Annotated in this window: 93 protein-coding genes and 2 tRNA genes (1 of these 95 running past the window's edge); 59 read left to right on the top strand and 36 right to left on the bottom strand. The window is 44.0% G+C overall.

The annotated features are described in order from the left end of the window. The 15 genes from asnB to K9J17_07715 form a co-directional block, all read left to right on the top strand. Positions 1–1,529, top strand: partial view of an asparagine synthase (glutamine-hydrolyzing) gene (gene asnB / locus K9J17_07785; protein MCF8276619.1) — the 3' portion only. The gene continues 400 nt to the left of window position 1, outside the view; only the last 1,529 of its 1,929 coding nucleotides appear in the window; its start codon lies beyond the left edge, outside the window; its stop codon occupies positions 1,527–1,529. A 3-nt stretch (positions 1,530–1,532) separates the two neighbouring features. Further along, positions 1,533–2,729 carry a glycosyltransferase gene (locus K9J17_07780; GenBank protein ID MCF8276618.1) on the top strand — a complete coding sequence of 399 codons (1,197 nt, stop codon included), beginning with the start codon at positions 1,533–1,535 and terminating at the stop codon, positions 2,727–2,729. 124 nt (positions 2,730–2,853) lie between these two features. Then, positions 2,854–3,540 (top strand): polysaccharide biosynthesis/export family protein, encoded by a 687-nt coding sequence (locus tag K9J17_07775; protein ID MCF8276617.1) that lies wholly within the window; start codon positions 2,854–2,856, stop codon positions 3,538–3,540. Beyond that, positions 3,503–5,983: a polysaccharide biosynthesis tyrosine autokinase gene (locus K9J17_07770; GenBank protein MCF8276616.1), complete on the top strand. Its 2,481-nt coding sequence runs from the start codon at positions 3,503–3,505 to the stop codon at positions 5,981–5,983. The genes K9J17_07775 and K9J17_07770 overlap by 38 nt, the downstream gene beginning before the upstream one ends. A 10-nt stretch (positions 5,984–5,993) precedes the next feature. Beyond that, entirely contained in the window at positions 5,994–6,536 is a 543-nt protein-coding gene (gene rfbC / locus K9J17_07765) for a dTDP-4-dehydrorhamnose 3,5-epimerase (GenBank protein MCF8276615.1), read from the top strand. A 36-nt stretch (positions 6,537–6,572) separates the two neighbouring features. After that, positions 6,573–7,664 (top strand): undecaprenyl/decaprenyl-phosphate alpha-N-acetylglucosaminyl 1-phosphate transferase, encoded by a 1,092-nt coding sequence (locus K9J17_07760; GenBank protein MCF8276614.1) that lies wholly within the window; start codon positions 6,573–6,575, stop codon positions 7,662–7,664. A 5-nt stretch (positions 7,665–7,669) separates the two neighbouring features. Then, positions 7,670–8,689: a lytic transglycosylase domain-containing protein gene (locus K9J17_07755; GenBank protein MCF8276613.1), complete on the top strand. Its 1,020-nt coding sequence runs from the start codon at positions 7,670–7,672 to the stop codon at positions 8,687–8,689. Then, positions 8,682–11,531, top strand: a complete 2,850-nt coding sequence (uvrA, locus tag K9J17_07750; protein MCF8276612.1) for an excinuclease ABC subunit UvrA — start codon at positions 8,682–8,684, stop codon at positions 11,529–11,531. The genes K9J17_07755 and uvrA (K9J17_07750) overlap by 8 nt, the downstream gene beginning before the upstream one ends. Before the next feature lie 37 nt (positions 11,532–11,568). After that, on the top strand, positions 11,569–12,279 hold the full coding sequence (locus K9J17_07745; protein ID MCF8276611.1) for a TIGR00730 family Rossman fold protein: 711 nt from the start codon (positions 11,569–11,571) through the stop codon (positions 12,277–12,279). 115 nt (positions 12,280–12,394) lie between these two features. Beyond that, a complete protein-coding gene (locus K9J17_07740; GenBank protein ID MCF8276610.1) occupies positions 12,395–13,816 on the top strand; it encodes a hypothetical protein in 1,422 nt (473 codons plus the stop codon). Further along, entirely contained in the window at positions 13,785–15,230 is a 1,446-nt protein-coding gene (locus K9J17_07735; GenBank protein MCF8276609.1) for a hypothetical protein, read from the top strand. The genes K9J17_07740 and K9J17_07735 overlap by 32 nt, the downstream gene beginning before the upstream one ends. Positions 15,231–15,277: 47 nt before the next feature. Further along, entirely contained in the window at positions 15,278–16,405 is a 1,128-nt protein-coding gene (locus tag K9J17_07730; protein MCF8276608.1) for a hypothetical protein, read from the top strand. An 84-nt stretch (positions 16,406–16,489) separates the two neighbouring features. Then, positions 16,490–17,932, top strand: coding sequence for a hypothetical protein (locus K9J17_07725; GenBank protein ID MCF8276607.1), 1,443 nt, complete (start codon positions 16,490–16,492; stop codon positions 17,930–17,932). 40 nt (positions 17,933–17,972) lie between these two features. Beyond that, positions 17,973–19,814: a hypothetical protein gene (locus tag K9J17_07720; protein MCF8276606.1), complete on the top strand. Its 1,842-nt coding sequence runs from the start codon at positions 17,973–17,975 to the stop codon at positions 19,812–19,814. 39 nt (positions 19,815–19,853) lie between these two features. Beyond that, the gene (locus tag K9J17_07715; GenBank protein MCF8276605.1) at positions 19,854–21,797 is read left to right on the top strand and encodes a hypothetical protein; all 1,944 of its coding nucleotides are present in this window, start codon (positions 19,854–19,856) and stop codon (positions 21,795–21,797) included. An 844-nt stretch (positions 21,798–22,641) separates the two neighbouring features. On the opposite strand, the gene K9J17_07710 is transcribed toward K9J17_07715, so the two are convergent. From K9J17_07710 to K9J17_07695, 4 genes are all read right to left on the bottom strand, one after another. Then, entirely contained in the window at positions 22,642–22,791 is a 150-nt protein-coding gene (locus K9J17_07710; GenBank protein MCF8276604.1) for a hypothetical protein, read from the bottom strand. A gap of 103 nt (positions 22,792–22,894) precedes the next feature. After that, entirely contained in the window at positions 22,895–29,002 is a 6,108-nt protein-coding gene (locus K9J17_07705; protein MCF8276603.1) for a BspA family leucine-rich repeat surface protein, read from the bottom strand. A gap of 30 nt (positions 29,003–29,032) precedes the next feature. Further along, positions 29,033–29,194 (bottom strand): hypothetical protein, encoded by a 162-nt coding sequence (locus tag K9J17_07700; GenBank protein MCF8276602.1) that lies wholly within the window; start codon positions 29,192–29,194, stop codon positions 29,033–29,035. Positions 29,195–29,277: 83 nt separating this feature from the next. Next, positions 29,278–30,954, bottom strand: coding sequence for a tetratricopeptide repeat protein (locus K9J17_07695; protein MCF8276601.1), 1,677 nt, complete (start codon positions 30,952–30,954; stop codon positions 29,278–29,280). A gap of 327 nt (positions 30,955–31,281) precedes the next feature. Here K9J17_07695 and K9J17_07690 point away from each other — a divergent pair, with 327 nt between their 5' ends. Next, positions 31,282–32,511: a sterol desaturase family protein gene (locus K9J17_07690; GenBank protein MCF8276600.1), complete on the top strand. Its 1,230-nt coding sequence runs from the start codon at positions 31,282–31,284 to the stop codon at positions 32,509–32,511. Then, positions 32,495–33,193, top strand: a complete 699-nt coding sequence (locus K9J17_07685) for a lysoplasmalogenase (GenBank protein ID MCF8276599.1) — start codon at positions 32,495–32,497, stop codon at positions 33,191–33,193. Before K9J17_07690 ends, K9J17_07685 begins: the two co-directional genes overlap by 17 nt. A 35-nt stretch (positions 33,194–33,228) precedes the next feature. Here K9J17_07685 and lon read toward each other — a convergent pair whose 3' ends face one another. From lon to K9J17_07665, 4 genes are all read right to left on the bottom strand, one after another. After that, complete coding sequence (gene lon, locus K9J17_07680) at positions 33,229–35,676, bottom strand: endopeptidase La (GenBank protein MCF8276598.1); 2,448 nt, start codon at positions 35,674–35,676, stop codon at positions 33,229–33,231. Between the two features lie 95 nt (positions 35,677–35,771). Further along, a complete protein-coding gene (locus tag K9J17_07675; protein ID MCF8276597.1) occupies positions 35,772–36,941 on the bottom strand; it encodes a GlmU family protein in 1,170 nt (389 codons plus the stop codon). Between the two features lie 75 nt (positions 36,942–37,016). After that, positions 37,017–37,310, bottom strand: a complete 294-nt coding sequence (locus K9J17_07670) for a type B 50S ribosomal protein L31 (protein ID MCF8276596.1) — start codon at positions 37,308–37,310, stop codon at positions 37,017–37,019. A 64-nt stretch (positions 37,311–37,374) separates the two neighbouring features. Beyond that, positions 37,375–38,538, bottom strand: a complete 1,164-nt coding sequence (locus K9J17_07665) for a Zn-dependent exopeptidase M28 (GenBank protein ID MCF8276595.1) — start codon at positions 38,536–38,538, stop codon at positions 37,375–37,377. Positions 38,539–38,611: 73 nt separating this feature from the next. Here K9J17_07665 and K9J17_07660 point away from each other — a divergent pair, with 73 nt between their 5' ends. From K9J17_07660 to K9J17_07640, 5 genes are all read left to right on the top strand, one after another. After that, complete coding sequence (locus K9J17_07660) at positions 38,612–40,066, top strand: right-handed parallel beta-helix repeat-containing protein (protein MCF8276594.1); 1,455 nt, start codon at positions 38,612–38,614, stop codon at positions 40,064–40,066. A 246-nt stretch (positions 40,067–40,312) separates the two neighbouring features. Next, positions 40,313–41,323 carry a GNAT family N-acetyltransferase gene (locus K9J17_07655; GenBank protein MCF8276593.1) on the top strand — a complete coding sequence of 337 codons (1,011 nt, stop codon included), beginning with the start codon at positions 40,313–40,315 and terminating at the stop codon, positions 41,321–41,323. Between the two features lie 52 nt (positions 41,324–41,375). Beyond that, positions 41,376–42,203, top strand: coding sequence for an SDR family oxidoreductase (locus K9J17_07650; protein MCF8276592.1), 828 nt, complete (start codon positions 41,376–41,378; stop codon positions 42,201–42,203). A 59-nt stretch (positions 42,204–42,262) separates the two neighbouring features. Further along, positions 42,263–43,207, top strand: a complete 945-nt coding sequence (locus K9J17_07645) for a sterol desaturase family protein (protein MCF8276591.1) — start codon at positions 42,263–42,265, stop codon at positions 43,205–43,207. A 66-nt stretch (positions 43,208–43,273) separates the two neighbouring features. Beyond that, entirely contained in the window at positions 43,274–43,465 is a 192-nt protein-coding gene (locus K9J17_07640; GenBank protein MCF8276590.1) for a hypothetical protein, read from the top strand. Between the two features lie 76 nt (positions 43,466–43,541). Here the strand turns inward: K9J17_07640 and clpX are convergent, their stop codons facing one another. The 4 genes from clpX to K9J17_07620 form a co-directional block, all read right to left on the bottom strand. Continuing rightward, on the bottom strand, positions 43,542–44,789 hold the full coding sequence (gene clpX / locus K9J17_07635; protein MCF8276589.1) for an ATP-dependent Clp protease ATP-binding subunit ClpX: 1,248 nt from the start codon (positions 44,787–44,789) through the stop codon (positions 43,542–43,544). Positions 44,790–44,858: 69 nt separating this feature from the next. Beyond that, positions 44,859–45,518: an ATP-dependent Clp endopeptidase proteolytic subunit ClpP gene (gene clpP, locus K9J17_07630; protein ID MCF8276588.1), complete on the bottom strand. Its 660-nt coding sequence runs from the start codon at positions 45,516–45,518 to the stop codon at positions 44,859–44,861. A gap of 108 nt (positions 45,519–45,626) precedes the next feature. Further along, entirely contained in the window at positions 45,627–46,994 is a 1,368-nt protein-coding gene (gene tig / locus K9J17_07625) for a trigger factor (protein MCF8276587.1), read from the bottom strand. 66 nt (positions 46,995–47,060) lie between these two features. Beyond that, a tRNA-Leu gene (locus K9J17_07620) sits at positions 47,061–47,145 on the bottom strand. A gap of 178 nt (positions 47,146–47,323) precedes the next feature. On the opposite strand from K9J17_07620, the gene K9J17_07615 reads away from it, so the two are divergent. The 6 genes from K9J17_07615 (at position 47,324) to K9J17_07590 (ending at position 54,698) form a co-directional block, all read left to right on the top strand. Beyond that, positions 47,324–48,223, top strand: coding sequence for a flavin reductase family protein (locus tag K9J17_07615; GenBank protein ID MCF8276586.1), 900 nt, complete (start codon positions 47,324–47,326; stop codon positions 48,221–48,223). Position 48,224: 1 nt separating this feature from the next. After that, complete coding sequence (locus K9J17_07610; GenBank protein ID MCF8276585.1) at positions 48,225–49,382, top strand: class I SAM-dependent RNA methyltransferase; 1,158 nt, start codon at positions 48,225–48,227, stop codon at positions 49,380–49,382. Continuing rightward, positions 49,379–51,922 (top strand): T9SS type A sorting domain-containing protein, encoded by a 2,544-nt coding sequence (locus K9J17_07605; protein MCF8276584.1) that lies wholly within the window; start codon positions 49,379–49,381, stop codon positions 51,920–51,922. The genes K9J17_07610 and K9J17_07605 overlap by 4 nt, the downstream gene beginning before the upstream one ends. A 66-nt stretch (positions 51,923–51,988) precedes the next feature. Beyond that, complete coding sequence (locus K9J17_07600) at positions 51,989–52,579, top strand: YceI family protein (GenBank protein ID MCF8276583.1); 591 nt, start codon at positions 51,989–51,991, stop codon at positions 52,577–52,579. A gap of 66 nt (positions 52,580–52,645) precedes the next feature. Then, entirely contained in the window at positions 52,646–53,827 is a 1,182-nt protein-coding gene (locus K9J17_07595; protein ID MCF8276582.1) for an aspartate aminotransferase family protein, read from the top strand. Position 53,828: 1 nt separating this feature from the next. After that, positions 53,829–54,698: a TraB/GumN family protein gene (locus K9J17_07590; GenBank protein MCF8276581.1), complete on the top strand. Its 870-nt coding sequence runs from the start codon at positions 53,829–53,831 to the stop codon at positions 54,696–54,698. Here the strand turns inward: K9J17_07590 and K9J17_07585 are convergent. Continuing rightward, a complete protein-coding gene (locus K9J17_07585) occupies positions 54,692–55,048 on the bottom strand; it encodes a CoA-binding protein (protein MCF8276580.1) in 357 nt (118 codons plus the stop codon). The two genes, K9J17_07590 and K9J17_07585, sit on opposite strands and share 7 nt — an antisense overlap. Positions 55,049–55,095: 47 nt before the next feature. After that, positions 55,096–55,183: transfer RNA gene (locus tag K9J17_07580), tRNA-Ser, on the bottom strand. Positions 55,184–55,287: 104 nt separating this feature from the next. On the opposite strand from K9J17_07580, the gene K9J17_07575 reads away from it, so the two are divergent. Together K9J17_07575 and K9J17_07570 are read left to right on the top strand one after the other, a co-directional pair. Continuing rightward, positions 55,288–56,850 carry a GWxTD domain-containing protein gene (locus K9J17_07575; GenBank protein ID MCF8276579.1) on the top strand — a complete coding sequence of 521 codons (1,563 nt, stop codon included), beginning with the start codon at positions 55,288–55,290 and terminating at the stop codon, positions 56,848–56,850. Between the two features lie 33 nt (positions 56,851–56,883). Continuing rightward, a complete protein-coding gene (locus tag K9J17_07570; protein MCF8276578.1) occupies positions 56,884–57,891 on the top strand; it encodes a glycosyltransferase family 2 protein in 1,008 nt (335 codons plus the stop codon). On the opposite strand, the gene aroQ is transcribed toward K9J17_07570, so the two are convergent. After that, entirely contained in the window at positions 57,863–58,297 is a 435-nt protein-coding gene (gene aroQ, locus K9J17_07565) for a type II 3-dehydroquinate dehydratase (GenBank protein MCF8276577.1), read from the bottom strand. The genes K9J17_07570 and aroQ overlap by 29 nt on opposite strands. Before the next feature lie 36 nt (positions 58,298–58,333). On the opposite strand from aroQ, the gene xerD reads away from it, so the two are divergent. After that, positions 58,334–59,233, top strand: a complete 900-nt coding sequence (xerD, locus tag K9J17_07560) for a site-specific tyrosine recombinase XerD (GenBank protein ID MCF8276576.1) — start codon at positions 58,334–58,336, stop codon at positions 59,231–59,233. Here the strand turns inward: xerD and K9J17_07555 are convergent. Both K9J17_07555 and K9J17_07550 read right to left on the bottom strand, forming a co-directional pair. Beyond that, complete coding sequence (locus K9J17_07555; GenBank protein MCF8276575.1) at positions 59,218–60,102, bottom strand: universal stress protein; 885 nt, start codon at positions 60,100–60,102, stop codon at positions 59,218–59,220. The genes xerD and K9J17_07555 overlap by 16 nt on opposite strands. 33 nt (positions 60,103–60,135) lie before the next feature. Continuing rightward, on the bottom strand, positions 60,136–61,023 hold the full coding sequence (locus tag K9J17_07550) for a universal stress protein (GenBank protein MCF8276574.1): 888 nt from the start codon (positions 61,021–61,023) through the stop codon (positions 60,136–60,138). A gap of 39 nt (positions 61,024–61,062) precedes the next feature. Between K9J17_07550 and K9J17_07545 the strand changes: the two genes are divergently transcribed. Both K9J17_07545 and bshA read left to right on the top strand, forming a co-directional pair. Beyond that, positions 61,063–61,932, top strand: a complete 870-nt coding sequence (locus K9J17_07545; GenBank protein ID MCF8276573.1) for a nucleoside phosphorylase — start codon at positions 61,063–61,065, stop codon at positions 61,930–61,932. 3 nt (positions 61,933–61,935) lie between these two features. Further along, positions 61,936–63,075 carry an N-acetyl-alpha-D-glucosaminyl L-malate synthase BshA gene (bshA, locus tag K9J17_07540; GenBank protein MCF8276572.1) on the top strand — a complete coding sequence of 380 codons (1,140 nt, stop codon included), beginning with the start codon at positions 61,936–61,938 and terminating at the stop codon, positions 63,073–63,075. Here bshA and gap read toward each other — a convergent pair. The 4 genes from gap to K9J17_07520 all read right to left on the bottom strand — a co-directional run bounded on the left by gap (position 63,050) and on the right by K9J17_07520 (position 68,826). Continuing rightward, a complete protein-coding gene (gap, locus tag K9J17_07535; GenBank protein MCF8276571.1) occupies positions 63,050–64,048 on the bottom strand; it encodes a type I glyceraldehyde-3-phosphate dehydrogenase in 999 nt (332 codons plus the stop codon). The two genes, bshA and gap, sit on opposite strands and share 26 nt — an antisense overlap. Before the next feature lie 67 nt (positions 64,049–64,115). After that, entirely contained in the window at positions 64,116–66,980 is a 2,865-nt protein-coding gene (locus tag K9J17_07530) for a PKD domain-containing protein (GenBank protein MCF8276570.1), read from the bottom strand. Positions 66,981–67,141: 161 nt separating this feature from the next. Beyond that, positions 67,142–68,017, bottom strand: coding sequence for a lipoyl synthase (gene lipA / locus K9J17_07525; protein MCF8276569.1), 876 nt, complete (start codon positions 68,015–68,017; stop codon positions 67,142–67,144). Continuing rightward, the gene (locus tag K9J17_07520; protein MCF8276568.1) at positions 68,014–68,826 is read right to left on the bottom strand and encodes a hypothetical protein; all 813 of its coding nucleotides are present in this window, start codon (positions 68,824–68,826) and stop codon (positions 68,014–68,016) included. Before K9J17_07520 ends, lipA begins: the two co-directional genes overlap by 4 nt. Positions 68,827–68,866: 40 nt before the next feature. On the opposite strand from K9J17_07520, the gene K9J17_07515 reads away from it, so the two are divergent. The 5 genes from K9J17_07515 to K9J17_07495 all read left to right on the top strand — a co-directional run bounded on the left by K9J17_07515 (position 68,867) and on the right by K9J17_07495 (position 74,669). Further along, on the top strand, positions 68,867–69,286 hold the full coding sequence (locus K9J17_07515; GenBank protein MCF8276567.1) for an OsmC family protein: 420 nt from the start codon (positions 68,867–68,869) through the stop codon (positions 69,284–69,286). A gap of 303 nt (positions 69,287–69,589) precedes the next feature. After that, complete coding sequence (gene ung, locus K9J17_07510; GenBank protein MCF8276566.1) at positions 69,590–70,270, top strand: uracil-DNA glycosylase; 681 nt, start codon at positions 69,590–69,592, stop codon at positions 70,268–70,270. 76 nt (positions 70,271–70,346) lie between these two features. After that, positions 70,347–72,056, top strand: coding sequence for a BamA/TamA family outer membrane protein (locus K9J17_07505; GenBank protein MCF8276565.1), 1,710 nt, complete (start codon positions 70,347–70,349; stop codon positions 72,054–72,056). Positions 72,057–72,103: 47 nt separating this feature from the next. Further along, positions 72,104–73,426, top strand: a complete 1,323-nt coding sequence (gene rmuC, locus K9J17_07500) for a DNA recombination protein RmuC (protein ID MCF8276564.1) — start codon at positions 72,104–72,106, stop codon at positions 73,424–73,426. After that, positions 73,413–74,669, top strand: a complete 1,257-nt coding sequence (locus tag K9J17_07495) for a GWxTD domain-containing protein (protein MCF8276563.1) — start codon at positions 73,413–73,415, stop codon at positions 74,667–74,669. Before rmuC ends, K9J17_07495 begins: the two co-directional genes overlap by 14 nt. Before the next feature lie 86 nt (positions 74,670–74,755). Here K9J17_07495 and K9J17_07490 read toward each other — a convergent pair whose 3' ends face one another. The 3 genes from K9J17_07490 to K9J17_07480 all read right to left on the bottom strand — a co-directional run bounded on the left by K9J17_07490 (position 74,756) and on the right by K9J17_07480 (position 77,706). Beyond that, entirely contained in the window at positions 74,756–76,633 is a 1,878-nt protein-coding gene (locus K9J17_07490) for a PKD domain-containing protein (GenBank protein MCF8276562.1), read from the bottom strand. A gap of 132 nt (positions 76,634–76,765) precedes the next feature. After that, complete coding sequence (locus tag K9J17_07485; protein MCF8276561.1) at positions 76,766–77,005, bottom strand: hypothetical protein; 240 nt, start codon at positions 77,003–77,005, stop codon at positions 76,766–76,768. 116 nt (positions 77,006–77,121) lie between these two features. Then, on the bottom strand, positions 77,122–77,706 hold the full coding sequence (locus K9J17_07480) for a sigma-70 family RNA polymerase sigma factor (protein MCF8276560.1): 585 nt from the start codon (positions 77,704–77,706) through the stop codon (positions 77,122–77,124). A gap of 238 nt (positions 77,707–77,944) precedes the next feature. Between K9J17_07480 and uvrA (K9J17_07475) the strand changes: the two genes are divergently transcribed. The 6 genes from uvrA (K9J17_07475) (at position 77,945) to K9J17_07450 (ending at position 87,986) form a co-directional block, all read left to right on the top strand. Continuing rightward, complete coding sequence (gene uvrA / locus K9J17_07475) at positions 77,945–80,743, top strand: excinuclease ABC subunit UvrA (GenBank protein ID MCF8276559.1); 2,799 nt, start codon at positions 77,945–77,947, stop codon at positions 80,741–80,743. Positions 80,744–80,827: 84 nt separating this feature from the next. After that, positions 80,828–82,699: an ABC-F family ATP-binding cassette domain-containing protein gene (locus K9J17_07470; protein ID MCF8276558.1), complete on the top strand. Its 1,872-nt coding sequence runs from the start codon at positions 80,828–80,830 to the stop codon at positions 82,697–82,699. A 39-nt stretch (positions 82,700–82,738) separates the two neighbouring features. Then, entirely contained in the window at positions 82,739–84,016 is a 1,278-nt protein-coding gene (locus tag K9J17_07465) for an ImmA/IrrE family metallo-endopeptidase (protein ID MCF8276557.1), read from the top strand. Positions 84,017–84,128: 112 nt separating this feature from the next. Beyond that, positions 84,129–85,871 carry an APC family permease gene (locus K9J17_07460; GenBank protein ID MCF8276556.1) on the top strand — a complete coding sequence of 581 codons (1,743 nt, stop codon included), beginning with the start codon at positions 84,129–84,131 and terminating at the stop codon, positions 85,869–85,871. A 28-nt stretch (positions 85,872–85,899) separates the two neighbouring features. Further along, the gene (locus K9J17_07455; GenBank protein MCF8276555.1) at positions 85,900–87,441 is read left to right on the top strand and encodes an FMN-binding glutamate synthase family protein; all 1,542 of its coding nucleotides are present in this window, start codon (positions 85,900–85,902) and stop codon (positions 87,439–87,441) included. Between the two features lie 20 nt (positions 87,442–87,461). After that, positions 87,462–87,986: a hypothetical protein gene (locus K9J17_07450; protein MCF8276554.1), complete on the top strand. Its 525-nt coding sequence runs from the start codon at positions 87,462–87,464 to the stop codon at positions 87,984–87,986. On the opposite strand, the gene K9J17_07445 is transcribed toward K9J17_07450, so the two are convergent. The 7 genes from K9J17_07445 to K9J17_07415 form a co-directional block, all read right to left on the bottom strand. Next, positions 87,987–89,309 (bottom strand): DEAD/DEAH box helicase, encoded by a 1,323-nt coding sequence (locus K9J17_07445; GenBank protein MCF8276553.1) that lies wholly within the window; start codon positions 89,307–89,309, stop codon positions 87,987–87,989. It lies immediately after the preceding gene. Positions 89,310–89,410: 101 nt separating this feature from the next. Then, positions 89,411–90,073 (bottom strand): DUF4412 domain-containing protein, encoded by a 663-nt coding sequence (locus K9J17_07440; GenBank protein MCF8276552.1) that lies wholly within the window; start codon positions 90,071–90,073, stop codon positions 89,411–89,413. 18 nt (positions 90,074–90,091) lie between these two features. Further along, complete coding sequence (locus K9J17_07435) at positions 90,092–90,811, bottom strand: DUF4197 domain-containing protein (GenBank protein MCF8276551.1); 720 nt, start codon at positions 90,809–90,811, stop codon at positions 90,092–90,094. Positions 90,812–90,817: 6 nt separating this feature from the next. Beyond that, entirely contained in the window at positions 90,818–93,292 is a 2,475-nt protein-coding gene (locus K9J17_07430) for a choice-of-anchor L domain-containing protein (protein MCF8276550.1), read from the bottom strand. A gap of 93 nt (positions 93,293–93,385) precedes the next feature. Continuing rightward, on the bottom strand, positions 93,386–95,977 hold the full coding sequence (locus K9J17_07425; GenBank protein ID MCF8276549.1) for a DUF5686 and carboxypeptidase regulatory-like domain-containing protein: 2,592 nt from the start codon (positions 95,975–95,977) through the stop codon (positions 93,386–93,388). Between the two features lie 22 nt (positions 95,978–95,999). Beyond that, complete coding sequence (locus K9J17_07420) at positions 96,000–96,962, bottom strand: nucleoside hydrolase (GenBank protein ID MCF8276548.1); 963 nt, start codon at positions 96,960–96,962, stop codon at positions 96,000–96,002. Further along, positions 96,959–97,975, bottom strand: a complete 1,017-nt coding sequence (locus K9J17_07415) for a phosphotransferase (GenBank protein MCF8276547.1) — start codon at positions 97,973–97,975, stop codon at positions 96,959–96,961. Before K9J17_07415 ends, K9J17_07420 begins: the two co-directional genes overlap by 4 nt. A gap of 84 nt (positions 97,976–98,059) precedes the next feature. Here K9J17_07415 and K9J17_07410 point away from each other — a divergent pair, with 84 nt between their 5' ends. Then, on the top strand, positions 98,060–98,722 hold the full coding sequence (locus K9J17_07410; protein MCF8276546.1) for a hypothetical protein: 663 nt from the start codon (positions 98,060–98,062) through the stop codon (positions 98,720–98,722). Here K9J17_07410 and K9J17_07405 read toward each other — a convergent pair. Together K9J17_07405 and K9J17_07400 are read right to left on the bottom strand one after the other, a co-directional pair. Further along, positions 98,665–99,672 (bottom strand): hypothetical protein, encoded by a 1,008-nt coding sequence (locus K9J17_07405; GenBank protein MCF8276545.1) that lies wholly within the window; start codon positions 99,670–99,672, stop codon positions 98,665–98,667. The two genes, K9J17_07410 and K9J17_07405, sit on opposite strands and share 58 nt — an antisense overlap. A gap of 1 nt (position 99,673) precedes the next feature. Further along, positions 99,674–100,186, bottom strand: a complete 513-nt coding sequence (locus K9J17_07400; GenBank protein MCF8276544.1) for a hypothetical protein — start codon at positions 100,184–100,186, stop codon at positions 99,674–99,676. A gap of 82 nt (positions 100,187–100,268) precedes the next feature. Here K9J17_07400 and tpx point away from each other — a divergent pair, with 82 nt between their 5' ends. The 6 genes from tpx to K9J17_07370 all read left to right on the top strand — a co-directional run bounded on the left by tpx (position 100,269) and on the right by K9J17_07370 (position 104,796). Next, a complete protein-coding gene (gene tpx, locus K9J17_07395) occupies positions 100,269–100,790 on the top strand; it encodes a thiol peroxidase (protein MCF8276543.1) in 522 nt (173 codons plus the stop codon). After that, complete coding sequence (locus K9J17_07390; GenBank protein MCF8276542.1) at positions 100,787–101,848, top strand: mechanosensitive ion channel family protein; 1,062 nt, start codon at positions 100,787–100,789, stop codon at positions 101,846–101,848. The genes tpx and K9J17_07390 overlap by 4 nt, the downstream gene beginning before the upstream one ends. 71 nt (positions 101,849–101,919) lie before the next feature. Further along, entirely contained in the window at positions 101,920–102,303 is a 384-nt protein-coding gene (locus tag K9J17_07385) for a DUF3127 domain-containing protein (protein ID MCF8276541.1), read from the top strand. 12 nt (positions 102,304–102,315) lie between these two features. Beyond that, a complete protein-coding gene (locus K9J17_07380; protein ID MCF8276540.1) occupies positions 102,316–102,498 on the top strand; it encodes a PspC domain-containing protein in 183 nt (60 codons plus the stop codon). A 1-nt stretch (position 102,499) separates the two neighbouring features. Further along, positions 102,500–103,015 (top strand): DUF456 domain-containing protein, encoded by a 516-nt coding sequence (locus K9J17_07375; protein ID MCF8276539.1) that lies wholly within the window; start codon positions 102,500–102,502, stop codon positions 103,013–103,015. Continuing rightward, a complete protein-coding gene (locus K9J17_07370) occupies positions 103,003–104,796 on the top strand; it encodes a glycoside hydrolase family 55 protein (GenBank protein MCF8276538.1) in 1,794 nt (597 codons plus the stop codon). The genes K9J17_07375 and K9J17_07370 overlap by 13 nt, the downstream gene beginning before the upstream one ends. A 30-nt stretch (positions 104,797–104,826) precedes the next feature. On the opposite strand, the gene K9J17_07365 is transcribed toward K9J17_07370, so the two are convergent. After that, on the bottom strand, positions 104,827–105,990 hold the full coding sequence (locus K9J17_07365; protein MCF8276537.1) for an acyl-CoA dehydrogenase family protein: 1,164 nt from the start codon (positions 105,988–105,990) through the stop codon (positions 104,827–104,829). A gap of 210 nt (positions 105,991–106,200) precedes the next feature. Here K9J17_07365 and rimK point away from each other — a divergent pair, with 210 nt between their 5' ends. Next, positions 106,201–107,073: a 30S ribosomal protein S6--L-glutamate ligase gene (gene rimK, locus K9J17_07360; GenBank protein ID MCF8276536.1), complete on the top strand. Its 873-nt coding sequence runs from the start codon at positions 106,201–106,203 to the stop codon at positions 107,071–107,073. A gap of 93 nt (positions 107,074–107,166) precedes the next feature. Here rimK and K9J17_07355 read toward each other — a convergent pair whose 3' ends face one another. After that, entirely contained in the window at positions 107,167–108,411 is a 1,245-nt protein-coding gene (locus tag K9J17_07355; GenBank protein ID MCF8276535.1) for an S-adenosylmethionine:tRNA ribosyltransferase-isomerase, read from the bottom strand. Between the two features lie 416 nt (positions 108,412–108,827). Between K9J17_07355 and K9J17_07350 the strand changes: the two genes are divergently transcribed. After that, complete coding sequence (locus K9J17_07350) at positions 108,828–109,595, top strand: T9SS type A sorting domain-containing protein (protein ID MCF8276534.1); 768 nt, start codon at positions 108,828–108,830, stop codon at positions 109,593–109,595. A gap of 210 nt (positions 109,596–109,805) precedes the next feature. Further along, entirely contained in the window at positions 109,806–110,165 is a 360-nt protein-coding gene (locus tag K9J17_07345; protein MCF8276533.1) for a hypothetical protein, read from the top strand. A gap of 105 nt (positions 110,166–110,270) precedes the next feature. Here the strand turns inward: K9J17_07345 and K9J17_07340 are convergent, their stop codons facing one another. Beyond that, complete coding sequence (locus tag K9J17_07340; GenBank protein ID MCF8276532.1) at positions 110,271–110,540, bottom strand: hypothetical protein; 270 nt, start codon at positions 110,538–110,540, stop codon at positions 110,271–110,273. Between the two features lie 114 nt (positions 110,541–110,654). On the opposite strand from K9J17_07340, the gene K9J17_07335 reads away from it, so the two are divergent. The 5 genes from K9J17_07335 (at position 110,655) to K9J17_07315 (ending at position 115,106) form a co-directional block, all read left to right on the top strand. Beyond that, the gene (locus tag K9J17_07335) at positions 110,655–111,353 is read left to right on the top strand and encodes a fibronectin type III domain-containing protein (protein ID MCF8276531.1); all 699 of its coding nucleotides are present in this window, start codon (positions 110,655–110,657) and stop codon (positions 111,351–111,353) included. 379 nt (positions 111,354–111,732) lie between these two features. After that, positions 111,733–112,341 (top strand): hypothetical protein, encoded by a 609-nt coding sequence (locus tag K9J17_07330; protein ID MCF8276530.1) that lies wholly within the window; start codon positions 111,733–111,735, stop codon positions 112,339–112,341. Positions 112,342–112,535: 194 nt separating this feature from the next. Continuing rightward, positions 112,536–113,522, top strand: a complete 987-nt coding sequence (locus tag K9J17_07325) for a DNA cytosine methyltransferase (protein ID MCF8276529.1) — start codon at positions 112,536–112,538, stop codon at positions 113,520–113,522. After that, on the top strand, positions 113,522–114,274 hold the full coding sequence (locus tag K9J17_07320) for a hypothetical protein (GenBank protein ID MCF8276528.1): 753 nt from the start codon (positions 113,522–113,524) through the stop codon (positions 114,272–114,274). The genes K9J17_07325 and K9J17_07320 overlap by 1 nt, the downstream gene beginning before the upstream one ends. Before the next feature lie 157 nt (positions 114,275–114,431). Then, positions 114,432–115,106, top strand: coding sequence for a hypothetical protein (locus K9J17_07315; GenBank protein MCF8276527.1), 675 nt, complete (start codon positions 114,432–114,434; stop codon positions 115,104–115,106). The last annotated feature ends 237 nt before the right edge of the window (positions 115,107–115,343 follow it).

The following is a 115,343-nucleotide window of genomic DNA, read 5'->3' as shown; positions in this document are numbered from 1 at the left end:
TGTTTTTAGCTCGTGACCGAATGGGCATCAAACCGCTGTTGGTTTATCAAGATGCGGATGTATTGGTTTTCGGAAGTGAAATGAAATCGTTGATGGCTTTCGGAATACCGAAAGTGATTGACGCAGATTCGCAGTTTCTGTATCATCAGTTCAATTACACGCCTTATCCAGAGACGATTTTCAAGAATGTGCTTGAGTTGGAACCTGGAACTTGGATGAAAATTCGAAGTTCGGAAGTTCTAAGTGGGGCATTTTGGAGCATTCCAAAACCAACAGCTCCGAAAACCGACATGTCTTACGAGCAAGCGCAGCAAAAACTGCGCGAGTTGATGGAGAAATCCGTTCAGCGAAGGATGATTGCGGACGTACCGCTGGGTTCATTCTTGAGCGGTGGAATTGACAGTTCCATCATAGCTACTTTGGCAGCCAGACAGACCGATAAACTGAATACGTTCTCTATCGGTTATGCCGATGAACCGTTATTTGACGAAACACATTACGCTGAAGCTGTCGCGAAAAACATTGGTTCGAACCACACGGTTTTCAAGCTCACCAATGATGATCTGTATGCAGATTTGCATGATGTATTAAACTACATCGACAGGCCTTTTGCAGACTCCTCTGCCCTGCCCGTTCATATCCTTTGTCGCCATACCAGAAAGCACGTAACCGTTGCCCTTTCTGGTGATGGTGCCGATGAACTTTTCAGCGGTTACAATAAGCATGCAGCTGAGTTCAGGGCACGGAATCTAGGAATGAAAGAACAACTAGTTGCAGCGTTGAAACCGCTTTGGTTCTTACTTCCTGCTTCAAGGAATTCGAGCATTGGAAATCGCGTCAGACAATTACAGAAATTCAGCGAAGGCGTTTCGCTTGTCGCGAAGGATCGATATTGGAATTGGGCGAGCTTTATGTCTGAAAAGGACATTCAACGCTTAATGTTCAAGGTAAACGGTGAAGATGCCATTTTCCCCCTTTCAAAGGGGGTGGCGAGGTACGAGCCGGGGGATTTAAATAAACGAAAGCAAAAACTCACCCAAGAACTCGGCACAACTAACGACTTGGACGAAGTGCTTTACACCGATTTGCATCAGGTTTTGAGAAACGATATGCTCACGAAAGTAGACCTAATGAGCATGGCAAATAGTTTGGAAGTACGCGTTCCGTTCTTGGACCATGAAATTGTGGAATTTGCTTGTTCCCTTCCTGAAGAATACAAGATCACTTCCGCCATCCGAAAGCGGATTCTACAAGAAACGTTTCGAGCGGATTTGCCAGAAATGCTTTTCAGAAGACCAAAACACGGATTTGAGGTTCCACTACTCAATTGGTTCAAAGGAGAATTGAATTCACTTATAAACGAAGACCTTTTGAGCAAGAAACTCGTTGATGAGCAGCAACTTTTCAATTGGTCAGCGATTCAAACACTGCTCAACAAATTACACTCTAACGACCCTGGCGATTCCGCCACGCACGTCTGGAATCTGATTGTTTTCCAAACGTGGTGGAAAAGGTATATTCGCCACTGACCAATGCCAAGAATTCTTCGAATAGCCAACCGCTTTAACCTGGGCGGGCCAACATTCAATGTGGCCTATTTGACCAAATACCTTCCATCGGAATATGAAACGCTGCTGATTGGTGGCGATAAGGAAGAGAACGAAGCGAGTTCGAGTCACATACTTGCTGATTTAGGCATTAAGCCTGTCATAGTTCCAGAAATGCAAAGGGAAATTAGTCTGGGTGTTGATATGGCCGCTTACCGTGCCATTGAGAAGATCATTGACGATTTCAAACCTGATATCGTTCATACGCACGCTTCTAAACCTGGTGCCATTGGAAGATTAGCCGCGCATAATCGGAAGGTTCCCGTTATCGTTCATACGTTTCACGGCCATTACTTCCATTCGTATTTCGGTTCGCTAAAGACCAACATGTTCAAACAAATAGAGCGTTCGTTGGCCAAGCGAACTTCCAAGATTATCGCTATTAGCGACATTCAAAAGCACGAGCTTTCAATCGAACACAAAATTGCACCACCAGATAAGTTTGAGGTAATTCCACTGGGATTTGACCTTGATCGTTTCAGAACAGATACCGAATCAAAACGAGCTGCATTCCGAAAAGAATTCAATGTGCAGAATGATGAAATTGCGGTTGGAATCATTGGTCGTCTAGTGGATATAAAAGACCATAAATACTTCCTTCGATTGGTTCGGCACGTGCTCGACAATACGACCAAAAAGGTCCGCTTCTTCATTGTAGGCGATGGTGAAATGCGCCAAGAACTGGAAGCATTCTGTTCAGAAATCAGCATCCCATTTAATGCGTTTCCAGATTACAAACCTGAAGGTGTTCCGCTCACTTTTTGTTCTTGGAGAAACGATATTGACGCGATAAATGCAGGATTAGATATTGTAATTCTAACGTCAAAAAATGAAGGGACTCCAGTAAGTTTAATTGAAGCGCAAGCAAGCGGAACTCCGGTTGTCTCTACAAATGTTGGTGGCGTTGAAAACGTAGTTGACCATGGCATAACTGGTTTACTTGCCGAACCTACGGACGAATTAAAAATGGCCGAAAATCTCATGAGTTTGATTGAATCTGACGAACTGAGAAATGAAATGTCTGGTAAGGGCTGGAGCCACGTAGGAGAGCGGTTCCATTACAGTCAACTTACATCAAAAATGGACAGTCTCTACAAGCGGCTGTTGGAGAATGGCAAATAGCAGAATCAGCCTCGATTAATACTTACCTTTGCAGAAATCTAAGCTTTAGATGAGATACCGTTTTTTTGGCTTACTTCTCTTGGTTCTGTTCAGTTCTTGCGAACGGTATTTATACAGAGACAGGATGATGAGAATTGGTCCTGGTTTTGAATATTCTGATTTTTCGGAAATTCAAGAGACACAATACCGGATTGCTGCAAACGATCGAATTGCTGTTAGATTGATGACGAATGATGGGGCTGGCATGATCAATATTTCTGGCGGTGCTTCTGGTTCCGTTGGAGGAGCTACAGATCTTGAGATAAAAATAGAATCTGACGGTTTTGCGAAACTTCCATTATTCGGGAGAATTTATTTGGAAGGACTCACGATTCGCCAAGCAGAAATGTTAATTGAGGACAAGTTCTCAGAATTTTACAATAACCCATTTGTTCTTCTTGAGGTCAGCAACAAAAGAGTAATGATTTTTGCTGGTGCTAACACAAGTGTTGTAAGCTTAGTTAACGACAATACCACTTTGTTTGAAGTCCTTGCCATGTCCGGAGGTATTCCATCTCAAGGAAAAGCGAACAAAGTTAAGATCGTTCGTGGCGATTTGAGAAATCCAAGTGTATATCTCGTTGACCTGTCTACTATTCAAGGTATTCAAAGTGCAAATTTGGTGATGCAGGCAAACGATATCATTTATATCGAAACAAGAGGCAACTACGTTTCAAAAGTCTTGTCCGAACTTGCACCATATTTAGCAATTCTCAGTTCAGTTGTAAGTACTGTTGCCATCGTTACTAGACTTCAACAACTTGGACAATAAGAAGAACATATCGCTCATCAATGATGAGATAGACGTTGGCCTTCTGCTATCAATCACGCGGCAGAACATTCTGGCCATTATCATATTGTTCACTTTTTTTGCGTTCGTAGCGTTTCTCTATCTAAGGTTTACTCCTCCCGTTTATCAATCTGTAGCAACGGTTCAATTGGGACACGATGCCAGAACGAATGCGCTTCTTCAAACGAGTGATCTTCATAGTGAAACAATTCAACAGGAAATTGAACTGCTTCGTTCTCCAGTCTCAATCAAGGAGTCGCTGTCCAAACTTCCATTGGACATCAGCTATATGATAAAAGGTGAAGTTCTAAGTTCTGAGCTTTACCAAAGCTCTCCTTTTTCAATTACTTATTCAATCAAAAATCCTGAAATCTACAATCAACCTATAAACCTCACATTTATTGATAATTATCGAATTTACGTTGAATACAGCCTAAGTGATCAGACAATTGCACTTGAAAGTTCCCTTCTAGATTCAATTAACACGCAGGATATTGCTTTTCAAGTTGTTGTGAACAATTATGAAAGAATTCTTCAGAATCAAAACGAGGAACAGAATCAATTTTATGTGATTATTAACAGTGAAGAAACGTACCTAAATAGCTATTTAGGAAAACTTGAGGTTGAGATACTAAATGAATACGCGAAAACCATTAATGTTAAACTGAAAGATCATAATGCAGTTAAGGCCAGAGACATCGTGCAACAAATTGCAGAAGACTTCATTGAAGGCGATAAGCTACGAAAACAAGAGTCCGCAAATGGAATTCTGGAATTCATTGACGCTCAGTTAGCAAAGATATACGACCGATTATATGAGTCCGAAAACAACATTCAGTCATTCAGAAAAGAACACAAAATCAATGATAAGTCAGCCATCGAATCACGGGCTCTACCTTCTGTTGAAGGCCGCTTAAAAACGCTAGAAGATGAAGCTGTAGACCTAACAGTGGAACAAACGATCTTAAGTGAAGTAGAAGCTGAAATTGCTGAAAATGTCAATCTCGATGTTTACAGGCTTGTTTCTCTTTTGGCTGGCTCTGAACACGAAGGAATCATTGCGACCTCCTTAAAAAGCTTACAGGGAATGCTGCTACAGAAAGAGCAAGCACTGTACGTAGTTAAAGAAACCAGTGATCAGATCAAAGCGCTGAATTATCAAATTGGAATTCAAAAAAAACTGATAATTGAGAGTCTGACCTCCGTAAAGCAAAACATTAACAATCGGCTAACGGAGATTAACAAACAAATCAAGATCTACAAAAATGAGACGCTGGCTGAAGAGTCAACTTATGACGAGATTGAATATTCAAGATTGATGCGAATCTATCGCGTAAATGAAAGTTTTTATAATACACTCGTAGACCGAAAAGCTGAGTATTCCATTTCCAAAGCAGGTTATGTATCCAACAATCGTGTTTTAGAAACTGCGAACCTTCCAACAAACCCCGTTTTCCCCGACCGCAAATCGGTTATATCTCTAAGTTTTGTTGCAGCACTCATGTTAAGCATCGCTATTGTGCTATTTAAGTATCTGTTGTTCAACCAGATAACATCTATCCGCGACATTATAAAGCACATTGATGTTGCTGTTTTGGGAGTAGTTCCGAGATACAAAAAGGATATTCCCAACTCTCAACTGTTGGTTGACAAGAACCCTAAATCGATGATATCGGAAGCATTCCGATCCATCCGAACTAATCTTAAGTACATTTCTGCCGAAAGTGGGCAATCAAAACTAATATCCATCACATCAACCATTTCTGGGGAAGGCAAAACATTTGTGGCCATCAATTTAGGGGGAATAATTGCTTATGCTGGCAAGAAAGTAATCATCCTTGACCTAGACATGAGAAAACCGAAAATTCACCTTGGTTTCAACGTGGAAAATGACAAGGGCATGAGCACGCTTTTGATTGGGCAAGATGAAATTTCTGATTGTGTTAAATCAAGTACGTTAGAAAACCTTTATTTTATCACGGCAGGCCCCATACCGCCAAACCCTTCAGAGTTGATTATCAATGACCGAATGGATCTTGTAATCGGAGAATTAAAGAAATCCTACGATATCATCATCATTGATAACCCTCCTTGTGGAATAGTTACAGATGGTATCTTGAACATGCAAAAGGCAGACTACCCTATATATATTGCTAGAGCCAATTATTCCAAGAAGCCATTTATCGACAACATTTATCGATTAAAGCATGAGAATAAAGTGAGTAATCTTTCTGTTATCCTAAATGGTCAAGATACACAGCGCTCTGGTTATGGCTACGGCTACGGCTATGGTTACGGCTATGGTTATGGTTATGGTTATGGTTATGGTTATGGTTATGGTTATGGTTATGGTTATTACGAGGAAGATGAAGAAAAAGGACAAGGGAGCCTTTGGAAACGTCTTTTCCAGAAAAAATATGAATAACGAGAGTTGAATGAAATTAATTGAAACTGAGCTTAAAGACCTGTTTATTGTAGAAGCTAAAGTTTTTGATGACCCTCGAGGATATTTCTATGAGGCATTCAACAAGCAAGCATTCGAAGCTGATGGATTGGTTATGGACATTAAACAGACGAATATTTCGAAATCGCAGGGAGGAGTCGTCCGAGGATTACACTTCCAAAATCCGCCATTTTCTCAAGGGAAATTGATTCGCGTTTTGAAAGGCGCGGTATTAGATGTGGTAGTGGATATACGCAAGAATTCAATGACCTATGGCAAGCATTTTTCCATTGAACTATCAGAGGAAAACAAGAAAGCACTGTGGGTGCCTCCAGGGTTTGCTCACGGATTCAAAACCTTGATGGACGATACCATATTTTATTATGACTGTACCGAAGAATACAACCGAGATTCGGAAGGCAGCATATTATGGAATGACGCTGAACTCGGAATAGACTGGGGAATTCAAAACCCAATTCTTTCTGAAAAAGATTCATTGGCGCCTCGCTTTTCTGAACTGAATAGCCAGTTTTAATAATTACGTTGATCATGTCGCTCATATCTGAATAAGATGCTAAAACTAAACGCAGAACAGGTCCTTTGGGTTTACGCAGCATTCTTGGTCTGCGCCACATTGTTCTCATTCCTTATTAACGGCCTATTCTTGAAGTTCTCACGGAACTTGGGGGTAAAGGATCAGACAGAATCTATGGTCAGATGGAGTTCCACTTCCAAGCCTGCATTCGGTGGAATCTCGTTTTACATCATGTTTCTCTTCTCGATCGCTTGCTATTCAATTCTATTTGAGGCTGTCACTTACATCAACGACATTGTCCAATTTTTAGGAGTAATGGCTGCTTGCTCATTAGGTTTCGTTGTTGGATTGGCTGATGATGCGTACAACACGAAACCCTTTCTCAAGTTCTTTGCTCAGTTCAGCAGTGCGATTATTCTAATTGCAACTGGTACAAGCATCAACATTTCTGGAATCACTCCTGTAGACTATTTCCTAACCATTCTCTGGGTTGTTGGACTTATGAATTCCATCAACATGTTAGACAACATGGACGGGATTACGACAACGGTTTCCATTTCAGTGATATTGGCTGTGCTTTACATGCTATTTTCAAAAGGAGAAGTACTAAGCATCTACTTCATTACGCTTTTGGGCGTATTGGCAGGATTGCTTGGATTTCTTTACTACAACTGGAATCCATCCAAAATGTATATGGGCGATACAGGAAGTCAATTCCTAGGAGTGTTCTTGGCAGCAATCGGTATCCTATATTTATGGAACGGACATGCTGAGCCCGATTTCCGTATTCAAACAAAACAGTTCATTGTAGCGTTATTGGTATTCATCGTTCCAATCATTGACACGACAACTGTGACCATTAACCGACTTTTAAAAGGACAATCACCGTTTGTGGGAGGTAAAGATCATACAACCCACCATCTCTCCTATCTTGGACTAACAGATAGGCAAGTTGCGCTTTCGTTCTTCGGATTGTCTTTCTTATCAGTGATCTTTCTGATAATAATAGATCGACTCATTGCGCGTTGGGAATATATCCACTTTGGAATATTCCTCGCTTATTTTCTGATTCTGTTCGGATTTCTTTACGGAATTACACGCGTGAATAAAAGCAAGGAAAAACGTTGATCGAGATGAAAGAAACAACGCAACGCTTAGTTACAAGCATCGTGCTTCTGTTGACCGTTTTATTAGGTCCTCATCTATTCCTTTTCTCGAGCGATGACCACAAGAATGAGGATGAGAATTTTCAGGACCGCTTCAATGAGGATTACCGTGTTTATAGCGTAAATATTCCCGAAAATCTTGCCTTCTGTGGTGAGAAAGTGCCTGTAATTGATGAAGACGTGCACGAACGATTGGACCGTGAGTTACTGATCAACACGTATTGGCAGTCGAACACCATGCTTTATCATAAGCGTGCAAACAAGTGGTTTCCTGTTATCGAACCAATTTTAAAGGCCAACGGAATTCCAGACGATTTCAAATACTTGGCGCTGGTAGAAAGCGGATTGATGAACGTGGTTTCATCAGCTGGAGCAGTTGGATTTTGGCAGTTGCTAAAAACAACTGGGCAAGAGTATGGTCTAGAAGTGAATGAAGTAATTGACGAGAGATATAATGTGGTGAAATCGACAGAAGCAGCCTGCAAATATTTGAATGCCGCGTATAAACGCTATGGCAGTTGGACCTTGGCTGCCGCCAGCTATAACATGGGCATGAATGGGGTTGAGAGACAAATGAATCGGCAGGAAGCAAACAACTATTACGATCTTCTTCTGAATGATGAAACCAGTAGGTACGTTTTTCGAGTTCTTGCTGCCAAAGAAATTCACGAACATCCAACCAAATACGGATTTCACTATCGGCTTAAGGACCTTTACACACCGCAGCAAACCTACACGCTTGGTGTAGATACGGCCATTGCTGATCTGGCCAAATTTGCCCACGATCATAAAGCGAATTACAAGATTCTGAAGGTATTTAATCCGTGGTTGCGCGATACATATCTTGCCAACAAATCAGGTAGGCATTACGACATTCTTCTTCCAAAATCTGGCTATTACGATTTCACTTCCACAGAAATAGAATCGGTAATAGATAGCTTGAAATCATCTCAGGACACCTTACAATTGAAAGGCGGAGATGAGTGAGACTATTGAAAGTCAAGACAATTTTCTAGAGGTTTACGGTGCTCGGGTCCATAACCTGAAGAACATCGACATTAAAATTCCCCGCGATAAACTGGTAGTCATCACAGGATTGAGCGGCAGCGGCAAATCTTCGCTTGCTTTCGACACCATTTATGCAGAGGGCCAGAGGCGCTACATTGAAACCTTTGCATCTTATGCACGCCAATTTCTAGGAACGCTGGAACGGCCGGATGTGGATAATATCACTGGACTGAGTCCTGTCATTTCCATCGAACAGAAATCGACCAACAGAAGTCCGCGTTCAACGGTTGGCACGGTTACAGAGATCTATGACCTCGTTCGGTTATTATTTGCCCGAGCAGCAGTAGCCTACAGTTACAACACGGGCCAAAGAATGGTTAAGTATTCAGACGAAGAGATCATTCGCATACTTAAGTCAGAATTGGCCGATGCAAAAGTGCAGTTGCTCGCTCCGGTCATCAAAGGCAGAAAAGGACATTACAAAGAACTTTTTGTTCAGATAAAAAGGCAAGGATTTCAGAAAGTGCGTGTTGATGGAGAGGTGCTTGACCTTGATTCCGACATCAAATTAGACCGATATAAGGTTCACGATATAGAAATTGTGGTTGACCGATTGGTGATCGATTCGAAGAGTACCAAGCGTCTTTCAGATTCGGTGCAGATGGCCATGAAACATGGCAAAGGTTCGATGATGACATTGGAGAACGATTCGAACGAGGTTCGGTTTTTCAGTCGTTCGTTGATGTGCCCAACCACAGGCATTGCCTACGATGAACCAGCGCCAAACTTCTTCTCGTTCAATTCGCCTTATGGCGCCTGTAATAAATGCAACGGCCTTGGCACCGTGGCTGAAATTTCGGTAGATAAGATCATCCCAAACCCAAAACTCTCCATTGCCCGTGGTGGAATTGCCCCAATTGGAGAAGCACGCAGCAACTGGATTTTCAATCAGTTGGAAGCCATTGGGATAAAACATGAATTCGACCTGAAAACGCCCATCGAAGATATTTCTGAAGAGGCGCTGAACGTGATCCTTTATGGTAGCAGCGAAGTTTTCAAGGTGAAAGATGCGCATTCAAATGCCAGTAGTTATTCGCTGTCGTTCGAAGGAATTGTGAATTTCATCAGCAGACAGAACGATGAATCGGATAGCACTGCACTGCAAAAGTGGGCTTCGAGCTTTACTCATCTTAAAACCTGCCCTAGTTGCAACGGTGCACGACTGAAAAAAGAAGCACTGCATTTCAGGCTTCAGAGTAAAAACATTGCCGAGGTATCTGCCCTCGATCTTCAAGAACTCCAAAACTGGTTCACAGAACTGCCATCTACACTTGATGATAAGCAACTGATAATTGCCACAGAGATCATCAAAGAGATTCAAACACGGGTTCAATTTCTGTTAGATGTGGGCTTGGATTACCTCTCGTTAGACCGACCTGCACGCTCACTTTCTGGTGGAGAGGCGCAGCGTATCAGATTGGCCACACAAATTGGTTCGCAGCTGGTTGGCGTGCTCTACATTTTGGACGAACCAAGCATCGGCCTTCATCAACGCGATAATCAACGTTTGATCGATGCCTTGAAGAAACTACGCGATTCGGGTAATTCGGTCATTGTGGTGGAACACGATAAGGACATGATGGAAGCTGCCGACCAGGTCATAGATATTGGCCCCAAGGCTGGCATACATGGCGGACGAATTGTGGCACAAGGAACAGCCAAAGAACTTCTGAAACGCGATTCGCTTACGGCAGCTTTCCTTAATGGCGGTCATCTTATTCCAGTAAAGAAAAAGTTCCGAAAAGGAAGCGGCCACACGCTGCGTTTGAGCGGAGCCACAGGCAACAATCTGAAGAATGTTTCTGCCGAGTTTCCGCTTGGAACATTTATCTGCGTAACAGGCGTTTCGGGCAGTGGCAAATCAACCCTCATCAACGAAACCCTCTACCCTATTCTGAATAAGGCCATTTTTAGGGCAGAGAAAGAACCCATGCCATACAGCCGCGTGATTGGATTGGAGCATGTAGACAAGGTAATTGCCATTGATCAAAGCCCCATTGGCCGCACGCCAAGGTCCAATCCTGCTACGTATACAGGTGTTTTCTCTGACATCAGAAACCTCTTTGCCATGGTGCCAGAGGCACAGATAAGAGGCTACAAACCGGGGCGTTTCTCCTTTAATGTAAAAGGCGGTCGCTGCGAAGAATGCCAGGGCGCTGGCCTCAAGACCATCGAAATGAACTTCTTGCCCGATGTGCACATTCAGTGTCCTTCGTGCAACGGCAATCGATACAACCGCGAAACCCTAGAAATACGCTACAAAGGCAAATCCATTTCGGATGTGCTTGACATGAATATTGACGATGCGGTTGTCTTCTTCGAAAACATTCCTTCCATCCTTAAAAAGATAAAGACCATTCATGATGTGGGCCTTGGCTACATCAAGCTTGGACAGAGTTCCACTACCCTATCTGGTGGCGAGGCGCAGCGCATCAAGCTGGCTTCTGAGCTCAGTAAGCGCGATACGGGAAACACCTTCTATATATTGGATGAACCTACCACGGGATTGCACTTCGAAGACATCCGTGTGCTGTTGGAGGTGCTGAACCAATTGGCCGACCGCGGCAATACTGTTCTGGTGATTGAGCACAACATGGACATCATCCGCAGTGCCGACCACCTCATTGACCTTGGTCCGGAAGGTGGTAAGCGTGGCGGAATGATCCTCGAAACGGGCACGCCCATGCAACTTGCCAAATCTCCGAAAGGATTTACAGGACAGTTTCTGCGCAAGGAGCTGGAAAGCCTTGGGGCTCTTTGAGCTTAGAGGTTCTCGCAATAATTCTGACTTTTACACTATGACCGAAGACGACAATCGCATCAAACAAGCCCTTGAGTACAAGGACTGGAGTGAGATAAAGATCAAAGATTCGTGGCAGATCTTTAAGATCATGGCCGAGTTTGTAGAAGGCTTCGAGACCTTGGCACGTATCGGTCCCTGCGTTTCCATCTTCGGTTCGGCCAGAACAGAACCGCACAATCCCAATTACAAACTGGCCGAGGACATCGCTTATAAACTGTCACTTCACGGTTTTGGAATCATTACAGGCGGTGGACCCGGTATTATGGAAGCTGCCAATAAAGGCGCAAGGTTGGCCAACGGCAAATCTGTTGGTCTGAACATCGACCTACCATTCGAGCAGAAATCGAACCCATATATAGATATGGACAAACTCATCAATTTCGATTACTTCTTTGTGCGTAAACTCATGTTTACCAAGTATGCCCAAGGATATGTAGTGCTTCCAGGTGGTTTCGGCACAATGGATGAATTGTTTGAAGCACTTACGCTGATACAGACTGGCAAGATTGCCAAGTTTCCCATTGTACTTGTAGGTACGTCCTTTTGGAGCGGACTAATGGATTGGATCAAGCAGACCATGCACGAAAACGCGAAGAACATCAACGAAAAAGACCTTGATCTTATCCATCTTGTGGACACTTCTGACGAAGCCACAGCGGTGATCACAGAATTCTACTCCAAATACAGCATCAAGCCGAATTTCTAAACTCACGCCATTGTGCCGATGTTGAAAGCATCGAATGTTAAACCAACGTGAATTAGGAGAATTATTCTATTTTTACGCGCAATATTTCAGCCCCAACTAGCGCAAAACCGACCGGATGAAGCTTAGACTTATACTCTCACTTCTTATTCTAACAATTTCTTTTGGCACCTACGCCCAAGATGCACCTGCCGAAGAAGGCAAGGCTAAAAAAGAGAAGAAGGAAAAGACCGAACAAGAGCCAAAGGAAGAAAAGGAAAAGAAACCTCGACCTCCTTATTACGACAATAAGATGCCGTATATCTATGTTGGAGGTGGTAACATGTCGCTGCTTGGAGATGATATTTCCAGTGGCACCAACCTTTACAACACTACTAATTGGAAATGGGGAATTAACGCTGGAATTGAGCACAGAACTTTCAGTGCTGTGGGTTTCTCGTTGAACTTTCTTTATGGCTGGTTAGGAGAAAAGGAAAGAACACCAATAACTTCCACCACAGACAATCTTAATCTTGGAAACAGAAACGTTCAAACAGAGTTGATGAACATCGACTTTAAAGTAAACGTGTATCTCGATAACAATCTTTTCATCAGCCGTTCATCTCACTTCTCTCCTTACCTATTCGGTGGGGTTGGATACATTCTTAAGATGACACAGAAGACAGACCTTTTGGATGCGGATGGAAACCAATACTTCTATTGGGATGATGGTCGCATTATGGACCGTCCGAAAGTACAAGGCGAATTGGGCAGCGCTGTTGCTTTGGACATCGACAACAAGTACGAGACAACCTTGAAGCAATCATTTGACGGAAGCAAATTGCAACACAATTCGGTTGCGTTTCCTTTTGGTCTTGGTCTTCGATACAAATTCGGACGCAAGTTCCATGCTGACATCAGCGCTACATACTACTGGACCTTGAGCGATCAGTTGGATGGATACAAAAGCGGAAAACAAACAGATCACTTCCTATATACCTCTGTTGGATTTGCATATCACATCGCTGCTAAAAAACAACAACCAGACTCTTCACAGTTTGATAGCTTCGACTTCCTTGCACTGGATAATGCAGATGAGGATGGAGATGGCGTTATCAACGTAGAAGACCTTTGTGCCAATACGCCTGCTGGAGCAGCGGTAGACAAGTCTGGTTGTCCGTTGGATTCTGACCATGATGGTGTTCCTGATTATAGAGATCAAGAAACATCTGCAGACTCTGCCATGGTTGATGCAAATGGTATGACAATCGACCCTGATTTCATCGTATTGCCTGATACTAATTCAGTGGCTCACGACATCATTTACGAAGCTTATCCAACTATGGAAAGGGCAAAAGTAGGTTCATACTATTCTTTCGAAAAACCGCAAGAAGAGCAAGAAACAAAAGAACTTGGATCTTTCGTTGTGGTTGATCGTGATGGTGATGGCTTCATCTCTGCTGACGAGATAACTTGGGCCATTGATGCTTTCTTTGAAGGTGAACTCGATTTCTCTGCTGCAAAACTGCATGACCTTATCGATTTCTTCTTCGACCAATAGTCAAGTGATGTTCCAAAGGCTGCTCGCAATTCTGGTTATTACCGGATTCAGTTTCAACGTATTCGCTCAGGACGGTGCTGCCACCGATTCAGCTAAAGCAGACGCTCAGGCATCGAGAGATGCCATTAAGTCGGCACGCAAAGCTTGGAATGAAGAGAACACCATCTATAAACCTATTATAGGTTTAGGTGCTGGTATCTTCAATTACTTTGGAGAAGTAAACAACAACGAGCGGACTAATCCACTGATCAATAACTACGGCTTTTCTGCAAGTGTCATCAAGAATTTCAGTCCATCATTCGGTGTTCGGTTTGATGTTGCTTATGGCAAAATGACTGCAAGAGAACGTTCAGTTGAACGTAATCTCAACTTCAGTACGGATATCGTCTCCTTCAACTTGAATGCTACTTACAACTTTGCTGGCATCCTACCACCAAAGCGATTCCTTAACCCTTTCATTTCTGTAGGGGTTGGTGCAGTCAACTTTGATGCGAAGGGAGACCTGAAAGACGAAAATGGTGTAGCCTACAACTATTGGAGTGATGGTACCATAAGAAGTTTAGCTCAGCCAGCTAATGGTTCAGATCCAGATGCTGTTGTTCTTCGTTCAGACTATGTATATGAAACTGACCTTCGCAAAGCTAATCTTGATAGCTTGGGTACTTATAAGCAATTTGCCCTGACACTGCCATTTACATTCGGATTGCACTTCAAGGTTTCTCCTCGTTCTGCTATCAGATTGACCTCGACCTTTTCATATGCGTTTACTGATCTAATTGATAATTATACTCGAGATGGAGTTGCTGGACGTGTTGGGAACAAGGCAAACGACATGTTCCTATTCACCTCAGTGTCGTACCATTTTGACTTCTTTAGTCCTAAAAAGGAAAAGAAATCAAAATATGATGACATGGAATTCTTCTCGTTGGACGGAGATTCTGATGGAGATGGTATTTCTGATGAAAAAGATGTTTGTCCAGAAACACCATCTGGAACATCAGTAGATGAAATTGGCTGTCCTTTGGATACAGACGAAGATGGAGTTGTCGATTACGGAGATGACGAACCGAACACTGATAAAAATCTGAATGTTGACGGGAAAGGCGTTGGACTTACTGATGAGATGCTTTCTGGAGATATCGATACGGTAGCCACCATTCGTGCTAGAATGTTCGAAGTATACCCTGACATGCTTGAAGTTTACGGAAGTGAGAATGATCGAAATAATAAATCTCTATCCACATCAAATGAAACCTCAACAGGCGATTATCCGTTTGCGTTGGTTGATGAAGACCGAAACGGAACTATATCAGTAGGGGAAGTTTATGGCGCTATTGATAAATTCTTTGATGGAGAACTTGATGTGAAAGCTTCCTATATCAACGACCTTATTGACTACTTTTTTGATCAATAACAAAAAATAATACCTTAGTCACCCAATCAGAATCTAAAATAAACAGCATGATCAAGAGATCGACACTAATCACTGCATTCGCACTTATCCTGATTTCAGGCAGCCTAATGGCACAGGTATCTGTTTCAACGAAACTACCTGCTACCGTAGAACCTGGTGGTAGTTTTACCATGGAACTTAATATCACTAAAGGTGACGTTTCTGGTTTCGCGAAGCTTCAACAGCAATTGCCTCCTGGATTTACAGCAGAAGCAGGAGAATCTGCTAACGCTACTTTCTCCTTCAAAGAGCAAAAGGTGAAGTTCCTTTGGATGGCGCTTCCGAACAACGATTTCAAAGTATCTTATAAAGTTTCTGTTGATGCTTCATTGAGTGGAAATCAGATAATTGACGGAACATTCGCCTACATTAAAGATAACGAAACAGAGAAATTTGTAATCCCAAAGGATATTATCACTGTGACGGCAGATCAAGCAGAAGCCGTGCAAAAAGCAGCAATGGATAAAATATTGGCGGATCAAAAAGCCAAGGAAGAGGCTGCTAACGCTGCCCGAGAGGAAGCCGCTCCAGAACCAGAAAAAGCTGCTGAGCCTGAAGTTACAAGAGAAAACGATCGGGTAACGGTTGAAACTACCGAAGTTGTGGAAGCGGCTGAAGAAGTTGTGGAAGCGGCTGAAGAAGTTGTGGAAGCTGCTGTAGAGGTAGTTGATAATTCTGCTGCTGAAGCAGAAGCTGCTGCGGCTAAGGCAAAGAAAGACGAAGAAGCTAGAAAAGCGAAAGACGCAAAAGCTGCTAAAGACGCTGAGAATGCACGCAAAGAAGCAGAAGCAGCTAAAGCCGAACCTGTTGCAGTGGCTGAAGAGGCACCTAATTACAACGATGCTATGATGAAATCGAAACCAGGACTGGTTTTCCGTGTTCAAGTAGCTGCGGGTCCTAACCGTGTAGACCCAGCCATTTACCAATCTAAATATGGCATCAACGAAACAATCGTGATCGAAGAGCATGATGGCATGTTCAAATATGTTGTAGGAGAATTCGGTTCTTACCGACCAGCGAAGACTTTCAGCAATGAATTGCGTGACAGCAACAACGTTGAAGGTCCTTTTGTGACTGCTTACAACGATGGCGTTCGTATTCACGTGAAAGAAGCGCTTGATATTGCTGGACAATAATCACTTTGACTTTTTGATAAAACAAACTAACCCAGGCCGAAAGACCTGGGTTATTTTTTACCTTACAATTCCATATTAATCGGGATGAGGTCGATAAAACATGCGGTTACTTTCTACTTGATTCTTTCCTGTAAAGGACTTGTTGCTCAGCAGGCAAGCGTTACCGAACTGGCTAAGGATAACGAGATGATTCCCTTACCAACTATCAGTGTCAATTTCGGTTTTAACCACACCATGTCTGACATTGCGCTTAGCAAATCCGGACCATCTCCATTTCGTCAATTCGGGTATCAGTTGACCATTACGCAACGCATTGCGAACTTCATCAGCGTCTCGTTGGAGTTATATGCAGGAACATTGTATGGGGAAGAACAACGGAATCTGACCAACCTCAATTATAAAACTTCCCTTTTCAGTCAACGATTGAACGTTGAGTACAATTTCTTTCCACTGCTAAAACCTCGGCCAGACGGACGACAACTTGTTCGTCCATATGTCGGATTCGGAGTGGGTTTGCTTTCCTTCCGATCTAAAGGAGATTTAAAAGATTCTCATGGCGTTGTTTATCAGTATTGGTCTGATGGAAGCGTGAATGCTGAAGCTGAAGGAACTGTTGATGCTAGCGAAGCCACTCCCCTCTCTCGTGATTTTAATTACGAATCTGATCTGCGTGATGCAAATCTTGACGGATTGAAGAAATATTCGCAGTTAGCGTTCAGTTTGCCGCTTAACGCTGGCGCTCGATTTCAAATAACGAAGAATATTGGGGTCAATGCAGCTTTCTGCTATGCTTTAAACTTTAGCGACATGCTGGATAACGTAAGTGATAAAGGAGTTGGCGATAGGCAAGGAAAGTCTGGAAACGACAACCATCTTTTTGCATCCGTTGGGCTAAGCGTGTTCTTAGGTCAGACGAAACCATCTTCCAAAACAAAAACGCCCGCTTTTGTTGAGGATGTTGCTGCAGACTCACCAAACGACAAGCCTGTTGAGAAAGCACCAGCCGAATCGGACTATGTTGCTACTAAGAAAAATGCTGCGTTGGAAAATGAAGTAGTTCCAGAAAAAAATATCTCGTCAACTAAGCAGGAAAGTGTAGAAGTAGAAACAACAACTGGAAACACATCCGGCAACGAACTTAATCAGGAAACTGAAACAGTTGAGACCACTCCGGGAGACAATTCAACAGTTGAAGCTGAAGAGATCATCAATACAGAAATCGCAGACATAAATAGCACTGAAACAAGTTCAACTTCCAAAGAAGAAACCACTCTTCCTGTTCAAGAAAAGCAGACTTCTGAAGTGATTACCACCAAAGAACCCGGAGTAGTCAACCATACCATGGAGGATATCAAGAATGCAGCACCAAAAGAGTCGGGTGATTTCCATTGGGCTGATTTGAACCAAAACGGGATGATAGCTCCTGATGAGGTGCTGTACTTCATTGATCTGCTTTTTGAAGGTGAGGCAGTTCGGTCTGTTGAAGACATTCAAACACTGATTGACTATTATTTTGAGCAGGAATGATTCTTTGGTTATTTTTAGCAGAATTTGCTTGGCAACGCCCATGAATAAAGCTTTACAACTCCTTTCCATTATCGTTCTATTTAGTGCAAACTGCTTTGGGCAGTTGAACGATAATTACTATGTTGATAACAGAGGGCGTGATGCCCTACTCGCCCCTCGAATTGGCATTGGTGCTGGGGCTTTCACTTTCTTCGGAGATGTGAACGACAACAATTATCAGCATATGTTTACCAGCACATATGGCGTTTCCGTATTGGCCAGTGCCAACCTATCAAGATACTTCGATATCAATTTAGACGCTACCTATGGCAACATCACTATCAACGAACGAAGTACAACGCGCAATCTGAACTTCAAATCAGAAACATTCATTGGTACAGCAAGTGTTAGCTACAACTTCAATCACCTGTATAAGAAACCAGGCATTGTTCAGCCTTATGTTGGATTTGGAGTATCGTTCATAAACTTCGATAGCAAGTCTGATCTGTTTGATGCTAACGGTAACAGATATTATTATTGGTCTGACGGCTCCATCATGAGCTTGGCACAAACTGACCCTAATAGTGAACAAGCTGTGCCATTGCAACGCGATTATACTTATGAGTCTGACCTCAGAGATGAGAACCAAGACGGGTTAGGAAAATACAATCAATACACCTTTTCATTGCCAGTATCCGCAGGCGTAGACTTTAAAATGGGAAGACGAATAAGTGCACGAATCGGAGCGAGTTTCTATTATACGTTTACCGACCTGATCGATGATGTATCTGACAAAGGTGAAAGTCTTCGTAAGGGGAATTCCCGTAACGACATGTTCCTTTATACCTCTGCTTCAGTTAGCTACAGCATTGGCGTAAAACGTGATTACACGAAAAGCATGAAAGACAAATTCTATGAAGATGTCGACTTCTATGCCATGCTTTTGGAAGATTCTGATGAAGACGGTGTGAACGATTTTGATGATCGTTGTGCCAAAACACCTAGTGGCGTGAAAGTAGACGAGTTTGGATGCCCAATAGACACAGATGTTGATGTGATTGCCGATTACCGTGATAAGGAAGAGGCCACTGCTTTGGGCAACGTGGTTAACACAGAAGGTGTGACCTTAACGGATGAGATGATGTTGGCCGCTTATGCCGATTCAGTTGCTACTGAGCGAGCTCGCATGCATCAGATCTATCCAAGTGGAATACTTTCAAGAAAAGCCAGTCTAACAGCGGAAGATTCGACCAAGCTGGCCATCATGATGCTTGATATTCAAAACCGTGTTGAGAATGAAAGTGAATACGATAAGTTGTTTGAGGAGATAACCAACGAGATTTTCAGTAAATCGCCTGAGCAAGCTAGTTCTGTTGACGAGGTTTATTCTAGCATCGACCGTGTATATAAGCAGTTGGTGGCCGAAAAAGTAATCTCACCAAAACAGCCATTAGCTATAACTAAGGAAGAGAACAGCACAGCTTCTATTCCGCCACAATTCAGCGATGCGGACTACAATGCAGACGGTCTTATAACTGCAGATGAGGTTATGCGTGTAATTGAAGACGTGCTAGAAGGAGTCTCTCCATTGAGCATTTTGCAACTGTATAACCTGATCGATTTTTACCATGAGTACATGGAAGATGCGAAAGCGATCAACTTTGGAGGAACGATGGCTGTTTATATTGATGGCACATTGAATATTCTGGAAAACTATAAGAAAGATGGATTGTCTGACACGCAGCGTTACTTGGCCAACAAATTCAAAGAAGTTGATTTTAACAATGACGGAAAATTGACGCCTGACGAAGTGAACAAGATGATTGCTCTTTTCCAACAAGGGAAGTCTAACTACACACAAGAAATGATCAACGAGCTGATCGATCTATATTTCGAAGATTAATACCAGCTTGTTACCTTTGCACCGCCAAAACCATACACCATGAGGTACACCATACTTATACTGACCATCAGCTTCCTGACTCTTCAGGCCTTCGGCCAAGACAATACCCAAGGAGAAAACAAGGAGGCTCCTAAAGAAAAAGTAGCAGAACCTAAGAAGGAAAAACCTGCTAAAGTCAAGAAGGAAAAAGTAGCCAAAGAAAAAGCTACTGAGACTAAAAAAGAACCAGTAGTTCAACCTACGCCAGAGAAAGCTGCTGCTCCTAAAGTTCAAGAGAAACCAGAGCAAAAAATAGAAGCAAAGAGCAAAGGGCCAAAAGCGAAAGTGCCTTATCATTTTATGGCCAATGTGCATGGCGGAGTAGGCCTGATGAACTATTTCGGAGACTTGCGAGACAATCCTGGCACTACAGTTCACCGTATTGGAAGTCATCCTGGATGGAATTTCGGTGTTGGCGCCAACGTGACCAATTACTTGGAATTGAATGTGGATGTATTGCTTGCCAAATTGAGCTGGGATCAAAATCAATCGTTGCATGATACCCCAAAGAACTTTGAGTCGAAGGTTTTTACGGTTGGAGCAAGTTTGGTTTACAACTTCAAGAACGTGATCCTTAATCCGGTCGGTATCACTCCTTTCGTATCGGTTGGGGTGAGCTATTCAGATTACAGTGTCTACAGCGATCTTCAAGATGGTAGTGGCAATGTATATTACTACTGGGACGATGGTCTGATCAGAAATGTGAATCAAAGCAGCCCAGCCACGGATGACATTAAAGTTCTAAGCCGAGACTATAAATATGAAACACGCGTAAGTGAATATCCTATAGCAGCTGTCAGCATTCCAGTTGGAGCAGGTTTCGATTTCAACGCTTCGAGAAAATTTGCTATTCGCCTTGGTTCGTTCTATTATTTCACCACAACTGACAAGATGGACAATGTAAGTGGAGGAAGCAAAGGATTCTTCTCGAATGATGGATTCCTTTATACATCACTTTCTGTGTTCTTCAAATTCGACCCATTTAAAAAGAAAGCGCCAAAGGTTGACATGGCCGGAGCTGACTATGCTGATTTCGGTGCCGTTGTAGACGAAGATTCTGATGGTGATGGTGTTTCAGATTTCAACGACCGTTGCGGAGGAACCCCTAAAGGATTGGTAGTAGATGAACATGGTTGTCCTGCTGATGAGGATGCCGATGGAATTCCAGATTACCGTGACAAGGAACTTAAAACGCCTGCTGGTAGAATTGTGGATGCCAATGGTGTTGGTGTGAGCTATCAAGATATTTACAAGAGCTATGGTTCAGATACGACTTCTTTGTTGAGAAAGAACGTAAACGAAGAATGGCTCTATTCGCAAAAATCGATTGATCCGAAATACACGGTTCACGTTGGAACATATACAAACTATGATATCCCAACGCAGATCAAAATGCGTTTGGCCAAGATGCAAGGGTTGGTTGAAACAAAGGTGAATGATTCAATCTCTGTTTTCACACTTGGTTCTTACGACAACTTTGAAGCTGCTGAGAAAAAACAGAATGAGCTGATCAGCAGCGGGATTGACGAAGCATTTGGTGTGAACGAAGGTGCTATTCCAGATGTGGGTGTTGACCTTGGAGTTGTAGGCTTTGACAAAGCAAGAAATCAACAGCCTAAAGGAGTGTCGCTTGACATTGAAGATGTGGATGTGTTGAGCTATGGTGTAGAACTGAAAGAATATCGCTTGCGTATTGAGCTTGATAAGCTTTCTAAACTGATTGCCCAGCATGGTGTGGAAATGAAATCGACAACGGGTGGATTGAAAGTGTACACCATTGGCTCTTTCAAGACGTTTGCAGAAGCGGAGGCATTACTTGAGCAAGTAATTTCGTTGGGTGTGAAAAACCCTGCAGTAACGGCTAAATTCAACAATCAAGAGATTGACCTTGACGCAGCGAAAGAGAAAGAGTCTGAAATGCAACAAGTAACTCCTGCAGAATAAGCAGCTCTAGAGCCCACAATTTAAAAGAAAAAGGGGCGAAATCGCCCCTTTTTCTTTTATATCCACTACCATTTTACGTGGCAAGACTTTTCCAGCCGCTTCAGGATTAGAAATTGCAGTATCCTGAAACTGATTGAGCCTAATTCACATTGATTTACAGACTCAATACATCGGTTCACTCACTTTCCGCGTTAATCTAGAGACCTTGCGCATCGTTCCACGGACCTTCCGCATCGTTCCAGCGACCTGCCGCATTGATCTACGGACCTTTCGCATCATTCCAGCGACCTGCCGCGTTGATCTAGAGACCTTCCGCATCGTTCCAGCGACCTGCCGCGTTGATCTAGAGACCTTCTGCATCGTTCCAGCGACTTGCCGCATTGATCTAGAGACCTTCCGCATCGTTCCAGCGACTTGCCGCATTGATCTAGAGACCTTCCGCAGCGTTACAGTGACCTGCCGCGTTGATCTACTGAATGGCAGGAAGGTTCTATTGAGCAGTATAATTGATATTTAAGCAAGGAGGTTTGAACAGTGATGCGCTTAAAAGCGTGCGAAAACGAAGAAAAAGCAGAATGGAAAAGTGAGAACGGTTTGAAGCTTTGTAACAATGGATAATCAACTAAGGATTTGTGATCTAAGTGTCAACAGTAAGAACTATTCTCGATGGAATAGGATCTACGAATAAAGAAACCGTAGGACCTGTGCACCAGAATTTGCTGAATGAACCTCATGTTTGATTACGAACACCAAAGATTAAAGCGTCACACGTCTGAATCGGGTTTAAAAACAAGAAGAGCCGCCCAAATTGGCGGCTCTTTCACAAGAATCTATTTTGTACTGATTACCTCCACCACCTCAACGGGTTCAGTTTTTTGATGACCGATGCTTCGGGGTCTCCTGTCGGACCAAACGGTGACATCATGACCATGCTGATCTCGTTATCGATGGTTGTTTTTTTGACCGCTGGTTTCTTGTAGGTTCTTTTCTTCATGGTTTTTAGGTATTAGAAGTTAGCTGTTATTGGTATTGCGTGGAACGAAGCAATCTTCTTATTGCAATCAGATTGCTTCGCCCTGCGTCCTCGCAATGACGCTCTAGTTAAGTATTACGCGATGTGTATATGTTCCTTTTTCAGTCTCCACTCGCACGAGATAAACACCTGTTGAGGCATTCATATCCAAGGTGGTTCTCGATGAAGTGAGGTTCGCAGTGAGAATGATTCGCCCTGCCATATCTAACACCTGTACGTTTCCGTTCTCGATGTTCTCAGATAGGATGACGTTCAACTGGCTTCCACTGGATGTGTACACGTGTGAGTTTGCTTCTACTCCATCTTCAATTCCAGTAATGGCCATGCCGAAGTGAAGTGCAAAGCGCGTTGGGATATTTCCACCAACAGATGAACTGAACGCATAGCTTGGTTCCAGATTCAAGTCTTGGAAGATACCGAGCATTCGGTCTTCCAAGTACACATCCTCATTTAACGTGATGCTCGTTGCGTTGAGGGTGTAGCTTCCGGCTGATGGTAGTTTCACTCCCAATTCAACAATCGGGTTCGTCTGCGTGCTATAAAGTCCGTTAATGGCAAGGGTGTCTACCGCTTCGTTCATGTATATCTGCGACAAACTTGCCGTTGCCCAGAATTTATGGCTGTCGTAGGCATCAAAATCATCCGAAGCATTCTCATTGAAAAGAAGAATGGTCTCATCCGAAGTTGTTCCATCACTCAAGGTCATTCTCACTGTTCCATCTTCTGCCGCTTGCTTGTAGATGCCAGAAAGTGTTCCGTGGCTTCGCATAGCGTTGGTAAAGTTGACCGAAGCGGTGCTGTTGTCATTTTTCACCCGAACCCAAAATGCCTGTGCAGGTGGTATGATACCTGTGGCATTTGTTCCGTTGAAATTGTTTGAAGTTCCCAGATCCGCAACGGCATTGTAGGTGTCGTATGTCATTACATCGTTAGACGTATGCGTTCTGTACCAAATGGAGCCGTAGAGATTGGTGGTATCCACATTGCTCCAGTTAACCGAACTTGGATACGGATTGCCCACCAGATTGTAGCCACGGTTGGTTGCTGTTGTTCCAGTGCGCGTAAGTGCTCCTATCTCTACATCGCCTGTATTGAAGGCGTTTGCGCTATAGGTAATGGTGCTTATATCGCCCATGCGAACCACGTATCCTCTTCCAGCATCAAGCACGTTGAACCCATCCGTAATCTGCGGGTAGCTTTGCGAGCTTTCATTAGCGGCCCATAGTTTGTTGCCGCTGGCCAGGTCGTAAACAGATGCCTGTGCCGAAGTAACAGGCGGGGTGACGTAATAGAACACGCCATTGGGTGTTCCAGCATTGTTTGAACCTGTGAGGTATTGCTCCATTTTGCAGAAGCCGTTGCCCGCTTTGTTTCCGTAGGTGATGAGCGAACCGATTCCGGTCTCATCCGCTTTCACAAGGATGTCTCCAGTCAGTACCATATTGCCATTGACGGTGAGTGCCTTGCCGGCATCAACTGTTAGTAAGGCAAGACCATTAATGATCAGGTTGGCGCAAGCAGCAGGGGATGCTGCAGTGCTGGTTACGTGAGGTTGACTGCTAGGTATGGATGTGATGGTGATATCGTCTGCGGCAGTAGGCACGTTTCCTCCACTCCAGTTGCCGCCATCGTTCCAATCTGTGCTCACTGCGCCAGTCCATTGGTAGCAGGATGACCACAGGAGCCAGTTCGTGTCGTCACAGTCTGTGTCATTAGCCACGTAGCCAGAAGGCTGCGTGCAAGCAACCTGCGTGCTGAGGGCGTCTCCAAAACCATCCGAATCCGTATCGGCATACCACGTGGTTCCTAGACTGATGGTCAAGTTCAGGGTTATAATACTGTCGCAGCCAGTGGACGAACCTCCAACTATGCTATAAGTGGCGGTGTTATTGCTTGCCGTGTATTCGTTTCCATCCATCCACGTGTAGCTTCCGCAGGCTGTTTGAACATCGGTTCCCGTTGTGTAGCCTAGTCCACCATCTTCAAATTCCCAGCCTTGTGATGAGACAAGCGCATCGCGTGCCACTTCTCCATCACTGTTGTAGGTCAGAAGCGCTGCGCCAAGGCTGCGACCTGTTACCGTTGGATTATTTGCTTGCCAACCAATAAGCGTGGTCGAATAGTTTTCGCAGTTCATGCCGCAATTGCTCAGCATATCTGCCATACTCACATCGGTTGTTAATATCCATGAACCTAAGTTCTGATTGAACGAACTCGCATTGAAGAACATTCCATTCAAAAATATGACGTCAGCTGTATTCCATCCACTTATATCCTGATTGAATGAACTTGCCCCGTTGAACATCGAATTCATGTGGGTAACATCAGCGGTATTCCAAGTAGCTATGTTACTAGGAGCATTGAGGGCAGTGCATTGCTCGAACATGGATGACATCTGAGTAAGAGCAGATAGATCCGGCACATCGGTGGCGGTGATGTCGAGGTTGGAACAGCCATTAAAAGCATTCTCCATCGAAGTCCATGCTACGCCCCCCCACTGCTCCACATCTACCAGTCTGTTCTTGTGGGTGCCATTGTTTATATTGATTCGATTGAAATTTGCAGCTTCAATATGCACTCTGATGATGGCTCCTGATGGAAGTCCGCTGATGGTGGCTGTGGTGCCACTAAAGCTTCCAATACCCGAGGCTGAGCCCGGAGATAATTCGTGCCATGAATAGTTTACCGTGCCGCTTGTTTCCACATCAAATGCAATTTCAGAAACATCTCCACCAATGGAAAGATCCCACTTGGTAACGAACAGATCTGGATCGCATGACACACCACTGGCAACATCCCCAGTTATGGTCCAGCCCTGCGTGGTTGTGAGCGCATGGCGGGCTGCCACTGCGTTGGTGCCGTATTCGAGGTTGGTGCTACTGAGGTAGCGACCTGTCACCGTTGGATTATTGGCCAGCCAACCTATGAGCGTTTTAGAATAGTTTTCGCAGTCCATGCCACAGTCAGTAAGCATATCGCCCATGGAGGCACTGACGCTGGGATTCAATATCCATGAGCCGAGGTTCTGGTTGAAAGAACTAGCGCCTTCGAACATAGTACCAAAAGAAATTACGCCTGCTGTGTTCCAGCCACTCAAATCCTGATTGAAGGCGGTAGCATTCCTAAACATGCTGGTCATACTAACCATATTGCCGATGTCCCAACTTCCTATCGGTTGGTTGAATGCAGTGGCATTTTCAAACATGGCCAGCACGTCCGATACATTGGCCGTGTTCCAACCACTGATATTCTGATTGAATGAAATAGCGTAACGGAACATATACTGCATGTTTGTAACCAAGCCAGTATTCCAACCTCCAATATCTTGATTGAATGCCTCTGCCCGAGTGAACATCCACAACATGCTGGTTACTGCTGCGGTATTCCAATTGCCAATGTTTTGATTGAATGCAGAAGCAAAATAAAACGTGCGCTCCATAGAATTGACAGTACTGGTATTCCAACTGTTAATATTGGATGGCCCGTTAAGGATCGTGCACCTTGTAAACATATAGTCCATGTTGGTTACCCCAGATAAATTGGGAACATCCGTTGAAGATATCTGCAGATTGGAACAGCCATAAAAAGCATTCTCCATCGAAGTCCATGCTACGCCCCCCCACTGCTCCACATCTACCAGTCTGTTCTTGTGGGTGCCATTGTTTATATTGATTCGATTGAAATTTGCAGGTTCAATACGCAAGCTGATGATGGCTCCTGCTGGAAGTCCGCTGATGGTGGCTGTGGTGCCAGTGGAGCTTCCAGCACCTGAAGCCATGCCGGGCGATACTTCCTCCCACGAATAGTTTACCGTGCCGCTTGTTTCCACCGCAAAGGCAATTTCAGAAACGTCTCCACCAATGGAAAGGTCCCAGCGGGTAATGAACCTTCGACAGTCAGAATAAATGGAGGCATCACCGCTTATGCTCCAGCCCAGTGAGAAAACCAATGCCAAGTGTGTTGACAGCGCATTGGTACCATATTGCAACCCCGAGGCCCCAAGAACACGATAGGTCAAGCTTGGATTGTTGGTCCTCCAGCCGTTGAGCGTATTGGAATAACTTTCGCAATCCATGCCGCAGTTATCGAGCATAGCGCTCATGTTTACAGCAGAATTCAATGTCCACGAACCGATGTTCTGGTTGAATGATGCAGCCGCATTAAACATGGACGCCATGCTGATAACCGAAGCCGTGTTCCAACTTCCGATATTCTGGTTGAATGCCGCGGCACCGTTTAGCATAGATGCCATGCCAGTGACAGAAGCCGTATTCCATCCACCAATATTCTGATTGAAGGATGTGGCGGCTCTGAACATATTTCCCATATCGGTCACATTGGTGGTGGTCCAAGTTCCAATTGGTTGGTTGAAAGAGGTAGCACCCCAGAACATCCTGGTCATGGTTTCGGCCGAAACTGTATTCCACGTCCCAATGGCTTGATTGAAGGCCGTAGCGCTTCTGAACATTTCATATAGGTCTGTAACTGAAGCCATATTCCAGCTACCAATAGGCTGGTTAAATGCCGCTGCTGAATAGAATAGGCCTCTCATGGTTGTTACAGAAGCTGTATTCCAAGTGCTGATATTGGCTGGTCCGTTAAGTATTGTGCAGCCACGGAACATCTGGCTCATGTCGGTAACTGCAGAAAGGTCGGGCACATCTGTGGCAGATATCTGCAAATTAGCACAACCATAGAATGCCGACTGTGCAGACGTCCATTGCATGTCGCCCCATTGTTCCACATCTACCAAACGGTTGCGATGGGATGCCAGATTATTAAGGGAGAAACTGTTGAGATTTGCTGGAGCAATGCTCAATCTGATAATGGAACCAGAAGGTAGACCACTTATCGTAGCATCACCACTGAAGGTGCCGCTTCCTGTGGCATTGCCAGGAGAAAGCTCTTCCCAAAAATAACTTACCGTTCCGCTTGTGGTGGCGAAAAAGCTAAGATCAGTAGCTGCGCCACCGATCGATAGATCCCAACGGGTAACGAAGCTATTTTCCACATTCAACCTCACAACGGCATTCTTAGACACGCCATTGTAGGATGAAAAAGAACCCGCAGCAATGATCTTGCCGTCAGGCTGTACACAAAGGGCAAAAGTTTGGCTATTAAATCCTGTTCCCTGATCAAAGGTGGCGTCTAAGCTACCGTCTGCATAAAGGCGGGCTATTCTGCTTACAGGCGTTCCATTATAGGAGGAAAGCATGCCTCCAATAATGATCTTATCATCTGCTTGTATGGCGGCAATTTGAAGATTACTTCCAGCGCTTCCTATCCCCCCTACGTTGAACGAGGCATCTACCGATCCATCTGTATTCAGTCGGACGATACTCCCTGCATTTACTCCATTGAAAATGGAAAACCCTCCGATAACGATGATCTTGCCATCCGACTGCAAAGCCGTTGCTGTTATTTGACTACCTGTGCCACTTTGAAATCCGGTACCAACATCAAAACTTGAATCAAACGAACCATCCGTGTTCAGTCGGGCTATTTTAGGTGCAGCTGTTCCGTTATAGGACGTAAAGATCCCTCCGCAAATGATCTTACCATCAGCTTGTAAAGTGATGGTTCGGATGTAAGAACCGAAGCCTGTGCCCGTGACAAAAGGTGCATCTAACGAACCATTTGCATTAAGACGTGCAATGTTCCCAACAGGTATTCCATTAAACGAAGTGAAAGCTCCACCGACAATGATCTTACCATCAGACTGTATTGCCATTGATCTCACTGGCCCATTGAACCCTGATCCCGGATTAAAGAGGGTATCCAACGAGCCATCTATTTTGAGTCGGGCTATTCCGTTCCTCGACCTTCCTTCAATAGAGCTGAAAGTTCCTCCCACAATAACATATCCATCGGCTTGAATGGCAACATCATAAACAGTATTAACACCGGCAATAGATGCATAGAAAGTGGTATCAACAGCACCATCATCATTTAGGCGCGCCACGTGCCTTACGGCTTTTCCATTAAAGGAGGAAAAATAGCCCCCAACGATGACTTTGCCATCAGCCTGTAGTTCAGCGCACTCCACTGCGTTAGTGGAAGAAGGCGGATACAAAGACCCAGTTCCTGCATCAAAGGTGGTATCCAATGTTCCGTCTTGTGCAAACGCGGTGCTGCCAAGTAAAACAAGTAAGATGGTAAGGAGGTTTTTCATGCTTTGGATTTGAGTTTGATAAGGCGTTTACTATGGATTCAGATGATAAAGCGGTTGTTCAATCTCTGCCAAGCGCAGGTCGTACCAGAGATAGATAGCCAGATTGATGGTTGCAAAAAACAGCAGCAGTCCAAGAAAAAGGAAGGTTCCTTTGGTCAGTGGAAAATATTCGGGATGTAGTTGAGAACTCATGACCCCAAAGATGAAGGCATCAGTCTGGTAATCACTAAAAATAGGCGTTACAGTTGCGTTACAGTTTACTAAGCAACTGAATATCAGATGTTTTCAACCAGAGCCTGAAGGTCATCGGCAGCGGTAATGCCGAGCCTTGTTCGGATGCGAAGCCTGTACTGGCGGATAGCATTGTCACCCACACCAAGCATAGAAGACATCTGTTTGGGCGATACATTCATCTTGAGCAGTGCCATGTAACGCACTTCGGTAAAACTCAGGTGAGTATGTCTTTCAGTCAGTCGGTCCAGATATCCTGGATAAACCTTATTGAACAGAACCTGGAAGTTTGCCCAATCCTCATCGGTTAGGATGGTTGTCTGTTGAAGCTCCAGAAGTTCTTCGTCAGATTCAATTTCTGCTTTCAGGTCAAATTCGGCCAATCGGATGTTCTTTTCGGCCAGCATGTAGGCAAATTCTTCCAGCGCTTTTTTGGCCTTTGTCAGCTCCGATTGTTTGTTCTTAAATCGGTTCCACAATCGGCTGAATATGACAACAAAAATGACCGATAGCGCCAACACCAGCGCAAGGGCCATATTACGTTCTGCCACGTTTTTCTCTTTTTCGAGCTGCGAAATACGCATGGCGTCTTCTAAATGCTCGCGCTCCACACTTTGCTGTGCTTTGGTGGTCAAAAGACTGCTTTTCAGCTTGTCCATGGTGTCTTTTACCATGGTGGCAGAATCGATGTAGGCCGCTACCAATGCTGCATTTCCCTTTTTTGCTGCAAGTTTTGCCAAACCGGGATAAACCTTGGCAAAGCGTTTCACCTCATTCCATTGCCGTGCATATAGCAAGGCTTTGGTCAGTTGAACTTCAGCGGTTCTGATATCGCCTTGGTGCAACGCGATCTCACCAAGCAAGGCCAAAGCATTGGACGCAAGACCACAATCAAGGGTTTTTTCTGCCATTGCCAGATCCGCTTGCAACAATGGAACGGCCTTCTCAAACTCGCCTCTTAAATAATAGTTCTCGCCTAGATTTCCACTAGTAATGGCCTCCCATGCCGTATCATTACTGGCTTCACTTAGCCGTAATGCCTTCGTGATGTATGCATCAGACGAATCGAGCTGATTGGATCTACGGAATATGAGTCCAATGGCATTGAGCGTAAATATATTGGAGCGCACGAACATTGCCTCTGGTTTAGGATCAAGGGCCAATCTGAAGGACTTAAGTGCCTCTTGCATATCATCCAACTGATATTGCCAAAGTCCAACATGGTAATTGCAGAGGTATTTCAATGGATAATCTGCCAGATCCAAATTTCGCATCAGCTCGGCCGCTTTGGTCAGATGGAATAATCCGTAGGCATATTGCTGCATTCTATTGAGATAGAAATGGCCAAGTACGCTATGCATCCTCACCTGCAACCAGATAACCTTATCCTTTTCGCCAAGCTCAATTAGCTTCTTACATTCATCAACCACGTATTCATCACTTATCGGAATAGCGTTCACTAAGTAATGGCCTCGCATGACCTCAGCCTCATAGCCAAGTTCCACATCATCATACTTTTGGGCCAAACTGCGCACCACTTCGATGTGCTCGGCAACCTGCAGCGAGTCGTAAGCACGAATTTGTCCTTCGTAATAATCGTTGAGCAGAAAGGTCCTATCTGCATGTGTGCGATTGACCAGCAGATTGAAATCGATAGGCGTCTGTGCAAGAACCAAATGCACAACCAACAAGAAAAAAATGGTAACGCCAGGTCTTTTCATTCGAAGTGGCTAAAAGTAGTTCCACTTCTCTTTTGTTTAGTCCATAAAAAGCGGCACTCTGTAATATTCCGTTTTTCAGTCTGTTTTGTTTGTTGATCGTAGGTCCAATAGCCGATATCATCATTAGTTCATTCCTAATTCAACGTTATTATTTCCATATTAAGTTTACTACATCCCTGAATTGATTCATATCATCAGTAGCGTTGTTTACATCGTCTACAGATTAGTTTAGCTCATTCCTAGTTTCGTTCACGTCATCTCTATTCCTCAATGACATTATTGTTGCACTATTCATCCTCAAATTCGAACAAATCGTAGTTTTATCTTATGAAAGTCAACTACATCGCCCTTTCCATTCCGATTTTCTTTTTGCTGATAGGCGTGGAACTTTTGGTGGGATATCTGAAGAAGGAGAAGCTGTATCGTTTTAATGATGCACTTACGAACATCAATCTCGGTATCGGTTCGCAGGTGGTGGGTATTATGACAAAGGGTCTGCTATTTCTGGCATATCTCTATCTCTACGAAAACCGCGTTTATACCTTTGAGAATACTTGGTGGACCTGGGTACTCCTTTTCCTTGGGGTTGATTTCTTCTACTATTGGTTCCACCGCGCTAGCCACGAAATAAACGCGCTTTGGGCAGCCCATATCGTGCATCATCAGAGCGAAGATTACAACCTTTCGGTTGCGCTTAGACAGTCTTGGTTTCAAGGGTGGTTCTCATGGGTATTCTATCTGCCGTTGGCAGTGGTCGGTTTCGACCCGATCATTTTTGCAGCCATGGCTTCGTTCAATACGCTGTATCAGTTTTGGATACACACCACCACCATCAAAACAATGGGGCCTTTGGAATGGGTATTCAACACACCATCTCACCACCGAGTGCATCATGGAAGTAATCCGAAGTATATCGATAAGAACCACGCAGGGAGTTTGATCATTTGGGACCGCATGTTCGGCACGTTTCAACAAGAAGAAGAGGAGGTAGTGTATGGAATAACGAGTCCACTGAACAGTTGGAATCCCGTTTGGGCCAACTTCCACTATTGGAAAGATCTGTGGCAACTGTCCAAACGTTCAAAAGGCTTGGACAAGGTGCTGGTATTTCTGAAACCTCCTGGCTGGCAACCCGATTATTTGGGCGGTTTTCAAGCTCCGCAGGAGATAGACCTGAAGGCCTACCACAAGTACGAGGTTGATGGGCTTCAGCACCATCATATATATGTTTTCTTCGTGTTTATGATTGCGCTTGCCTTATCTACCGCTGTGTTGTTCTTGAAAGATTCGCTAGGCACCATTCCGCTTTACGCAACCATGTTCTACTTATTGGCCACTTTGGGCATTTCGGGCGGCTTGATGGAAAACCAGCGTTGGCTTATTCCTGCAGAATATGCACGCATTTTTGCCACACTGATCGTTGCACTCCTGTTTTGGGAGCATCCGAATTTCATGCTCATTATGCGCGGTGCTGCTGTATTTGCGCTGGTCAACTTTGTTTGGTTCAGTCGCGTTGTAAAATATATTAGACTACAAGGAGATGTTCGACTCGCTTAAGAAGTTTTCCATTCTATATTATGGTTTGGTGGCCATATTCATGGGCACCGTTTTGTTTGACCAACTATTGGTTCATTACATGGTGAAACCATTGTTTATGGTTGCGCTGATGATCTTTCATCGAAAGCAGGTTGAAGGTGGTTTCGGATTCTTCTCCAAAGCGGTTCAGTTCGGACTGTTCTTCTCTTGGATAGGCGACATTGCGCTGATGATTGATGAGCGCTACCCTATTCTTTTCGTAGTTGGATTGGGTGCTTTTCTAATTGCACACGTTGGTTATGCCATTGGGTTTGTTCGCACCATTACGGATTCAGGAAAACCACTGAATGTGGGCCGATCGATATTGATCGCCATTCCCTTTGCTCTATTTACGGGTGCCTTCTTCTATTACATTAAAGATGGTATTCCAAGCGATCTGTTTGTCCCCGTATTGGCCTACACCATCGTCATCAGTATTATGGGAATGACCGCAGCTGCGCGCTACAGCCATGTAGATTCTAAATCCTACAATTGGATTGTTATCGGAGCCATTCTGTTCATTCTTTCCGATTGCGTGATTGCCGTGAACAAGTTCTATTACGACTTTGACTATGACGCCATTCTGAACATGGTGCTATACCTGACCGGACAGTTTATGATCACTATTGGTGCAGTTTTCTACGCCAATAAGAATCGAAAATAAGTTGAGCGTATAGCTTAAATAGGTTTTAAAACCTATTAAGATATGTTCAACGGGTTCTTGACTTTCTGCTTGAGTAGAGCACGGTCCATTACCTCGTCCATATTCTTTACGTAGTGAAAAGTGAGGCCTTTTAGGTATTCTGCTTCTATTTCCTCTACATCTTTTCTGTTCTCGGCAGAAAGAATGATCTCCGTTATTCGGGCGCGTTTAGCAGCCAATATTTTCTCCTTGATGCCACCTACTGGAAGTACTTTTCCGCGAAGCGTTATCTCTCCTGTCATGGCCAGTTTGTCGCGCACTTTGCGTTGCGTATAAAGCGATGCCAAAGCAGTAAAAATGGTGATTCCTGCTGACGGTCCATCCTTAGGAGTTGCTCCTTCTGGAACGTGAATGTGCAAGTTCCACTCGTCAAAGATCTCTGGTTTGAGACCGAGTTTATCTGCGTGCGCTTTCAAGTATTCCAAGGCAATAACAGCCGATTCTTTCATCACTTCGCCCAAGTTTCCAGTCAAAGTCAATTTGCCTTTTCCTTTGCTCAGACTAGACTCGATGAAAAGAATATCGCCACCAACAGAGGTCCAAGCTAAGCCCGTTACCACTCCAGCAAATTCGTTGTCGGTGTATCGGTCGCGTTGCATTCGAGGAGGACCTAAAATCTCCTCCACATCTTGTATTGTGATATTGGGATCTTTCGGTTCGTCCATAGCCACAAACTTGGCACGATTACGCACCAGTTTGGCAATCGTTTTTTCCAATCCACGCACGCCACTTTCGCGCGTGTATTCTTCAATCACCTTTTCCAGTGCTTGCTTGCTCAACTTGACATCTGACTTTTTGAGCCCGTGCTCTTCAATCTGCTTTGGAACCAAGTGACGTTTGGCAATTTCCATCTTCTCTTCGATAGTGTAACCGCTCACTTCAATGATTTCCAATCGATCGCGCAACGCTGGCTGAATGGTGTTCAGGCTATTGGCTGTTGCAATGAACATGACCTTAGATAGGTCGTATTCCACTTCCAAATAATTATCGTAGAAGGCATTATTCTGTTCTGGATCCAACACTTCGAGCAATGCTGAAGATGGATCGCCATGAAAATCTGTCCCTACTTTATCCAACTCATCTAATACGAAAACCGGATTGGATGATTTTGCCTTTTTGATGTTCTGAACGATCCGCCCTGGCATGGCACCAATGTATGTCTTACGGTGTCCACGGATTTCAGACTCATCTTTCAATCCTCCCAAGGAAACACGCACATAACTGCGACCAACGGCCTCAGCAATGGATTTTCCCAAACTCGTTTTACCAACTCCCGGAGGACCGACCAAACACAGAATCGGTGCTTTCAGATCGCCTTTCAGTTTAAGGACTGCAAGATGTTCTAGGATACGTTCCTTCACCTTCTTCAGTCCAAAATGATCCTTGTCCAATACTTTTTGGGCACGTTTCAGATCAAAATTGTCACTTGTAAACTCACCCCAAGGTAATTCAAGCAGTGTATCGAGGTAGTTCATTTGAACCGAATATTCTCCCGAACTCGGGTTCATTCTGCCCAATTTATCCAACTCCTTATTGAAATGTTCTTCAACCTTGGCAGTCCATTTCTTCTTGTCTGCCCTAGCCTCCATTTCAGCAATTTCCTGATCAAGCGAACTGCCACCCAATTCTTCTTGGATCTGCTTCATCTGCTGATTAAGGAAATACTCGCGCTGTTGCTTGTCGATATCAACTTTCACCTTCGATTGGATCTGATTTTTCAGTTCCAACATCTGTAGGTTCTTGGTAAGGTGATGCAGCACCATTTCGGCTCGCTGCTTCAGATCGGCCACTTCCAGCATTTTCTGCTTCTCGCTTACAGAAGCATCCATGTTAGAAGAAATGAAATTGATGAGGAATGATGGACTTTCGATATTCTTAAGCGCAAACTCACTCTCGGAAGGAATATTCGGAGATTGGCGGATGATGTCCAAGGCAATATCCTTCAGCGAATCGACCAACGCATTGAACTCCTTACTTTTCCTGATCGGTTTAATCTCATCAAAAGCGGTAATGCGTCCTCTGAAATACGGCTCAACCTCTACGATCTCGCGCACTTCAAAACGTCTTTTTCCTTGGATGATCACCGTTGTGCTGCCATCGGGCATTTGCAACATCTTAATGATGCGCGCAACCGTTCCAATACGGTTCATATCCTTTGGTTCAGGATCTTCCACAGCAACATCTTTCTGTGCCAACACACCAATCACTTTTGTACTGTGATAGGCATCTTTAACAAGCTTAATTGATTTGTCTCTTCCGATGGTTATCGGAATGACAACTCCAGGAAAAAGGACGGTGTTCCTTAACGGAAGAATCCCAACCAATTCGGGAATCTCCTCTGCATTCATGTGCTCTTCGTCCTCTGGGGAAAGTAACGGAATGAACTCCGAATCTTCCTCAATCAGGTTCGAAAATTGCACAATATCCTCAAATGGGTCATTCATGTAATAGGGGTTTGGGGCAAAACTACTTTGATAACGCCCTCGGAATTGTCAACGAATGTGCCGAAGTTTCAAATTGACCGTTTTCGGTCAAAAGGTCAGTTTCGGTAACTCTTTGTCAGTTCGAAGACTGACGAAAAGATCGCTTTCTCTTTTTCATCGAACTGTTTGCCACGTCTTTGCATCACGCGTTCCGCAGTTGCGAACGCTTTCTCCATTGTGTATTCGGTGAATCCAGCTGCTCCGCCCCATTGAAATGAGGGAATGAAAGTGCGTGGAAATCCTGAACCAAAAACATTGGAACTCACGCCTACAACTGTTCCTGTATTGAACATGGTATTGATTCCAGATTTGGAATGATCGCCCATGATGAGGCCGCAAAATTGCAAGCCTGTTTTGGCGAATCGCTGCGTTTCATAGCTCCACACCCGAACCTCGTCATAGTTATTTTTGAGATTGGAATTGTTGGTATCAGCACCCAAATTGCACCACTCGCCAAGCACCGAATTGCCCAAAAATCCATCGTGCCCTTTATTCGAATAGCCTATAATGACCGAATTATTGACCTCGCCTCCTACTCTACTTTCGGGTCCAACGGTAGTTGGACCATAGATCTTGGACCCCATCTTCACTTGACTTCCTTCGCAAAGCGCAAAAGAACCGCGGATAATGGAACCTTCCATTACTTCGCTATTCTTACCAAGATAAATGGAACCGCTTGATGTATTGAAAATGCACGCTTCCGCCTTTGCACCTTCTTCCAAGAATACCTTTCCATTTCCGATAACTGTGTTGCTTTCAGAAAGCTTTTGAGAGCTTCTTCCTGAGCTGATCAATTCAAAATCAGCTTCAATCGCTTCTCCGTTCCTTGAAAAAATGTCCCAAGGATTTTCAACTGTCAGAATTGCTGGTTCGAACTCAATTCCTGATCTGTCGCTAAGATCAGCCGAAGAAACATCTCCTTCTATCCTGAGAGCAAGCAGTTTGCCTGCTTTCACCAATCGCCCACCTATTTCTAGCGAAGCGATGGCAGCAATCAACTCTGCATTCGGGCAAACACTACCGTTTACCAGAATGTTTTCCTGCGCAGAAACTAAAGGGAATTTGACCGAAAGGTAATCCTCTGTTATTGTACTCGTTGACATATTCATCATGCGTTCCCACTTCTCGCGAATGGTGAGAATACCAATGCGCAAATCGCACACTGGACGGGTGAAAGTCAAAGGGAGCAGTTTCTCCCGCGAATCGTCAAAAAGAATGTAGTTCATGCAAGAGCTAAAGTGCGAAAATAAAAAGCCCCGAACACAAAGTGATCGGGGCTTTCTGAATAAAATCGTCTGTGACTATCCTTCAGTATTCTCGTCTTCTTCTGGTTTAACAGCAGAAGCACGGTGAGTTTTGTATCGGTTACGGAATTTATCAACACGTCCGGCAGTATCTACCAACTTCATTTTTCCAGTGTAAAATGGATGAGAAGTATTTGATATCTCCAATTTGATCAATGGGTATTCATTCCCATCTTCCCACTTAATAGTCTCTTTTGATGCCACGCAAGACTTTGTACGAAACGATTGTTCGTTAGACATGTCTTTGAATACAACGTATCTGTAATCTGACGGGTGAATTCCTTCTTTCATAATAACTCGTTTTTCAGAATGGAGCGCAAAGATAAACAAAAGCTTCTTTTAAAAAACACTGAGGTCAATGAAAGTTTGTATTCGATTTTTGATCCCATTTTAAGGCAAAATCAATTAGCGCTTTTGCAACAGAATTTAAGGTGTTTGAAGACAGCCGATCGATCTTATCTAAACGTGTATGATACGTTGGATGAAGCCCTTTCATGGACATTCCTACGATTGAAAGTGCCGGAATTCCGTGCTGCGAAAAACTGGCCGCATCTGTAGCTCCTACTGGAATCGTTCCGCGTTTCGGGTCGAGCGCATGCGCAGAAAAAACCTCTTCTACTTGAGCGAGAAGCTCAGAATCATGACGTAAAAACAAGGATAACTCTCTTTCGATAAGGTGCATTTCGTCCTTTTCGAGGATTCCATCTAGATTAATGACGTGTGCATTCTCACCCCTTAGAAGATTCAAATTCTCCTTCACGTAAGCCGATGAACCTTTCAATCCGGTTTCTTCACTTCCGAAAGACACCATTTTAACACGTGTGTGCTTAAGCTTTCCTACCAAAGCTTGCGCAATGGCTTCGGAAACAGCAACGCCAGAAAGATTGTCCTGCGCACCATCAACCACCGTTTTTCCATGAATGAAAAAGAATGAAACGGTTGCTGGAACAATTCCGACAAATATCCAGTAGGCTATTTCAATTGATGGCGTCCAATCATTCAAGAAAAGGAATAGAACAAGAATTGGAAGCAGCACAAAAGCTAAGCTGCTCAAAATCATCAACCGAATGCCCCAATCTTTGAGCCAATACCACCAAATAAATTCGGGCGTGCTGTCCATGTGCCCTGAAAAAATCAATGTAGAACGAACTTCGCTTTGCGGTTCAATCGTTCCTATAATGTTCAAAGAACGTTTCTTCGGGTAAAGGAAATCGAGCCAATTGCGATAAGCGACAAAATGCCCGAAGAACAAAATGGCATTGACAAAGGCAAGCGATAAAGCAACTGGCACAGAAATCCAAACAAATACCAACGACAAATAATATCCCACACAGAAAAGTCTGAGCGAACTGAACTTTGCCGTAAGCGCGTCTTCAAACTCATGCACTTCAACTTCGTTGCAATACGATTCCAAGCGCTCTTTCAAAAAATACTGTGCATTTCGCTCTGCTTCACTCCCCGCTCTTCGCGGTCCAAAGCGATCAATGATCTCAGAAATAAGTTCGATTGGGGTATTCATTGATATTTAGTAGTTGGCGTACAATTTAATGGTTTGTTCAACGTAGTTAGCCCGTTAAGTATATTTGCCGAAAATGAAAATACTCCGACTCGCGTTTCCACTTGCTATTCTAATTGCACTGCTAAGCAGTGGTTGTAAAAAAGATGCTCTGAACGGAAATGGCGCATTGAGTTTTTCTACCGACACCGTGATTTTCGATACGGTTTTCACAACAATCGGCTCTGTAACCAGACAATTCAAGATCTATAATCCGAGCAGCAGCGAGGTGACCATTTCGTCCATCATGCTGGCTGGCGGACAACAATCTAAGTATAGAATGAATTTGGATGGTGTGCCAGGTGTGGCGTTCAGCAACATTACCATTCCTGGCAAAGATTCGTTGTTTGTGTTTGTAGATGTAACGCTTGACCCGAACAATCTAAGCGAGCCTGCCATTGTAACAGACAGTGTTGTCTTCAATACCAACGGGACGATTCAAGACGTGGACCTGGTGGCTTTCGGTTGGGATGCAGACTTCACCTATCCGAATGTATTTGATAATCCGATTGGGCCATATCGTTTCTTGAACTGTGACATTACTTGGACATCTGCCGTTCCTCACGTCATATATGGTTGGGCAGTTGTACCGGATGGATGCACGCTTACCATTGAAGCCGGAAGTCGTATTTATAGCCACAAGGGTTCGGGAATTATTGTGGATGAGGGTGGAACGCTTATCGTAAACGGAACACCCCAGAATCAGGTGGTTTTTGCAAGTGATCGTTTAGATGATTTTTATGAAGATCAGGCTGGTGAATGGAACAGAATCTGGTTGTACAACGGTAGCAAGAATAACGTCATCAATGGCGCAGTCATCAAAAATGGAAATGTTGGAATAGAGGTCGACACCATCAGTCCTGGCTCAAGCAATCCAACCTTAACCATAAGCAACACCATAATTGAAAACATGGCTGGTGCAAGCCTAGTATCCTATTCAGGAACAATTGACGCATACAATTGCGTCTTTGGTAATGCTGGCCAATACTCGGTTGCACTTTTAAATGGTGGAGTTCATAATTTTTATCACTGTACAATCGGCAATTATTGGGTGAATGGAAATCGTCAAACCCCTTCGTTGCTGCTTACAAATTGGATCGAAATTGGTGATATTATTTATAGAGTTGATTTAGCTAGTTATTTCGGAAACTGCATCATCTATGGGAACAACCAAACCGAACTTGGATTGGACAAGGATGCATTTGCAGCTTTCAATATTGAATTTGACAATTGCCTACTTAAAGTGGACTTCAATGCCGAGGAACCCATCGACATCAGCAGCGTGAGTGAATTCCATGAGATGATCTACAATCAGGATCCGAAATTCGTTGACCCGGTAGATCAGAATTTTGAACTGGATACTCTTTCTGCCGCCATTAATGTCGGGAAAGAATCAATTACCAACGATGCATTGCTAAGTCAAGATGTTGCTGGCAATCTTAGAATTGTAGGCCCAAAACCTGATCTAGGCGCTTACGAGCGACAACAATAGGACTTCCATTACCAAATCGGATTCAAGCAAAGTTGGCAGAAACCCACTTCTTGAATAATCAAGTGCTGCAATTGCCGTAAATCCCAATTGAGATTATAAATTCGTTGATCGGCTTCATCACGAATTGAGTTTCATGCAACCAACAACATTTCATCGAGCCAACAGCATTAGAAGTCTTTGGACGGTTAATGGTGATCCATGCGTAATGGTCGGCTTTGAATTGAGATTTAAAAAATCGTGATGGGAATGGCTGTTAAGCAAGAAAAATACCTGAAGCGTCCAGAAGATTTCGCCTACGATATTCAGCGGATTGGACCAAACGATTTTGACCAACTTGTTCCTCTCATGCAAGACTGTTTCGGAACGAGCATAGATATTGATTACTTCCGATGGAAATATATTCAAAACCCTGAAGGACGTTTCATTGGGTATGTGGCAATTGACACATTCACGAAGAACTTGGGAGGTTTTTTTGGCGTTACCTCGGAAACTTTTGAATTTTCAGGTAATCCACGAACGATTTACCGTTCGTGCGAGATCATGATACATCCTTCACATCGGAAAAGAGGAATTCTTAAGAAACTTTCAGGGCGCTGTTTTCAAGAACTTAAAGAAGAGGGAAATCTTTTTGTTATCGGCTTGGGAAATGATCAAACAACGAGTCAATTCCTCAAAATCGGTTGGCAACATTTATTTGATTATCGCTACTATTTCAAACCTACAATCCTATGTCGGTTTTCACAAGGATCGGATTCTGTTCGAGCCGAAATCAAACTCAGCACAGCCAAAAAAGCTATTGAGGAAGGATTGGACGCCAATAGAATAGAAATTTCTTCGAGCATTAGGGCGTTGCGCACCCCTGATCAGATCAACTGGCGATTAAGCAATCCGCGATACAACTACTTGGCCCTTCGATTGAAAAATGACGATGGAAGCTACATTCTGTTCTATGTAGACAAGGACAAGTTGGTGATCTTTGATCTGCGTTTGACCACCTTAGAAAGTGGAAAGAAAATGATTGCTTTTCTGAGTCAGGAAGTTGTAAAAAAAAGTTTCACCGGCATTGTTTCTTGTAGTCAAGAAAATGGTGTTGATGCCAAAGTTCTTAAGCAATTAGGATTTCTGGGTAACTCCTTCAGCTTTGGCCCTTATCAAGAACGAATACCTTTCTTGTTTTATACTCACGAGGATGAAATGGAGAACTATCATTCTCCTTCTGATTGGGGAATTACAACCTACGACAACGATTCTTTTTGACCTTTGCGAAGTAATCCAACCCTGCTCAACTCATACTCGAAACAATCAAAGAATGATAAATACTGTTTTTAAAGAAGGACTTTTTAGAGAGAAGGTGGTGCTGATAACCGGTGGTGGAACTGGAATTGGACTGCGAATTGCACGCGAGTTCGGCCTACTTGGAGCCAAGTTGATCATTGCAAGCCGAAACAGAGAAAAACTGGATGCTGGATTGAAAATTCTTCATGATGACGGTTCTGAAGCCATAGCCTTGGAGTGCAATATCCGTGATGAGGACAGCATCAAAGCATGCGTATCCGCTGCCATCGAAACATACGGACGAATTGACGTGCTTGTAAATAACGGAGGTGGACAATTTCCATCGCCCGCAGAATTCATCAATAGAAAAGGTTGGCATGCGGTGATTGAAACCAATTTAACCGGAACATTCTTTCTGACCCAAGAGGTTTTCAATCAATCTTTCTCCAAAAATGGTGGTTCGGTCATCAACATAACCATGGACAATCGGAATGGGTTTCCAATGCTGGCACACTCGGCTGCTGCGCGCGCAGGCATTCAGAACTTAACCATGAGCCTAGCCAATGAATGGGGCAAGCATGGTGTACGAATAAACAGTATTTCTCCTGGCACCATCGAATCAAGCGGATTGGATACTTACGCGCCTCAGTTTCAAGAATACGTGAGAGGATATGGTAAGAACAATCAGCATTTCAGATTGGGAACAGAAGCAGAAGTGGCTGGTGCTGTAGTTTTTCTTTCTTCGCCTGCGGCCGCATTTATCACTGGAATCAATCTTGCTGTTGACGGTGGAGAATCGATTTACACACCACTTATGCCTCCAATTGAAAACAGCCGAAATCAGAAATTTGACGATGAGTGACATTGATCAGAAATTTGACCTTTGAACTCGTTACCTTCGGATAATAAGTTAAAATTTCAATGAAAAGTCTTCTGGAAATATATCGTTCACCCGAAGTTTGGGGATTTACAGATGATGTAACCGTCTACTTCGTTCCGGGATTTGCAATCTTGATTCTTCTTGAGTTCTACATTGGATACCGTGAAAATCTCAAGCTGCATGAACCAAAAGACAGTTTGGCAAGCATTGGAATGGGAATCGGTTCTTTGATTCTTGGCGTTGGCGTGAAATTCGCAGCTTTCGGTTTTTTCCTATACCTCTACCAATTCGATCTTTTGGGTTTCAAGCAATATTTAGGAATGGACAAGTGGTACGCTTGGGTTATTCTCTTTTTTGCAGACGATTTTTCGTTCTATTGGCATCACCGACTCAGCCATTCTATACGTGTTCTTTGGGCTGCGCACATCAATCATCATTCTTCGGTCAATTACAATTTGGCCGTTGCGCTTCGTCAGAGTTGGACAGAACTGTTCTATAAATATGTTTTTTGGATGTGGCTTCCTCTCATCGGTTTTCATCCTATCATGATCTTTACGATGATCGGAATCAGCCTGATCTATCAGTTTTGGGTGCATACCAAAACCATTAAATCGCTTGGTCCGATTGAATGGATTTTCAATACACCATCGCACCATCGGGTGCATCATGCAAGTAATGTTCGTTATCTGGATAGGAACCATGCAGGCATTCTCATTATCTGGGATCGCATGTTAGGCACGTTTCAGAAAGAAGAAGAATCTGATCCTGTGGTTTATGGAATCACTTCCAATATTCACACTTATAACCTCTTCAAAATTGCGTTTCATGAGTTCGGCAATATTTGGATGGATGTGAAAAGTGCACCAGACCTGAAGACCAAGCTGGGATATATTTTTGCTGCACCAGGATGGAGTCATGATGGAAGAAGCAAGACTTCTGAGCAGTTGCGTAGAGAGCGAAATAACAGCATCGTAGCACATAAGTAATTCTACGTATGGTTATTTGGTGACAAGTTGGTATTATTGTCGCACAACCTATTAATCTTATACACTATGAAATCAAAGTACTTACTGTTTGCCATGCTTGTTGGAGTTGCCGTTTCAACAACTGCTTGTAAAAAATGTCAAACCTGCACTTACCAAGGTGGATCTGAAGTAGAAATCTGCCGTGATGATTACGGAACACCACAACTGTATGATGCTTACATCCGATCTTTGGAGACCCAAGGATACACTTGTAAATAATCGTTAAACGAGTTTTAAAAAAGAAAGGCTGCTCCGATGGAGCAGCCTTTTTAGTTTTCAATCAATGGTAATCGACTTAAGCGGCTTTAAGCTTACTGATGGTAGAGTTAGACAGCTTTTCACGTGCGTAATCAACCGTTACGGTAATGTGCTTATCGTCAGACGATGGCAACTCGAACATCGCATCAATAAGAATGGCCTCGCAGATGGAACGCAATCCGCGCGCACCGAGACTGAATTCGATGGCCTTTTCTACTACATAATCCAACACGCCTTCCTCAATTTCAAGTTCAACCTTGTCCATTTTGAAAAGCTTCTTGTATTGTTTTACCAAAGCATTTTTTGGTTCTGTGAGAATGCGTTTCAATGCATCAGCATCCAACGGATTAAGATGGGTAACAACCGGTAATCGTCCGATCAATTCTGGAATGAGACCAAAGTTTTTAATGTCTTGAGCCGAGATGTATTGAAGCAGATTGTCTTCATCAATCTCTTCTTTACCCGTGTGAGATGCATAGCCGATCGTCTGTTTCTTCATACGCTTGGCAATGATGCGCTCGATGCCATCAAATGCTCCTCCGCAAACGAATAGAATATTCTTAGTGTCAATGGCTACCATCTTTTGTTCAGGATGTTTTCTTCCTCCTTGAGGTGGAACATTAACCACAGAACCTTCCAACAGTTTCAGCAATCCTTGTTGAACTCCTTCGCCAGAAACATCTCGCGTTATGGAAGCATTATCGCCCTTGCGCGCAATTTTATCAATCTCATCAATGAAAACGATTCCTTTTTCGGCAGCAGCCGCATCGTAATCGGCAGCTTGAAGCAATCTGCTTAGAATACTTTCTACGTCTTCGCCAACATAACCGCTTTCAGTAAGTACAGTTGCATCTGCAATACAGAATGGGACATTCAGCATTTTAGCAATGGTTCGCGCCAGCAAGGTTTTACCCGTTCCTGTTCTTCCAACAAGGATGATGTTTGACTTTTCTACTTCTACATCATCATTTTCCTTGTCTGGCTTTTGCACCAGTCGCTTAAAGTGATTGTACACGGCAACAGCCAATACTTTCTTCGCCTGATCCTGACCGATGACATACTCATCTAAAAAGGTTTTGATCTCAATCGGCTTAAGCAGATTCAATGATTGATTGATCGTCTTATCCTGTTTGCTGGCAAACTCTTCGTTCACGATCTGGTATGCTTGCGCAATACACCTATCGCAAATGTGTCCGTTAATACCAGCAATCAACACTGCTGTGTCTTGTTTGTCCCTTCCGCAGAAAGAACACTTGATATGTTCTTTATCCTTACTTGCCTTCATGTTCCACTATCCTTTTCACTGGACCTCACGGAATATCGTAAAGTCCAGCTTTGGGTTCCAATTTACGGCTTATTTAGTTCTTACCAGAACCTCATCAATCATTCCGTACGCTTTTGCTTCTTCCGCTGTCATCCAATAATCGCGGTCAGAATCTGCCCAAACTTTATCATAGGTCTGTCCAGAATGAGTTGCAATAATGTCGTATAATTCCTTTTTCAACTTGGCAATTTCGCGAGCTGTGATTTCGATATCAGACGCTTGACCTTGCGCTCCGCCCAATGGCTGATGAATCATTACTCGAGAGTGTTTCAAAGCTGTTCTCTTTCCTGTTGCGCCTGCACAAAGAAGTACTGCTCCCATCGATGCCGCCATTCCAGTGCATATAGTACTTACATCCGGTGCGATATATTGCATGGTGTCGTAAATTCCTAAACCTGCATAAACTGACCCTCCAGGAGAATTCAGATAGATCTGTATGTCTTTTTTATTGTCTGCACTTTCCAAGAAAAGAAGTTGTGCTTGAATGATGTTTGCCACGGTATCATCAATCCCAGTTCCAAGGAAGATGATTCGGTCCATCATCAAACGCGAGAACACATCCATTTGTGCCACGTTCAACGAGCGTTCCTCGATGATATATGGAGTCATTGAGCCAATCACACTATCGAAAGTGGTGCTGCTAATGCCTCTGTGCTTAATTGCGTACTTTCTAAATTCGTTACCGTCCATTTCTTTCTGCTACTTATTGTTGTTTAAAACGAAGAATGCCGAATATCGCAATTAATGGCAATACGCGGCATTCTCAGTATAAGACAGTTTTTAACTGCCATTTGTTCTTTAAACGTTCTCTTTTGCTAGCATTTCGTAGAACTTCTCGCTGCTAACTTTCTTCTCGTTCAAATGAGCTTTGCTTTTGAATAGCTCCATTACCTTTTGATCATACAATTGATCATTCAATTTGCGAACCTCATCCTGACGTTTCATAAACTTCTCAACCATATCATCCATGATCTCATCGTCCGCTTGCTGCATTCCGTAATAAGCAAACTGCTGATGAAGTTGAGCACGAACTCCGTCTCTCAATTCATCTGAAGTAACCTTGATATCGTTTTCGCGAATAACCTTGTTCTCAATCAATTGCCACTTCAACCCATCACGATAGTTCGGATATTCAAGTTCAATTTGTTCTCTGCTTGATTTATTCTCATTAACGGTGGTCAACCAGCGTTTTAGGAACTCATCTGGCAATTCGACTTTCGTGTTTTTCAATAGATCAACAACGATGTCGTTCTTCAATTTCCGATCGCTTTCCTTTTCAAAGTACGTTGAGTAATCCTGCTTGATCTTCTCTTTCATCTGCTCCAAGTTGGTCACAGATCCGTCAGGATACATTTTCTTTAAAAGGTCTTCGTTCAGTTCAGCTGGCTTCAAGCGCTGAATCTTTTCAATAGTGATCTTGAAATCCTTGTTCAAGTTTGCCAGCGCATCTTTCGACACACCCAACATGGCAGCTGTATCTGCTGTATTAACAGAGAAATCAGAATAAACCACGGTTACAACATCGCCTAATTTCTTACCAACGATCTGCTTCTTCACATCTTCATTCAATCGATCCAACGCAATGCTTGATGAGTGAAGCACACCACCTTCTTTGATGCTTTTGTCTTCATTCAACTCAACCCATTGAACCTTGACGAGGTCATTTTCGCCAATGGTATCGTGCTCCACCATTTCTCCACTTCGTTTAGAAATGTTCTCTAGAGAGCTTTCGATATCCTTATCTGTCGCTTCAATCAGGTAGTAATCAAACTTGAAGTTCTTTCCTAGATCGAGTTCGATCTTTGGCGCTAGACCAAGATCGTAGGTAAATTCCATCTCTGCTGGATTCTCCCAATCGGCCTTTGGTTCAATAGTGGCAGATGGAAGCGGATTTCCAAGTATCTCCAACTTCTCGTTTCCGATGTATTCGTACAGTTTATTGCCAAGCATCTTGTTCACTTGATCTACCAAGATGGATGCACCGTACATTTTCTTCACAACGCCAACTGGCACTTTTCCTGGTCTAAATCCTGGTATGTTAGCCTTACGTGCTTGATCTTTTAGTGTTTTCTCAACCAAAGGCTGATAATCTGTTGGCTGCAATTTGATTGTTACCCGTGCATTCAGTTCGTCAATGCTCTCTTTGGTAATGTTCATCGTACTCATTTATTGTTTTTAATAACTCCTATTAGCAAAAAAAGGGACCTGCTTTTCAGCAGTTCCCTCTTTTAATGGTGCGGATGGAGGGACTCGAACCCACACACCTCACGGCACCAGATCCTAAGTCTGGCGTGTCTACCAATTTCACCACATCCGCGTGTTTTATAAGAACCATCCCGTTTTCGGGACGGCAAAGTTAATTTTTTATTGAAAACAAACATCTCTTTTTTTCAGCTGAATAATATGTTGCCAAATCGATGATTTGAACACGTGGCTTTCAAGCTGAAGACAACTTGAAACCGTTCAGTTACCTTTGCATTCAAATTCTGAATTAGATGAGAAGTTACACACCAATGGAAATGGAAACTCCGCAGTTGCACGGCCTGTTGCTTAGTGCCATTGCGCCACGACCCATTGCTTTTGTGAGTACTGTAGATAAAGATGGAAAACCGAATTTGGCACCATTCAGTTTCTTCAACGTTTTTAGTGCCAATCCACCAATTGCCATTTTTTCTCCGGCAAGGCGCGTTCAGGGAAATACCACTAAACACACTTTGGATAATGTGGAAGCTACCAATGAATGTGTCATAAACGTGGTTAGCTACGATATTCTGCATCAAATGAATTTGGCCAGTTGCGAGTTTGAAGACGGTGTGAATGAATTTGAAAAGGCTGGATTGACTGGTATTGCCTCTGATGTGGTGAAAGCGCTTCGTGTGAAGGAAGCACCTGTTCAACTGGAATGCAAGGTTCGCGAAGTGATTCATTTGGGAGAAAATGGAGGCGCAGGAAATCTGGTCGTTTCTGAAGTGGTGAGAATCCACGTATCGGAAAATGTATTCGGAGAAGACGGCAATATCGACCCACAGAAACTTGACCTTGTAGCCCGAATGGGTCAGAATTGGTACTGCCGTGCGCATGGCGATGCGGTTTTTGAAGTTGCAAAACCAGGTCGTATTGTAGGAATGGGATTTGACGGATTACCGTTGAACATCCGCCATAGTTCGGTACTTACAGGCAATGATCTTGGCCAACTTGCCATGGCTTCTGCCCTACCACCTTCGAGTGAAATTCAAGAATATTGCAATCAAGCTAATCTGAAAGAATTGATAAAAGACCACTCTCAGAACCCGAAGGAGGTGGAACACATGCTGCACAAAAATGCGCAGCGTTTGTTAGAAGAGGGAAAAACAACCGAAGCATGGAAAATGCTTCTATCCATACAATGCATATAAGTTGAGCGCAGACGTCCATCAATTAACAGCCACAACGTTGGCAGGCTTCGAAGAGATTCTGGCTCACGAACTAAGATCTTTTGGTGCTAGAGATGTGGAAATCGGAAAACGTGCCGTTTACTTCAAAGGCGACCTTGGTTTTATATACAAGGTCAACTTCCGCTCGCGATTTGCGCTTCGCGTACTGAAACCGATCAAATCCTTCGTTGCGATGGATGAGAGCGCTTACTACGCTCGGATCAAAGCTTTTCCTTGGGAAAATTATTTGAGTAACGATAAGACGTTCTCCATTAAATGCGCACTCAACTCGCAAACGTTTACCCATTCTCTGTACATGTCACTGAAGGCAAAAGATGCCATTGTTGACAGACTGCGAGAGAAAACGGGAGATAGGCCGAACGTAGACAGAGAAAATCCTGACCTTCCTATACATGTTCATATCGATAAGGAGTTGGTGACCCTTTCGCTTGACTCGACTGGGCATTCGTTGCACATGCGCGGCTACAGGCAAATTACCGGGCAAGCACCGATAAATGAAGTGCTTGCCGCAGGCATCGTTGAATTATCTGGTTGGGATCCAGTTACTCCATTCTATGATGGCATGTGCGGTTCTGGAACCATTGCCATTGAAGCGGCCATCAAAGGCCTGAACATGCCACCCGGGCTGTTCAGAAAGCTAGGTTATTCCTTCGAAAAATGGCCTGATTTTGACCAGAAACTATTTGACACCATCATTGACGGATCAATGGAACGCATTTCTAATACACATCTTAAGATCTATGCTTCAGATGTGAGTGCAAATGTGGTTTCTAAGGCCAAAAAGAATATTTACGGTGCTGAATTGGATGAGGACATTCAAGTTTCAGTGCAGGAATTCCTTGACTTGAAACCAACGGAAACACGAGGTACGCTGGTACTAAATCCACCGTATGGCGACCGCATGGACAAGGAAGATATTGATGAACTTTATAAAAACCTAGGCGATGCTTTTAAGCAGAACTGGAAAGGTTTCTCTTGTTTCATGATCACCGGTAATCTTGGCGCATTAAAAAAGGTTGGCCTGAAATCAACCAGCAAACTGGAGTTATTCAACGGATCAATTGAATGCCGATTGGCACGCTTTGACGTATACGAAGGATCTAAAAAACACCAATCATGAAAGCTTTAACAGGCATTCTAGCTTGCTTAGTGGTATTTGGTTTGGGAGCGCAGGCTCAAACGAGAAATTGGAGAGAGATGATCTCTGATCCAGATGTACGGTTTCAAGATGTGCAACAGGCATTTTATGCCGAATTCGGTGATTCCGTAGGGCCTAAAGGATCAGGATGGAAACAGTTCAAACGTTGGGAATGGTTCATAGAACAGCGACTTTCCGAAAACGGTGATGCAGCAGATTCCAGAATCATTTACGAAGAAGTTAAACGAGCAGCACTTCAAAAACAATACAGAGGTAGCAATGGCGATTGGCAATTGATCGGTCCAATTGAAGAACCTCTAAACGGACAAGGCGAATCTATTGGTCGTATTTCCGCTGTAGCCTTTCACCCCACAGACACCAATCAGATCTGGGCCGGAGCGCCAAGTGGCGGATTGTGGAAATCTGCCGATAACGGTCTTTCTTGGGAGCCTTTGACAGACGACCTCTTGAATATTGGCATTGCTGAAGTGGTTGTCAACCCGCACAATCCAGATACGATTTACCTCGCTTCGGGAGATGAAAGCGCGAGCGACACATACACTTACGGGGTAATGATTTCCACGGATGGTGGATCAACTTGGGACACAACAGGATTGAGTTTTGCGGTGAGTTCAAAATATAACATTACAAGAATGTTGATGGATACTGCACACACGAATGTCTTGATTGCGGCCACAACAAATGGAATTTACCGCACAGAAGATGCAGGTGTAACTTGGACACAAACAAGGACAGGGAATTTCTCCGATCTCGAATTCAAACCATTCAGTTCTGATACGATCTATGCTTCTACCAATTCAGGTTCGCTTCCTCCATTTTTCATATCAACTGATAATGGACTGACTTGGACTGAAAGCACAACTGGCATGAACTCAAATGCCATGATCCGCGTGAAAATTGCCGTTTCACCAGTAGCTCCTAATGTGGTGTACGCTCTAGCCAGTCGGTCAGACGAAGGAATGGAAGGTCTTTATCGTTCTGACGATTCAGGCGCAACTTGGGCCTTGATAACAAGTACACCAAACATGATGTCTGGTGACGAGTTTGGCATCGAAGGTGGCGGACAAGGTTGGTATTCCATGGATTTGGCCGTGTCTCCATTTAATGAGGATGAAGTCAGAGTTGGCGGTATCAACATTTGGAAATCAATCAATGGAGGCACCAACTTCATACTTGATGGCCATTGGTTCGGAGCAAATGGAGTTTATGTTCATGCAGACCAGCATCGGCTACAGTATCAACCTATTACTGGCCAATTCTACGCAGGATGCGATGGTGGACTTTACAGGAGATCGCATTATTTCAACGGCTATGAAAGCATAAGCAGCGGCATGTCCATTACTCAGTTTTACCGATTGGCAAATGCTCCTTCAAATCCAACGATCATTTTGGCCGGAGCACAAGACAACGGCACTTTCCGATGGAAAAACAACCAATGGCTAGGTGTATTTGGTGGCGATGGCATGGAAGCTATGATCGACCCTACGAATCCGAATATAATGTACTGCACTATTCAGAATGGAGAGTTGCATAGAAGTGATGACGGTGGCAATTCTTTCGGTGACGACATTGCCCCTGCTCAAGGTGCTTGGGTAACGCCTTTTATGATGGAACCAGGAGAACCTCAAGTGCTTTATGCAGCTTCAGGAAGTATCGTTTATCGTTCAGATACTGGAGGATCAGATTGGTTCGAATTTTCGCCATCGCTTACGAGTGGCAATAATGGTCCGCTGATCTTGTTGGATGTGGCCCACACAAATACAGAATACATCGTTTCAGGATCGAAACGAACGCTACGTCTAACTACCGATCTTGGTGACACTTGGAACAATATCATCACAGGTCTTCCAACCAATAATTTAACCTATGTGGCTTTTGATCCACTTGAAGAAAATACCATTTGGGTAACGTTTTCCGGTTATACCGATGGCAAGAAAGTTTACCGAAGCACCAATGCGGGCCAAACTTGGGAAAACATGAGCATGAATTTGCCGAACCTTCCTGTTAACTGTATCGAGATTGAGCGAAGCTCAGCTGGTGGAGTTTATGTAGGAACTGATGTAGGCGTTTATTATTGGGATCGTAATCTGACGGAATGGGAGCCTTATATGACTGGACTTCCGAATGTGATTGTTTCGGAATTGGAGATTCAAGAATCTGCTCAAGTAATTCGGGCGGCTACTTTCGGACGCGGTCTGTGGGAATCTGAGACGAGGAATTTCTTGAATGTTGGAATTAGCGAAGAGCAAATATCAGCTTCTTTGGAAGTGAAAATCTGGCCAAATCCAGCATCAGATTTCGTGGAAATTCAGTTCAAAGATTCGAAGACTTCTAAAAATCTGAACCTGATTGATGCTTACGGAAGAACAATAGAACAATCTTTGAATCCATCGCAAAATTCAATCATAAGAATAGGCATCCAACAACTGGCAAGTGGCGTCTACTACTTAACAGACATGAGCAATAAACCTGTTGGCAGATTTATTGTAAGTGGGCATTGAACATTACTGTAAAAGTGTAGTTTAGTGTTGCAACATTGACTTAATAAACCAACAAATAAAACAAAAATGAAAAAGCAGATTACAATCATTTCAAGCATCATTTCCTTCGTGGTTCTGAGTGCTTTTACCCCAACTTCTGACATTGACGGTTTTTACCGGATAGATGCTGCAGCCAGCAAAATTGAATGGTCAGGCTCTAAGATCACAGGAAAAACACACACTGGCACTGTTAACCTGATGGAAGGTGGCCTACAGATTTCTGGTGGTGTTGTCTCAAATGGTAAATTCTCAATTGACATGACCACTATTTCAGTAACAGACCTTGACGGTGACATGAAAGGGAAATTGGAAGGTCACTTGAAGAATGAGGATTTCTTCAACGTGGAGAAATTCAAAACCGCCAACATCGCCATCAAAAGTGCGAACGGAAATCAAATCACTGCGAATTTGACAATCAAAGGAATTACGCACGAAGTAACGTTTCCAGTAACTATCACATACACTGACAGTGGTGAAATGACTGCAACCGCTAATATTGAAGTTGACCGTTCAAAATTCGATGTTCGTTATGGTTCAGGTTCGTTCTTCGATGACCTAGGCGATAAAGCAATTGATGACATTCTAAAATTCAGCGTTACGCTGAAAGGTTCTAAATAAATTTCTGAACCAAAGACATTGAGGGAAGCCAAAAGCTTCCCTCTTTTTTTGCTCTACATTTGCCGAATGCCAAGCGAAAGAGAGCGACTGCTTAAACATCTTGCACCGACTTCAGAAAGCCCAATTGGACTTGAAATTGAGCGTGCCGAAGGCGTTTACATGTACGACCCTAAGGGCAAACGATACATGGATCTCATTGCCGGAATCTCTGTCAGTAATGTTGGGCATCGGCATCCGCAAGTGGTTAAAGCCATTAAAGACCAAGTAGACAAACACTTGCATTTGATGGTATATGGCGAATACGCTCAATCGCCTCAGTTCAAGTTTGCTGACCAACTAACCGCTGCTCTTCCATCGACATTAAACTCCGTTTATTTCGTGAACTCAGGCAGCGAAGCTGTGGAAGGCGCCATCAAACTGGCAAAAAAAGTGACTGGTCGCAGCGGACTCATTAGTTTCGAAAATGCCTATCACGGCAGTTCAAACGGAGCTTTGAGTTTAATGGGAAATGAAGCGTTCAAGTATCCATTCTACCCTCTTCTGCCCGAAACCTCGCTCATCAGATTGAACAATTTTGATGACCTGGAAGCCATCACTGAAAAAACAGCGGCTGTTTTCCTCGAAACCATACAAGGCGAAGCTGGCATTCGAATCCCTTCTGAAACATACATGAAGGCACTAAGAAACCGCTGTTCAGAAACAAGGACACTTCTGGTGCTTGACGAAATTCAATGCGGTTTTGGGAGAACGGGTAAAATGTTCGCTTTCGAACATTTTGACATCGTTCCAGATATTCTACTTCTGGCAAAAGGAATGGGTGGAGGCATGCCGATCGGGGCTTTTATTGCTTCTAACGAACTCATGTCCACACTGAGTCGCGAACCCATTTTAGGCCATATCACTACATTTGGAGGTCATCCTGTCTCATGTGCTGCAGGTGCTGCCTGCCTATCTGTCATACAGAACGAACAACTGATTGAGAACATCGACCGAAAAGAAAAATTATTCCGAAAACTGCTTAATCACCATCAGATCAAAGAGATACGCGGAAAAGGTCTGATGCTATCTGTTCAACTTTCCAGCAGTTCTGAGCTTTTTGCAGCCATTGATCGCTGCATAGAAAATGGCGTTGTAACAGATTGGTTTCTTTTTTGTGATACGGCCATGCGCATTGCTCCGCCTTTAACAATCAGTGACGAAGAAATTGCCGAAGCTTGTACCATTATCAACGAATCTTTATCCAACTAAAATGAATAGACTATTTACTGGCTTGGCCACAACGTTAGTGCTGATCGGTTCCACAATTGGAAGCATCGCTCAGGAAACAAACAACTCGCTTCTTTGGAAAATAAGCGGTAATAATCTTGAAAAGCCTTCCTACCTCTTCGGTACAATACACTTGCTGCCAGAAGACAAGTATTTTTTTACCGATAAAATGAAAGAAGCGTTGACAGGCAGCGAAGTACTTGCCTTGGAAGCTGACCTTGACGTTCCGTTTGCCGAGCAAATGAAAATGGCCATGGAAATGATGATGCCCGATGGAAAATCTTGGTCAGATTATATGACTGCCGAAGATTACGCCACAGTGGTTTCAGCATTTGTGGATTCGCTGGGCATCAAGGAAAAGAAAGTGGAGAAATATGCCAAGATCCGGCCGATCTACGTTAGCGGACTCATTATGAACGACTTACTTGGCAAAGTGAAAATGTATGAGCAAGAACTTTCTGCCATGGCGAAAAAGGATAAGAAACCGATAATTGGCCTCGAAACCATGCAAGAACAAATGGAAATCGTTTCGGGTATTTCAATCGAAGATCAGATGAAAGACCTGAAAAGCACCACGGCTAGCATGATGCGCGATTACGATAAAATGTTGGCAGCATACGTTTCTCAAAATCTAGATGAACTTGAAAAAGTGAGCGAAAACAACGATGGTTTTGATGCTATGGAAGCAAAACTGCTTACGGAAAGAAACAACCGCTGGATTGTATTGATGAAGGAACAAGTCGCGAAAAATGCCACCTTTTTTGCCGTTGGCGCCATGCATCTAGTAGGCGAAAACGGACTGATTGCACAGCTAAAGACCGCTGGATATCTGGTAGAACCTGTAAATCAGTAACTGCCCAAACTGAGAAGAACAAGCGTACAAGCTTCGTCCACTTCTATTCCGGCCTTTTCAAGCATCTCTTCAAAAACCGGATTTTCTGTTCCAGGATTGAAGATGACGCGCGTTGGTTTCAGGTCAATGATTCGATCGTAGTATGCTGCCTGTCTTTCAGGATTGAGGTAAAGCGTAACTGTGTCGAACGCTTCGTTGGGCCATTCATCGGTAATGGCAATATTCCCGATGGTTCCCTTTCTTATACCAAATGCATAAACCGGATGGCCGTATCCGCTAAGGCGCTCCACAGCTTTAAATCCGTAGCGCTCTGATTTCGGACTTGCCCCTACAACGAGTGTTTTCTTCATCATTCTGCGGTAATAAAAAACGGCCTCAGGTAAAACCTAAGGCCGTTTGGCGGAGAGTGAGAGATTCGAACTCTCGGTACCTCGCGGTACGGTAGTTTTCAAGACTACTGCAATCGACCACTCTGCCAACTCTCCGAGCGCAAAAGTAAAAGAATTTTCTTCCCGTAGAAACGTTATTTATTGCCTTAATGTAGATTGGATTTTAACATGGATAAACCGTGGTTTGGTAACTTTACAGAATGAAGAAGATAATCTGGGTCATTTTATTGTTGATCACGGTCACAGACAGTGCCGTTTTTGCGCAAAATCTTCGGGCAGAATTTGCCATGGCTGAATTCGAATCTCCAAGTGACGGACCGTATTTGGAGACCTATCTTAAGCTGAAAGGGAACAGTTTAGTGCCAGTTACTGTTGGTGATGGATATTATGCTGAAGTGCTGATAACGTATCATGTTTCGAAAGGAGTTTGGGTTCCTTTTAAGGATTCCTACATCGTTAAAGGACCATTGAATGCAACTGGCAGCGTTCCAATGGATTTTATCGATCAGCGGAGAATTCCGCTTAAACCTGGAAGTTACGATCTGGAAGTCACCATAAAAGACATTAACGATTCGCTTAGTAAAGCTGCGACCATCATACAAAAGGTGGTGATTGAAAAACAGAAGTTGAAAAATCTCGATTCCGAACCTGAAGGCACTTCCTATCTTGATACTGTTAAGGGAAAGCCAGTTTATCGTTCTACGTTTTCAATGTCGAGCATCCAACTGGTTGATTCATATTCCGAAACAACAACTCCAAACATTCTAAGCAAGGTCGGATATGACCTTATACCCTACACTTCTGACTATTACCCGGAGGAAAGAACTGACATCACATTTTATGTCGAAGTGTATAATCTTCAACTAGAAAACCTTCCTGCTGACAAGAAATTTCTGATCGACATGTTTGTTGAAAACGCAGATGACGGAAGAATTGTAGAAGGCCTTCGGAAATTATCGAAGCGTGATTATGCTGAAGTGGTTCCTGTGCTGCAATCTTTTCCTATCGAACGATTATCGAGCGGCAATTACAACCTGGTCATTGAGGTTAGGAGTGACGAAAATAAACTGATGGAACGAAGGTCTCTTTTCTTTCAGCGCACGAACAATTCGGTTACGGAAGAATATGTTCTCGAAAATCAAGGATCTGAAAACGATATGTACGGATCATTCGTCACCCAATACCAGAACCTTGATCAGTTGAAAGAATATTTACGTTGCCTTCATCCTATTTCTACACAAGAAGAAATCAATCAGGTCAACAGGAGAATGAATTTTCAGGACAAGAACATGATGTGGAAATTCATGTATAATTTTTGGAAAAAACGAGACACGGACAATCCTGAACAGGCGTGGCTTACGTATTGGAAAGAAGTTGAAAAAGTGAATGCCAATTACTCCAACAATCTTCGCAGAGGCTACGATACCGATCGAGGACGTGTTTATCTGCAGTACGGACCTCCGAATACCATTTCTCCCAATTACTTTGAGCCTAACACGTATCCGTACGAAATCTGGCACTATTACAAATTGAAAGACCAACTGAACGCTGAACAGAGCAACAAGAAATTCGTTTTCGCCAATTTGGAACGCGGCTCAAAGGAATTTACACTGATCCATTCGGATGCCAAAAACGAGATCACCAATATCCGATGGAACTATGATCTTCAAATTCGAAGCAACTCCGTTAACGACATTGACCAAGAAGACAGCAATGATGGTTACGGTAATCGGTCGAAACAATTTTACCAGAATCCATATTGATCCTGTGATTCGGTTCACGCACTTTTGTAGCGCATGCGCGTAGCGGTCGTCATTCTCAATTGGAACGGAAAATCGTTCCTCGAAAAATTCTTGCCATCGGTAATCGAGCATTCGCCCGAAGCTGTTGTGTACGTGGCCGATAATGCAAGTTCGGATGACTCGATTTCATTTCTCAAAACTCGATTTCCCGATGTGAAATTGATTGAGAACAAGAGCAATCTTGGATTCGCAGGTGGCTACAATCAAGCATTAAACAAACTAACCGAAGAGTTTTTTGTGCTGCTGAATTCGGATGTTGAAGTGACCAAGAACTGGCTTCATCCGATCATTGAGTTAATGGACTCGGACAAAAACATTGCTGCTAGCCAACCAAAAATTCTGAGCTATAACGACCGATCTAGTTTTGAATATGCTGGTGCATGTGGAGGCTACATCGACAAATTTGGATATCCATTTTGTCGAGGACGACTTTTTGAGACCTTGGAAAAAGACCATGGACAATATGATTCGGTTGAGCAGATATTTTGGGCTACAGGTGCGTGCTTAGCAATTCGCAATTCTGTATACACTCAAATAGGCGGATTGGACGAAGATTTCTTTGCTCACATGGAAGAGATTGACCTTTGCTGGAGGATCAACCGTGCACATTATAAAGTAATGGTTCAACCTAAATCTGTTGTGTATCACGTTGGAGGCGGAACACTATCGAAATCGAACCCGTTCAAAACATTTCTCAATTTCAGAAACGGTTTAGAACTGCTTCTCAAAAATCTACCGAAATCGGTTCTTGTTCAGCGAATATTCCTGCGAATGATTTTAGATGGAGTAGCCGCTTTCAAGTTTTTGGCCTCGGGTCATCCTAAAGATTTTGTGGCCGTGATAAAAGCTCATTTTGCTGCATATGGACGAATGAGAAAAACGCTGTCCAAACGTTCAGGAAATTACGACAAGGTCAATCGTCTTTACCAGCGCAGTATTGTGGCTGATTACTTTATTCGAGGGAAAAAAGTCTTTACAGACCTTCCTTCAGATAAGTTTTAAGCGCTTCAACGGCCAAGTTGTACGAAAAAGCGCCAAACCCGATAATACTTCCGATGCAAACAGCTCCGATCATTGAGCTATGCCTGAACTCTTCACGAGCTGCAATATTGGAGATATGAACTTCCACAACAGGTAAATTGATGCTTGAGATTGCATCTCTGATAGCTACTGAAGTATGCGTGTAACCACCAGCGTTTATCACAACGCCATCAAACTCTTTAACCGCAGCTTGCAGGCTATTGATTAGTTCGCCTTCCACATTGCTCTGAAAATGTCCAAATTCAATTTCACGATAAGAATTTTTGATGCTCTCTACGAGTTCATCTAAAGTTTGTGAACCATAAATTTCAGGTTCGCGCGTTCCTAATAGATTCAAATTTGGCCCGTTGATAATTAAGATCTTCACACGTTCTGAATTTATGGGCAAGATATAACTTCGGACATGCACTGGCAACGGGCAATACTTGGTTTCAAATCGTACCTGCAACTGGAACGGTCGCTCTCTGGTAATACGGTGGAGGCTTACTTACGCGATATTGGGCAGCTGCGCGGATTCATTGAATCAACATCAGGAGAAGAATCGCCTGTAGGTTTGAAGTCAGAAGACCTGAAACTATTCGTGCAGCAAATTGCAGAGCTTGGATTGAGCCCTACTACGCAAAGCCGCATGGTTAGCGGAATTCGTGCTTTTTACAAGTACCTGCTGTTGGAAGATAAGATTGAAACCGACCCAAGTGCATTGCTTGAAACACCAAGAATTGGCCGAAAACTACCAGATACACTTTCTCGAGAAGAGATCATTTCGATGATAGAAACCGTTGATCTGAGCAAACCTGAAGGAGAACGGAACCGCGCCATCCTCGAAACGCTTTATGGTTCAGGTCTTCGCGTTTCAGAATTGGTGAATTTGAAGATCAGCAATATCTACTTCAATGACGGTTTTATGCGCATCATTGGAAAAGGAAGTAAAGAACGACTGGTTCCATTGGGAGGAATTTCTGCCAAACGCATTTCAGATTACTTGAATCACATTCGCATCCACATCGCCATAAAAAAAGGAGCAGAAGATTTCGTGTTTCTGAACCGAAGAGGAAATCACCTCACTCGTGTGATGATCTTCAATATTGTGAAAGAAGCGGCCGCGAACGCTAAGGTCAAAAAAAGCATCAGTCCACACACGCTGCGCCACAGCTTCGCTACACACTTGATTGAGGGCGGTGCTGATCTTCGTGCCGTGCAAGACATGCTTGGCCACGAATCAATTACCACGACAGAAATTTACACGCATCTAGACCGCGATTATTTGCGATCGAACATCATTCAGTTTCACCCAAGAGCGTGAAACGAATCTCCACCATTCGTTAGATCTTCAGGAGAAATACTAAGTACTGGAATGCGAGAATGATTGACCACTTGCTGCGCGAATGGTCCCATTAGAAATCCAGTCAGATTTGGCTCTTGCTCAGTCATCATTACAATTAGATTTCCACCTCTTGACTCAGCAAAATTCATGGTCATTGTAGCCAAATTGCTTCCGACCAAAACCGTTTGGGTGTATTGAATTGATTCGCGATCGAAAAAATCAGTTACCTGTTTCACTTTCGTGTCGAACTCAGCTCTGATCTCTGCATCGTCATCAGTCAGCAAACTTGCAATGTGAATGGTTGAGCCAAACTTCTTGGCCAGTTCTGCAGCGTGCTTCACCTTCTGACGTGATTCTGGTGTACTATCTAGTGGAAGAATGATGTTTTTCAACTCCTTCTTAGAAGCATTTTCCTGTACAGAAAGCACTGGACAAGGAGATTGGGTAACAACTTTAAACGCGTTGCTTCCTGCAAAAAACTCAGCCCAACCAGACGTTCCGTGTGTACCCATAACTATCAGATCGACATTGGCTTCTTGAGAAGCAGCAACGATTGCTTCGTAAATACGTCCAGAAACAACTTGCTGAGAAACACTCAAGCCTGTTCGTTCTTCAAGCAAATGAGCATCTTCTTGCAACTTTAGTTGAGCACCTTCCTTTTCATCGTATTCAGTCTTTTTGCTCGGAGAAAAAATTCCCTGATAGGCTCCAGTCTCCAACACATGAATCAACATAATTTCTGCATCAAATCGCTTGGCTATATCCACAGCGTGGTCTATCGCAACATTGGCTGCTTCTGAAAAATCTGTTGGAACGGCAATTCTGCTTATCTTAAATTCACTGAACATGGCAATATTTTTTATCTAATTTAATGGATTCAATCAATATGGGGTAAAGGATGTTGTGTCCTTTTTTGGAGTTGGAATAATACTCAACACAGGAATATCTGATTTATTGATAACCTCTTGAGCAGATGATCCGATAAAATAATCGGTAAAATCTTGTTCTTGTTGGGTCATGATCATGATCAGGTCACCTTTCGATTTATTCGCAAAATCAATGATGCTGTCAGCCAACGACTGTGAGCCTTTTGTATCACGCACAATTTCTGCTGTACACTCAACTCCCTGTTCCATCACGAATTTCTTAACCTGATCAAGCTGACGTGTCAAACGGTTTACAATGAACTCGTCATTCGTCATCAGTACTGAAACAACTCGGACGATGGAACCAAAACGCTTAGCAAACTCAACAGCTTTAGCCACTTTCTCCTTGGTTTCTTTGGTCAGATCCAGAGGAAGAACAATATTCTGACATCCTCTTCTGTGATGTTTTCCTTTGATCGTAATAACCGCTTTGTGCGATTCGCGAACAACTCTTAGCGCATTCGAACCAATGAACTTCTTTTTAAGTGATGATGAACCCGCAGTTCCCATTACAATGAACTGGGCATTGATCACATCGGCAGAATTGACGATCTGATCGTAAATCTTACCATGGACCTGAATAGGATTTAAGGTAACCTCATATTCTGCACTTTTTTCCGCGATAAACTTTTCCAGTTTGGCTTTAGCACGTGTCTCAAACTGAAGTTGATCACTATCGTCAAATAATTTACTTAATGAGAACTCCTCACTGATCACGTTTAACACGTGAATCTCACTATCGAAAACCTTGGATAAACTAACAGCCTGCTCTAAAGCAATGATGGATTGTTCAGAGTAGTCGACTGGTACTAATATTGCCCCCGGTTTGTCTTGATTATTCATAGATTTGATTTTGCGGCTGCAAAGTTACGAATAAAGGGTATGGAAAGAATAGCAGAATCAGAGCTTGTTTTGAACGAAAATGGCAGCATTTATCACCTCAACCTTTTTCCCGAAAATATTGCCGACACAATCATACTTGTTGGAGACCAAGGAAGAGTTGGTAAAATATCCAGGAATTTTGACTCCATCGAATACACTGGACAGAACCGTGAGTTTCTGACCCACACAGGAAGAATTGGTTCAAAACGGTTGTCGGTTCTTTCAACAGGCATTGGAACAGACAACATTGATATTGTTCTGAACGAATTGGATGCACTGGTCAATATTGACCTGGCAACCCGTTCAATAAATCAAACACAGAAAAGCCTCAAACTCGTTCGACTTGGTACGAGTGGTTCTTTGCAGGAAGACCTTCCCGTAGATAGCTTCCTGCTTTCCACACATGGAATCGGGTTTGATGGGGTTCTGAATTACTACGAAAAGGGTTCTGAGGTTGAAGACACAGAATTGACCGATGAATTCATGCGTCAAATCGATTGGAAATCGACCTTTCCGCGCCCATACATCGTAAAAGGTTCAGATTCTTTGTTTGAACTTTTAAAAGAAGGAACACATCATGGAATGACGGCCACAGCCAACGGTTTCTACGGACCTCAAGGGCGCCAATTGAGACTAAAACCAACGGTTTCAGACCTCAACGAGCGGCTCAGTGCATTTCATTATCAAGGAAATAGAATTACCAATTTCGAGATGGAAACCTCAGCATTATTCGGACTTGGAAAGGCGCTTGGTCATGAATGCGCTACAGTATGCGCCATCATAGCCAACCGATTTAAGAAGGAATACAGTAAGAATCACGACCGTACGGTTGAACAACTCATCACCTTTGTGGTTGATAGATTGGTATAGACCATGCGGATAGGAATTGTTTGTTATCCCACCTTTGGTGGAAGCGGTGTAGTAGCAACCGAGTTGGGAAAAGAATTGGCTATGAAAGGCCATGAAGTTCACTTCATCACATATGACCTTCCTGTTAGATTCGATCGGTTTCTCTCGAATTTGCATTATCACGAAGTGCGGGTTAGCGACTATCCACTGTTTGATTACCAACCGTACGAATTGGTTTTGGCGAGCAGAATTGTGGATGTCGTTAAACACGAAGGATTAGACATTCTCCATGTTCACTATGCCATTCCGCATGCTTCTGCTGCTTATATGGCACAGCAAATCCTAAAAACGGAAGGCATTTACATGCCGTTCGTTACCACGCTACACGGAACAGATATTACGCTCGTTGGAAAAGACGCTTCCTTCGAACCAGTTATCACTTTTGCAATCAATCGCTCTGACGCAGTAACGGCCGTTTCTGAAAGTCTGAAACAAGACACGTACGAACATTTCAATGTAACGCGTGCCATTCACGTAATACCCAACTTTATTGACCTGAAACGTTACGAAGGATGTTCAACCGAAGGCGTGCTTAAAGCCTTTGCGCCCAAAGGAGAGCGAATACTACTCCACACATCCAACTTTCGTCCAGTAAAGCGAGTTGAGGATGTAATTGAAGTCTTTTATAAGGTTCGCAAAGAAGTCCCTTCCAAATTACTTCTAGCCGGAGATGGCCCAGAAAGACCAAAAATTGAAGCTTTGTGCAGGAAACTGGGAACATGCGATGATGTCCACTTCCTTGGGAAGCTGAAAAATATTGAAGAAGTCTATTCCGTTGCTGATCTTTTTCTTCTTCCGTCAGAGACGGAAAGTTTTGGATTAGCGGCATTGGAAGCCATGGCTTCTCACGTTCCTGTCATTTCATCGAACACAGGTGGAATTCCTGAAATAAATGAAGATGGGATAACTGGATTTTTAAGCAATGTTGGAGACACGGACGATATGGCCGCTAACGCACTTAAACTTCTAAAAGATGACGCTCTATTTGAGAAATTTAGAACGGCTGCTTATGAGAAAGCAAAACAGTTCAGCGAAGAATCAATTATTCCGATTTACGAAAAGTTATACGAGCAAGTGATCAACGATTCCCGAGGCGCTCAATAAGATCAGCCACTCGGTTAGAATAACCGGCCTCATTGTCATACCAACCAACCACTTTCACCATTTTACCGATCACGGAGGTAAGCTCTGCATCAAAAATGCAGCTATGTGGGTTACCAATAATGTCGCAAGAAACGATTGGATCTTCAGTGTATTCTAAAATCCCCTTGAATTGAGCTGTTAGAGCTGCCTTTTTAAATAACTCGTTCACGCCTTTCTCATCAATGTCTGAACGCACAATGCAGGTAAGGTCTGTTAGTGACCCATCAAGTACTGGAACTCGGATTCCTGCCCCACCCAAATGCCCCTCCAGATGTGGGAATATTTTACCGAGTGCCTTTGCAGCCCCAGTGCTTGTAGGAATAATAGAATTTGCCGCTGCTCGAGCACGTCTAAGATCAGAATGAGGCGAGTCGTGCAAACGCTGGTCGCCCGTATAAGAATGAACAGTAGAAACGAATATGCTTTCAACATGGACAGCATCTTCCAATACCTTGACCATTGGGGCAGCACAGTTAGTAGTACATGAAGCGCAACTGATGATATCGGCATTGAGATCGACCTTATCTTCATTTACTCCAAGAACAATTGTCGGAATATCCGCATCTTTTGCGGGCGCAGAAATAATCACCTGCTTTGCTCCTGCCAACAAATGCGCGGAGGCTGATTTTCTGTCTCGGAAAAACCCTGTAGATTCTAGCACCACATCAACTTCCAATTCTTTCCAAGGAAGTTCAGAAGGATCCCGTTCTGCAAAAACGCGTACAGGAATTCCATTAAACGCGATGGAATCGCCATTTGCTTCAACCGTTCCATTAAACTGTCTGTGTACCGAATCGTACTTGAACAAATGTGTGAGTGTTTTCACATCTGCCAAATCATTGATTGCTACTACTTCCACATTCGGTTTTTGAAGTAAGGCGCGCATGCTTACTCTTCCAATTCGCCCAAAACCATTTATTGCTACTCTTATCATCTGAATTGTTTAAATAAAAAAGCCCCCCGAATATCGGGAGGCTTTTCCAACATTCTCAATTTTCTAATCAGTTCTTAACCACTTTCTTCACTACCATGCTATTATCAACCATGATACGCAAGTAATAAATGCCTGAAGTGTAACCCGACATATCAATATCGAACTTGTGCGTTCCGTTGGTCATTTCTCTCGAAACCAACCTTTTCACATCTTTTCCTAGTACATCAACCATTTCCATACTAACTGTAGCTGCATCTACCAAACTCATGGCAACTGTCGTTACGCCTACCGTAGGATTTGGTGCAACGTTCAGATCAATTTGACGCTCAAGGTCTTCCATTCCAAGTGGGCTTCCAGAAAGCGTAATGTCATCGATGTAGAAGTTATTGCTACGACCTCCTGAAGTCCAACGGAATTTAATGCGAACGTTTGCTTTATTGGCAAATGAGCTACCTAAACTAACATTCACATCAGTCCAAGTGCTGGCACCATTTGGTCTGTAACTGTTAACCACAAGACCTGAATTCGTCAATTCGTAACCTGAATATGTTGCTCTTGTAGACCAAGTTTCGCCACAATCTGATGATGCCATAACTCTCAATTCATCATTTGGCGTATTGTCAACTGCCGCACCAGAGAATCTGAACTTAAGCGATGGATTTGATAATGTGCTCAAATTGTAAGATGGAGAAACAAGTTCGTCAATTTCAGCTGCGTTATTGTCCATATTGAACATCCTGACCGATTCCCATCCAGTGCTTCCACCATCTGGTCCGTAAAACCATTCCCATTTATTCGCAGAACCATCTTGATTAAAAACAACGTAATCATCCAAGAAATCCTGCTCTCCCCAAAAACTATCTACGTAACCCCAATCATTTTGGTATTGAGCCGTTGTTGAACTCACGATAACCATGTCTGTCTCAGTACGAGTATCTGAACCTACGCTGTTGCTAACCTGAAGAGAAACATCGAACTGTCCTGGATCATTGTAAGTCACGATAGGATTATTGTCCGTATCAGTTGCTGGGCTACCTCCTTCGAATGTCCATAGATAGTCAGAAACGGCACCATTGTACGTGCTTTCTTCAAACCTCACGTTCTCTCCAGCACAGATCATTCTCTGATTTGCAAAATCCGCAGACTGCTGAAAATAGAAGGATGAAATTGGAGCGCACTCTGGTTGAGTATATGGATCTGCTACACCAGTTGCCTCCAAGTTCTCCTGAGAAATCAAATAACTTCTTACACCTGGCTCAGTTCCATCACCCTCCAAGGTAAAGTCCATTCTAGCTTTCTGACCTCTAGTAAAAATATTCATGCACTTATCATCAGAATAATCCATGTAGTTATCAAACATTTCACCATCAGGATTATTTGGATCGCATCCTGGAACATTATAAGGTGTAGAAAAGTAAGTGCTTCCTCCACCAAATTGAGGATAACCAGGATTGTTACCACAAATACCGTAGTTAGGTCCGTTGTGAGTTGGAGTATCCAGTACATCGTCAGAACCACATGTAGCATCTCCCCAAATGTGTATCAAGCTCAACCAATGTCCAACCTCGTGGGTGGCAGTTCTTCCTCCACTATTTCTAGTGTCTATGTTTGAGGCGATGACAGCAATACCATCTGTTGACAACAAACCTGTTGCAGGAAATTGTGCATAACCCAAAACTGTTCCACCGCCAGGGATGTCTTTATCAATATTAGTTACGACCCAAATATTAAGGTAGCTGTACGCATTCCAATAGCTTTCTCCCTTAAATCCAGTTCCATCATTAGCATTATTTGTCTTAGATGTAAAAACACGAACAACACCATCAGTACAATTACCCAACGGATCTTTTGTTGCCAAACGGAATTCGATATTACAGTCTGCTGGAACGTATTTTCCTTGCTGTGTTATGGTTGAACTAATTTGAAGTATCCTAGAGACTAAAACATCATCCGTATATCCCAAACCATCGGTAGACACGTTTACACGGAATTCGCCAAGTGACACAGGCACACTTACAAAGGATAATTCGAGCAATCCTTCTTCAACAAATTCTTGAGTGCCAATAATGTTTCCACTTCCATCAAACTCATTATATGAGGTACTAGCATCGTAAACATACAAGGTGTCTGTTGGTAAAAATGGATCCAACACATCCTGATAAAGAACGACCGTGAGTTCATTGGACCATGTAGTATCTACAGAAGTTCCATTCCAAGATGTAGTGAATGTTGGTTGAGTGGTATAACTCAATTCCAAATCAAAATTACCGTTAACAGTAAAATTTGGGGCCTGAGTAAAGACCGTATCTCTGATATACTCAGCAATCAGACCGTTCTGAGCATTGATTGCATCTGTTAGCGCGCTAGCAAGGTCTGATGTATCTGCATTATTCGAAATATTGATTTCTATCACATTATCGAAATTAGGAACTAAGGTATCCGCTAATCCACCAGTACCGTTATTGAAGTGGAAAGCGAAACTCTCTCCATATCTATTGTTCAATCGGATGTAAGATGAATCATCCACGAAACCAAGAATGGAATCTGAATGGAACACGAAACTTGTGTATTCTGTATCTCCATAAAATCGTTGAGGAGTATTGACAGTATCAGGGTTCAACCTTCGGTAATCTTCGTTCAATACATCCAGTTGCTGTTGAACCTTATTCAAACCAATGTTCTCAGGACCCCCAGCGTGGAGTATGTGGAACACAACTGGTATGATTCGCACACCGTTTTCACGTTGAACCTTAACCATTGGATTGGATACATAGCGATGAATTGCCTCTTGAAAAGCCTCGTATTTGGCTCTATTTTCAGGATCCTCGAGTTGCTGATTTAGTACGTAGTTCGCACCACACTTTTCTTGCATTTGTGCAAACGCTCCAAAGAAGCCAAGAATTGCGATTGACGTGAATAGAATTTTTTTCATCCGTATGTGTGTTGAAAATATGGTTTTACTATTAAGCTACTATAAAACCTTGTGGGGCAAATATAGAAAAAGAAAGAGGGGTGAAAGTGTATTCTAACCGCCTATTTGAAGCAAAATTCCTGTAAAAATTACACTTCTAAGGGCTTGAAATCCAAGGATTTTCAGAACAAATGCTTCTCGGCATGATATGAAGACCTGACCAATGGACCGCTTTCAACGAACCTAAAACCCATGGAAAGCCCTAGAGTTTCATATTCCTTAAACTGCTCTGGTGTAATGAATTCCACCACTGGAAGATGCTGCTTGGTCGGTTGCAGATACTGGCCAAGAGTAAGGATATCAACACCAACACTCCGAAGGTCTTCCATTGTTTCAATCACCTCATCTCGGGTTTCACCCAATCCAAGCATGACACCGGATTTGGTTTTAAGCCCTGCGTCTTTCAATCGCTTGAGAACTTCTAAACTTCTATCGTATTTAGCTTGAATACGAACTTGTCTGGTCAATCTCCGAACCGTCTCCAAATTGTGTGATACAATTTCTGGTGCCACTTCAATTAAGCGCTGCAGGTTATGCCATTCGCCACGGAAATCCGGAATCAAGGTCTCCATGGTTGTTCCTGGACTGTGCTTCCGCACAGCCCGAACTGTTGCGGCCCAAATTTCGGAACCTCCATCTTCAAGATCATCTCTATCTACAGAAGTAATCACCGCGTGCTTCACTTCCATCAACTTAATGCTTTGAGCCACCTTGTAAGGTTCGGCAATATCAGCTTCTTCAGGTCTCCCAGTGCTTACCGAGCAGAATCCACACGAACGTGTACAGACATTTCCCAAAATCATGAACGTAGCAGTGCCTGCACCCCAACATTCGCCCATATTCGGGCAATTTCCACTTTGGCAAATGGTGTGAAGTTTATGTTCTTCAACCAAGCCTCTTACTTTCTGATATTCTTTTCCAGTTGGCAATTTGACCCGCAACCATTTCGGTTTGGGCGCTCTTTTCTCAGGCTCTTCGGTCTTCAATTCGCTCATCATCTATACCATTTAAGGCCAAAATTAATCGCCAAGTAGAACGTAAGGTAATATGGGTCGTTCTTAATCTTGGCCATCATGGGCACATCTCGTATGTAGTAATCGATAATAACACCTGCCTCCAAACTCCTTACACTTTTCTGCTTCCGTCCGTACTCAAAGCTAAACCCGAACTTACCATACATGCCTGGATAGAACTGCATCTTATCTATTCCTTTGAAAACAGACGCACGTCCAAAAATGTTGTCTGACGTGTGCTTTTCTGGATCGTATCTCTCTGTAGAAATGTATTCATACGGAATACTTGGATGTCCGATTTCCAAATAGATGGGTTTGGCCCAAGCCATTGAAAATCCACCTATATATAAGTAGCGAATCTCTACACCTTTATCAAATTTGGCATAAAGCACGTTATGCCTGCCATATCCAAACCGGGTGACAACCACTTGATTCAATTCACCATAATTGTAGCTGTTGGAATTCTCGTAATACGGATTTACCGTTTTCACCTCTTTCGGATGTTCCATGCTCACCGCTTCCAACTCAAACACACGTTTACGAAGAAAGGTCTTGTTCTTTGATCGCCTTAGCAGAAGTCCCCAACCTTGTGTGTGCAGCATGGCTCCTCCAGTAAACTCCTGCTTCATCAGCACTTGTTTGTCTTCGTAAGATCTGTCTTTGATCTTATCGGCAACGGAGCCTTTAGGAGCCTTTGGCATCTGCATCTGACCATCGTCCTGAGCCAAGGCAAACTGCGCAGATAACAGCGTTAGGCCAAAGATGAATACCGCATAGAAAACCTTCCAGTACATTCGTGCAAAGTTACAATAAGTCATAACCACAACAGATACCATGACCACATCTCATGTCATTTATATTGGTGAGCTGAGCACCGAAGCCACACACCTGAAAAGTTTGTCCAAGATAAGTACGGATGCTCCAACTGATAACAACGGTTTGGGCAGAACGTTCTCACCCACCGATTTATTGGCCACGGCATTGGCCAGTTGCATGCTTACCATTATTGGAATCCGTGCCAATGAGTCAAATCTAGACATCACTGGAACTAACGCGAGCGTGACCAAAATGATGTCTTCGAACCCAAGAAAGGTCTCTGAAATTCAAATTGAAATGGAAATAATCGATAGAGGACTTTCCGAAACTCAGAAGAAAGTGCTCGAAAAAGCGGCTACAACTTGTCCTGTTGCTCTCAGTCTCAGCGATGAGCTAAGACAGACCGTCTCTTTCAGATATAAGAAATTGTCTCTTTAGCTGTTCGCACCCTGCTCAACAGGAGCGTCCGCTTTACCGTAGGCTGGGCAGCTTTCAGTTGTTCTGCATGAAGAGAAAATCATAGCAGTAACGGTAAGAACTGCGAAGAAAATGGCTGACTTTTTCAAAATATCTATTGGTTTATTTGTTGATACGAGCTTAGAACGCCTAAAAGAATTCGTTTGTTGCCAAAAGCATTGCAAATTTACCCTTTGAATGCCAGTTACGTGCTTAACTGAAAAAGGTTTGGCATTAGTTTTCAACATCGGTTATTGAAAAGACGACATAATTATCACTAAGAAAATGAAACCTACGATTGAATCTAGTTGGTACGAATTGTTGAAGGAAGATTTAGATGCACCATACTTTAATGCGCTGCGCGAGTTTCTTGTAAAGGAAAAACAATCGCAGACAATTTATCCTCCAGGTTCATTGATCTTCAATGCTTTCGACCACACTCCTGTATCGAATGTGAAAGCCGTCATCCTTGGGCAAGATCCATATCACGGAGAAAACCAAGCCCACGGACTATGTTTTTCGGTCAATGATGGTGTTCGCTTCCCTCCTTCTCTTCAGAATATTTTCAAGGAACTGCATGCTGATCTCGGAATTGGCAAACCAACTTCGGGTAACTTGACAAATTGGGCAGACCAAGGCGTGTTGCTTATTAACGCCACGCTAACTGTGCGTGCTCAGAGTCCAGGTTCGCATCAGGGAAAAGGCTGGGAAAAGTTTACCGATGAAGTGATACGGAAACTTTCGGATGAACGCGAAAAGTTGGTATTTCTACTTTGGGGGAGATTTGCTCACAATAAAGAAGTGTTGATCAACAAGGAAAAAGGCCATTTGATTCTGAAAGCGCCTCATCCATCACCATTATCCGCCTATTCGGGATTTTTCGGCTGTAAGCATTTCTCCAAAACGAACGATTTCCTTCGTTCTAATTGCATGGCGCCTATTAACTGGGAATTGAACACACAATGATCCAACGGTTCTGCGTTTAGCTGTCGTGAAGTTTTTTACCTGCATATCAAGTGTGCTTGTCATTCTCATTATTGGAATGAGCACGCTTTCAGCACAGCAGCGCAAACACCTGATAATTGATCAAACGGTTCAGCACATTACAGATAAAAAGCTGAATCGATTGGGACAATTGAAGGAAACTTATCCAGATTCCGTGAGTACGCTAAAGGCGATAACTGACCTGATAAGCGCGCTGAGGTCGCGTGGATATCCTGAAGCAGGTATTGACCAACAGGTCTGGAAAAAAGACTCTGCGTTTTTCACATTACACACTGGCGTGCAATACCAATTTCACACGCTCAATACAGGTAATGTTCCGGATGAAGTGCTGCGAAGAATTGGATATCGGGAAAAGTTGTTCACTGAAACCAGCATGAGTGGAAAACGCTTGGTCGGGTTGAAAAAGCGAATTGTTGGGTTTTATGAGAACCACGGACATCCATTTGCTGAAGTTGCCTTAGATAGCATTTCACTGATTGACCAACAGCTTTCTGCGCGGCTGAATCTGAAGAAGAATCAGCAGTTTACAATAGACAGCATCATTATAAAAGGCACCGCTCGAATTCAGCCTAAATACCTTCAAAATTATTTGGGGATCAAACCCAAAGGATTGTATAACGAGAGTCGGATCAAACCGATTTCGACACGTGTGAAGGAAATTGCCTTTGTGTCAGAAGTCAAACCGCCTGAAGTCGTTTTTGGCGATGGGAAAGCCAATCTGTATGTGTATTTGGATAAGAAACGTGCCAGTCAGTTTAACGGCATTTTAGGCGTATTGCCAAGCAGCGAAAACCCAGGAAAAGTGCTGATAACAGGTGAGTTGACCGTGAAATTACTTAGCGCATTCAAGCGTGGTGAATTGATCGATCTTTCGTGGAAAAAGATTCAAGCTAGAACCCAAAACCTGAATGTTCATCTCACTTATCCGTTTCTTTTCAATACAGCTTTCGGTTTGGATGGAACGTTTGAGCTTTACAAACGCGATTCGCTGTATCTCAACCTCAAAGGAGTGATCGGTGTACAATATCACTTGATGGGAAACGATCACATCAAGATTTTTGCTGACATCCGATCAACCAATGTGTTGGCCACATCAACGCTTCTGTCCTCTTCAACATTAAACCCCGATAACGTAGACTCGCGGACGCAACTTTACGGCTTCGGTTATAAAATGCAACGATTGGATTATCGACTTAATCCACGCAAAGGTTTTGACCTGTATGCTGAAGCAAGCGCAGGTGCCAAAAAGATATTGCCAGATGCAACGATTGAAGTGAGCAGATATGATGGTCTGAAGCTGAATTCATTTCAATTGAATGCTGTGCTGCAAGTGGCTTACTTCGTTCCGATACCGAACCGAAGTACCATTATGATAAGGGCAAATGGCGGCTTCATGCGAAGCGAAAACCTGTTTGAAAGCGAGGCATTCCGAATTGGTGGATTGAAAACTCTTCGTGGTTTTGATGAAGAATCCATCTACGCAACCATGTTCGGAATTGGTACCATCGAATACCGATTTCTTCTCGACCCGAACAGTTATCTGTTTGCCTTCTTTGATGGCGCATACTACGAGAATCGTTCTACCAACAAACGTATTACTGACCGTCCTTTTGGCTTCGGTTTGGGTATTTCTTTCTTCACCAAGATCGGAGTATTCTCACTCAACTACGCATTGGGAAAACAGTTCCAGAACCCGATTGATTTCCGAGCCGGAAAGATCCACTTCGGGATTGTGAGTTATTTCTGATCGGATTCCACAATCAACTCTTATCGATTAACTAACTTCATCGCCCAATGGAATTTGCATTTTTAATAGTAGGTATTTTGGTTGGCGCGGCAGTAGGTTTTCTGCTTGGAAAACGCGGTACAACAAGTGAATTGGACAGTGGCGAATTGGAGAAGCTGAAGCTCGAAAAAGCAACACTTGCTGAAGGCGAAAGACGTTTATCTGAAGAACGCGACATCCTGAAAGCGGACCTGAAAGAAACGCAAGACCGATTGTCTGAAACGGAGCAAAGTCTTGCTTCGGCACGAACGCACTTCAAAGACCAGGAGAACAGGCAGAATGATCAGAAAAAGGAATTCGAGGAACTGAACAAGCGTTTCAATACCGAATTTGAGAATCTCGCCAACAAAATATTGGACGAGAAATCGAAGAAATTCACCGATCAGAACAAGGAAAATCTGGAGAGTATTCTTACACCACTTCGCGACAGGATCAAGGATTTTGAAAAGAAAGTGGACGAGAAATATGATAATGAACAAAAAGAACGTGCTTCGTTGCAAGGCGAGATCAAACTGCTTCATCAACTCAATAAAGAAATCAGTCAGGAAGCGCACAACCTAACTGCTGCGCTGAAAGGAGATAGTAAGAAACAGGGAAATTGGGGCGAATTGATTTTGGAGCGGATTCTTGAAAGTTCTGGCCTGATAAAAGGTGAAGAATACACCACTCAGGAAACAACCTATAATGATGAAGGTGATAGACTTTTTCCAGATGTTGTCATTCAACTTCCAGACAATAAGCAGATCATTATCGACAGCAAAGTCTCGTTGGTTGCTTACGAACGGTTTGTGAATTCGGATGATGATGCAGAAGCAGACAAATGGATAAAAGCGCATGTGTTATCGGTGAAAAACCACATCAAGGGTCTTTCTGATAAGAATTATCACACATCAAAAGGGATGAACAGCCCAGAATTCGTGCTGATGTTCATGCCCATTGAAAGTAGCTTCAGTGCATCGATTCGAGCTGATGATGAACTCTTCAATTATGCTTGGGATAAACGCATTGTGATCGTAAGTCCTTCTACGCTACTTGCCACATTGCGCACTGTTTCCTCCATTTGGAAACAGGACCGCCAGACCAAAAATGCCATTGATATTGCGGAACAGAGCGGCCTGCTTTACGACAAGTTTGTTGGCTTTATTGAAGACATGAAAAAGATCGGTGACCGATTGGATTCCACACAAAAAGTGTATCAGGAAGGAATGAAAAAACTATCTGAAGGCTCAGGGAATCTGGTCAAACGTGCCGAAGAATTGAAGAAAATGGGCGCTAAGGCAAGTAAGCAACTTCCCAGCGAAATCTTAGGTTTGGAAGATGAAGATCAGTAGGATTCTTGCCTGTCTCAGTTTGGTGGTTTTTGTTTCGGGTTGCTACACCGAACGCATCTCCAATCAGAACCTTTCTTATCTGTACGATACAGATGCATCTTTTCTTCATCCTGAATTCAATGTGCTGCATAAGAATGATTCGGTTACTGAACTTCATTTTCGCATCAATTCCAACGAACTTTTGTATCTGTTCAACTCAACAAGCGAATTCCATTCTTCATTCTTCCGAATTCGCTACGAGGTTTACACACAACTCGAAAGCAAATTACTGATTGACAGCTCGGTGGTGATCTTTGCTGACAGTTCGTTGGTTTTGCAAGGAAAGACCATCAGCGGAATCATCGAATTGAAACCTTCAAAGGTGAAGCAATCGTTGCTGAAGGTCGATCTTGTTGATCTTCGAAGAAACTCGCGCATAAAACGCTATTTCGAGATTGACAGACGCAACCCGAACTGCAGGCAATTCTTTACGCTGAAATTGGCTGGTTCCAATCAACCTTTAGGTCGGAATTATGTGAAAGCGGACGAGCAATTCATTCTCACGCATGTGAGTGGTGCAGACAAAGCCATTGTGCGATACTATAACCGCGAATTCCCATTACCTAAACCACCGTTTTCGGTAGAAACACCAAAGGCATTCGATTATCAGGCTGATAGCATTTTTGAACTCGCTTTTGGCCAACCGTTGTTGCTTCCAGAAAAAGGCTTTTACCATTTTCAGGTTTCAGATACCACCAAGGACGGCTTCACGCTTTACCGATTTGACGAAACATTTCCTTCCGTTAAAAAGGTGGAAGACCTGATTGAACCGTTGCGTTTCATCAACAGCAATTCAGAATACAAACAATTGGTAGAAGCCGATTTTCCGAAAGCTGAGGTAGATCGCTTTTGGCTCAAAGTGGCTGGAAATCCTGATCGTGCTAAGTTGCTTATTCAGAAGTACTATTCAAGAGTGGAAAATTCCAACCAATTCTTTTCCAGTTTCACTGAAGGTTGGAAAAGCGACCGAGGCTTGATCTACCTCATTTTTGGTCCACCGAACATCATTTATAAGAACACCAATTCGGAACACTGGATCTATGGCGAGGAAGAAAATCCATCTTCGCTCGGAGTTACTTTCTACAAGATTGACAATCCATTTACCGACAACGATTTCCGATTGGATCGCTCGCCTATTTACAAAAGCAGTTGGTACAGTGCAGTTGATATGTGGCGCCAAGGCCGTGTTTATACAGACAATTGACAGCCAAATTCTAAGCACAAAAAATCCGAAACAAATCTCTCAAAGAGACTTGTTTCGGATTTCGAATTTTGGGGACTTAACGAGATTTATCTTTTTACGATTCGTACCGTTTTCATGGAATCCTCATCTGAGATTCTCATCAGGTAAAGACCTGATTTCAATTCAGAAAGGTTGACGGAACTCATGCTAAAAACCTGCTTGCTAAAAACCATTCTTCCCTGAACATCCAGAATCTCTATTGTGCCAATTATTGGCTCTGTAAAACGAAGGACATCTTCGAACGGATTCGGATAAACATTCATCGTAGCGAGTTCATCCACATCTGAAACTGCAAGAGGCGCGGCAACATAGAAAAAGTAAGACGGCAGATATACCATCTGACATGATTCAGCGGAACATCCGTCTGCATTTTCAATATGCAAACAAACTTGGTAAGCTCCCGTATGCTCATAAGGATGTGTCAATTCCTGATCGTGCGAAGTGTGACCATCGCCAAAGTGCCAAGTATAGCTTGATGGATTTCCTGTAGACAGGTTTTCGAAGTGAACGCCACCATGCTCGTAGTCGACAACCCAAGCGTAATCAGCTCCGAAATTTTCGCACGGATCTGGCGTGGTTTCCACAGCAATGGTGTGGCAATATTCGCTTCTGCAACCTCCAACATTCTCAATTACCAAGCAAACCTCATACAATCCGGGTTCCGTGTATTGATGGTTAGGATTTTCATCATTCGAAGTAGAACCATCGCCAAAATGCCAAATGATATCATTGATCTGGCCCGAATAAATTCCATCAAACTCAATTAAAAAACCGCTGTTGAAACTCGGAGACCACGTAAAAGATGTTTCGAAATCAGCACATGGATTGAAATCTTCCACGCAAACGCTGCGGCAATATTCGCTTCTACAACCATCTCCATTCTCAATTACCAAGCACACCTGATAAACACCTGGGTGTTCGTATTCGTGGTAAGGACTAGAATCATGAGAGGTATGTCCATCTCCAAAATGCCAGATATATGCGCCAGGTGCTCCTTGGCTGATGTTCTCAAACTGAATACCGAGACTATCAATGTTCTCGTGCCAAACAAAGTCAGCGAGGAAGTCGTTGCACGGATCAGGAGAAGTCTCTACAGCCACATCGTAGCACAACTCGCTTCTACATCCATCATTGTTCTCAATCACCACGCAAACCTGATAGATTCCTGGATGACCATAAATGTGATCGGGGCTGTTCTGGGTTGATGTCTGTCCGTCCCCAAAACTCCAGACAATGGCATCCCAATCGCCAACAGATTGGTTTTGGATTTCAATTCTATTCTCGGTTTGAGTTGGGAAATAATTAAATGCTGCTTCAAATCCATCGCAGCAATTGGCTGCCGTTGGAGGCTCAGGATCTGGAGCCACTACGCAAACCTCGCGGCAATATTCGCTTCTACAACCAGCATTTGTTTCGAGCACAAGACAAACCTGATACATTCCAGTTTCGGCATATTCGTGATAAGGTTCCATGTTGTCTGATGAACTTCCATCTCCAAAATGCCATATATAACGGTCAGAAGACTGCGAGCTGATGTTTTCAAACTGTACACCAAGGCTGTTGCTTGGATTGACACTCCACAGGTAATCGGCTAGGAAATCGTTGCATTCGTCAGCAGTTTCAACGGCAACTTCGTAACACAATTCGCTTCTGCAATCGTTGTTCTCGGTGACAATACATACTTGGTAAATTCCAGGCTCGTTATAAACGTGGCTTGGGCTCTCATTATCCGAAGTGGAACCATCTCCGAAGTTCCATACAATGGAACTCCAATTACCAGTGGATAGGTTCACAAATTCAATCCCGTTATCAACAGACATTGGATTGTAAGAGAAATTGGCTTCAAACGCATTGCAGCAGTTTTGCGCGCTAGTCATCGAAATTCCGGCAAATAGTAATAGAAATAGTGAGGAAAAGTGTTTCATCGGTAGGTCAATTTATGTTGGTTGCTTGACGCTGTATCAGACGGAGACACCCATTTTCGGTTGCTATGCCGCACAACAAAAAAACGGGCCATCTTTCGATGGCCCGTTTTCGAAACTGTTCGTAAATCGTTCTTAATTCATCACGATGTGAAGTCCATCAACCATTGTTGACGAATCTTTCACTTCAACCGCTTTGCTGTAAGCCAAAATGCGGTCAATCACGCTCGAATCTGGTGTAAAGGATGCTCCTTCAAATTCCTCGCTTAGAAAATTGACGAGCTGAGTCTGATAAAGTAACTCGCAAGGCTCATATTGCGTGAGCGCAGCATTTGCGGTTTGTAATTCTTTCGGTAGAGTAAATGTTTTAGGCATATCTGTTTGTTTGGTACACTCTTATTACGCCACAGTTTCAGATATATTATATCGACACGAAAAAAAAACGCCCCGATCTCTCAGGGCGCTTCATCGCTGTACTTAATATTGGTTGGTCAAGCAACCAGTTTCACCTTATGTTCTTGCATCAGCAAGCGCAGATTGATAAGTGCATATCGCATCCTACCCAACGCAGTATTGATGCTTACTTCAGTTACCCAAGCAATTTCCTTGAAAGGCATTTTTGCGTAAACACGCATCAACAAAACCTCGCGTTGATCTTCTGGCAGCATGGTCACCAATTTCCGAAGGTCGGAATGGATCTGCTCCTGAACATACATTTCCTCGCGGTTCAGATCTTCGCAGCTGATCACCTCAAACACATCGAATTCTTCGGTTGAATGTTGCATGCGCATCTTCTTCAATCGTCTGAAATGATCGATAACCAGATTGTGAGCAATGCGCAACATCCAAGGTCTGAACTTACCTTCTTCGAGGTACTTTCCTGATTTCAAGGTGTGGATCACTTTGACCAAGGTGTCTTGAAAGAAATCTTCGGCCAGTTTTCGGTCTTTCAATAGTAAGACCAAATAGGTGAATAGCCTGTCCTTGTGGCGATTGACCAACTCTTCAAAACAAATCTCTTCTCCTCGGATGTACAGTCGGACCAGCTCCTGGTCACTTAGGGCAGATACTCGCATAGCTTCACTCTTTTTAGGTTAGACTTAAAAAATCTTATTAGAGTAAAGTTTTCCTTATGCGGTTGGTTTTTTGGTTAAAGCCTTGCGGCCAATTGTTACGTTAACGGAGCTGTATTTTACTTATTGTGCAACAGCTAAAATATTTTTTCGCTGTTGATTGAGACAAATATTAGAAGATAATTCCGAACCCGCATTGTCTAATGATAAATTTGCAACCCTTTTAACACTTATTGCAACAATGCCCGAGAACGGAGAGCCAAGTCCCAAACACAACATCATCATTAAAGGTGCTAGGCTGCACAACCTCAAAAACATTGACCTTGTGCTACCGCACAAGAAATTGATCGTCATTACAGGGCTTTCTGGTTCGGGCAAATCAACCTTGGCGTTCGATACACTGTATGCTGAGGGGCAAAGACGCTACATCGAAAGTCTTTCAGCCTATGCGCGTCAGTTCTTGGGTAAGATCGATAAACCTGAAGTAGACTCCATTCTTGGCGTTTCGCCAGCCATTGCCATCAATCAGAAGGTAAAATCGAGCAACCCACGTTCAACGGTTGGAACAACTACGGAGATTTACGATTACTTGAAACTCCTGTACGCTAGGATCGGAAAGACCTTCTCTCCTATCTCGGGTACAGAGGTCAAACGGCACACAGTAGATAGTATAGCGGAGTTCATCACCAAATTGGATGATGGCACTAAAGTGATGATTTTTTCACCTTTTGGTGTGATGCCCAAAGAAGCGCTAAGCAAACGCTTCACCATTCTTAAGCATCAAGGCTACACGCGGGTAAAACTGAATGGAGTTGTGGAACGAATTGACAACATTGACGAAAGCAGCTTTTTAGCGGAAGGAAACGAACTTTCGGTGCTCATCGACCGCTTCGTGACCAATTCCAAAGAAGAAAACACACGCATCGCGGAAGCCATCCGAACAGCTCTTGCCGAAGGAAATAACCGTTGTTCTATTCAGGTGGAAGACGAAACAACGGAATTCAGCACTGAGTTTGAAGCGGATGGAATGCGGTTCGAAGAACCTTCCGTTCACTTTTTCAGCTTCAATAATCCTTATGGAGCATGTAAGAAATGTGAAGGTTTCGGAAACATTATCGGCATTGATGATGACCTAGTAATGCCCGATCGCAGCCTCAGCATTTATGAAGAAGCCATTGTCTGTTGGCGTGGCGAAAGCATGAGCCAATACAAGAATCAGCTTGTTCAAACGGCTAATAAATTCGATTTTCCCATTCATCGACCACTGTATGAACTTACTGATGAGCAACTGCAGTTGCTTTGGGACGGCAATCAATACTTCGATGGATTGAACACATTCTTCCGCATGTTGGAAGAGAACAGCTACAAGATCCAATACCGCGTGATGCTTTCGCGCTACCGCGGAAAAACCACTTGCCCAGAATGCAAAGGCACCAAACTGAGAAAAGACGCAACCTATGTAAAAGTGGGAGGCAAAAGTTTATCTGATCTAGTGTTGATGCCGATAAACGAGTTGGCAGAATTCTTTGATCAACTACAACTCAGCGATAGCGAAAGAGAGATCTCGAAGCGAATTCTGACCGAAGTCACATCGAGATTGGGTTATATGAAAGATGTTGGTTTGGGCTATCTCGATCTCAATCGACAATCGGCAACGCTTTCGGGAGGAGAAGCGCAGCGAATTCATTTGGCCAGTTCGCTCGGAAGTTCGTTGGTCGGTTCCATGTATATATTGGATGAACCAAGCATCGGACTTCATCCAAAAGACACCGAAAGGTTGATTTCCATCCTTAAGCGCTTGCGCGACATTGGAAACACCGTGATTGTGGTTGAGCACGATGAAGACATCATGCGCGCTGCGGATATGATCGTTGACATCGGTCCCGAAGCTGGAACGCACGGTGGCGAAATTGTTTTCCAAGGAACATTGGAGGATATGATGAAATCGGCCGATACGCTGACCACAGGATATTTGAGCGGCAAGCTGGAAATTCCCGTTCCTGCAACGCGAAGAAAGCCAAAAGGAAAACTGGAAGTTATTGGCGCGCGACAGCATAATCTGAAGAACGTGAGTGTCACTTTTCCGCTGGGCTGTCTTTCCGTTATTACAGGTGTGAGCGGTTCTGGAAAGAGTACGCTGATGAAAAGCATCCTCTACCCTGCCCTCAAAAAGCGTTTTGGTAGCTACAGCAACAAAACCGGTCAATTTGAGCGCTTGGATGGCGACCTGAACCGTATAGAAGATGTAGAATTCGTAGATCAGGACCCGATCGGTCGATCCACGCGTTCAAATCCAGTTACATACATCAAGGCATACGATGAGATCAGAACACTTTTTTCTGATCAGAAGGCTGCTCAGCTACGCGGATACAAACCGAAGCATTTCTCCTTTAATGTGGCTGGCGGCCGCTGCGAAGTGTGCGAAGGCGAAGGCACAGTGAAGATTGAAATGCAGTTCATGGCAGACATCATCATGAAATGCGAAAGTTGTGAAGGACAACGCTTCAAACAGGAAGTGTTGGAGATCAAATTCCAAGACAAAACCATTCACGATGTGCTAAGCATGACCGTGGATGAAGCGATGGAATTCTTCGCAGAACACGATCCAAAAGTGGCCCGAAAAATTGCTCCGTTGCAAGAAGTTGGTCTTGGTTACGTACAACTCGGACAAAGTAGCAGTACGCTCTCTGGCGGTGAGGCGCAACGTATCAAACTCGCTTCGTTTCTCACCAAAGGAAAGAATGCTGGAAAAACGCTTTTCATCTTTGATGAACCCACTACTGGACTTCACTTCCACGATATTCACAAACTGCTGAAAGCCTTCAACGCGCTTTTAGATAATGGACACACCATTATTCTAATTGAACATCATCCAGACATCATTAAATGTGCAGACCACGTCATTGACCTCGGCCCAGAAGGCGGCAAGAATGGCGGCACTGTTGTGTTTGAAGGAACGCCTGAAGAACTGGCGAAATGTGAAGCTTCTGCTACGGCAGCAAGTATTGCGGAGAAGGTTTTGAAAGTGGCAAAAGCTTGATTTCACATAGCGCTTCTCGGCAATAGAATAACGACCTTCGCGGCCGAAATCTGAAGTCTGACTTCTATAATCTGACATCTTCCCTTGAATTACCTATCAGCCGAAAATCTTAGCCGTTCGTACGGTGAGCGCGTACTTTTTAAAGACCTGACCTTTGGTATTGACCGTGGACAGAAAATGGCGCTGGTAGCCAAGAATGGAACAGGCAAAACCTCGCTTTTGCGAATTTTGGCCGGATTGGAACCATCGGAAGGTTCGGGAACAGCAACCTATCGTAACGGGATCAGCGTTGGTTATCTGACACAGGAGCCACAACTGAATCCGGAACACACGGTAATGGATGCGGTTTACGATCCCACCAATCAGATCATGCAGGTGGTTCGCGAATATGAGTTGGCCATGCTTGATGAGTCGGATTCTGAACGCATGCAACGTTCGTTTGATGCCATGGATCGCCACAACGCTTGGGATATTGAAGCTCAAGCAAAGGAGATTCTCACTTCACTCAACATCACAGATTTTGACCAACCGATAAAGACGCTTTCGGGCGGACAAGTGAAACGGGTGGCAATGGCAAAAATGCTAATTGAGCAACCCGAGCTGATGATCTTGGATGAGCCTACGAACCACTTGGACATTGAGATGATCGAGTGGTTGGAAGGTTTTCTATCTGGTCCTGAGAAAACCATTTTGATGGTAACGCACGACAGGATCTTTTTGGATAAGGTCTGCGATACCATCATTGAATTGGAAGGTGGACAACTCTACAAGCACAAAGGCAATTATTCGACCTATCTGACCAATCGCGCGCTCCGACAAGAAGTAGAGCACGCCAACGTAGATAAGGCGCAGAATCTCTACAGGAAAGAATTGGATTGGATGCGCAGACAGCCCAAGGCGCGCACCACCAAATCAAAATCGAGGCAAGACGCGTTTTACGAAACCGAAAAAGTGGCCAAAACCAACCTGAAACAGGATGAAATGACCATGGAGGTGAACATGCAGCGCATGGGCAGCAAGATCTTGGAATTGCATCGCTTGCGTAAAGCCTATGGCGATCGCGTGCTGATGGATGGTTTCGATTTCAAATTCAGAAGAGGCGAACGCATCGGAATTGTGGGAGCCAATGGCTGCGGAAAATCGACCTTATTGAAAATGATATTGGGTCAGATTGAACCCGATGGCGGCAAGATCGTGATTGGAGAAACCGTGAAGGTTGGTTATTACGGTCAAGATGGTTTAGAGATAAAAGATGGCAAACGGGTGATTGAGGTGATCACGGATATTGCCGATCATATTCCTCTCAAAAAAGGTAAATCCATTTCGGCTGCACAGCTCTTGGAACGCTTTCTTTTCCCGCGACATCAGCATTACCAATACGTTGAGAAACTGAGTGGTGGAGAGAAAAAACGCCTTTATCTACTGACAGTTTTGATGGCCAATCCGAACTTCTTGATTTTGGATGAGCCGACCAACGACCTCGACATTCTGTCCTTGAATGTGCTAGAGGATTTCCTGCTGGAATTTGAAGGTTGCCTCTTGATCGTAACGCACGACAGGCATTTCATGAACAAGCTGGTGGATCAGCTTTTCATCTTCGAAGGAAACGGAAAGATCCGCGGATTTGTAGGCAACTACGATCAATATCGTTTTGCACGCGAAGAGGAAGAAGATCAACGCAAAAAACAATCGGCTAACGCGAAAAAAGCCCAAAAAGAAACTGAAGGTCTTGCCGCCAAAGGCAAAATGGGTTTCAATGAAAAACGCGAATTCGGATTGCTCGAAGTTGAAATCCCAAAACTGGAAGCCAAGAAGGTTAAACTCACCGAAGAGCTCGAAGCAATCGTAGACGACCACGAAAAACTGATGGCTGTATCAGAAGAATTTCAACGCGTTAGCAACGAGTTGGAAGAGAAAGAACTACGCTGGTTGGAATTGAGTGAGTTGGAAGGATAATATTTATCCTTTACTTTCGGGTACACAATACTTTACACTGTGAACACTCTTGAAAAAGGTGACGATTTTGAGGAACGTGCTCTTGAAATCATCAAGGACTCAATTCAAAAAGGTTCTTTAGGTCTTCGTTCTGATTGCATAAAAATTTACAATCGGAAACAAAAAAGTTACTACTCGCACCTACGTAAAAGTAATATTCACTTTGACCTTTCAATTGAAGTTTGGCCTCCAAACTCTGAAAGATTCACACTCCTTTACCTTATCGAATGTAAAAACTATGCGAAGCGAGTCCCTGTTGACGATCTTGAAGAATTCCATTCCAAAATAAGGCAAGTTTTAAATCAAGGGGCTTTCATAAAAGGTGTATTTATTTCCAATGCACCACTTCAAAAAGGAGCACGAGAAATTGCTAAGTCGACCAACATGATGGTAATTCAAGGAGAAACGGTTGACAACTACAAGATTCTTCTTCATAAAACCAATCGTAAGCTTCTCAATCAACCGTTACCAACTATCAGCAACAATAATGATGAACCAAATCTCGATGATGATATTCGCGAAATTGTCGCTCATATTGATTTCCTGATTTCGAACTCTTTCACAGATACGTCACAAGAATATCGAACTGATTACAATTTAGACAGATTATCAAAGGCCCAAATTGAAGTTATTGCAAACCGCGAACTTGATCAGTTAGACCCAAGAATCCTTGTCCAAGGATTTGCTGTCACGCGAGTTAGAATCAGAAAGTACTTGCACGATTTCCATGGAGTAACCTTCAAAAGATTGAAACCATCTTCAGAATTGCTTGGAATCTGCGATATCGAAAGAAATACAATTGCTCTTCATCCTTCAATTATCGATACTGAACGAGAAACATTCATCGTGGCTCACGAATTTGGACATCTTTTACTTCATCAAAAACTGAGAATTAGTCAAGACCTATACGACCATTTTACCGATTCCGAATTTTCTTTTAGCACAGAAAAATATGCTTTAAAAAACGCGAAGAACTGGATTGAATGGCAAGCAAATTACTTCGCAACATGTCTTCTTCTCCCGAAACAGCAGTTTACCGCCCTACTTTATAAAGCCCAGAAATGGGCAGAACGAAAGAATGGTAGAATTTACCTTGATGATCAATACGACAATATCCAAGGTTACGAGAAGGTAGTTTCGAGACTTGCATATTTGACTCAAACCTCCAAAACAACGGTTAGATTCAGACTTCACGAGCTGAAATTGGTTGAGAACCACTCTAAGCTAAAGTCGATTAGTCAAATTATAAAAGAATTCGGAACCGAAATCTTCGTTTAGGTACAAAGTGCTTTGAATACCTTTTCATTCTATCTCAACTTCATTAGCTTGCGAATCCATCGCGAATCAATGTTTCCCAGCATTCTGTCTTTGACGGATTAATCTCATTTGAATGAAAAAAGTGGTTGGTAAAAAGCTCAATGAACTATCGGCCACAGCCATTTCGGGTAACGATATAAGTTCTTCTTGTCTGTATGTTTCTGCGCTGGCCATTATGTATGCTGGTCAGTATGCATGGATTTCACTCCTGATGGTAGGCGCGGTTCTGTTCCTCTTCCGCAAGATCTATGGCGAAGTGGTTGGTGCGCTGCCGCTGAACGGAGGCGCTTACAACGCGCTGCTCAACACTACCAGCAAATCGATGGCATCGTTGGCGGCAGCACTCACGCTACTATCTTATATGGCAACCGCGGTTATTTCGGCAAACGAGGCAATGCATTACCTGCACAGTCTGGTGCATCAGCTTCCCATAATCATCGCCACCATCGTGCTTTTGGCCACTTTTATGGGACTCAGCATTATCGGAATTGGAGAATCATCTAAGGTTGCCATCGCCATTTTTCTGTTCCACTTGAGTTCACTTGTTCTGCTTTCCGCATTCTGTGGTTTTCACCTCATCACAAACGGGTTTCAGGTGTTCATGGACAATTTTGCCATGCCAGTTGAAGGTGGAATTCTAACTGCCCTGTTTTTCGGTTTTGCTGCAGCCATGCTTGGCATCAGCGGTTTTGAAAGTTCCGCCAACTTTGTAGAAGAACAACAGGAAGGCGTCTTTCCCAAAACGCTCCGCAACATGTGGATCGTGGTTACGGTATTCAATCCGCTGATGGCATTTTTGGCTTTGGCAATAGTACCAATGGAAGCCGTTGAAACCAATCAAGAAGCACTCCTTTCTTACATGGGAAACATCACTGGCGGAACTTGGCTTTCCATACTGATCTCTGTTGATGCTGCGCTTGTTCTCAGCGGTGCGGTTCTTACTTCATACATTGGAGTTAGCGGTCTTGTAGAACGAATGACCTTGGACCGTGTGCTTCCGCAGTTTTTACTTAAAAAGAATAAACGAGGAAGTGCCTACCGCATCTCCATCGTGTTCTTTTTACTCTGTGTTTCCATTCTGCTCATCACGAAAGGTAAACTGAGTGCGTTGGCTGGTGTTTACACCATAGCTTTCCTTTCGGTGATGGTACTTTTTGGCTTAGGAAATGTGCTTTTGAAGGTGAGACGGAAGAATCTTCCGCGCCCCGAAACATCTTCATGGATATCATTGATTGTGGCGATTGCTGCCGTTGTTATTGCCATTATCGGAAATGCGGTGCTTAACCCCGCTTACTTAGCTGTTTTCCTTAAGTATTTCATTCCAACATTTGTGTTGGTAATGGTTATGCTGAACCGAACGCTGCTGCTGCGTTTGCTACTGAGTATTCTTAGATACGCCTTCACGCCAGTTCAGAATTTCTTTATCCGATCAAATACGAATCTTACAAACCTGATCGATGAGATCAATTCGCAGGAGTTCGTCTATTTCACAAAAGATGATGACGTGGCCACCTTAAATAAGGTGATGATGTACATTCAGAATAACGAGCACACCAAGAAGCTTAAAGTAGTCGCGGCATTCGAAAAAGGCGAAAAACCAACTGACCAGTTTGTTTCAGACCTTGATGTGTTGGACCGCGAGTATCCGGCTATTGACATCGAATTCATTGCGGTGGAAGATAAATTCGGTCCAGAACTGATTGACCGCCTTTCGGAAGAGTGGAAAATACCCGTAAACTTCATGTTCATCGGTTCGCCTGGCGACCACTTCCCCTACAAAATTGAACAATTGGGCGGTGTTCGACTTATCATCTAAAAGACAAGCTCTCAAAACCCGATAAAGAATGAAAGTAAGAGAACAGTTTATTCTGATATCCACCATTTTACTCTCCGGTATCGGACTTATTTCCTTGGTTTGGCCTCCCATTCTGTGGACATTGATCGTTGTACTTCCGATCGTTCTGTTAGGCATTTACGACCTGATTCAGAAACCGCACTCCATTCTCCGAAACTTCCCCGTAGTCGGTCATTTCCGGTTTCTCTTGGAGAAATTCCGACCAGAAATCATGCAGTATTTCGTGGAGACAGATACTGATGGTAGGCCGCTGAATCGTATCCAACGCTCGATGGTGTATCAACGAGCCAAAGGCGTAACTGATACAACGCCTTTCGGCACACAGGAAAATGTTTACAGTGAAGGTTATGAATGGATGGAGCATTCGATCTACGCCAAGGATGCCACTGACATTGAAGCACATCCACGAGTTCTGGTCGGGAATTCGAATTGCAAACAACCATATTCTGCCAGTGTATTGAACATTTCGGCCATGAGCTACGGTTCGTTAAGTAAAAATGCGGTATTGGCTTTGAACGGAGGTGCCAAGAAAGGAGGATTTGCTCATAACACAGGCGAAGGAGGATTAAGCCCTTATCACTTGCAACCAGGAGGTGATCTTATCTGGCAAATTGGAACCGGTTACTTCGGTTGCCGTACCGAAAATGGAGATTTTTTGCCTGAGTTGTTCGAAGAGCACGTTCATCACCCAAGTGTGAAGATGATTGAGATCAAGCTTTCACAAGGAGCAAAACCGGGTCATGGTGGCATTTTACCGTCCATTAAAAACACGGAGGAAATTGCTGCAATCAGAAAGGTGAAACCACACACTACGGTTTACTCACCTACTCATCACACTGCGTTTTCTGATGCCGAAGGATTGTTGAATTTCATACAACAATTGAAAGACCTCTCAGGCGGAAAACCTGTTGGTTTCAAGTTGTGTGTTGGCAGACATCAAGAGTTCGTTGATATCTGCAAAGCCATGATCAAAACGGGTATTCAGCCCGATTTCATTACCGTTGATGGTGGCGAAGGTGGTACTGGTGCGGCACCTGTAGAGTTTTCCAATTCGTTGGGCATGCCGCTTCGCGATGGATTGGCATTTGTTTGTGACACGCTCATTGGATTTGACCTGAAGAAAGACATTACAGTGATTGCTTCTGGCAAGATCATTTCCGGTTTTGATATGGTGAGAGCCATTGCTTTGGGTGCCGATATGTGCAACATGGCAAGAGGGATGATGCTGGCAACGGGCTGCATTCAATCGTTGGAATGTCATCTGAATACTTGTCCTGTTGGTGTGGCAACTCAGAATGAAAGTCTGATGAAAGGTCTTGTGGTGGAAGATAAGGTTCCGCGTGTGGCAAACTACCATTCAAAAACGGTTCACAGTTTTGTTGAACTAGTGGCTGCTGCGGGTTTTTCCGACCATAGAGAAATAGCACGGGAACACATTTACAGGCGGATAAACATGGATAAGGTTCTGAGCTATGAACAGATATATCCTCAGACCGAAGTTGGCAGTTTGCGAAAGAGAGAAATGGCCTGACATAACTGTATATTGATTCAATGAAATTTCTGATTCCCCTTTTACTCATTTCGTCCATCGCGCGCGGACAAGGTCAATCAGACTTTCTCGAAATACTGGCTCTACGAGATATAGACGGTAAACTTTCAAAGTTGAAGTCTGAGCATGGACCCTTCGAAGAAAGAATTGCTACAGATGGCATGACCAAAACTTGGTCGAACGAAGAAAAAGGGATTGAAGTCACCTTCATTAATCGGGCAAAGGACCGATTTGCCTTACCCAAATTTGAAGTGATGATGGTGGAACTCACTGCCTTTACGGATAAAGGCGGTTACAAGGATGAATTTCCATTTGGGTTTCAAATGGGAATGGATCACAAATTAGTGAAAGAGCACATTCAGGAATTGAAATCGATAGATTTTGACAAGAAGGACCTGAGCAAAACCAGTTCTTCCTTCACTTACACTGGTTCTCCGAATTCTGCTTTACAGAATCGTCAGATACGCGTGTCCATCTCGCAGGTAGATGGCAATACCATCACATCCATGCGTTTACGACTGAAATGATCAGGATGGAGTTGAACTGGAATTCACTGGTCCACCACCGCCTCCACCACTCTTCTTTTTACGGTTGTTCCAACGTTTCTTGAATGGCTTTTTGGCACCATCACGGTTCTCGCTTGGCTTCTGACCTCCACCACCTCCTTGAGGTCTTCTGCTTCCACCTTTACCGCGTTTCTCTCCTGGATTATATGTTGGTCCCTCTCCCAATTGTTCTGGAAGCGCAGGTTTTTCAATCGTTCGTTCAATCAACTTTTCGATATCGGCAAAGCCATTCACATCATATCCGTTGATGAACGTGATGGCCACGCCAGAAGCGCCAGCGCGAGCTGTTCTACCGATGCGATGCACATAATCCTCAGCATCTTTCGGCACTTCGTAGTTCACTACAATTTCAATGTTGTCGATGTCGATTCCTCTCGAAAGCACATCCGTTGCAACCAGAAAATTGTACTTCTTGTTTCTGAAACCTGATAGCACTTCTTCTCGCTCTGCCTGTTCCAGATCAGACGAAATGGCCCGCGATTTCCAACCTTTCTTCTGAAGTGTTCTGTTGACGGATTTGACAGCCGATTTGCGCGAGCAGAAAATGATGCAGCTCTGCACATCGCGCTCAGCCATCAATATTTCGAGCAATTTGTCCTTCTGTTCGTCATGAACCAAATAGGCCAATTGTTTGATATTCTCAGACGGTTTTGAAATGGCAATCTCAACGTTGATCGGATTGTTCAACAGCTTATCGGCCAGCTTTCGGATCTTTGGCGGCATGGTGGCCGAAAACAACATGGTTTGACGCGTCTTTGGCGTCAATTCCACAATCTTCATAATGTCGTCATGAAAACCCATGTCCAACATACGATCGGCCTCATCCAAGATCAGACATTCCAATTTATCGAAATTGACATAGTTGAATCCCATGTGGGCAATCAATCTCCCAGGCGTACAGATAATGACATCGGCACCACCTTGAAGTGATGACTTCTCAAAATCCCACGAAGTGCCATCTTTTCCTCCATAAATAGCTATGGAAGAAACGCCACCGAAATAACCCAAGCCTTGAAGCTGCTGATCAATCTGAATGGCCAATTCGCGCGTTGGAGCAATGACCAATGCTTTTACACCGTCATTCTTGCTCTTCAGCACGTGCTCTATCACAGGGATGAGGAAAGCGGCTGTTTTTCCTGTTCCGGTCTGTGCGCAACCAACAATATCGCGGCCTGCGATAAGCGATGGTATGGCTTGTACTTGAATAGGAGTGGCTTGTTCGAAGCCCATTGCATCCAAACCTTCCATGAGGCTTTCGTGCAGATTTAATTCTGAAAATTTCATTACTTACAAAGGTGCGCTTTATTCCTAATTCGTTGATGCACAAAATAGCGGGTACAAAAAAGCACTCCGGAGAGTGCCTTTTCAATTTTTGTTGGTGCAGACTATCCGCCCATCATTCCACCCATAGATGTCTTGAATTCTTCGAAGGTCATTTTATCATATCCATCAGGAATGTTAAAAAGATCTGCTCCAAGTGTTTCTTGCTTCACGGTTTTTGCTGTCATTTTCATCTTGAACTGACCACTATCGATGGTGTATTCCAATGGAAAGCCTTTCAAACCTTCGTATTGTTTGCTAGCGCCAGCAGGAAGATCTTCTGTGTAATAGATCTCCATTTCGCCTGCACCTTCAACAACTACCAATGCTTTTTTGCAATCGTAACCAGCAATTTTTTTCGTTCCATCCACGTATTTGAATTCGGGCTTTTTATCTGCCTTCTTCTTGTCCATCTCCTTCAGGTCGTCTTTCGACATTTCAACAGCCATTTTCTTTCCCATCATGTTCATCAGAAGAACTCCTGATTCTTTCTTCATATCGGTGATGGTTATCTGACTCATTCCCATTCCCAACGACTGCTCCAAACGTGTTTTATCACCTTTGATCTGAGTGGTCATTTCATCTGGAAGCATAGCTGCCATTGGTGCCATTTCTGCTGGCAGGTCCTTGTATTCAAGACCATACACGATTGTCCCTTCAAACTTCTTCTGCGCTAGGGTTGGAAACGCAATGGCGATGGCCAAACATGCTACTACTAATTGTTTCATTTTTTGTTATCTGATTGTTTATTGATTCGTTCCGAATACTTGTTGTAAAATTTCGCTCACGCGATGCAAAGGATCCTCTCTGATCTTGCCTTCTTCTTCGGCAACTAGATGAAAAAGACCATCCAAAGCTTTGTTTGTGGTATAATCTGCAAGATCTGTGTTCACTTGTGGTTGACCTAAAATTGGTGCAACCGTATTGTAATTTGAGGTAAGTGTTCCCCAAGCGGTTTGCGCACCAACTGTTTCCAATGAAGTTTCAATATGCGGTTTAAACAGACCTGCAATTTGAGTTTCAGTACCGTTTCTCAGAAATTGTGTTGCCGCATCATTCTCCCCATTCACAATGGCAATGGCATCGGTGATAGTAATATTTAAGATGGCATCTAAAAGAATGTCCTTGGCTTGCGGTGCTGCATTTTCGGCTGCACGGTTTAGTTTCAACACCACTTCATCTACCAATGCAGGTCCAACACCTGGAACCTGATTGATCACAGTAACGATGGTTTGCGCTTCCTGTGGCAAAAGAATCTTGATGGCTTGATTGGCGAAATAACCGTCAACGGCACTTCCTTTCGTGATGGAAGTATCTGTTCCAACTCTCAGGGCCTCCTTCAGTCCTTCGGTGGCATCTCCATCGCTCAACAAGCCATCGATTACACTTGAGATGGTATCGCAAGAAGTTAGCCCTAAACCAAGGGTGAAAATCAATGCGAATGGTACAAAGGCTCGTTTTAACATGTGGTTTTATCTTACAATTTGAAAGTATCCCTTCACAGGCTCTTTGCCATTTGGCAATTCACAAACATAAAAATATGTTCCCTCTGATTTATTGCCACCATCCCATGGATTCAAATGATACTCATCCGTTTTGTAGCATTTTCTTCCCCAACGGTCCCAAATTGTCATGGTGTTTCCAGGATACAACTCCAAGCAAGGAAGGTTGAAAACGTTATTCTGCGGAGCGTTTCCGCAGATATCTGTTGCCCCAACAAATGTTGAATTCGGGTTAAAAATTCCTGGTTGAATGATGTCGCAGCTTATTCCTTCTACTACTACTTCTGCCATCACCTCTTCCATGCATTGGTCCACAACGGTCAGTGTATAAAGCCCGATGATGGCTGAATCTGGAGAAAGTTCATACGGTACACTCACCACGGCAGAATCGTTTGTGAGCGAGCTTTCAATAAGCGTGCCGCTCCAATTGTAACTGTACGGTGCCAATCCACCTGAAACAGCACTTGCCAGTGTGTCTGACCACAATTCGCAGACCGTTACGGTATCTGATAGCAATAGGTCTGAGTTCAATATTGTAGCTGTTAATGGATTGTATACTGGTACAGAGACGGTTGCCGTATCTGTGGCAACTGAACCACAGTTATCAGTTACCGTAAGTATGAGTTCAATAGTTGTATTTGGGTTTGTTGTAGTGCTCGAACCGGAAGTTCCATCACTCCAACTAAAATCAAATGGCGAAGTTCCATTCGCAACATCAGCCGAAATTGAAACCAAATCTCCAGGACATAGAACTGACGTGTCTTGTACGCTTACAGAAACTGGTGTGTATGGAAGAACCGTTACCGTAATGGTGTCTCTTACAGTTGAACCTGCTGGACAATTGTCTGTCACTGAAATGACGTAATCGGTGGTTTGAGTAGGTTGAACGGTTATCGTTGTGCTCGATTGACCTGAACTCCATGCGTAGCTATATGATGGCACACCTCCAGTTGCAATGGCGGTAAGGACTGCATTATCCCCAGGACAAGAAAGTGTTACATCATTACTTAATTGCAATGACATCACCACATAATCAATATTGACCGTATCTGGCAATGATAGAGTTCCGCACGCATCTGTAGCCTGTACAATGAAGGTTGTATCTGAGTTAGGATTCACCCAAATTGATTCCCCAATTGCTCCGTTGCTCCATTGATATGTGTAGCCTGGATTTCCCATTAAAGCACTCGCATCCAGCATAGCCGAGTCTGCAGAGCACCAAACAAAATCGTCAGGCGCAAAGGCTGGGAAGGCAGGTCCCAGATCATAAATCTGAATTGTACCTGTTGAAATAATCGTATCACCACAAAGGCTGATGGTATAAACTGTAATGACTATGCTATCACCAACTTCGGTCAAACCATCTTGCAGTGCTTGAATCTCAACTGAAATTGACGTATCGCCAACTGCAAAGAAAACCGTGTCTGGTACACCTGAATAATCCACACCGTTTATGGCTGAACCACTTGTGAAGATCGGAACAGCCAAGAGCGTATCAGCATTTTCTGCTGGTCGGGTAAAGTTTATGACCGCTGGCGTACAGTTTTCAACAATCCAACCACCGCCTTCTTCCACACTTCCTGAAGCGGTTTCGATAGCCACCTCCACAATATTTGACCTGAAACTCCTGGCTTCAAGGAAAACGCCAGAATCAAAAATACCATCACCACCATCAGCAATGGCCAGCTTAATGTGATATGTTTCGCCACATTGAACTGCTGCTTTCGCTTTGAGAACTACCGTAAAACCATCGTATTGAACAGATGTTCCGCCTGCATTATCATTGAAATAAACATTGTAGCTGGTCCAGTTCGGATCCAACGCAGCACATGTTGCAGCCGTACCGCTAAAGCCTGCTGTACCATTATTAACCGTGTTGATAGAAACAGGTGTATTCGTACCTGGAACCAACGCTATGTTTACAGCACCATTCGTATAAGGCCCCGCAAACCCAGGACCACTTAGGAAAAATCCGAACACATCATTCACTGTTCCGCACACGTACTCGTTGTATTCCTCAGAACCAAACACGTAACTGAAATCGATTGAATCGCCTGTAGGAACAAAATCAAATTCTAAAATGGCAGCGTCAAACGTGTTAACTCCGCTTAACAAGTCAAGATCAGAATCTCCACTTGGTCCGATAGGCCCAACGTCATTTCCCGCTCCAGGATCATTATTTGGTCCAATGGCGGTGGTAACATTACCACTTGACAAAATCACTCCTTCACTGATTCCAATGTTAGAATTCACCCCATTGAAATAACCACTTTGTCCACCAACACCCGTAAACGAAATATTTGAGGCAGTAACTCCTGGCCCCAATAAAATATCTTCCACCATCTGAGTTGGCGTCAATGTATTATCAACCACCAATTGCGCGCTTGCTGTCCCAGCAGTCAGCCCCATCAAAACCAGCATAATTATTCCTAAAAAATATTTCATCCTTGTTGTTTTTACAATTCGCTAAAGTACGCTTTATACTATCTGTGACTATGTTAACCTACATCTGAATACACTGAACTTGTCCTCCAACGGTCAAAAGCCGAGTTGAAAACGGAAAGCAAAATTCTGAACGTTGCTTTCTCGGAACGGAGCGACAAAATCTACACGGATGATCTTGAAGATATTCTCTATTCCAGCGGTCACTTCCCAATAATTGCCATACGTTGGTTCATAGAGATAATGAACACCGCCTACCACTTGCCATTTCAACTTCTTGATCAACGGGATCTTATTCATGATAAAACCATTGAAATGGTGCTCAATATGCGCCTGAACGAAATACTTATTTGTGCTTGCAGCGTAGTACGGCAAGGCCATAAATCGCCCAAGTCCGCTGGACATCACATGCACCTGTGATGTATTGAAATGTTGCCAGTTCATGAATGGAACAAAGTTATTGTTGGCAAACCATCCAGCATTTGCTTCCCATTCAAAACGACCGACCAGCCCGAAGGAATGTTCATCGGTAATTTTCAATTTCAGGAGGTCGAAATCAGCATCCAACTTTCCAAAACCTCCCAATCCTTTTTCGTAGCGGAAGGTGAATTCTGGCCATATCGTTCCGAGGTTGATCTTACCATTGGGCCGCTCCATGTATTTCATGCCAGGTTGATAGACGAAACCCAAACCGATAACGATTGCATTATTATCGCCAAAAACCGGGTCGTTGAAACCATTGCTTTCATTCCCTGGTTCGTTCAAAGAAAAATACTTGGTCTTGTAATCCACATAGGTTCCATCCAAATTGGTGGCATTGTTCAGCGTTCTTCTCTGACCATAATAGCCACTCACATTCAATCGGAATCCATTGAATGCTTCCACTCCCCAGGCAACATCAGCGTACGAATGTTCCTGAAGCTTCATGTAATTTTCTTCCAAAAGCACGGAATACAACGAATTGATCGCATCGCCAACCGCTCCTTGGTTGAATTGCTCTACGTAACGTCCGCCTTCTGCGCGTATGGACATACGATTCATTCTGTTAAAGCGATAAAAGATGCGCGCTTTGGAATAATAGCGATTGGAATAGAACCCATAGCGGTTGTTCCACGCAACCGAGAGATTGCTTCCCTTATCCTTGTTCAAGGTGGAAAACTCGACCTTATAATCAATCAAATAGCCTTCTACCGTATTGTAATGAACCGCTGTGAAAGGCGACTGAAAATCGATTGAATAATTCTTTGTGCTATTCTGATACTTATAGCCGTAAAGTAGATTCCTCAAAGCGAACTTGTTGTTTTTATCATCGATGGAATCCTTGTAAACTTTGGATTCCTTCACTACCTCGATACTATCCTTCCGCTGATAATCCTTGCGTTCCAGTTCTGTGAGCGGAACGGTGCGTATCTGTTCCCAAAATGCTTCGTCCTTCTCGTTAGCCTCAGATTCTACCTTCAGCATAGGACCGTTTTTCCAACTATCAAAATCGAAAACTGTGGCACTATCGCCAATACTTGCCACCGCCTGACCTTTGATCACCTCGTCACTTCCTTCTTCTTCCTCAGTCGGTTCTTCGATCTTAGCGTAGCGGGCAATCAGCGTTGTATCGCGTGCATATTCCCGGATACTGTAATCGGAGAATACCGAACTGAAAGTACCCCAACCTTTCACCTTGAAAAGTTTGACATTGAAGGCAAAATCGAAACTCAAATTCCCCTTCATCCAAAGGTCTTTGGACAGCGGAATGAAATCGACCTTCATCCGAATGGTGTCAACGAAATCGATTCCTGCTTCCGAGGTCATGAAAAGTTCCGCACCATGAATTCGCCAGGTGTTTTCTTGAATAAAAATATAGCCGTTAAAAAGTGGAACGCCCTTCACCTTTGGGATGAGTTCTATCTTGTTCACAATGATGGAATCCTCCACGTAAAAACCGCGATAAACGTAGCGGTAATACATGTTTGCCGAAGGCGAAAGCGGTGAAACCAGGTCGCGGTCGCTCAGACCTTGCAGATTGTAGGTTCGATCGTAAAAGTTGAAATTGAGACTCGTGGCATTGTTCCAGGTAAAGCCTTGCGAATTTCCACTCACTTTTGAGGCAATGACACGCTCCTTTGTCTTATCTGGTGCCTTAAAATGGTACTCGCTCAAACTTTCGGAGAGATAAACAATACCGCTTCTGGTTTCGTCCAAACCGCTGATATCCAAGGATTGGCCTAAGATGCGTTTCGGGAGATTCTTGACCGAATTGACGCCTTTCACATACACTTTGCACGAATATTCGCGCACCTGCTGCTGATAGAACTTCCTTCGCGAACGCGCCAAACGCATGATGCGATATGCTGGATCCTCGTTGCCATCAACCTGTGCTTCTCCCAACTGAAAAACCACTCGATTCAACACAACATTCAGGTCGGTTTTACCCGATACGGTAACGCCTCTGATCTCGGTTTTATAGCCAACGTACCTGAACACAATGGTGTGAAAACCGTCTTTCAGATCAAGGTGAAAATTGCCCTCCGAGTTTGTAGTTGTGCCAATGGTCGTTCCTTCGATGTAAACCGTTACAAAAGGAACAGCCCCACCGTCTTCATCAGTCACTTTACCGTCTACCGATCCGGCAATGGCCGCGCCAGCGAAGAGTGCAAATAGAAGTGCGAGAAAACTGGTTTTTAAGAGCTCCAAGGTGCTGCTAAAGATAAACTTGCTAGCGATACGAAGGATGGTTCACGGCTTTAAGCAAACGATTTTTAAACGCTACCTTGGTTAGATCGCAATACGATACCGATTTGCCTTCGCCATTCTCATCCACTAAAAGGTACAGTTTGGTTGCAGTTGAAACCGTATGTTTCGAATCGTTTACATCCTCTTTAATGAATGCTGGAATGCTGGCATCTGTATGAAACTCATTCGCATAAAAGAGCGCGCCAACCGTTGAGCAATCGAACGGAATAAATCCGCGTTTTGAACCTAAAAACATGCTCCAAAGGTTTTCCCATTCCTTCAGTTGTTGGTACAACCATCGGTCGCCTTTGTTGTCACTTTTCTTCAAGTGAATGAAATCTTCTCGACTCAGAAAGAGACTGTCCGAGCAATCGTAACCGGCCAAAAGCACCGGAACTTTTGTTTCGAGCAAAACAGCTGATGATCTTGGGTCGAGGTCGAAATTGTAATCGGAGAATCGCACTTTTCCTGAACCTGGACTAAACAGCATTCCCGGTCTGCGTCCACCGCAATACGAAATGGCCGTGATGTTTTTGTGCAGATCAGGCCGAAGTTTGAGAACGGTTCCAACATTGGTCATTGGGCCAAGTGCCAAAATGGCCATCGGGCCTTTATCCAGCGCAGCGATCATTGCTTTTACGGCATCGGTTTCCTTTCCAAATCCAGTACTGTCATCTGAACCTTTGAACATTGGAATGTTCCGATCAGCAGCATACCAGTTGAGCAATTTGCCTGTCACCTTTTCGGCATAATCTACGCCATGCACAAAGCTGATTCCTTCTATTTGAAGGTTGGTATCGCGAAGTGCTAGGATCAATGCCAATCCGTCATCCACATCACGTCTGAATTTCCCGATCATGATGTCGGTATCTATCCAAACCCGTTGCTTTTGGGCAAAGCCGAAAAAAGGAATCAGACAAACAATAGAAAGGTAGAACGTTCTCATCCGTTCATCACATTTTCGTAGGCCTCATCCAGCATTTCCAAGCGTTCTTTCAGGTCAAGTTCCAATGGCAATTGTGCCAGACCGATCAATCTTCTCATCATTTCCATACCAGCAAACTTGGTGAGCAGCGTTCCGTCAAATCGACCATCGAAATGATAATAGACAAATAGGTCTTTGATCAAACTGTCGGGCTGATCTGCCAATTTCAAATGAGCAATAGCTACGCCCAACTCAAATTCGGGCGGACCGACAAAGCTGAATTCGGGATCGATCATTCTGAATCCGTTGGCCGTATTCAACCAACTTCCCGGATAATAATCTCCGTGCAAAAGTCGCGTTCCGTTGTTTGAGAGATACACCTCGCCCAGTTCCTTTGCCTTCTTTTGAAGACCTGCATCATTCCTGAACTTTTCGGTTGCATGCTGAAGCCCTGGAACAACTCCATCCAGATCGAATCCATTGTTCGGGTTCAGCGGTAGATCAAAAATGTGTGCATGATTGAGTTTACGAAGCTCATCATTGGAAATACGTGGATTCTTTGGAAAGTCCTTGAATCCGAAATGCAACTCAGAAACCACTTTAGACATATCAGCCATGTGGCGTTTATCCAGCAAAGCTCCTTTCCTGTAAATGAATGAGAAATCGCTGGCCGGACCAAAATCTTCCAAGCATAGAATGAAATTGCGTTCATCATAGCACAGAACTTCAGGAATATACTTTCGGATGATGGCATTTTCCCGTACCGTGCGATAAAACTCGAATTCTGTGGCAATCCGATTCACGGGTGCTTTGATACTTGGATATTTGTGAACCCAAGGGCGAGATTGCTTCAGAATGATGGAACGCTGATCGGTTGTGGCCCGCAGCACCACATTCATATTTCCTTCGCCTGCCACTTCCAAATGTTCCAATCGCTCACCCTCCAGCAAGTGATCATTATTCCGCAGATAGGCACTCAGACCGTTCGGGTCATTCACCTCAAGCAGAAAATCCGGAGAAAATGCAGTTGGCATTAATGATTATGTATTTGGCGGCAAGATACACGGTCGCATCAGTTTTTATGTCGGCAGTAAGCTGAAAGGATATATTTGCACTCCATGAGTAGGAAGCATTATGTGGTTGGTATTGCAGGTGGAAGCGCTTCTGGCAAAACCTCGTTTTTAAAAAAACTCCATGCTGCTCTTCCCAAAGGAAGCATCAGCATCATTTCTCAAGACAATTACTACAAACCTCAAGATCAGCAACAACGAGATGAGAATGGGGAAGTGAATTATGACCTTCCAACTTCTATAGACAAGGATGCCTTTTTCGCTGACGTTAAGAAACTGCTGGGTGGCGAAGCCATTTCGTTCCCAGAGTACACGTTCAACAATTCTGAGAGTGCCGGCAATACAATTACCGTTGAACCAGCACCTATTCTGGTGGTGGAAGGGCTTTTTGTTTTCCACTACCCAGATGTGCGGCACGCACTAGACCTACGATTGTATTTGGATGTGCGCGAAGACATAAAATTGCAACGTAGGATAAAACGCGACCATGAAGAGCGCGGGTATCCGGAAAGTGTGGTCCGTTATCAGTGGGAACATCACGTGATGCCTTCGTACAAGAAATTCCTGAAGCCTTATCGAGATGATTCTCATATCATCATCACCAATAATATTACGTTCGATAAGGGTTTGGCCGTTCTGACCGACCACCTGCTTTACCGCTTGGAAAAGGAATTGATGTGGGAGAGAAGTACTGAAGGTTTGATTGGTTGAGCTCCTGATCGGACCCATTGCTTGAATAGCTCGTACAGCGCTCGATTGTACGGAATTTCAACTCCCAACTTATCTGCCAACTGCACCAAGTAGCCGTTGATATCTTCAACCTCTGTGTGGTCGGAACCTTTTTGCAGATCCTGCGCCATGCTGTTGATGGATGAAGCTTGCATCTTCTTTTCAAAGATGGGAAGAACAATAAATGTTGGAAGTTTTTTGCTCATCCAGATAAGCGGCCACGTAGGCATACCCGAAATGCGCACTTCTTTCGTTCCATTTTTTCGGATGACCTGAACACCTTCCCACAGAACAGTGGCGGTAATCTTTTGCAACACATCCAATTCTCTATTTCTATGATCGTGGAACCCAACCATGGAAAGCAAGGCATTGCCTAGGTTCATTACCAACTTGCAATGAGCTGCATCATAAGGATTATCAGCCATCGTCACGCTGATCTTCCGCTTCAATATCTCATGAACCTCATCCATAGTCGTTGTATCTGCCGATGTGGTAGACAAAGCAATGCTGCCACCAACGGCTTCTGCAGAAATTTCTGAAATTCGGAAGGCGTTGAATGCGATGGTTGCAAAAATGGCATTGTCGAATTTTCGGGATATTTCCTCCACATGTCTCACGCCATTCAACACAGACATGACAGGAATGTCCTTTCCGAAGGCAGCTTCCAACTTATCAAGCACTTCAGTAAGCGAGTAGCTCTTAACGCCTATTACTACCAGGTCGGGCCGCTCAAGGTTTTCTAGTGTGGCCGTGGCCAAACACTTGTATACGCGAGTATTATGGTCACCTGGAAGGCGACATTGGAACGCTCCTGTCCGAATAAGGTCATTACTAGCCGTACGAACAAGAAATGTGGTTGATATTGTTCCGGAATGCATCCAGCCGGCCAAACAAAGATTTACAGCTCCAGAGCCGACATAAAGGACTTTCAAACTATTGTTCTTGAAGTTGTTTGAATGCCTCGAAATTATCTTTCCCTACGTCCATTATAGACGACTTGAGCAACGGCAAAAACGACCGCGAAAGTTGATCTTTTCCTTTCATCTGAACGTATGACCTGACAATCGTGTCAAGCCCATCTGCCTCAAATCTGATCGTTATTTCAAACTCCAACATCTCGTTATACAACTTGAATTTCACAGATTCCATTGGAATCACTTCAATGATCTCGAGCGTGTAGGTCACTTCCGTTTCTGTTCCTGTATAGTACAAGGTGAAGGTACTTCCGGGCATGGCCAAAAATCCGCTGGTGCGCTCTATTCTCTCAAGCCCAACCACCCAATCGGGCGCGTTCTGCACACTCATCATTCCTGCGAATACCTGAATTACTGGGCGTTCAATCCGTGTTTCCAGCTCTCCGTCCACTTCAGGCACAAAAAAACCGATAAGGAATAAAGTGGCGATTACTAAAAGAAGAACGGCCACAAAGGCCTTTAAAAACTTCATTATTTCCTGGTTACGGTTGCGAATATACGTCCAAGCAGTTTATATCAAATTTCTAATTTCGCGCTCCATCAAAACTATATCTATGAGCGAAGGAAAAGAAACAGTAAAACTGAAAGGAAGCCCAGTATTGCTGAAAGGATACATTCCTGAAGTTGGTGAAATTGCACCTGACTTCACATTTGTACAGGCAGACATGAACGAAAAAAGCCTTTACGATTTCGAAGGCCTGAACAAGATCATCATTTCGTTGCCAAGTATTGACACAGGCATTTGTGCCTTGGAAACCAAGAAATTCAACGAGGCTGTAAGTAAGTTGGAAAACGTGATCTGTATTTCGGTATCGAAAGACCTACCATTTGCACTTAAGCGTTTTTGCGGAGCAGAAGGCATTGAGAACGTGAGAGCCGTTTCTGATTTCCGTTATTCAGATTTTGCGAATGAATACAACTTGGAAATGGTGAACAGCCCATTGAAAATGCTTTTGGCGCGTGCCGTTTTTGTGCTCGACACAAAGAATAAGATACACTACGTGGAATTGGTTGAAGACATTACCTACGAACCAAACTACGATAAGGCGCTTGCTGCATTGGCCAAACTGAAATGACCGATTTCCTCCAAAAGGAATTCTACTGGAATACAGTAGGAGAATGGATGCTTGCGCTGGCCATTATTTTGGGCAGTGTGGTGCTCGGAAAACTTGTTTTCTGGCTCTTTTCCAATGTGGTAAAACGGCTAACCGCCCGTACCAAGACCAATCTTGATGACATCATCATTGATATGGTGGAAGAGCCGATTGCCTTTGCCATTGCCATTCTAGGTATTTGGTACGGTTTCGATTCGTTGCATTTGCCCGATGTGGCGCATGTGTGGGTGAATCGGATCTATTACCTGCTCATCATCTTCAATATTGCCTGGTTGGTAAACCGCGTGTTGGATGCGCTGATCCAGGAATACATCGTGCCTATTGTTGAAGCTTCTGAAAGCGACCTTGATGATCAGCTTCTGCCTATCCTGAAAAAAGGGATCCATGCTGCGGTGTGGATCATGGCGATCATTGTTGGTCTGAACAACGCAGGCTACGATGTAGGTGCGCTGATTGCAGGATTGGGAATAGGTGGTTTGGCGCTGGCACTTGCTGCGCAGGATACCGTTGCCAACCTATTCGGAGGCATCACCATTTTTGTGGATCAACCTTTTACCATCAACGATTGGATCAAGATCAATTCCTACGAAGGGATCATTGAAGAAGTTGGTATCAGAAGTACGCGCATCCGCACCTTCGAAGGCCGATTGGTCACTATTCCGAACAAGGTTTTTGCTGAATCGGCCATTGAGAATGTTTCTGCCGAACCAAGCAGACGGGTGATCATTGTACTCGGATTGACCTACGACACTTCGCACGATCGCATTCAGGAAGCGTTGGACATTCTCAAAAGCATTCACGCAGAACGGCCTGATGCGTTGGAGGAAAAAGTGCTGACGCTGTTCGATTCGTTCGGAGACTTTTCGCTCAACGTCAAGTTTGTGTATTACATCAAAAAGGGGCAAGATGTATTTGCCGTCAATTCGGGAATTAACCTGGATATCTTGAAACGATTCAATGCGGCAGGTATCGAATTTGCCTTCCCTACCCAAACGATCCACGCCACCGTGGAGAAATAGTTAAAACTTACTGGTCAAAAATTTTAGCCCCGATTCTTCGGGGTTATTTTTGTCCAAAATATTTTTATCCAATGGCATCATACGAAGTAACAGGAAAGTTGAAAGTGAAAATGGAAGAGCAATCTTTCAGTAGCGGATTCACCAAAAGAGAGTTTGTTCTTACAACCGAAGAGCAATATCCACAGGACATCAAGTTTGAACTCATCAAAGACAAAACGTCTGTGATTGATAAGTTCAAAGAAAACGATACGATCAAAGTCAGTTTCAACCTACGTGGAAACGAGTATAACGGAAAGTACTTTGTCAATCTCCAAGCTTGGAAAGTAGAGGTCGGACAGGCTGAAGGTTCAAACATTCCAGCTCCGCTTGATCCAATGGCCGACATGCCAATGGCTTCATCTGGTCCTGCGCCTACAAGTATTGACGATATTGGAGAAGACGACCTTCCATTCTAAAACATAGAAAACATGAGCGATAGAAAACTCGAACGAAAACAAGGTAAGATCCTTGGTGTATGTGCCGGAATTGGCGAATACATGGATCTTGACCCAACCATTGTGCGCTTGGCTTTTGTACTGATGTTCTTTTTTGCCGGAGGCGGAATACTCTTGTATATCATCCTCGCGCTGATCATGCCAAAAGCATACTAAGATGCCAGAAGTTGCAGTCCTCATTGTCGGATTGCTTCTGAACGGACTGGGAATTCTGGGATGTATTGTTCCCGCACTTCCAGGGCCGCTTCTTAGTTGGCTATCGCTGTTTCTTTTCTTTCTTCTTCCAGAACACGAAGTAAGCAGTACCACGCTCGTGGTCACGGGGCTTCTGATGGCGCTTGTCACTGCGTTGGATTATGTTGTGCCCGTGCTTGGCGCCAAGAAATTCGGTTCTTCGAAAGAAGGCGTTTGGGGAGGCATGATCGGCATTGTGGTCGGCCTGTTCTTCTTTCCACCCGTTGGCATCATTTTGGGCCCATTGCTTGGCACAATCATAGGCGACCTGATTGCAGGCGGAACCTTTACCAAAGCCTTGAACAGCGGCATAGGTTCGCTGCTGGGATTCATTGTCGGTACTTCCATAAAACTTATTTACTCCATTGGCGTATTGACCTTGTTCACCATTAAAGCAGGTGGTGCCATCGGTCAATTATTTACGCAATGGTTTTCTTAAGAGCTACAAGTTTCAAGCCCAAAGCTGCAAGTATTTCGCTTGGCGTTGTGCTAGCATTTTTCTCACTGTTTTCAATTCTGAATTCGAATGCACAAGTATTTGATGCGGAACGTATCACAGCTTGGGAAAATGCTGGTCTGACCACCGATTTGCATGCGCCAACCAACCAAGTGAATGTATTGGACTTTGGTGCCGACAACACAGGCAATTCCAGTTGCAATTCTGCATACACAGCTGCATTGGCTAGTCTGAACGGAGGTGCTGGAACCGTCTATTTTCCGCAAGGCGAATATTTTTTCGATGCGGCCATTGCTGTCCCAGATGGTGTATTCATGAAAGGCGAATCGGCAGAAAGCATACTTCGTTTTGACCTAGGTGGCAGTGGAAACCTGATCGTGATGAACGGCTCTATTTACCCGACTGAGATGACACTTGCAGCAAACGCCATCAAAGGAAGCTACACGCTGGAATTGACAGATGCCAGTACCATTACCGCAGGAGATGTTGTGCGTTTATATCAGTTTGACGAAGATTACATGTTCTCATCGTGGGCACATGGCAGCTTAGGACAAGTGGCTGAGGTTACCGAAGTGAATGGCAACACGCTGACCTTGGCAGACCCGCTGAACCATCATTACCCGATTGCCCGAAACCCATTCTTGAAGAAACTCGCACCAAGACGAGACGCAGGTATTGAATGCTTGAAGATTGTGAGGGAAGATGCTTCGGTTGGACAAACAAGCAACATTTACATGGGATACGCTTTCAATTGTGCCATTCGCAATGTGCAAAGCGCGAACAGCAATTTTGCCCATTTAGAGATCAATTCTTCGGCTCATGTTCAGGTAGAAGGCTGCTATTTTCACCGTGCCTTTGCCTATGGTGGTGGTGGACAAGGCTATGGACTGGTATTTCAGGTTGCGAGTAGCTTCTGCTTGGGACAGAACAATGCATTTGAACATCTAAGACATTCCATGCTGATACAAAGCGGAGCAAACGGCAATGTTTTCGGCTACAACTACTCTTACGATGCGTACTGGAATGAATCTAGCTTCCCGACCAATGCATCTGGAGATGCCGTGCTTCATGGAAATTACACTTACCTCAACTTGTTTGAAGGGAACACGGTTCAGAACATCGTGGTAGATGCTTCGCATGCCAAGAATGGTCCTTTCAACACTTTCTTCAGAAACCGCGCAGAACTTTATGGGTTCTTTTCCGACTCTAGCACGCCTACAGATTCCATGAATGTGGTTGGCAACGAGATAACGAATACCGGTTTTCCGCTTGGGCTTTTTGCGCTGAACGGAAATGGCCATTATTCTTATGGGAATAACGTTTACGGAACGGTCACGCCTGCCAGCACTTCCAACCTGAGTGTGAATTCGCTGTATTTGAACGAAAGCGAACTACCTGATTTTCTGAGCGCAGAAACCCTACCAATGGTCGGTTATCCACTTGATATGAACGACAAACTGCTGCAAGCACAGATACGTTTTGAGAACGGAAGTCCGGTAAGTTGCAGTGGCGAATTGGTGACCGAAGTTTCATCGCCTGTAAAGAGTCCAGAAGCTCGGGTAAAACTCTACGGAAACGAACTTAGAATGGACCCTTCGCTCCTACCCGCTTCGGTGAACATCTATTCGATGGACGGAAAATTACTTCACCACTCAGTGAGCAGCATTGGTGTTCTTCTACTTGAAGAAATAAGCCAAGAACCCGTGATCGTTCAAGTGATCGGAAAAAACGGCAGCGCAAGCACCCTGAAGGTGTTGCGCTGACCGGTCATTATTCCTTAAAACTATTGTTGACTATTTGCCTAGCACTTTACGGGCAATCAGTTCTTTCATGATCTCGTTGGTGCCTGCATAGATGCGTTGCACGCGGGCATCTGCCCAAGCACGCGCCACATCGTATTCCCAGATGTAGCCGTAGCCGCCATGCAATTGCAGACACTCATCGGCCACTTGGCATTGCACTTCTGTGCAGGTCAGTTTGACCATGCTGGCCATGGATGCATCCAATTTTCCTTCGTTGTGCAAGGCAATGCAAGCATCGAGAAAGGCACGTGCCTTGGTGATCTCTGTGGCCATTTCGGCCATTTTGAAACGCGTGTTCTGGAAACGTGAAATGGCCTGACCGAAAGCATTCCGCTCATTGACATACTTAACAGTTTTCCAGAAAATTCCTTCTGCTGCACCAATGGCACCAATTCCTACTACCAAACGCTCCTGCGCCAATTCGGTCATCAGGTATTTGAAACCTTCGCCTTCTTTCCCGATCAAGTTCTCTTTCGGCACTTTTACGTTATCGAAGAAAAGCTCGCAGGTATCTTGCGCATGCAAACCTATCTTGTGAAATGGTTCGCCTTTGGTAAAACCTTCCATGGTGGCTTCCATCAACAGCATGCTGATGCCTTTGGCACCCATGCTTGGATCCGTCTTAACGGCCGTAACCGCCACATCGCACAGATAACCGTTGGTGATGAAAGTCTTAGAGCCATTCACCAAGTAATGATCGCCTTTATCCTCTGCGGTGCATTTCATTCCTTGGAGGTCGCTACCGGCCGCAGGCTCTGTCATGGCAATGGCGCCAATGGCCTCGCCACTGATCATTTTCGGACACCATTTCGCTTTCATTTCCTCCGAACCGAAATCGAGGATGTATGGCAATACGATATCGCTGTGTAGTGGGTAACCCACTGCCGGACCAGCTACTCCTGCCCTGCTCAACTCTTCTGAGAAGATGGCATTGTAGCGGAAATCCTCGATTCCAAGACCGCCATAGGCTTCTGGTGCTTGCATACACAGGAAGCCGTTCTCTCCTATTTTCCTCCAGCTTTCGCGACTGACCATGTGGTTCTTTTCCCACTCGGCATTGTGCGGCACGATCTCTTGTGCAATAAAGTCTCTTACGGAATGGCGGAACATATCGTGTTCCTCGGTGAATAACGGGCGCTCAATGAATTCGGTCATGGTCTATTTTGTTCTTATTAGATGGGCAAATCTACATTCCATATCGTTATTTTGAAACTTGCTCGTATTCTTGTACCCCCGAAACAAAAACTTCGGCCTTGGCGTATGGGCTTTCGAGCCATAACCTGTAAGACAACAATCGTCCATTTAGAGCATTATCCGCTAAGGTCATTCGCCATTCATTTCTGAGCCCCTTCATACTTTCTGTTCATGAAAATTGCCATTCTATCTAGAAACGCTAAACTCTATTCTACCAACCGATTGGTGGAAGCTGGCGAACAACGCGGCCATCAAATGCTGGTAGTCGACCACTCCAAGTGCGACATCATCATTGAGAAAAAGCGTCCGCACATCATGTACAAGGGCGAGGAATTGACCGACATTGACGCCATCATTCCGCGTATCGGTGCTTCCATCACGTTTTACGGAACAGCCGTGGTGCGCCAATTTGAGATGATGAAGGTCTTTTCGGCCATCGAATCGCAGGCCTTAGTTCGCTCGCGCGATAAACTCCGCAGCTTGCAGATCCTTTCAAGAGCTGGTCTTGGGCTGCCTAAAACGGCCTTTACCAATTATTCCAAAGATGTTTCTGAACTGATAAAGCAGGTGGGCGGTGCTCCCTGTGTGATCAAACTATTGGAAGGAACCCAAGGCGTGGGTGTGGTTTTGGCCGAAACACAACAGGCGGCCGAATCGGTGTTGGAGGCCTTTAACGGACTTCAGGCCCGTGTGATCGTGCAACAGTTCATTAAAGAGGCAGGTGGTGCCGATATCCGCGCATTTGTGGTAGATGGCGTAGTGGTAGGTGCCATGAAACGTCAAGGAAAAGAAGGTGAATTCCGCTCCAATTTGCACCGAGGTGGAACAGCCACGGTTCATCAATTGAGCGAAGATGAAGAAAATGCCGCTCTGAAAGCCGCCAAGGTGCTTGGACTGGGCATTGCAGGTGTAGACATGCTTCAATCCAAATCGGGCCCGATGATCATGGAAGTGAACTCATCTCCTGGGCTGGAAGGCATTGAAGGCGCTACAAACAAGAACATTGCTGGCGCCATTATCCGCTACATCGAACGGAACGTTTAGACAAACTTCTCTGCGCTGTAGGCTTCGGCTCCGGCCCTGTAGGCTTCGACTGCGCTCAGCCTACACCCGTACCCTGAGCGGAGTCGAAGAGTACTACCCGTTTCGGAAGAGAATGGAACTATCGCCAAAGCTTAGAAAACGGAAATCGTGCTGAAGGGCATGGTCGTACACACGTCTCCAATCTGGACCGATAAGAGCAGCTACCAGCAACAATAAGGTGCTTTGCGGTTGGTGGAAATTCGTGATGAGCGCATCGGCCATCCGTATGCGATAACCTGGAGCAATGAGCACTTGCGTGTAGCCGTTCAAGTAATTCAGTTCGTTCTTGCGAAGCCATAGTAGCACGGCATCCAATGCTTCGGAAACCTCCACCGTTTCATCGGCCAGTTCGTAAGGGTCCCACTGCCCTACCGAAAAGGCTTCCATCTTGTGTCCGGCCAGCAGCTTAACCCCAAACCAATAGATGCTTTCGATGGTGCGCAAGGAGGTGGTTCCTACGGCAATGATGCGATTATCTGCAGCCGCAGCACGCATCTTTTCGATGGTAGTTACCGAAACAAGTATGCGCTCCTTGTGCATCTCGTGGCCATGCATAGTGTCTGACTTGACAGGCTTGAAGGTTCCGGCACCCACATGCAGCGTAACAAACAGCGATTGCACGCCCTTCTCTTTCAGTTCATCAAACACTTCTTTGGTAAAATGAAGCCCAGCCGTAGGTGCCGCCACAGAGCCATCGGCCTGCGCATACACCGTTTGGTAGCGTTCTTCGTCTTCCATTTCCGTATCGCGGTTGAGATACGGTGGAAGCGGCAGTATGCCCACATCATCCAAGACCTCCGCAAAGCTGAGCTCCGCATCCCACGAAAAGCGAACAACATAGGCGTCTGTCTCTTTTCCGCATAGTTCTACACGCAGCTGATAATCACCCGTTGTGCTTGCAATCCTTCTGCTGAGCAACTCTCCCGTTTTCCAGCGTTTGCCATTGCCTACCATGGCTTTCCAAACCGTGCTTTTCCTATTGGCAAAGGCTTCCGAAACCTCTGCTGGCTCCATGGGTTCCAGGCAAAGGATCTCTATTTGCGCACCTGTTTCGCGTTGAAAGTGAATGCGTGCATGGATGACGCGCGTATCGTTGAACACCAGGCAATCGTTGGCCTGCAGCATGCTGGGCAGGTCTTTGAAGACCTGCTCCGTGATTTCGCCATCACGATAAACAAGCAGCTTGCTGGTAGCTCGCTGGCTGAGCGGATACTTGGCAATGCGTGCATCTGGCAACTGGTAGCTATAATCGCTGATGGCCAGTGCAGATGGATGTGCGTTGGATGGTCTGTCGTTCATTCGGATGGCGTAATGCAGTACTCCTTTTCAGCGCACAAAAGAAAAGAACGTTTCTGATCTATAACTCTCCCCCGTTCAGCTAGCTGAACTGCCCCCTCTCTTTTGAAGAGAGGGGGTGTCCCGACAGGTCGGGACGGGGGTGAGTTGAACTGGGAAACGCTAAGAAATCGCATTTTGGACACCGCTATTTTGAAACCCTTGAAGGTCTATTTAGAAGGAAAGCAGCGAAAACCCTAATTTCAGAGCAGTAAAACCTTGAATTCAAGACCGTAAGTATGAGATCAACCTTCGTTCTAGTTTGCATCATCTGTCCTTTTTTTCTGTCTGCCCAAATGGTAAACCACTTCGAAAACGAAAGTTCAAGATGGTCTGTGGCAGATACATACCCACACGGCAACCAACAAAACCCATCTTTTGTGGAAACCACAACAACGGTCTACGGGTTTATGGGCGACACGACCGTTCAGGGCGAACAATGGTTCAAAACATACGCGTCACCCGATTCTACATTTACCACCAACTTGGCATACCATGGTCTGTTACGCCAAGAAAACGGCTACGTTTTCTATCGGAATACAACAAGCGCCATAGACACGCTATACAATTTCAACATGGAACTTGGAGACAGCGTTCTTTACAACTTTTGGGGTCAGAATGAAGCATACATACATGTAGTGGCCATCGACAGTATTTCCATCAATGGTGAGATGTACAAAAGACTATCATTTGACGAACCCATTTTCGGGTTCTTCCTGATGGACGAAAAGTGGATTGAAGGAATTGGAAGTGTGCACGGACCACTTTTCCCGCTGCATCCAGAAGCTTTCAGTGAAGAGATGCCCGATAGTTTAAACCTGGTCTGTACCCATGTGAACGAAATCCTGTATTGGAACAACCCGTTCTACGACAATTGTTCGGTCAACATAATCCTTGATATTGAAAACCCGGAAATACCTGGCTTCAGCATCTACCCCAATCCGTCAAGCAATCAGATCATTATCAGCCAAGAACAGACCAACACCGGACAGTTCTTTGTAAGTGACATGCTCGGAAAGAAGGTTCTTTCAGGTTCATTGCTTTCCAGTGATCAATCGGTGGACATAAGCCATTTGAAAGATGGCGTTTATATCGTCACGGTTTTGCTTGACGATACGCCTTTGACCAAGCAGATAATGAAGTATTGAGTACCTGATCAGTCATTGAAACAGCCCATGGTCTTAGTAGCCAAAAACTGGTAAAACAGTAAAACAAGTATCAATCGTTCTCGGTAGCAGCTACCATTAGCAGCACCGATCCTTTGCGTCACCTTCAACAAGCAACCGTCACTTTTTCCTTGCATGTAAACAATCCAATAAGTAACTTAGTGTACTTAAACCCCATGAAACCATCCCCTCATGGTCAAACGAACACAGAAATACATCCTTTTACGACAGGATGGTCAATGCATCCGTTGTCGCATCAAACACATCATCTGCATCATTTCCATTTCGGGCAAACGATACGTTTACGAATGGCAACATCGCAACGGGCCTCAGGTACAGGTCTTCTCATCGGGCTACAATCTTTCTAAATTCAAAGAAGAGATAGACGACCCTCATTTCTATCCAATATTTGAAGGAGTGATCTTCAATACACGCTTCTATCAAAGCATTGATGCCGACCGCAATTTGCGTACAAACGCTCCGATTGACATAAAACTGGTGGTGGCACGCAAGGCCCTTGTAGGCTTTATGAAGCACCTGCTCAGTTGGTAAAACTGCCTTCTGAAAGACAAAGCGACCAGCTGGAATACACAGCCTACCATCTGGAATAACCCGTAGCGGACCTGCCGCGGGTGCAAGCAAATTTGTGGTATGCAATTATCCTACAACATCCTTGCAAACACCATCAACAGATCGGTAAATGCCTTTCGCGTACATGTTGATCCGATCCGCATCCTTGTTAATGCGATCTGCATCCATGTTGATCCGATCCGCATCCTTGTTGATGTGATCTGCATCCATGTTGATCAGATCCGCATCCTTGTTGATGCGATCCGCATACATGTTGATCCGATCCGCATACATGTTGATCCGATCCGCATACATGTTGATCCGATCCGCATACATGTTGATCTGATCCGCGCACATGTTAATGCGATCTGCACACACGATAAGGCCTTGAAGCCATGCCGCACGGCCTACACCCCGCTTGCTTTATCTAAAAATCAATAATCATCATATGAACCCTTAAAAAACAGAAACATGAAAAAGATCAGATGCAGTTTAGCCTATCATCGCATGCCAATAGGCAGTTTTGGAGATTTTGCCGGAGGTGTACGCGATGGCATTTATGGCAATGCCACCGAGTTCGACACACCCCCGCTGGATCAAGCAGCCTATCAGTCCATTCTCAGCGACTATCTCAATAAACGCTATGCTTACAAGCAGGGAGGAAACGCGCAGATAGGCCCATACCAGGCCGCGTTGGAAAAACTTCTGTCAACGCTCGATAGCTTGGCAGAATATGTCGATTCGGTAGCATCAGAAGATGAGAACATCATCCTACTATCAGGGTTTGTGCCCACAAAAGCCAGCAACAGTAAAGTCCCCAAGCCAGGCCAAGCTACAGGCGTAACCATCACGAGGGGCTCTACAGGTGTGCTACGGGCCGAATGCGATAACCAGAACGTGGGTATCTACTACGGCTGCATCGTTACCATGGGCGCTCCGCTCCCCACCAGTATGTACATCGATAAATATGGTCAGTTCCGTGTGCTGGTAAACGAAACAGACGATGCGCCCGCACAAGTGCTCCTTGGTAGCATCATCGATCTGAATATGAACCGCAGAAAAGAATTCAGTGGGCTTACCCCTGGTGTAACCTACTATTTTGCTTTCTATGTGGTTAATGCGCAGGGTGTAGGATCACTTAGCACACCTGCCAGCTTAATGTGTGGTTAGGATGCGCCTGCCCTGTAGGCTACGGCTGCCGCAGGCTTCGGCTGCATTGCTCGGTAGGCTTCGGCTGCTGTAGGCTTCGGCTGCGCTCAGCCTACCCCCGTACCCAGAGCGGAGCCGAAGGAGCGTACCCAGAGCGGAGCCGAAGGGTAATGTGGCAGAACAAAAAGCACAAGACAAAGCCCCGCTACAATGGCGGGGCTTTTTTTGTTGCACAAAACCGTTGGCAGTTGTTACCTTATTACTATATTTAAGGCATTGAAATACAAACAATTGAAACAGGTAACGACAAATCTGGCTATAGGTAATTTTATTACCTTTAGCCAATTGTTGTGGTGCATTGTGAAAGCTACCTGAAACGTTGGCCGTTGACTGAAAACAAATGAGGTATCTAATTCTCCTCTTGACACTTTTTCTGAACCTGACAGCAGTCGGTTGCGACTGTGGCTGGGGCGGTGACTTTCTGAAGCTCTCAAATGAAACTGCAATCATATTTCAATTTGAGGTACTTGGACACGAAAAGTTAGACCGTGAAAGAGATGAAATTCTAATTGCAAAGGTCTTGAAGATTTACAAAGGCGAACTTGAAAACGATACTGTACGGCTTCGTGGAGACGATGGACATTATTGTGCTCCATATGTCTCGCAGTTTGAAGTTGGCGAAAAGTATATGGTTCAAATTATGAGAACTGACTGGAAAGACCTTTGGTTGTCAAACTGTGGTGAATTCGACTTGGCAATCAAAGGCGACACCATAAATCCTGAAAGCTCAGAATTTAGACATCTTCGTCAGACAACTAAAATCAGCCTGACAAGTTTTGAGCAAATGCTTCGTGACACTCTCGGAACGGAAGCTAATTTCCGAGTAATTGAACACGAAACGGAAAAGGAAACACAATTTGACAAGACTTTTGTCCTTTTAGGTTTACTTGGACTAATTGTCGTAGGATGGATTTATAAAAGAAAACAACGACACCACAACAACCACTAAACCTAATGCGTGCGACCGTACGTCAGTCAGTCTCAGTTTCGTTCTGCGTTGTCTGCGCATGGCGAAAGGACGGCAGTTTCTAACGCATTATCTTTAGCGGAAACCGTTGGGGGCAATTTTATCCAACTTGAAATGTTAGCAGAAACTCGACAGCCTGTCTTTCTTTAATTGCTTGACAACGTTAAATTTGAAACATGTACGACACAAGAGAACAAATCCGTTTTATCGACCTCTTCTGTGGAATTGGCGGTTTTAGGGTCGCGTTTGAAGACGCATGTCAGGAAGTTGACATCTACGCCAACTGCGTTTTTTCATCAGACATTGACAAGTATGCACAGGACAGTTACGAAGCCAATTTTGGCGAACGGCCTCATGGTGACATAACGCAGATTGACGAAAAAGACATTCCTGACCACGACATTTTATTCGCAGGTTTTCCATGTCAGCCATTCAGCATCATTGGACAAATGAAAGGGCTTGACGACACGCGAGGTACTCTGTTCTTTGACATTGCACGCATATTAGAGGAAAAGCAACCGAAAGCCTTTATACTCGAAAACGTGAAGCAATTGGTGGGACATGACGGAGGCAATACGCTAAAAGTTATTTTGAAATCACTTAAAGACCTTGGCTATCATGTTCAGTACAGCGTTCTGAACGCGCTTGATTATGGTTTACCTCAAAAACGGGAAAGAATTGTGATTGTCGGCCACAAAGAGCCTATAATGTTCACATATCCTGACCCGGTTCGTCCGTACAAACCATTGTCGGAAGTACTTGAGGACAAGGTGGACAAGAAACACTATGCTTCGGAATACATTCGTGCCAAAAGAGAAGAAAGTCATAAGTCCTCCTTTTACCCATCCATTTGGCACGAAAACAAATCGGGTAACATTTGTTCCTATCCGTTTTCTTGTGCTTTACGTGCTGGAGCCTCGTACAATTATCTTCTTGTAAATGGTGAGCGTAGGTTAACACCAAGGGAAATGTTCAGGCTTCAAGGCTTTCCTGACAGCTATAAAATCATAGTAAGTGATGGACAGGCAAAGCGACAGGCAGGCAATGCTGTTCCAGTTAACATGATTAAAGCAGTTGTTCAAAAGCTATTACCCTACGTTTCAGTTTCACTTGACCAAACGGCAGTTTTGAGAGAGTATGATTTAAAATACAATCCAAGCTAATGGCAAAAAATTCGCCTAAGTTGAGAACTGTAAACAAGTCTCAACCTCCTTACCCTCTGAACGAATTCAGTTCTGAATTTCCATATATACTTGGTCGGGAAATCGTCTATTTGTTAGCCTCAAAAGGAAAAGGTGTTTTGGAAGGTTCTGAATGGGAAGAAATTTTCGCTCATTGTATCGGTGCAGATTGGAAACCATCGAACGTAGGACTTGACGATGTTGTTCTTGGCAACACCGCGTGGGGTGCCAAAACCGTGAAATCAGGAGTTAAAGACTTTAGGAACTTGAAGAAAGTTCGCCTTATTTCAGGACGAAACTCCATTGTCTATTCTTACGGTGGAACAATCGACACTTCCGCTGACCCTAATGAAGTTGGCGGGCAAGTTCTCGAAATTTGGAATGAAAGAGTTTCGTCCATCCGTGCGAAGTTCAAACACTTACGAACCGTGGTTCTTGTAAAGTCAGACGACTTAACTCAAGTAGCAGTTTTCGAGTTTGATACGGTTCGATACGACCCTGAAATATTTGATTTCATTTGGAATAAAAATGGAAATCTTGAAGGGTTTGACAAAGGAACAGACAACAAGCGGTTCGTTTGGCAACCACATGGTTCGCAATTCACAATTATCGAAGAAGTCCCGTCAAGTAGCCTCATTCTGAAACTCAAACAACCGAAAACTCTGGACAAGGACAAGATTTTGTCTGCTATCGGCTTTGACAAGACATGGGTGACCATTGAAAAAAGAGAATAAAAAACTGCCCCCAACAATTGCTATCAAAAACAGGGTGAACGTGGGTTACGCAGTCTCGCCAGTTTCTTCAAACTCACTTTCGGGTGAAAGGTCGAAGCTGCCTAAACCCTGTTTTTCATAGCAGTACCCGTTGGGGTTAATTTTGATGGCGCTTCGATTGACACTAATTCTTTTGCTGACAGCTTTGTGCTCGTGTCAACCACGACTTGACGGGTTGTACTCAATTTGCTGGGACACACCAGATCGAGAAGGCTGTGAATATATCAATCTAAAGAAGGACGGTACGTTCCTTTATTCGGACCCGTACAACATTTCAGGAAACATTGACACTCACGGACAATGGGAAATAATCAACGACACATTGATTCTGAATACAAATCACCAGCTATATGAATTAGTATATACCAAAACACCAAATGAAACTGAGTTCAAAGATTCGGTGAAACTCATTTTCACTACTCTTGATCCCTCAGGTGAAAAATTCAATGTTGGAGCGTTCTCAGAAGTTAATCTTGGTTTTAAATCCGAAACAATCACACCAGATGCAACTGGAAACCTTATCGTCAACAGAAATGATTTGATAGCTGTACGGTTGCACCACATTGGCATCAGACAGTTTTGGATAACCGACATTTCTCGTGACAGGGAATTCGATAAACTGGAAATACAATACAATACTGAGTTTATGTATGGGGAAATATTTGAGAACGAAAAGTGGCTTATAAAGTCTGACTCAATCCTCATTCCGACAGTTGACGACAGCGGCAAATTCTTGAATTATCGAATTTTGGAAAGAAACAAAACTAACCCCAACACCATCTATGCAAAATAGGGTCTCATCAGTTACGCAGGGTTCGGGTTTATCTGTCCGCTCCTGTCCTGTGGGACAGGGCGAAGCAGCTAAAACCCTATTTTTCATAGCTGTAAAACGTTGTGGTTAATACTAAAGAGCATGAAACAAACCTTAACTCTAATTTGCATCGTTTGCCCATTTTTTCTGTTTGCTCAGACGGCAAACCACTTTGAAAATGAAAGTTCAAGGTGGTTTGTAGCCGAATCTTACGGAAAT

Source organism: Flavobacteriales bacterium (genome assembly GCA_021739695.1).
Taxonomy (GTDB): Bacteria; Bacteroidota; Bacteroidia; order UBA10329; family UBA10329; genus UBA10329.
The sequence above is the reverse complement of the archived record's forward strand: the minus strand, read 5'-3'. Positions and strand labels throughout refer to the sequence as shown.

Excerpts from the sequence above, each read along its gene's own strand:
- K9J17_07755 (MCF8276613.1), top strand. The coding sequence starts at position 7,670 with ATGAAAGAAACAACGCAACGCTTAGTTACAAGCATCGTGCTTCTGTTG.
- rimK (MCF8276536.1), top strand. The coding sequence starts at position 106,201 with ATGAAAATTGCCATTCTATCTAGAAACGCTAAACTCTATTCTACCAAC.
- K9J17_07520 (MCF8276568.1), bottom strand. The coding sequence starts at position 68,826 with ATGTACTGGAAGGTTTTCTATGCGGTATTCATCTTTGGCCTAACGCTG.
- K9J17_07640 (MCF8276590.1), top strand. The coding sequence starts at position 43,274 with ATGAAATCAAAGTACTTACTGTTTGCCATGCTTGTTGGAGTTGCCGTT.
- K9J17_07330 (MCF8276530.1), top strand. The coding sequence starts at position 111,733 with ATGAGGTATCTAATTCTCCTCTTGACACTTTTTCTGAACCTGACAGCA.
- K9J17_07355 (MCF8276535.1), bottom strand. The coding sequence starts at position 108,411 with ATGAACGACAGACCATCCAACGCACATCCATCTGCACTGGCCATCAGC.
- lipA (MCF8276569.1), bottom strand. The coding sequence starts at position 68,017 with ATGATGAGCGAATTGAAGACCGAAGAGCCTGAGAAAAGAGCGCCCAAA.
- K9J17_07440 (MCF8276552.1), bottom strand. The coding sequence starts at position 90,073 with ATGAAACAATTAGTAGTAGCATGTTTGGCCATCGCCATTGCGTTTCCA.
- K9J17_07760 (MCF8276614.1), top strand. The coding sequence starts at position 6,573 with ATGCTAAAACTAAACGCAGAACAGGTCCTTTGGGTTTACGCAGCATTC.
- K9J17_07595 (MCF8276582.1), top strand. The coding sequence starts at position 52,646 with ATGCCAAGCGAAAGAGAGCGACTGCTTAAACATCTTGCACCGACTTCA.
- K9J17_07545 (MCF8276573.1), top strand. The coding sequence starts at position 61,063 with ATGGAAAGAATAGCAGAATCAGAGCTTGTTTTGAACGAAAATGGCAGC.
- K9J17_07670 (MCF8276596.1), bottom strand. The coding sequence starts at position 37,310 with ATGAAAGAAGGAATTCACCCGTCAGATTACAGATACGTTGTATTCAAA.
- K9J17_07555 (MCF8276575.1), bottom strand. The coding sequence starts at position 60,102 with ATGTTCAGTGAATTTAAGATAAGCAGAATTGCCGTTCCAACAGATTTT.
- K9J17_07490 (MCF8276562.1), bottom strand. The coding sequence starts at position 76,633 with ATGAAACACTTTTCCTCACTATTTCTATTACTATTTGCCGGAATTTCG.
- K9J17_07775 (MCF8276617.1), top strand. The coding sequence starts at position 2,854 with ATGATGAGAATTGGTCCTGGTTTTGAATATTCTGATTTTTCGGAAATT.
- K9J17_07645 (MCF8276591.1), top strand. The coding sequence starts at position 42,263 with ATGAAAAGTCTTCTGGAAATATATCGTTCACCCGAAGTTTGGGGATTT.
- K9J17_07575 (MCF8276579.1), top strand. The coding sequence starts at position 55,288 with ATGAAGAAGATAATCTGGGTCATTTTATTGTTGATCACGGTCACAGAC.
- K9J17_07600 (MCF8276583.1), top strand. The coding sequence starts at position 51,989 with ATGAAAAAGCAGATTACAATCATTTCAAGCATCATTTCCTTCGTGGTT.
- K9J17_07690 (MCF8276600.1), top strand. The coding sequence starts at position 31,282 with ATGAAAGTCAACTACATCGCCCTTTCCATTCCGATTTTCTTTTTGCTG.
- K9J17_07675 (MCF8276597.1), bottom strand. The coding sequence starts at position 36,941 with ATGAACTACATTCTTTTTGACGATTCGCGGGAGAAACTGCTCCCTTTG.
- K9J17_07660 (MCF8276594.1), top strand. The coding sequence starts at position 38,612 with ATGAAAATACTCCGACTCGCGTTTCCACTTGCTATTCTAATTGCACTG.
- K9J17_07380 (MCF8276540.1), top strand. The coding sequence starts at position 102,316 with ATGAGCGATAGAAAACTCGAACGAAAACAAGGTAAGATCCTTGGTGTA.
- K9J17_07345 (MCF8276533.1), top strand. The coding sequence starts at position 109,806 with ATGGTCAAACGAACACAGAAATACATCCTTTTACGACAGGATGGTCAA.
- ung (MCF8276566.1), top strand. The coding sequence starts at position 69,590 with ATGAAACCTACGATTGAATCTAGTTGGTACGAATTGTTGAAGGAAGAT.
- K9J17_07480 (MCF8276560.1), bottom strand. The coding sequence starts at position 77,706 with ATGCGAGTATCTGCCCTAAGTGACCAGGAGCTGGTCCGACTGTACATC.
- K9J17_07705 (MCF8276603.1), bottom strand. The coding sequence starts at position 29,002 with ATGAAAAACCTCCTTACCATCTTACTTGTTTTACTTGGCAGCACCGCG.
- K9J17_07530 (MCF8276570.1), bottom strand. The coding sequence starts at position 66,980 with ATGAAAAAAATTCTATTCACGTCAATCGCAATTCTTGGCTTCTTTGGA.
- K9J17_07415 (MCF8276547.1), bottom strand. The coding sequence starts at position 97,975 with ATGCCAACTGCATTTTCTCCGGATTTTCTGCTTGAGGTGAATGACCCG.
- K9J17_07715 (MCF8276605.1), top strand. The coding sequence starts at position 19,854 with ATGAGGTACACCATACTTATACTGACCATCAGCTTCCTGACTCTTCAG.
- uvrA (MCF8276612.1), top strand. The coding sequence starts at position 8,682 with ATGAGTGAGACTATTGAAAGTCAAGACAATTTTCTAGAGGTTTACGGT.
- K9J17_07370 (MCF8276538.1), top strand. The coding sequence starts at position 103,003 with ATGGTTTTCTTAAGAGCTACAAGTTTCAAGCCCAAAGCTGCAAGTATT.
- K9J17_07365 (MCF8276537.1), bottom strand. The coding sequence starts at position 105,990 with ATGACCGAATTCATTGAGCGCCCGTTATTCACCGAGGAACACGATATG.
- K9J17_07420 (MCF8276548.1), bottom strand. The coding sequence starts at position 96,962 with ATGAGAACGTTCTACCTTTCTATTGTTTGTCTGATTCCTTTTTTCGGC.
- K9J17_07455 (MCF8276555.1), top strand. The coding sequence starts at position 85,900 with ATGAAAGTAAGAGAACAGTTTATTCTGATATCCACCATTTTACTCTCC.
- K9J17_07400 (MCF8276544.1), bottom strand. The coding sequence starts at position 100,186 with ATGAAGTTTTTAAAGGCCTTTGTGGCCGTTCTTCTTTTAGTAATCGCC.
- clpX (MCF8276589.1), bottom strand. The coding sequence starts at position 44,789 with ATGAAGGCAAGTAAGGATAAAGAACATATCAAGTGTTCTTTCTGCGGA.
- tig (MCF8276587.1), bottom strand. The coding sequence starts at position 46,994 with ATGAGTACGATGAACATTACCAAAGAGAGCATTGACGAACTGAATGCA.
- K9J17_07685 (MCF8276599.1), top strand. The coding sequence starts at position 32,495 with ATGTTCGACTCGCTTAAGAAGTTTTCCATTCTATATTATGGTTTGGTG.
- clpP (MCF8276588.1), bottom strand. The coding sequence starts at position 45,518 with ATGGACGGTAACGAATTTAGAAAGTACGCAATTAAGCACAGAGGCATT.
- K9J17_07460 (MCF8276556.1), top strand. The coding sequence starts at position 84,129 with ATGAAAAAAGTGGTTGGTAAAAAGCTCAATGAACTATCGGCCACAGCC.
- K9J17_07710 (MCF8276604.1), bottom strand. The coding sequence starts at position 22,791 with ATGAAGAAAAGAACCTACAAGAAACCAGCGGTCAAAAAAACAACCATC.
- K9J17_07740 (MCF8276610.1), top strand. The coding sequence starts at position 12,395 with ATGAAGCTTAGACTTATACTCTCACTTCTTATTCTAACAATTTCTTTT.
- K9J17_07590 (MCF8276581.1), top strand. The coding sequence starts at position 53,829 with ATGAATAGACTATTTACTGGCTTGGCCACAACGTTAGTGCTGATCGGT.
- K9J17_07745 (MCF8276611.1), top strand. The coding sequence starts at position 11,569 with ATGACCGAAGACGACAATCGCATCAAACAAGCCCTTGAGTACAAGGAC.
- uvrA (MCF8276559.1), top strand. The coding sequence starts at position 77,945 with ATGCCCGAGAACGGAGAGCCAAGTCCCAAACACAACATCATCATTAAA.
- K9J17_07410 (MCF8276546.1), top strand. The coding sequence starts at position 98,060 with ATGAGTAGGAAGCATTATGTGGTTGGTATTGCAGGTGGAAGCGCTTCT.
- tpx (MCF8276543.1), top strand. The coding sequence starts at position 100,269 with ATGAGCGAAGGAAAAGAAACAGTAAAACTGAAAGGAAGCCCAGTATTG.
- K9J17_07655 (MCF8276593.1), top strand. The coding sequence starts at position 40,313 with ATGGCTGTTAAGCAAGAAAAATACCTGAAGCGTCCAGAAGATTTCGCC.
- K9J17_07495 (MCF8276563.1), top strand. The coding sequence starts at position 73,413 with ATGAAGATCAGTAGGATTCTTGCCTGTCTCAGTTTGGTGGTTTTTGTT.
- K9J17_07650 (MCF8276592.1), top strand. The coding sequence starts at position 41,376 with ATGATAAATACTGTTTTTAAAGAAGGACTTTTTAGAGAGAAGGTGGTG.
- K9J17_07430 (MCF8276550.1), bottom strand. The coding sequence starts at position 93,292 with ATGAAATATTTTTTAGGAATAATTATGCTGGTTTTGATGGGGCTGACT.
- K9J17_07570 (MCF8276578.1), top strand. The coding sequence starts at position 56,884 with ATGCGCGTAGCGGTCGTCATTCTCAATTGGAACGGAAAATCGTTCCTC.
- lon (MCF8276598.1), bottom strand. The coding sequence starts at position 35,676 with ATGAATGACCCATTTGAGGATATTGTGCAATTTTCGAACCTGATTGAG.
- K9J17_07615 (MCF8276586.1), top strand. The coding sequence starts at position 47,324 with ATGAGAAGTTACACACCAATGGAAATGGAAACTCCGCAGTTGCACGGC.
- K9J17_07320 (MCF8276528.1), top strand. The coding sequence starts at position 113,522 with ATGGCAAAAAATTCGCCTAAGTTGAGAACTGTAAACAAGTCTCAACCT.
- K9J17_07515 (MCF8276567.1), top strand. The coding sequence starts at position 68,867 with ATGACCACATCTCATGTCATTTATATTGGTGAGCTGAGCACCGAAGCC.
- K9J17_07485 (MCF8276561.1), bottom strand. The coding sequence starts at position 77,005 with ATGCCTAAAACATTTACTCTACCGAAAGAATTACAAACCGCAAATGCT.
- K9J17_07375 (MCF8276539.1), top strand. The coding sequence starts at position 102,500 with ATGCCAGAAGTTGCAGTCCTCATTGTCGGATTGCTTCTGAACGGACTG.
- K9J17_07725 (MCF8276607.1), top strand. The coding sequence starts at position 16,490 with ATGAGGTCGATAAAACATGCGGTTACTTTCTACTTGATTCTTTCCTGT.
- bshA (MCF8276572.1), top strand. The coding sequence starts at position 61,936 with ATGCGGATAGGAATTGTTTGTTATCCCACCTTTGGTGGAAGCGGTGTA.
- K9J17_07735 (MCF8276609.1), top strand. The coding sequence starts at position 13,785 with ATGACCTTATCGATTTCTTCTTCGACCAATAGTCAAGTGATGTTCCAA.
- K9J17_07700 (MCF8276602.1), bottom strand. The coding sequence starts at position 29,194 with ATGAGTTCTCAACTACATCCCGAATATTTTCCACTGACCAAAGGAACC.
- K9J17_07385 (MCF8276541.1), top strand. The coding sequence starts at position 101,920 with ATGGCATCATACGAAGTAACAGGAAAGTTGAAAGTGAAAATGGAAGAG.
- K9J17_07435 (MCF8276551.1), bottom strand. The coding sequence starts at position 90,811 with ATGTTAAAACGAGCCTTTGTACCATTCGCATTGATTTTCACCCTTGGT.
- K9J17_07450 (MCF8276554.1), top strand. The coding sequence starts at position 87,462 with ATGAAATTTCTGATTCCCCTTTTACTCATTTCGTCCATCGCGCGCGGA.
- K9J17_07780 (MCF8276618.1), top strand. The coding sequence starts at position 1,533 with ATGCCAAGAATTCTTCGAATAGCCAACCGCTTTAACCTGGGCGGGCCA.
- K9J17_07585 (MCF8276580.1), bottom strand. The coding sequence starts at position 55,048 with ATGAAGAAAACACTCGTTGTAGGGGCAAGTCCGAAATCAGAGCGCTAC.
- K9J17_07730 (MCF8276608.1), top strand. The coding sequence starts at position 15,278 with ATGATCAAGAGATCGACACTAATCACTGCATTCGCACTTATCCTGATT.
- K9J17_07390 (MCF8276542.1), top strand. The coding sequence starts at position 100,787 with ATGACCGATTTCCTCCAAAAGGAATTCTACTGGAATACAGTAGGAGAA.
- xerD (MCF8276576.1), top strand. The coding sequence starts at position 58,334 with ATGCACTGGCAACGGGCAATACTTGGTTTCAAATCGTACCTGCAACTG.
- K9J17_07445 (MCF8276553.1), bottom strand. The coding sequence starts at position 89,309 with ATGAAATTTTCAGAATTAAATCTGCACGAAAGCCTCATGGAAGGTTTG.
- K9J17_07335 (MCF8276531.1), top strand. The coding sequence starts at position 110,655 with ATGAAAAAGATCAGATGCAGTTTAGCCTATCATCGCATGCCAATAGGC.
- rmuC (MCF8276564.1), top strand. The coding sequence starts at position 72,104 with ATGGAATTTGCATTTTTAATAGTAGGTATTTTGGTTGGCGCGGCAGTA.
- gap (MCF8276571.1), bottom strand. The coding sequence starts at position 64,048 with ATGATAAGAGTAGCAATAAATGGTTTTGGGCGAATTGGAAGAGTAAGC.
- K9J17_07550 (MCF8276574.1), bottom strand. The coding sequence starts at position 61,023 with ATGAATAATCAAGACAAACCGGGGGCAATATTAGTACCAGTCGACTAC.
- K9J17_07695 (MCF8276601.1), bottom strand. The coding sequence starts at position 30,954 with ATGAAAAGACCTGGCGTTACCATTTTTTTCTTGTTGGTTGTGCATTTG.
- K9J17_07325 (MCF8276529.1), top strand. The coding sequence starts at position 112,536 with ATGTACGACACAAGAGAACAAATCCGTTTTATCGACCTCTTCTGTGGA.
- K9J17_07665 (MCF8276595.1), bottom strand. The coding sequence starts at position 38,538 with ATGAATACCCCAATCGAACTTATTTCTGAGATCATTGATCGCTTTGGA.
- rfbC (MCF8276615.1), top strand. The coding sequence starts at position 5,994 with ATGAAATTAATTGAAACTGAGCTTAAAGACCTGTTTATTGTAGAAGCT.
- K9J17_07605 (MCF8276584.1), top strand. The coding sequence starts at position 49,379 with ATGAAAGCTTTAACAGGCATTCTAGCTTGCTTAGTGGTATTTGGTTTG.
- K9J17_07505 (MCF8276565.1), top strand. The coding sequence starts at position 70,347 with ATGAGCACGCTTTCAGCACAGCAGCGCAAACACCTGATAATTGATCAA.
- K9J17_07340 (MCF8276532.1), bottom strand. The coding sequence starts at position 110,540 with ATGTGCGCGGATCAGATCAACATGTATGCGGATCGGATCAACATGTAT.
- K9J17_07720 (MCF8276606.1), top strand. The coding sequence starts at position 17,973 with ATGAATAAAGCTTTACAACTCCTTTCCATTATCGTTCTATTTAGTGCA.